This window comes from Methylicorpusculum sp. (genome assembly GCF_030651835.1).
Classification (GTDB): Bacteria; Pseudomonadota; Gammaproteobacteria; order Methylococcales; family Methylomonadaceae; genus Methylicorpusculum.
This window is the reverse complement of the sequence record NZ_JAUSBX010000087.1, coordinates 1-115343: the sequence shown is the minus strand read 5'-3', so window position 1 is coordinate 115343 and position 115343 is coordinate 1. Positions and strand designations below refer to the sequence as shown.

Below are 115343 nucleotides of genomic sequence, written 5' to 3'. Positions count from 1 at the left end.
CGGTTTGGCAGTATTGGTGAATTAGGTTTTTTTGCAATGGACAGCACAGGGCTTAAAGAAGTAAAAAATCCATCTGCCATGTTTTTAAACCGCGCTGAAAAACCTTCATCAGGCAGTGTTGTTACTGTTTTATGGGAAGGCACTCGTCCTTTGCTGGTTGAAATACAAGCCCTTGTGACTGATTGTCAATACGGAAATCCCAGGCGCTTGGCTGTGGGCTTCGACCAAAACCGACTGGCGATGCTGCTGGCGATTTTGTCGCGGCATGGCGGTATTGTTACGGCAACTGATGAGATTTATGCCAATGTCGTTGGTGGCATAAAAGTGACCGAGACCAGTTCTGATTTAGCCATTGTGATCAGCATTGTGTCGAGTCTCAGGGATAAAATAATCCCCCATAACATGCTGTTCTTTGGTGAGTTGGGTTTAAATGGTGAGATAAGACCGGTAGCCAATGGCTATGCACGGCTCAATGATGCAGCCAAACACGGATTTAAAGCGGCAGTCATTCCCAAAGCTAACGCGCCTAAAAAGCCGATTGCCGATCTAAAGATCTATCCTGTTGCGACATTGTCAGATGCGTTAACGGTATTATCGGAACTTTAAAATCCAGAATTGAATTGTCTTGCGGTATATTTCAGGGTATTAAGCATCGGGTTTGCTGTATTCGGCCAGCGAGGCCAAATCTCTTTCCAGCAATTCGCTGTTTCCCAGGTTGAGTTCGACCAGGCGTCTAAGTGCGGTGATGCTTTCTATATCGATATGCTCGCATTTAAACCCCGCATTATCCCCGATTACATGGGATACCGAGACTGACATGGTAATGCTGATGTCATTGGATAAGTCGAACGATAGGGTATAAAGGCTATCAATTTCGCCCTGCCAAGCCTCGCAAAAATTTAACAAACAGCCTTTCAGTGAAAGATCACGAATTTGACATTTCCACGTAGATTCTCCATTGCTCAATTCTGCCTGCGCGTTATAAAAAATCCGTTGAAATTTGCGCTTGTCTGTTGAGGTTTCTGAGTTCATAAAGTATTAACTGACTTGAAAAAATTGAAGTGAGGTGTTTTCGATTTCAATGACATCTAGAGTATTGAGTTTTAAAGATTGATCGCCCAAGATCTGTTTATTCAGTTTTAGCGAGTTATTTGTTTCCAAAGCCGAAACGAAATACCCTTCTTTTCTACGGGCAATGACGATAACGCCATTTCCGTTTCTTCCCAAACGCGTCATGGCTTTCTTAAGCGGCAGCACTCTCCCAATGTGTTTACCGTCTATGATTTGAAGATTGGCTTCGGGTAATTGGATGTCGTTTTGGATTTCCTGGTTAAGTAACTCAACGTCACTATCGGGGAGAGAAATAGTGGCTTGAGCCGACTCGGAGGTGTTGAAAATGAGGGTGTGTTTGCCGAGTAAGATTTTATCATTGTTCTTAAGAACGGCTTCTTTAACTTTCGCGTTATTGATGATTAGCGGAAACTCATCATTGAGTTGTTTTATGATATCGCCAGTTTCCCGGATAATCACGGCTGCATGAGCAGGAGCCACAGCAAGGCTGTCTAACTGGATAGTGTTGGTTTCATCGCGACCAATATGCACCACTCCGCTATCGAATAGGGAAGAGCTGATAACTTTATCTTTAAAGAAAACCGTAAATTTTGCCATTCTGGTTGCAGGTTACCTACTGTTAGAGCTGAAAGTATAGACCGTATTTGTTGCTGCTGCTTAAGCAGGTGATGATTAAATCCACTGTCTACATCAACATCAAGAGGCAGTTCATCTTGATGTTTAATAAATATTTGATTTTTTTATATAAAACACAACCGAGTTTTTGTGGTCCAGAAAATCCGGTATTGATTAACAGAAAATTTATTTGGCTTACTGAATAGGCATTAGTCCGGTATGCCTTGATTTGGATAGAATTTGACTTGAGTGACCGAGTTTTTTGTTCGTTTGATAATTTCCAAAGGATGTCCATGTAATCTGACACTGGTGCCCGGTTCAGGAATGGTCTCCATGAACTCAATAATCAAGCCATTGATGGTTTTAGGTCCTTCAGTCGGTAATTTCCAGCCGGTGATTCTGTTCAATTCGCGGATTGTTACAGAAGCGTCTACCAGATACCCCCCGTCAGTAAGTTTGCTTACGCCTTGTTCATCGCTGACTAATTCACCGACAATTTCCTGCAGTAAATCTTCAAGCGTAACCAGGCCCTGAACGTCTCCGTATTCGTCAACGACAAGACCGATGCGTAACCGTTCGGATTTAAAATGTTGTAACTGATTGTGTAATGGCGTGTTTTCCGGAATGAAATAGGGTTTGATCAATGTTTCCAATATATCGTTTTTATCAAAAGTTACGTGATTAAGATGAGTTAATACGCTGCGTAAGTGCAGGAATCCAACGACGCGATCAATGCTCTTTTTAAACACCGGTAAACGGGTATGTGGGCTGTTTTTGATGATTTCAATAATGTTTTCAATCGGATCATCAATGTCTATGCCGACTATTTCCTGGCGAGGAGTCATGATGTCTTCTACAGTAGCGCTCTCAAGATCAAGTATGCCCAGCAAGATGTTTTGATAACGCTTGGGCATCAAGCTTTCTGCTTCGGATACGATGCTTTTCAGCTCTTCCTTACTGATGGTTTCTTTTTTATTTTTTGTGACATGGATACCAAACAATCTAAGCAGCAGGTTACAGAAAAAATTGATGGTGGCCACGAAAGGATAGAAAACTTTCAGCATCGGAATATAAATCCATGCCGAGGGGAACGCTAAAAGTTCAGGTTTGATGGCTGCCAGTGTTTTTGGTGTGACCTCAGCAAAGATAAGAATGACGACGGTCAGAATGCCGGCACCGAGAGCAATGCTTGATTCACCGCCCACTCGGATGGCAATGATTGTCGCTATGGATGAAGCGAGAATATTAACAAAGTTATTGCCAAGAAGTATCATGCCGATCAGCCGATCAGGTCTTTGCAGCAGTTTTTGTGCTTTGATTGCTCCTCTGTGATGGTGCTTGACAAGATGTTGCAGCCGGTATCTGTTCAAGGTCATCAGAGCAGTCTCGGACCCTGAGAAAAAAGCTGAAAGAAGGAGCAATAATGCAAGTGCACCAAAAAGTAAACTGAGGGGAATATCGTTCAAAACAAAATTACTCTATCCAATTGAGATAGCTTAGTTTCCCCAATACAAGGATTTTGTCAAGCTCATAACCCGTTTTTCCGTTATTTATTCAATGTTTCTGCCCGTGTCAAGGAGGCGGTATTAAGTATTCGTAAATCCGGGATAGCTAAATACCTGGGTTGTGTTGATCGCGATAGATTCAAGGCTTGCTTGCCAGACTTGTTTGAAATAAATAATAGGCATTAAAGAAAGAGACATGATAAGGGTGGTCCTTAACAAAGAAATGCTGCTCTTGGCTGATAATCATGCCCATCAATTTAAAAAAATTGAACAAATTTTACGGGTTTAGTAAAAGCGCAAAAAAAAGACTTTTTATCAAATTAGTCTAATCTCTAAGCATTAAATCGAGCTGTATCGATGGGTCTGCAAGCCTTTGCCAAGCCGGCAGAAGTAAGTTAATGATCAGCGTGCTGGGTAACAGCGTTTTCAAGGGCGGCGGCACGATGATCGAATTCATATAAAGTACTTGCAGAGGAATACATTGATTTTGGATTTTAACAATTTAAGTAATGAGTAAATCTATGGCTTGGCCTTGCATTTGGTTAATTGATGATGAGCATTCCAGGATTCAAGAATTCATAACAATACTTACGTTTATGGAGTTTGAAGTTTGCGTTTCTTCGTCCGGAGATTTTTCCGAAGTCCTGGATCAAAAAGTTTATGATTGTGCCGCTGTTTTTATTGGCAACGGTATTGATAAGCAGGCCCTGGTGATCAGATCCATCATCGATAAGAATGAGAAAAAAATCATCATTCTGCTTAAAAAGGCAGGGGAGCCGGTCAATCTGTCCTCAAGTGTGGACACGATGGTTAATCAGACGCTGGATTGGCCGTTGATTTATCCTGATTTTAAGCGGGTACTCGACAGGTTGCCGTTGACGCAGGAACAACAGGTCGCTAGAAGGCATCAACTGGACCGTCGAGTCTATGATAGAAGATTAACCAACAAACCGCGTCTTAGAGGCAACAGTTCCGGCATCATTCAAGTCTCCAAGCTGATCAGTCAGGTCGCTGATTCTGATGCAACCGTATTAATTCTGGGAGAATCCGGTACCGGCAAGGAAGTGGTAGCAAGAACCCTGCATGATTCATCCGCCAGAGCGAATCGCCCTTTTGTGCCGGTTAATTGCGGAGCCATTCCAGGAGAATTACTGGAAAGTGAGTTGTTTGGTCACGAAAAAGGTGCTTTTACCGGCGCGTTAAGTTCTCGCCAAGGCCGATTTGAATTGGCCGAAGGCGGTAGCTTGTTCCTCGATGAAATCGGCGATATGCCCATGCCTATGCAGGTCAAGCTTTTACGTGTCTTGCAAGAGCGGTCATTTGAAAGAGTCGGCAGCAATAGGACCATTCAATGTGATGTCAGAATTATTGCGGCCACGCATCGAAAGCTTGAGGGAGAAATTGCATCAAACCGCTTTCGTGAAGATTTATTTTACCGGCTTAATGTCTTCCCCATTGAAGTGCCCGCATTAAGAGAACGCAAAGAAGATATCCCCATTTTGGTAAAAGATCTAATCCATCGCCTGGAAAATGATGGCCGGGGATCAGTTCGCTTGACCGACGCTGCGTTGGCCGTTTTGATGCAGCATGATTGGCCTGGTAACGTAAGAGAACTTGCAAATCTGATAGAGCGAATGGCGATCATTTTTCCTAAGGGGTTGGTTGATGCTTCCGATCTACCCGAAAAATTTCAGCAATACGAAGTACCTGAGAACTTTAGATTTTCATTGCTGGAAGTTACCCCGATTTTAGAAGCAGCCAAGTCCGCAGTGCCAGTGATGTCGGGCTCAGGATCGGTGAATTTGCCGGAAGAGGGAATTGACCTGAAAGAATACCTCAACGATATGGAAAGCGATTTGATACGACAAGCGCTTGCCGAATCTAACGGTGTCGTCGCCCATGCCGCCAAGTTATTGAAAATGCAAAGAACGACATTGGTTGAAAAATTACGCAAGTATGATTTACAGCGGTAATACTTAGTCATAATCAGGCCTTTTTAATCAAATCAAAGTAATACCCCAGCAATTCCCAGTTTGATATTTTCAGCGTCACTTTGGGCTGGGAAAAGCCTTTCGAGGAACGCCGTAAACCCCTCATTGGGGTCTTGACGGCAGCATCCCTGCTGCCGACATTCTCGAAAAGCTTCCCAGCCCTTTTTTCCTTCAAATTGAGAATTGCTGCGTTTACGCACATACCCTATCGATAATTCATGTGGCTCAAGCATAATGACAGTCCGTTTTTGAAATTAGTGGGAAACTTCAGTAACAAATTCTTGACGCTTACCACCGGGTTACATTCCCTCAATTGCTTGTCTTTTATAGCTTAAATAGCACTTGGTATTAAATTCGCATGATCTTTGATCGTCATTTTACGGACGATCGGATATGCAAACCTCATCAAATCTTTCATCACATAAAACCGAACAGCTGGCAGATGCCTTTAGAATCTTTAATGAGCTATCGGAAAATCTGGCTGATTCCTATCAAAGCCTGGAAAAGCAGGTCGAAAAGCTGCGGACAGAACTCGTTCAGGCCAGAAGTGACCGGCTAAAGACGCTGATTGAAAACGAAAAAATTGCGGATCGGCTGCAGCAGATTCTCGCGGCGCTCCCGGCCGGAATCATCGTACTGGATTCAAACGGGCGTATTGTCGATTTCAACGCGGTGGCGTTGAGTTTTTTGGGAGAACCCTTGCTGGGCCGGACATGGAACGAAATCCTGAAGCAACGGCTTTTAGCGTTATTCGACAATCCTCACGAGCTTCAATTACCAGACGGAAGGCGCGTCAGTCTTAGCCAGAGTCAATTGAACAATAATTCCGGTCAACTTATTTTGCTGTCCGATGTGACCGAAATGCGTGGTTTACAGGACACTGTTAATCAACAAAAGCATTTGTCGGCCATGGGGGAAATGGTTGCGCGTATGGCTCATCAATTACGCACGCCTTTATCGACCGCAGTTCTGTATGCATCCCACCTGACTAAACCCACTCTGGATGAAAGCAAGCGGCAACGATTTTCTAATACCCTGGTGGAAAGGTTGCATTATTTGGACAGGCAGATCAGCGATATGTTGATGTATGCGAAAGAAGGCCGTCTGACGATGGAGACGTTCTGTTTAAGCGATTTTTTGGCGCAAGTTGAAGAGACACTGCGAGAAAAGTCCCTCTCCTCAGCCATTAATTTCAAACTGACTCATCAGGTGGACGTGGAAACCATCAAAGGCAACGAAGATGCGCTGCGAGGTGCTGTCGTTAATTTATTGAATAATGCAATAGAGGTCTGCGGTTCAGAAGGCAATATCAGTCTGGATGTGTCAATGAATGAAGCTGATTTTGTTTGTTTTACCGTAACGGACGATGGGGCGGGTATGACCGAAGAGCATCGAAAGAGAGTTTTTGAGCCTTTTTATACGACAAAAATAAGCGGTACCGGATTGGGCCTGGCTGTTGTTGAAACGGTGGCCAAAGCTCATGGCGGTTCGGTGGATTGTCAATCGGTACTTGGTGAAGGGTCTCGCTTTGCGTTCTCTATACCGGTCCATGCCGAGCGCTGGTCAATATTGCCCAGTGGTTTTTTTGAAGCCGAAGTTCAGTCAGGAGAATGGGTATGAATTCGTATGATGTTTTAATCGTAGAAGATGACAAAGCGTTATGCGAAGCTTTGTGCGACACGCTGGAAATCGAAGGTTATTCTGTTTTGGCGGCCGGTAATGGGACGGATGCGATGGCCAAACTTGCTGAAAACCGCTTTCATTTAGTGGTCAGTGACGTGCAGATGCCTGTGATGGACGGCTTTCAATTATTACAAAATATGCAGGTCAAGCATAAAGGTACTCCGTTGGTCCTGATGACGGCATACGGCACGATACCAAAAGCGGTGGCTGCGATTCAGGCGGGCGCGGTGGATTATCTGATCAAGCCATTCGATGCCTTGAGTCTGGTCAATAAAGTCAAAGAATTCGTTGCTGCAAATCCTGCGGCAGCCAATGACCAGATTGTTCAGGATCAGGGCATGGCAAAACTTTATGAATTAATCACCCGGGTTTCCAAATCGGATGTAACCGTATTGCTGCAAGGGGAGAGCGGCGTAGGTAAGGAAGTCATTGCGCGTTATATTCATGATCATTCCCTTTATAATCAAGGACCTTTTGTTGCCATAAACTGTGCGGCCATCCCGGAATCCATGCTGGAAGCCATGCTGTTCGGTTATGAAAAAGGAGCGTTTACCGGCGCTTTGCAATCGATGCCTGGCAAATTCGAACAAGCTCAAAACGGCACATTGTTGCTGGATGAGATTGCCGAGATGGATATCGGCCTGCAGGCGAAATTATTACGCGTACTCCAGGAAAAAGAAGTCGAACGGATAGGCAGTCAAAAGAAAATACCGCTGACTGTCAGATTTTTGGCGGCGACTAATCAAACCCTGAAACAAAAAGTCGAGCAAGGCGAGTTTCGCGAAGATTTATATTATCGCCTCAGTGTTTTTCCAATAAAAATTCCGGCGTTAAGAGAACGTCCCGGCGATATTTTGCCGCTGGCAATAGAATTATTGCGCCGTCATGGCGGCCAATCAGGCAATTTGCCGGATTTTGATGCAGCAGCCGCCGCCAAATTACAAGCGTATTCCTGGCCGGGAAATGTAAGGGAGCTGGAAAATGTCGTGCAGCGCGCGTTGATATTAAAATCTGGCGAATCGATCAAAGTTGACGATTTGATGTTCGAGGAGGGCCATGCGTTTAACCCAGACAGGCCTGCCAGAGAGCCTCTTCGGGCATCGTCGCTTGATGATGCGGAGTTGCGTTCTTCAGGCGGATTGGATGATGAAGTCAGATCCACCGAAGAAAAAGTGATACTCAATACCTTGCAGAACGAGCAAGGCAGCCGGAAAAACACCGCTGAAAAACTGGGTATCAGCCCAAGAACCTTGCGCTATAAATTGGCGAGGATGAAAGAATCCGGTGTCGTTATTCCTTGTTGAGACTGGCTTGGTAATTGCTTTGATCTATAGTGTCAAAAACAAGTGAGGTCTCCCATGAGCGATATGAATATCACACAAGTACTGGCCCAGATGCGGTCCATGTCAATCGAGGCCGGAAACAAGCCCAGTGAAATCCAAAAAACGGATCAACCTGATTTTGCATCGCTACTGAAACAGTCAATTGACTCGGTCAATGATGCTCAATCCACCTCAAACAAAATGGCAACTGCTTTTGAAACCGGTGAATCCGATGCCAGCCTAGCGGAAGTCATGATTTCAATGCAAAAGGCCAGCGTCTCTTTTCAAGCCATGGTCCAGGTCAGAAACAAACTGGTCGATGCTTATAAAGACGTTATGAATATGCCGATGTAAATAGCGATTAAAAGGCCATGAGCGAAGATAACGGAAATAATATAGTGAATGCCTCCAGCATGGAAACTGGCGAAGCTAACGCAAATACACAGGCTAACCCGCTTATCAAGGGCTTTGCCGGTTTAAGCATGCCTCGTCAAATTGGTTTGATATTGGGTTTTGCTTTCAGTATCGCTATTTCGATCGCCGTTGTTCTTTGGTCACAAGAGACCTCTTACAGTCTGTTATTTGCTGATATTGCCGAAAAAGACGCTTCTGAAATTATTGAAGTGTTGGATAAGGAAGGCATCAAATTCAAGGTGGAAAACGGTTCAGGTGCAATTATGGTGCCTACTGCCGATATCCGTGAACTCAAACTCAAACTGGCTGCGTTGGGATTGCCCAGGAGTACCAGTTTAGGCTACGAACTGTTGGATCAGGAGCAAAGCTATGGAACCAGCAAAAATGTTGAGCAGATCCGCTTTCAAAGGGCATTGGAAGGCGAAATTGCCCGTACCATAATGGCTATTCAGAATGTCAAGTCTGCTCGAGTCATTCTGGCATTGCCTAAACAGTCCGTATTTGTCAGAAAACAAAAAAAGCCCAGTGCGTCTGTCATGGTTAATCTGTATCAGGGGCGCACCTTGGATAAAGGGCAAATAGAATCTATTATTCATTTAGTAGCATCCAGCGTTCCGATGATGGAGCCCGGTCAAATTACCGTTGTGGATCAGAAAGGCCGTTTATTGAACACTCTGGCATCGGATTCGGATAATTCCCTCAACTCAAAACAATTTGAATACAAGAAGGACATTGAAGATCATTTGATGGAGCGAATTCAAAATATTTTGACACCCTTGGTTGGCACCAACGGCTTCAGGACCCAAATTTCAGCGGATGTGGATTTCACTGTTACTGAAAAAACGCAGGAGATGTTTAATCCTGATTTACCCGCGTTGCGCAGCGAACAAACGCGTGAAGATGAGAATTCCACCAATTCGGTTCAAGGCGTGCCTGGTGCATTATCGAATCAGCCTCCCCCGACTGGTGTTGCTCCTGAAATTGCGACAGAAGGTTCAGGAGCAGAATCCGGTGCCTCAAAACCATCTTCATCCAGCAAAAGTGCAACGCGAAATTTTGAGCTGGATAAAACCATCACGCATACGCGCTTGGCAACGGCTCAATTAAAAAGATTGTCGGTTGCCGTGGTCGTCGATGACCGTTACATTAGCGGTGAAGACGGAAAGCCGGTTTCACAACCTTATTCGCAAGAAGAAATTAATCGCTTCAATGATCTGATCAAGCAGGCTGTAGGATTTGACACCAGCCGCGGAGATCAGGTGACCGTTTCCAATGTTGCCTTCAGAGCGCCTGACGAAATCGAGGATTTACCGGCTGTCAACTTATGGGATGAGCCTTGGTTTATTGACTTGATGAAACAATTGGCCGCAGTCGCAGTGATCCTGTTTCTGGTCTTTGCTGTACTTAGACCGACAATGAGAGGCTTGGTGTCCAGAACCGAAGAGGAACAAAGAGCTGCAGCACTGGCAATGGCAAGAGCTGAAGCTGAGGCGATGGGCGGTACGGTGGCCTTTGATGAGAACGGTGTTCCTTATGCGGTTCCAGCCGGTGAAGAAAACAGTCAGCAGCAGCGGGCATTAACAGACGAAACCGAAGATTTGTTGCTGCTGGAAGCGCCGCAAAGTTATGAAAAACGCCTGGAATATATCAAGAAACTGGTTGATGAAGATCCTATGCTGGTAGCGCAAATCATTAAGGTATGGATTAAACAAGATGGCTGAGAGTAACGCATTAAACTATGCTCAACGGGCATCCCTGCTATTACTTGCAGTTGGAGAGGACAGGGCGGCCGCGGTATTGAAGCATATGGGGCCCAAGGAAGTTCAAATTATCGGCGCGACCATGGCTGGCCTCAGTGAAATTACACCGGAAATGGTTGATGGGGTTCTTGAAGAATTTATTACCACCGTCAAGCGTCAGACCGGTTTGGGCTTGAATTCGGATGAGTACATTCGGAATATGTTGACCGGTGCACTCGGTGCCGATAAGGCCGGCAACATTATCGACAGAATTTTACTCGGAGCCAACAGTAAAGGTATCGAACAGTTGAAATGGATGGATACCCGTTCAATTGCAGATTTGATTCGCCTGGAGCATCCTCAGATTATCGCCATTATTTTGACTTTGCTGGAAAGCGATCTGGCAGCGGATGTTTTAAGCCTGCTGCCTGAAAATACGCGTTCCGATATATTGATGAGAATAGCCACGATGGAAGGTATTCAACCTGCCGCACTTCGAGAACTGGATGAAATCATGGAAAAACAACTGACCGGTAATGATGCTATGAAGCTTTCAGCCATCGGCGGTATCGATGCAGTGGCTAATATCCTTAACTTTTTGGATGGCGGAATCAGTGAAACAGTCATGGAGGATATTGGCCAAAACAGCGCTGATCTTGCTCAACAAATCCAGGACAAAATGTTTGTTTTTGCTGATTTGGTGGAGGTTGATGACCGAGGCATTCAGACATTGCTGCGCGAAGTATCCACTGATCAGCTATTGCTGGCCTTGCGTGGCGTCGATGACAAGCTTAAAAACAAAATATTCGGCAATATGTCCAAACGTGCGGCCGAAATGCTCCGTGATGATCTTGAAGCCGCTCCGCCCAGTAAGCTGAGCGACGTCGAATTGGCCCAAAAAGAAATTCTCGCTATTGCCAGAAAGCTGGCCGACTCAGGCGAGATTATGCTAGGCGGCGGCAGTGATGAGCTTGTCTAGCGGCGGCCGTTTTTCTGAGGAAGAACTCGAGTTACTGAGCCTTTGGGCCTTACCCAATGTTTCAGAAGGCGAGAACGAACACCCGCAGGCAGAGCAGGAGAGCAGCCGATCGCCGTTAATGACGGTCAGCGAAATTGAGCAAATGCAGGAAAAAGCTCAAGAAGAGGCTTTTGCCAAAGGACACGAAGAGGGCTTTGCTCAAGGCCATCAAGAGGGACAAGAAAAAGGCTACGAAGAAGGGCTGAAGAAAGGTTATGAAGAAAATTTTCAGCTTCTGAGCAATCAAGCTGCTGAATTATTCAAAGTGATGGAACTGCTCAGTGAACCGTTGAAAAATCTGGATGAGGCGGTAGAAAACGAGCTGGTCAAGTTGGCGATTACCATGGCTACTCAGATCATTCGCCGGGAAATCAAGATGGACCCAGGTCAAATTGTTGCAGCGGTCAGAGAGGCTGTTGGTATTTTGCCTGTTGCCTCTCAGAAAATCACACTGACCTTGCATCCCGCAGATGCGGAATTGGTTCGTACTGTATTAGTGCTGGATGAAATCTCTCCACCCTGGGTTTTAATTGAAGATCCCCTGATCACCCGGGGCGGTTGTAAAGTTGATACCGAAATGTCGCGGGTCGATGCGACCATAGAATCGCGGGTTTCGGCGGTTGTCGCCAAAGTGCTGGGGGGTGGTCGTAGCGGAGATGAAGAGTCATGAGCTTGTTTGAAGACCGTTCCGAAATTTGGTTGGACCGTTTAAAACCTTATCGCGAAAGGTTGCAGGAGCATCCCGAACTGATTGTTGAAGGGAAGCTTTCCCGGATGGTGGGCTTAACCCTGGAAGCGGTTGGATGCAGAGCGCCTATTGGTTCACGTTGTATGGTCGAGACAAAAAGCGGGCGCATGATACCGTCCGAGGTTGTGGGTTTTGCCGGAGAGAAAATATTTCTTATGCCGATTGGCGATCCTCATGGTCTGGAACCCGATTGCCGAGTTATTCCCTTGGGTGTTGAATCATTGGCTAAAGTAGGCTTCGATTTGCTGGGTCGGGTTCTGGATGGATCAGGCAATCCGCTGGATAATAAAGGGCCGTTAATCACCGAGGCACGCGTCTCTTTAACGGGAATCCCTATCAATCCGCTCAGCAGAAAACCGATTAGAGAGCCTTTGGATGTCGGCATCCGGGCTATCAATGCGCTGTTATGCGTTGGTCGGGGGCAAAGGATGGGCTTATTCGCAGGCACGGGGGTCGGAAAAAGCGTACTGCTGGGCATGATGACAAAATTCACGACGGCCGATGTTGTTGTAGTGGGGCTGATTGGTGAGCGGGGCCGTGAGGTAAATGAATTCGTCCAGAAAATTTTGGGTGAAGATGGCTTGAAACGCGCCGTTGTTGTCGCAACACCGGCCGATTACCCGCCCTTGATGCGGACCAATGGCGCGCTGCTGGCGACCAGCATAGCTGAATATTTTCGTGACCAGGGGCTTGATGTCCTGCTGTTAATGGATTCATTGACCCGATATGCGCAAGCGCACCGGGAAATAGCGCTGGCTATCGATGAGCCGCCGGCAACCAAGGGTTATCCTCCTTCGGTGTTTGCCAAACTTCCGCGTTTAGTGGAGAGAGCCGGTAACGGTGATGAGGGGGGTGGTTCCATTACCGCCTTTTATACCGTGCTCACCGAGGGCGATGATCATAACGATCCGGTGGCGGATTCGGCGCGGGGCGTTTTGGATGGTCATATTGTTCTGACCCGGGCATTGGCTGATGCCGGGCATTTTCCAGCCATCGATATTGAAGCGTCGGTCAGCCGGGTGCTGACCGACATTGTCGACGACGACCATTTGAAAATGGTGCGGGAATTACGCAGCTTGTATTCGACCTATCAACAAAACAGAGATTTGGTCAATGTCGGCGCTTATAAACCCGGTTCAAATCCAAAGATAGACAGAGCGATACAAAAAATGCCGGCTATTTTGGACTTTCTTCAACAAGGAATTGATGAGCCTGTTGATGTGAATGCCAGTATTCAGCAATTGGCTCAGTTACTGGCTGATCAATAAACAGGTGGATAACCGTGAAAAAATCCGACCGCTTAAAACTTATCGTTGATCTGAATGCGGATCAGGAAAAAAAAGCCCTGGAAGCATTTGGCCGCATTCAGCAAAAACAAATTGTATTGCAGGAGCAGATTGATGGGCTTAAAAATTACAGGTTGGAAACCATAGCAAAGTTTGATCTTCATTGTTCAACCGGGGCCAGGATAGGCCAAATGCTGGAGTTTAGAAGTTTTATTGAAAAGCTGGACAAGGCAATTCAGGGTCAGGAGCAAGCGCTCACGCAACTGGAGGTCGAGGTTTCCAGAGCAAGGCATAACTGGCTTAATCTGCATAATCGGACTGAAAACCTTGAGAAAATCAGTGATAAAGCGTTAAAAATGGAATCAAAGGAAGAGGATAAGCGTGAGCAACTTGAGCAGGATGATAGAGTGTCAAGCGGGCGGCGCGGTGGCACAAGAAATGCTTAGAGTATGATGGAAAAGCTGAAAATCCTTTGGATTTTTCAGCTGAAATCAATGATAAAGGCGGTCTGTTGCCTGTTCGTCATTAATAATGTCTAGGGATTGATGTACTGTACTGTTGAGGGTGTTGATAGAATCAATGCGGCGTCAACAGGCGAATCAGGAGTTAAGAAAATGAATATTCAGAATATACCACTCACCCCTCAGGTGCCGGCCGATCTAGGGTTTGCGACCTTGGATCAAGCGCTTGCTGATTCAGGATTAACAGGCAGCGCCTTTGCCGATTCTCTGATGGCTGAACTGAGCAAGCTGACGCAGGCCATTAACGCGTCGACCCTGACGCCTGAAGAATTGGCTGCCGGTCAGACTGTGCAAGAATTTGCCGGTTTGCCGGGAAATCAATTGCCGCTTGGGTCGCTTGCCGAGGCACCGGAAAGCGAAATCAATCTGGAAGAAACCCTTTCAGCGCTAAAAGAAGTCCTTGAACATATACAGGCGGCAACGGCAATGACGGAAAAATCCGAAGCTCTGATCGAGGCGTCTGATCTGAATCAGGTTCTCGATGAAACAGACGCTGAGCCTTATAATCTCGCCGGCCCCCTGCTGGAAGTCACGCCTCAAATGAATCCGGTTCTGAATAACCCTGAATTACCTGCTCTGCGTCAAATGATTGATGCCGCTCCGGTTAAAACAGAAACCGAAGCGCCTGTGCTGACCGGGAATCTGAAGCTTTCTTCGGCTGATGCAGCAACCGCCGAAGATAAGGCGGCAGCTGAGACAAAGACAGCATTAAGTGCAGAGGCCACTGATAAAAAAATGAGCGACAGTGACGGTGCCGGAAATGAAAAAACCGTACCCAAATCGCCCATCGATACTGCACATTTACACAGGCAATTTTCAATTGATAATAAAACCCCCAATATTCTTAAGACCGATGTGCCCGCCATGTCTAAAAACTTTGCTGATCCTGAATGGTCCAGTGAATTGGGTGATCGTATTGTCTGGATGAATAATCGCTCCTTATCGGCGGCTGAACTCAATCTTAATCCTCAGCACTTAGGCCCTGTGCGTATTCGGATCGACATGAATCAGGACCAGGCGACTATCACTTTTTCAGCGCAACACGCCTCAGTCAGAGAAGCGCTGGAGGCGGCCATCCCCAGATTGAGAGAAATGATGAGCGGTCAACAGCTAAATCTGGCCGATGTGACTGTATCCCAGCAATCACAGGACGATCAAGGGCGTTCGGCCGGTTTCGGTCAAATGATGCAAGGCGGTGACAAAGATCCCTCCAATCTTTATGGCGAAACAGACAGCCGGCCGGAACAAGCAGAAGGCGGATTGGATTTAACTGAGGCCTTAAATCAAGGAAGAGCTTCGGCAAGCCAGGGATTGCTGAGTATTTTTGCTTGATGCTTGTTCTGCCTGCGGCCTATTTTCGGCTGTAGGCAGAACCGCTTATCCGCTGCGCCAGATTGAAAAAAGCAGCCAAAGCCCGCCGAACAGCGCGCCTATAAAAGCGGTCAAGCCGATAAAAGAAGACGTTCCGCCTTCTACGGTTGAGACGATGGAACTTCCGATGATCATGGAAGCGGTGACCAGACTCACCGACAGGCGGTTGACCAGGCGATCAAGTTCTTTGCCCAGCCAATCCGGTCGGGTGATATCCAAACGCACACTGACTGCGCCTCGTCTTAAATCTTCCAGTATACGATGCAGATCCTGCGGGAGACCCGATAGCATTTCCAGCAGAGTGGCCACTGATTTTAGCCCTTTACGAGTTATAAATTCGGGGCTGTAGCGCTGCAAAAAGGCCCGTTTGAGTAACGGCGTTGCAGCAACGACCAAATTAAAATTGGGATCGAGTTGGCGGCCGAGTCCTTCCAACGTGATAAAGGCTTTGATTAACAGCGTTAAGTCTGCCGGTAAATTCAGCTGGTGATCCCGTAACAGCGTCGTCAGATTAATCAGTAATTCGCCCATGTTCAGGTCTTTAAGCGGCACATCATGGTACTGGTCGATAAAGTTATCGATTTCCATAATCAGATTGTCGTAATGATTGGACGACTTGTCAGCCCAGCGCAGCAGTATTTTTACGACCAGATCGGAATCTCGTTCAACCAGTCCGTGCAGCAAGTTGATCACTTGATTGCGGCGTTCCTCCGACAGTCTGCCGACCATGCCGAAATCGATAAAGGCAATCCGGTTTTGTTCCAGGAAAAAACAGTTGCCAGGGTGCGGGTCTGCATGAAAAAAGCCGTCTTCCAGTATCATTTTCAGCACAGCATCCGCACCGGCTTTGGCCAGTTTTTTCCGGTCCAGGCGGGCCTGATCTAATGCTTTCATGTCATGGCCGGATATGCCGACAATAAACTCCTGAACATTGACGCGCTCAGACGTCCATTCCCAATAGACTTTTGGTATGACGATGGTCCGATGGTTTCGGAAATTAGTCCGCATTCGCTCGGAATTGCGGCCTTCTATCGCCAGGTCCAGTTCTCGCCTCATGGACAGCGTAAATTGACGCACAATATCCTGCGGACTATAGCGGCGAAGATCTTTAAGCTCTTTGGCGGCGATTTCGGCTAACTGATTCAGCAGGCGTAAATCGGCTTCTACGACAGCTCGAATGCCGGGGCGGCGAATTTTAACAATGACGGGTGTGCCGTCTTCTAAAAAAGCTTTGTGGACCTGGCCGATGGAGGCGGCAGCCAGTGGTGTTTTGTCAAAAAGCGCAAAAACGGTTTCGGGGTCGGCGCCCAGGTCTTCCCTGAGTTGCGCCATGATTTTATCAATGGGTGCGGGGCGTGCCTGATCCTGAAGTTTTTCAAATTCGGCAATCCAGGGAGGGGAAAACAGGTCGGGACGGGTGGCAAAAATTTGTCCCAGTTTTACAAAAGTCGGCCCCATTTCTTCCAGAACCCGACGCACCCGCTCGGGCGGCTCCATAGTGGTTAATTCATCGATTTCGTGCCAATGCAGCACATGTCCCGCGCGTTCTACGATACCTGCGATGCCCAGCCTTTGTACCAAATCCCCGAAACCATAACGGATCAGAATTGAAGTAATTTCATGCACACGGCCAAAATCCCTAGCGACAGATAAAGTTTCCAATAACATTGTTTAGCGTTCTCGATGAATTCACGATAACCGGATTATAACGTTTTAATAGCTATGGGTCCTGTATCGATAGACAGAGACTGCAATTCCTAGTTTTAACTTCTAATAGGCGCATGCGAGTAGTTACGAGATTCAAATGATGACTGAGTCTGCATCATTGATAAGTCTGTCCCTGGTGTTTTAACCATCCCGAGCTGTGCCGGCCTCTTGGGTCATGGTGCGTCCAGTGAAGGACGCCCCCTTTTGAATTCCATTCGTATTCGCCGTAAAACGCTACGGTATCCCCTTCTTTTAAATCATGGATTTTGGGTGCAAGATCGATATTGTGCGCTATCAAGAGGGTTTGGTGATCATTGATCTGCAGAATGAAACGCTGGTGTCTTGAACCCTTAAGGTCGTCAGGCAAGAGTCGGGTTACCAGACCTTCTCCTTGAACTTGAATATTGCTTTGCCTGTTTGAGAACGCGCTTTCAAGCTCGATGTTGTCGCCATTGAGCGATTCCATCGCACTGTTGGGGATAAAGCTGCCTTTTTGTTCCAGGGCGCCGAATATCAGGGCGGCAAGAACCGCGAGGTAAATCAGTTTTTTCATAGGGTGCTTGACTCAAGTTTTAATGAATAACGGGGATAGATCCTGGTTCAGCAGCAATTCCAGCTCCTTTTGGGCTGGAAAAAGCCTTTCGAGGATCGCCGTAAACCCTTCCAGGGGGCTTGTCTGCTGCATCCCTGCTGCCGACATCCTCGAAAAACTTCCCCCAGCCTTTTTTCCTTTCAAATTGAGAATTGCTGCTGGTTCAGCGTCTTGTGCTGTTAAAGATTGCCTTCTGCCGATATAATGCCGCGACTATTTAAGTATAAGAGTGAGCGACGTGAATACCAAAGAATACATGCTTAACCTTGGGCGTGAGGCCAGAAAAGCGGGTAGAGAAATCAGTCGCGCCGACAGCGGTAAGAAGAATGAGGCTTTGTTGAAGATTGCAGAGATGCTCGAAACGCATGCTGATTGGCTGATTGAGGAAAATCTCAAAGACGTACAAAAAGGCAGGGATAGCGGACTGGATTCGGCTTTGCTGGACAGGCTGGAATTCAAGGCTTCAGGGATTAAGTCAATGGTCGAAGGGTTAAAGCAAGTGGCCGCGTTGGCGGATCCTGTCGGAGAAATCACCGATCTGACCTACAGACCCAGTGGTATTCAGGTGGGACAAATGCGGGTGCCTTTGGGGGTAATCGGCATCGTTTATGAATCTCGCCCCAATGTGACGGTCGATGCCGCCGCGTTGTGCCTCAAATCCGGTAATGCATGCATTCTAAGAGGCGGTTCCGAATCTATTCATTCCAATAAAGCCATCTCCTCGTGTATCAGCAAAGGATTGGAGGCTGCCGGTCTGCCTGCTACTGCGGTGCAGGTGGTGGAAACCATCGATAGGGCTGCTGTGGGCGAATTGATCACGATGTCCGACTTTGTTGATGTCATCGTGCCTCGTGGCGGTAAAAGTTTGATCGAACGCATTACCAAAGAAGCGACGATTCCGGTTATCAAGCATCTGGACGGCATTTGCCATGTCTACATCGACAATACCGCTGATCATGAAAAGGCTTTGGCTATTGCCGTCAACGCAAAAACTCACCGTTATGGCGTTTGTAATGCAATGGAAACCTTGCTGATTGCAAAAGGTATTGCCGTTACTTTATTGCCTAAGCTAGCCGCCATTTACCGGGAAAAAGGCGTGGAGTTACGCGGCTGTCTTAAAACCTGCTCGATTATTACACCCTGTTTAAGAGCGACCGAAGAAGATTGGTCTACCGAATACCTGGCGCCAATTTTGTCAATCAAGGTGGTGGCGGATATCGATGATGCGATTGACCATATTCATCGCTACGGTTCGGCCCACACGGATGCTATCGTCACCGAAAATTATACGCTGGCCCGACGTTTTTTACGCGAAGTCGATTCAAGCTCCGTAATGGTCAACGCGTCCACGCGTTTTGCCGATGGGTTTGAATACGGCTTGGGCGCTGAGATCGGTATCAGTACCGACAAATTACATGCCCGGGGCCCGGTTGGGCTTAAAGGCCTGACGACACTCAAATACGTTGTTCTGGGTGATGGTCATATACGCGAATAGATGTTAGGTGTTTACGGCGGGACATTTGATCCCGTGCATTTCGGCCATTTGCGGACAGCCCTGGAAGTTAAAGAGCTATTCAAACTGGATGAAATTCGTCTGATTCCCTGTTTTATTCCTGCGCACCGTGATGAGCCTTCCGTGGCCGCGGACATGCGGGTCAGAATGCTGGAACTCGCATTGGCAGGGCAGTCCGGAATGACGGTCGATACCCGCGAAATCGACCGAGGCGGGCCTTCTTATATGGTCGACACGCTGGCCTCTTTGCGTGAGACGCTGGCTGCGGACAGGCCGTTACTGCTTTTTATAGGTAGCGATGCTTTTGAGCACCTTTGTCAATGGTACCGTTGGCAGGCATTGTTTGATTATGCCCATGTGGTCGTAATGACCCGACCTGGCTCGGGTTACGCCGAGCTGAATGAGGTTTTAAAACAGCGTTACACCGACTCGATACAAAAACTAAAAGACACGGCCTGCGGATCTTTATTTTTCCAGCGTGTCACACTACTTGATATTTCAGCGACAGCGATCAGGCAGATGGTAGCCGAAGGGCGCAATCCGGGATTTTTATTACCCGACGCCGTCATAAACTATATTGATCAAAATCAACTTTATCGGCGCTAATCAGCGCACTCTCATAGGAAATTGAATGCAACCAGAAGAAATATTACAGATCGTCCAGAAAGTTTTGGATGAACGCAAAGGACACAACATTACCGTAATCGATGTGCGAGGCAAAACCTCTGTCACCGATTATATGGTCTTGGCCACCGGTACCTCCGATCGACACCTGAAATCTCTGGTCGATTATGTCGTGGCCGAATTGAATGAAAAAGGCTATAAACCGTTGGGCCAGGAAGGCGGATTGGGGTCGGACTGGGTCTTGCTGGATTTGGGAGATGTGATCGTGCACGTCATGACCGATCAAGCTAGACAGTTCTATCAATTGGAAAAATTATGGTCAATTGAGCATAAAGCAGAAGCGGTTAATGCCTTGCAGGATTGATTGGATCCAACGCTTTAACCAATAAGCCATACAAGTTCCCGGTGCCGGGTATAAACTCGGCGTTTCGGGAAGTTCTCAGTTGACATCGAAAAGCCGCTTATGTCTGGCAATGACTGCAGAAGACAGTGGTTCGATTACTGATTCTTATCTCGGTGAGCGGACTTAAACACAGCGTGCAAGGTTCACCACCCCGTCCGTAAACTTTCAACTGCTGCTTGAAATAGCCCGGTTTTCCGTCCTCATTGACAAAGTCTCTCAAGGTGGTGCCGCCCTGCGAAATAGCATTTTGCAGTACCAGCCGAATGCAATCGGCCAAGTGGCGGTAGCGGGTCAGGCTGATCTTTCCCGCGGCGCGGGTAGGCTTTATGCCGGCCATGAATAATGCCTCATTCGCGTAAATATTTCCGACCCCGACGACGGTATGGCTGTCCATGATGAAGGATTTTGCCGCCAGACTTTTATTTTTCGACTGATGATAAAGATGTTCGCCGTTAAATTCACTTTCCAGCGGTTCCGGCCCCAGATCTTTTAACAAGGGATGTTCATTAACCGGTTTCTCGGTCCATAACACAGCCCCAAACCGGCGCGGGTCATTAAACCTTAGCAGCAGGTTGCCTGCGAATATAAAATCGATATGGTCATGTTTTTGGGGCGGTATGCCGTTCGTCACAATTCTCAGGCTGCCTGACATGCCCAGATGAATGATCAAGGTTCCCGATGCCGTGTTCAGCAGCAGGTATTTGCCTCTTCTGGCTATATGCGTGATGGTCAGTCCCGGCAAAATGTGTTGTAGATCATCGGTGACCGGCCAGCGAAAACGTGATTCTCTGACGCAAACCGATTGAATGACGTTGCCTTCCAAATGGGATTGGATTCCACGTCGTGTTGTTTCAACTTCCGGTAATTCAGGCATGGCAAGGTCTTTTTTTGAGGAACAATAAAATGGGGAGTGAGTAGTAAACAATCCGTTAGCGGCGTTTACGCTTACGCCAGATCAGTAGACCGCTAATGATCAATACGGCCGGAATGATCAGCAAAAAGCCAAAACCCATCACGGCGACGGCAACCGGAGGCAACAGCAGTTCTTTATCCGGTGCTTTTTTGATAGGGATGGCGACCATGCGGTCATCGCCGGTTAACCAGTTGATGATCCTAAGGCCCAGGTCAGCATTGCCGACATTGCCGATAAAAGCATTGGCAATAAAATCGCCATCACCCATCACCAGAATGCGTTGTTCTTTACGGCCTTCTATTTCACGTTTCAAGGCATAGGCAATTGCCAAGGGGCCCAGTTTTTCAAGATCTCCCGCGTTGAAAACAGCATCGGCACTCAGGCTACCGGTTTCTGTCCATGACTTTTCAGAACTTTGTAGCCATGCCTGAGTATCAAATACAGTGGAATTTTGACTCTCCAGCGCTGCGCTTTGAGGAAAAAGGGTCATTAACTGAAAGTTTTGCGTCAGTGGATGAGGCGGATAGCGGCCAATCAGGACAAATGAAGCATCGTTGACTCCATAGAGCAACGCTTGGGTGTCCATGACGGTGCCGGGCAGTCGGGTGATTCCCAGATAGCTTTCCAATTCGGGTTGGCCGGCGCTGTCAGGATCATATAACCAGAGAAAATGGCCGCCTTGATCGAGAAACTGCTTGATAATGTTGATTTCACCGGGCAACAGCTTGACGGTAGGACTGGCCAAGATGAGCAATTGAGCGTTATCGGGGATGGCTGGCATTTCAGCCAGATTCAATGTCTGTGCTTTGATGTTGCGCTTGGTCAGTTCTTGCCCGAATTGACCCCAATCGAAATTGGCACGGCCGTCTATGGCGCGCTCGCCATGACCGGTTAAAACGCTGATCCAGCGATCATTGCCATAGGCCAGTTGCGTGAGTGCATTGGTTAAGGTTGATTCATCAAGATAGTTAATGCGTTCGCGTCGATCTTGATAGTCGACAAACAGCGTGCCGGTCGATGCAATGTTTAATTCACGCGCTTGGTTCGGATTGGAATCCGGGTCAATGAAGCTGAGCGTCAGGTCCGGTTTATAATCGGTATAACGCGCGACAAGTTGGGCGATCTGAGCGCGCAGCGAAGGATCTCTTTTGATATAAGCGCTTATTTTGACAGGGCTGTGCAATGAATTCAGCACATTTTGCGTGGCGGGCGACAGCGTGTTGACAGCATTGACGGTGATGTCCCACTGCGCATTAAACTGGGTGCTGAACCAGGCCAAACCAGCCAGCAGTGAAATCAGCAGACACGTGATCAGACTGTTTTTGATGCGTAATTTGCGGTGGATAGAGCGGCTCAGTTTCATGTTTACAGGCGCTCGTTATCCAGATTGCGGATGCTGAGTATCAAAAACAGCAGGATAAAAATCGCGAAGTAAATTAGATCTACGCTCCGGATCAGCCCTGTTTGTATCATTTGAAAATGCTTTAGCAGCGATAAGTACTCAAATAATTCGCTGTGTTGATCTTTGATGCCAGTCGATAAATCCATTATCCACAACAGCAGCAGCAAACCAAATGCGCCTAAAGCCGCAATGATCGGGTGCCCGGCAATACAGGACATATACAGTCCGGTCGAGGTAAATGCCGACAGCAACAAAAACAAGGCGAGCAGGTTGGCCAGGCATTTTCCGTAATCCAGCGTGCCGCCGGTTAACAAGGATAAAGGCATCAGACTGATCAGCAGGGTCATTATAAAAAATAGCCCCATAATGCCCAGATATTTGCCGAGAATGATTTGTGTATTCGATACCGGTGCGGACAGCAAAAGAGGCAGCGTTTTATTCCGGCGTTCTTCACAAATCAGACGCATGGTCAATAAAGGTGTGACCAGCATCAATATGATCGCAGCATTACTGTAAAGCGGTGTCACGACAATATCGGTCAAGCCAGGGGCGTTTTCTATCGTTGCCAGCTCAGGTTGAACCCTGATGAATGTTTCAACCTGAGTCAAAAACAGATAGGCCAGAATGAACTGGATAATTGCCAGTATTGTCCAGGCCAGCGGCGATAAAAACAGTGTTTTAAATTCCCTTAGGGCAATCGTGCGAATCATGGCAGGGAATCCCTGGTGTTTGCACTGTTGTCTGATGCCGCCTGGGTGAGGGCAATAAATATATCTTCCATGCTGCGTTTAATCGGACTTATTTCCTGCAAGCCCCAGCCTTGAGCTATCGTCAACGATGCAATTTGCTCTGACGGGTCGTGGCTGCTGTCGTAATGTACCTGTATTTTGCAAGGTGCCAGAATTTCAATTGATAACACGCCTGACAAGGATTTTAATAAATCAGCATTGACAGGAATTCGCGTTGTCAATTCAACCGTCGCCATTTTCATATGCTGTTCGAGACCTTTTATCGTTTCATGCAGGATCAACCGGCCTTCCTGAATAATTTGCACATGCGTACATGATTCCTGAACTTCGCTCAAAATGTGTGTGGATAAGATTACGCCATGAGCCTGGCCCAGTTCGCGAATTAAACTACGAATTTCCCTGATTTGGATAGGATCAAGTCCGACAGTCGGTTCGTCCAGAATAATGATGTCGGGGCTATGTAAAATCGCCTGAGCAATGCCTACCCGCTGCTGGTATCCCTTCGATAAATGTGCGATCAGTCGGTCGGATACGCTGGTCAGACCGCATTTCTCCTTGGCCGTTGTCGTTGCCGGTTTGATTTGATCGCGTGGAACCTGATGCAGTTGTGCGCAATAGCTTAGAAATTCATCCACCGTCAATTCGCGGTAAAGCGGCGGCGTGTCTGGCAAATAGCCGATGTTGCGTTTAGCGGCTACCGGTGAGTCCAGCAGGTCGTGGCCATTGATGATGATTCTGCCGGCACTGGGGGCCAGATTGCCGCACAACATCTGCATCGTCGTTGTTTTGCCCGCGCCGTTAGGTCCCAGAAAACCCAGGACATCCCCTCGGGCTAATGAAAAGCTGAGATCATGAACAGCACAGTGTTTGCCGTAATAACGGTATAGATTTTCAGCTTCTATCAGCTTCATGAAGTAATGGACTAAATTTGTTTCAACAGATTTTCAATTTCTGCTTGTAATTTTTTGCGGTAAAAAAGAAATTTCCAGCGGGTGCCGCCACATTGTCGCCACAACATTGCTGCACGGATACCTGCCAGCAGAAGTGTACGGATTTTGTTGACGATTTCAGGCTGACTTAAATAGTTCTGTTCGCCGTTCACCATGATGCGGGGTTGCAGGGTACTGATCGTGTTGTGATAGGTGTCGCCTAAATTGGCAAACACATTTTCATGCAGTAAACCGAAATGATCGCGCTGTTGCTGTGCTTTTTCTATGCCTTGGCTGATGGTTTTCAATAAATCCGGCCGTTTAGACAATTGCTTTTCCAGAAAGACCAGCGAAGCCGCATAGCGGGCTTGTTCAGGATTGGAAATTTGAAAGCCGTTCAGTTGTTGATTCAGTTGTTCCAGGCCCAGCTTGATACCGCTCAAGCCATTGAAAATAGCCTCGACGGAGTCAGACTCTATTTTCAAAATACTGGCAACGCTGTTTTCTAATGCGGATTGGTCGGTTTTTCCCTGGGTTGCAAGTTGTTGCACCAAAGCTGCCGATTGAGCAACTCCGGCTAAAGCGATGGCTTGATTTTTAATGGTATTCAGATGCATGGATAGTGTTACCTGCAGGCGAGTTGATTGGGACAGTTTCTGGCGACAGGATTGCCTGCCGTAACCCAGCCCACTATACCTTTTTGTAAGTGATATAGATTTTTCATTTGCTGGGTTTGGGTCAGTATTTGACCCGCTTTAGCGCTTCGATTGCCGCTTTTGCAAACTAAAACTACGGCTTGATCCGGAGTCGTGCGCAATTTAGCCAGTTTGGCTTGCCATTGGTCAATATCAAAACGGCCATCGGCATCGAAAAAAGTCAGCGGATAACTTTGGGGAATCAGTCCGGATGCCGCCCATTCTTGAGGCGTGCGAATGTCGATAATCAACGCATTTTGCTGGTCCCTTAAGTCTATCAATTGTGCAATGTCTACCTGATTTAATTCATCCGCCGGCAATAATGACGGTAGCAGACTGAATAATAAAAGTAGCGGGGTGATGACGTTTCTAAGTTTTATCATGATAAGTTGTCCAAAGTGCTTTGAGCCCAGGTGATGCTGTCCAGGAAAGCGGAGTTGATTAAATGGGCTTCCAAATTCTGAAAAGTATCCAGTTGCGGAAGGCCTTGCTCATAGGATTTAACGTAAAGTAACAATTCTCCACCGAACCCTTCATGGTTGATTATGGCCTGGCTGACATCGCGGCTCAGAGGTAATTGCGCCAAAGCTTCCTCTATGGGTATATCCATCAGGTTATCAAGGTTGGAAAACAAACCAATTAAAAAAAACAATTCAGCATCTTTCCCGAGATAATGGGCAATTTGTTCACACATTTTGCCTCTGATGAGGGTGGTTTGCAGTATTGCTTTTGGTTTGTTGGATAAAGAACTGAGTGCAATAATGTTGGTCCAGCGTTTTATCTCTATCAGGCCAAGATAGCTGATTGCCTGCTTGATGGAAGAAATCTTGTTTGGAATTGCAAAAAATGCGGAATTGATGTAGTGAAGTAACTTGAAGCTCAGCGTGGCATCCAGCGATATGATACGGCTGACCTCATCGAATACCATTTCAGGCTTGTTGATGGTAGCTAACAACTTGATCAAGGCGGTTTGGTCAATGCCTAAGCGTTTTCCTTCAACAATGTTGGGTTTGCTGAGGAAAAAGCCCTGGAAGTAATGACAGCCGCGATCACGCAGCATTTCAAACTGTTGGCGGGTTTCAATTTTTTCGGCCAGCAATTGGGCTTTGTAGGATGAAAGCCTGTCGATGGTGAGATTTAACTCCTTGGTATCCATGGCCAAGACGTCCAACTTGATGATGTCGGCCAGTTTTACTAAAGGTTCCCATTCGGGTAAAAAGATGAAATCATCCAAGGCAATTGTGTAACCTGACTCCGATAATTCCTGTAAATTTTCTATGATTCGTTGATCGATGACGGTATTTTCGAGAATCTCGATCACAACACGGTCTTTGGGCAGGGCAAGAGGTGTTTTGTCGAGAATATTGCCGGTAGTGAAATTGATAAAGGCTTTATGGTTGCCCACCAGGCGGTTGATGCCTATCTCAAGAATGGTGTCGGTGATAACTTGGTGGGTTGCTTGACTGGCCTGATTATCCTGGCTCAGATCAAAGTCTTTCCCCCTGAATAGAATTTCATAAGCGGAAATCTCTAAATTTCGATTGAATATCTCTTGGCGAGCTATAAGGAAATCTTTCATTCAGTTGTCAGATCAATAACTGCCCGGTAAGCTGTGAGAATCATATAAATTTGAGAATACTCACGATTTATAGCATGATTGCTCTTGTTAAGTCGAGGGCGTCTGAATTCTATTACTAACTTGTGTTTTGGAGACAATGTATGTCGGAAAAGGTAACGTTAACAGTCAAGGGAATGAAATGTGGCGGTTGCGAAGCAAACGTCAACGGCAAGTTGGAGGCATTGGAAGGCGTGCTCTCAACCAGTGCTTCATTCAAGGAAAATCAAGTCTCTGTGGAATATGATGCTGCCAAAATCGATCTGGACGCGATAAAAAGCGTTATTTCTGAGGCTGGTTTTTTGGTGGAAGAATAGACTAAGTCCTTGATAATTTTTTTGTAAATACGGCTAAAAGGCAATCTTATGAGTGCGGCAATTCAAAACGACACGACAAATAATGCTCTCCGGTTATCCATTTTGGGTATGCGCTGCGCGGGTTGTGTCAGTGCTGTTGAAGGAGCGCTCAAAGAGGTTCCGGGTGTATTGGAGGTAACGGTCAATTTTGCGGACCACTCGGCTTATGTCAAAGGCGATGCGGATCCTGATTTATTGAAACAGGCAATTATTTCAGCAGGCTTTGATGCTGCAATCATGGAAGGATTGGAAGATCCGTCGGCCCAGGAAGCATTAGAGACGAAGCGCTATCAGGATTTGATGAAAAAAGCGGGCGTTGCCGGTGTCCTGGGTGTCTTTTTGATGCTGGGCGAGCATTTTGAATGGTTTCCTGAAATTGGCTCGGCCAACGGACAGTGGTTCTGGCCACAGCTGGCGTTGATTACCTTGGGCGTATTGATTTATTCCGGCTGGCATTTTTACAGCGGTGCAGTCAAAGCGCTGACATTAAAACAAGCCAATATGGATACGCTGATTGCCTTAGGCACAGGTTCAGCCTGGTTGTTCTCGTGTATTGTCATTGATTATTCGGCTAATTTGCCCTCATTGGCAAAACATGCGTATTTTGAGGCCGCCGTAGTCATTCTCGCCTTCATCAATTTGGGGTCCGGACTGGAAACACTGGCCAGAGGCAAAACCTCGAGTGCGATTCGCCAATTGATTGGTTTGCAGCCCCGAACGGCTCGGGTTGTCAGGGAAGGGATAGAGCAGGATATTGCAATTGAGGATGTTGGCCTTGGCGATATTTTGCGCGTCAGGCCGGGAGAAAAGATTCCTGTCGACGGCACTGTAACGGAAGGTCATTCGACGATTGATGAATCGATGTTGACCGGTGAGCCGATCCCAGTAGAAAAAATTAAAGGCGCTCAGGTTGTAGCCGGTACGATGAATCAAAAAGGCAGCTTCATGTTCCAGGCGACTCGTATCGGACGTGATACGGCGTTGGCTCAGATCATCAAAAGTGTCAGGCAGGCGCAAAGCAGCAAGCCCGAGATTGCGCGTTTGGCCGATAAAATCTCAAGTGTTTTTGTGCCCGGCGTGGTGCTGATTTCCCTGTTTACCTTCATTGTTTGGTATACCTTTGGGCCGGAGCCTTCGCTGGGTTATGCCTTTGTTACCTCCATGACGGTACTGGTGATTGCCTGTCCCTGTGCGCTGGGTCTGGCGACACCCATTTCCGTGATGGTTGCAGTAGGAAGAGCCGCACAGGCCGGTATTCTGATTCGTAAAGGCGAGGCGCTTCAGACCGCTGGAAAACTAACGGCCATCATTCTGGATAAAACAGGAACGGTAACGGAGGGTAAGCCCACTGTTGCCTCTATTAAAGCTGTAGGTGATTTTTCTGAAGAAACAGTGCTTGAATTAGCGGCCAGTATTGAGTCAGGTTCTGAACATCCTTTGGCGGGGGCGATTCTTTCAGCCGCCGAAGTCAAGCAGATAAATTTAAGCAAGTCTCAGCATTTTGAAGCAGTTGCAGGTCATGGCGTTTGTGCTGAAATTCAAGGCCGCTCCGTTTATTTTGGAAACGCGGCTTTAATGGCAGTCAAAGGTGTAGAGCATGGCGAGCATAAGTCTACGCTTGAGGCGCTTTCCGCGTTAGGCCAGACGCCCGTATTACTGGCAGTAGACGGACAGATAGCCGGAATAATAGGCGTAACCGATCCGATCAAAAAAGATTCGGCGGCTGCTATTTCCAAATTGAAGGAACAAGGTGTTCGGATCATTATGGTGACCGGCGATAATCCGGTTACAGCCAAAGCGATTGCCGATCAGGCAGGTATTACTGAAGTCCGGGCTCAGGTCCTGCCGCAAGATAAAGCGAAAGTGGTCAAACAACTTCAGGATGCCGGTGAAACGGTGGGTATGGTGGGTGACGGTATCAATGATGCGCCTGCTTTGGCACAGGCTAATGTCGGTTTTGCCATAGGTACAGGTACCGATGTGGCAATTGAAAGTGCTGACATTGTCATTTTACAAGGTTCTTTATTAAAGGTATCCGAGGCGATGGCCTTATCTAAAATGACTGTTATCAACATCAAGCAAAACCTGGTGGGTGCTTTCTTTTACAATACCGTCAGTATTCCGGTGGCTGCCGGATTGCTCTATCCTTTATTCGGCGTACTGCTCAATCCTATGATTGCAGGTGCGGCGATGGCGATGTCATCTGTGACCGTCGTGACCAATGCGAATCGTCTTCGCTGGATTAAACTTTAAACTTAAAAACGGCTGTTAATTCACTGAATGTCCGAAAGACACTTGAAAATCAGCAAGTAGCCCATTCATCTTTAGGAATGTCGTGCTTGAATGAGGTGTCTCGTTAACTGCATTCGTGCTTTTAGTGTTTTTCGTGGATCAAATGATTATTCTTAAGATAAAGAGAATGTTATGAACTATTCTAAATACCTTATCGCTGCGTCGGTTTGTTTGTTGCTTTTTGGCTGCGGTGAAAATTCAGATAATAAAAGTCAGCCAGCTGTATCCGCCGCCCATATAGAAGGTGTAGTGACTGATAGAGACGAACCCGTGACGCAGGGCAAAATTTTAGCGAAAGATGCGGGTGGTAAAACCGTTGCTACTTCGGATGTCACAAACGACTCAAAATTTGCGATTACGCTTCCAGCCAGCGCTCAATATCCCGTCGTGTTGGAAGTGACAGCGGGTGATAGTGTTCTTGAGGCTGTGGTATTGGACCCTATGCCGGCTCAGCTTGATATTTCGACCATGTCCAGTTTAGTGGTTCAATCAGCCAGAGATATTGGCGGCATAACCAAGGCCAATATGGCACAAGCGGCGATTAACGCGATACGTCAAAATAAAAAAGCCAGTGGCAAATCGACATCCGCCGGATTTAAAGGCGATCCAACTAAACAATACGGCGGCTGGCACTGATTTTTACCTGATTTCTTTTTCAACCGCTGAAACTATTGGATTAAGCTGAAGTGGGCATAGCATTTATACCTCGTTCTTCCTGAGACCGGCGCTTGTAATTGGTTTTACCCGTTCGCACCGAAGCCACGCAATAAATTAAATCAGTAATGGCGGCTTTAAATCGCATTGAGACTGAATGAAGTGGTTTAAACGTTAGTGCCGACAGGCGAGGTGTCGGTTTTTTCGGGGTATAGACTTCAACTTTGCCAGATTTAAAATACGGGATTCGTAATCATGCTCTTATGCTGTCCGGCATGAGTGCCTGCGTTAATGACAGCCCGTATTATTGGTTTTTCGTCCCATACTTCAAGCTCTTTTTTTGTGCGCAATGTCCCAAATTTGGAACATTATCGGTTATGAAATTGAAAGTTCTTGTATAAAAGACAATCAGGACTACGGTCGCTCATTGACTCATTCTGTGTTTATTATCAGTGACGGCATCATGCCGTAATAAAATTTCAAATGCTCCTTAGCCGTCTTTAGCCATCTTTTCTGTCGGATGAATTCCGGACATTGATCCTTGATTTGAACCCAGCCTATTAACAACAGGACTTTTAGAATGAAAACTGATCAGATGATAGCAGGCTTGCTATTTCAGAGCTGTGTTGATAGCTGTTGAAAGTGACCTCAAAACAATGCTTTTGTCTGATCGTTTGCTGCTTCGCTTCTTTTTGTGCGGCTTCGGATTTCAGTGCGTCAGATTTTGCATTTCAGGATCTGCTGCCTGATAGCTTGCAAATGCATGGTTTTTTGACGCAGGGCATTTTTCATTCTTCAGATAATAATATGTATGGAAAGAGTGATGATGGCTTGTCGCCTGGGCTGACCGAAATCGGTTTAAATCTGTCATACCGACCCATGGACAGGCTTACAGTCGCAGCTCAAGGCTTGTATCGTCGTGCAGGGGATGTTGATCCCGGATCGTTCAGGTTGGACTATGGCTTAGTCGATTTATCGATACTTGATATTGACGATCTAAGAGTAGGGCTGCGTGGAGGAAGAGTAAAAGTCCCCTATGGATTGTATAACGAGACCCGGGATGTCTCATTTACTCATCCGGGAGTTTTGCTGGCGCAAGGTATTTATTTTGACAGATCACGTTCATTATTCGTGTCCATGGATGGCGGGGCACTTTATTTTGATCACACCGATGAATGGGGTGATTTGTCCTATAAGCTGGTTTTCGGCATGCCGCAAACAGACAAGGAAATCATGATCGCAGTGCTTGGGCCTTTTTCTCAAGGGGAGTTGGACGGTAAGCCGGGGTTTGCTACCCAACTGAATTATGAAATGATGGGTGGTCGGTATGTTTTTGCCGTTAGCTATGTCGATCTTGAATTGCAATATGACCCCGTTAAAGGTGACAGTATCGGAGCGGGCTATCTTTCTTTTCGCCCTTTGGTATTTTCCGCTCAATTCAATGGGGAGAAGTTCGGTTTGACCGGTGAATACTTATATCAATGGAATCGTTTTAGCGGTTTTGGTCGTTCATTTCCGGATAAAGAATCCGTGACACAAAGCTGGTATGTTGAAAGCACCTACCGCTTCATACCTCAGTTGCAAGGCGCAATTAGATATAATGTTTTGTACCTGGATAACAATGACAAACAAGGTGATAGGGTGGAGCGTCTAGGTGTGCCTGATCATGTGATCTATGCCAAAGACTGGATGGTTAGCCTGCGTTGGGATGTGACCTATTACTGGATGCTCAGGGCTGAGTATCATCGTATAGAAGGAACCGCCTGGATACCATCAGCCGATAATCCTGATCCTAACAGCTCGCAAAAGTATTGGGATTTGTCCGGTTTGCAGCTTTCTTACCGGTTTTAGCGGGATGGAAACCTCCTTTTTTCTCAGTTTACGATGGAAGTTAGCCTTACTGTTCGGCGGTATTTTTATTCTATTAAACTGTCTGTTTGCCTATTTTGCTTATTCTGATGCGAAACAAGGATTCAGCGAAGAGCGGATGTTGTTGCGCAATAAACAGGATAATCTGGCGAAAATGTTATCTGAGGATTCATTCCAGAATCTGGAACAGTTAGCAGAGCTGTTCGTCCTGAATGCTCAAGAGTTCAATCATAATTCCGATCAAAAAATGCTCAGTGTTTTTGACCGTAATTGGGAACAATGGGAGTTTATCTGGGGCTTGGAAAATATCACGGTCTTTGACGCCACCGGCTTAAAAATAAAATCCAGAGGAAGAAAAATTAATACCGATCGTGCGCTTATCGATCAGATGCTGCAATCGGAATCGCCTGTTCATACCATCATTTGTTCGCAAACGTCCTGTTATCAACAAGTGATTGTGCCGGTAATGGGTAAAGGCACTCTGGTCGGCGCATTCAGTATGGCTAGAACGTTCGCCGATACCGTCATCAAATTCAAAGAGGCCACTCGCGTCGATGTGGGTGTTTTGATGGATTCTCCTAAAAAGTTAACCAACGGCTGGCCCTACGCGCTTTCAGCCAAGACTTTTGCGGGATTGGATTTTGATTTGTTCGCTTACCTGACCGAACGCTACACATTCGAGCAGTTATTAAACAAGAGCGGAACCTTAACGGTTAATGATCAGGTTTATGAAGTAAGAATTCGACCGTTGAGACTGGATAGTTCGACTCAGGCGCCGTTTTTACTGATTGCCGAGGAAATTACCGGAAATATTCGCCTGCTGGATATTCAATTGGAAAAAGTCTGGATACAGGGTGTGATGAGCTTACTTTGCTCGTTAGCGGTATTAGTCCTTGTGTCATGGTTTTTTTTACGGCGTATTGCTCACCTTGCCAAGGCGCTGCCTCTTTTGGCAACGCATGAGTACAATCAATTCAGGAAAGAGCTCGTTCAAAAAAAATGGTTGAGTTTGGGTTTCGATGAAGTCGATAAACTGAATGATACAGTTTTGACCCTAGCCCTGCAGCTGGAAAATTTAGAACACATAGTCCGCAAAAATACGCTGCAAATTTTAGAAAAAAGTCAGGAATTAGCCTCTGAACGCGATTCTATCCAGGAGTTAGTCAATTCTGCGCCAGTCATCATGCTGACGCAAAAAGTCAACGGGCAAATATTGACTATCAATCAAGAGGGTGTGAAGGTCTTTGGTGAAGAAAAAAATAAGGTAATTGGGCGACTTTTCGATCTGTATCTGCCACCGGCAGAAGCGCACCATCTGAATCAGCTGGACCAGTTACGTTTATCCAAATCAACGCACCCGGTTCAGATAGAGGGCGGCTTCATAAGCAGCACCGGAAGTTTTCTACATGTTTTTTGGATTCATACGCTTTTTAATTCAAACCGGCAAGGCAGTGAACCGATAGTTCTCTCGCTGGGAATGGATATTAGCGCTGAAAAACAGACCGAACAGAAAATGTTGAAAATGGCGTCTTTTGATCCGGCAACCGGACTGGGCAATCGGCAGCGATTTCAACGAGAACTGCCGCAAGCTTTGAATATAGCAAAACGTTACGGACATGCAGTGGCACTGCTTTATTTTGATATGCAGCACCTTGACTTGGCTCAGGAGGCAGTCGCTCAGGCAGTTGATAAAAGAGTCATGGTGAAAGTGGCGAGTCATTTAAAGCAGTTCATGCGCGAAACCGATTTGCTGTGTCGGATCGGCGAAAGCCAGCTTGTCCTGATTTTGCCGGATGCTCAGACACAGGGGGTAGTGTCCCTGGCACAGAAGATGATCAAACGGATCAGTTCGTTGAAATTAATCTTGGGCAGCCAGTACGGAGAAATAGCCACCAACATCGGCATCGCTTTCTATCCTCTGCATGCAGATAGTCCGGATCACTTGGTCGCGAATGCAGAACGGGCAATGAACTATGCCAAACTGAATGGGAAAAACTTTTATTATGTTTATGAGCAGACGCTTACAAATAAGTACGAAGCTAATCTGAATCAGAACACTATCCGGCAGATACAGCAACTGTTGGAAAACGATGACGGGGTATTAAGTTTTACACCGGTTTTTGATGTCCATCTAAGACAGGTCGGCTTTTATCAATGTTCAATTTGCTTAGCCTCGCCAAACGGCGATATCCCCCTATCCAGGGAATATGGTCAGGTCATTGAGCAACTCGAGTTAGCTGAACAATTGGACCGCGTATCGATAGTCAGAGCTTTTGAAATTATTGCGAAAATGAAACGGAGCAATAAAAAAGTCAAACTCAGTCTGGCGCTCTCTGGCTCCTCAGTGACACAGGTTGATAGTATTGAATTGATCGGTTCGCTACTGAAAAATTACCAAATTGATCCCAGGCAAATCATTTTTGATTTAAACGAGCGCTATGTGCTTGGGCACTTGACTCAATCGCACAATTTTATTAACGAAATCAAGTTGCTTGGCTGTGAGTTTTGTTTGAGTGATTTCGGAGTGGAATTTTCTTCATTTTTTTATTTGAAACAATTGCCCATTGATTACGTCCGCATTGATGGCTCTTTTATAAAGCGAATGGATCAACATAAAGAAGATAATATGTATGTGCGGGCTTTAGTCGATGTTATCCACGCCTTCGGCAAGAAGGTCATTGTTGACGATGTGGAGAGCGACCGTGTTCTCGCATTGGTTGAACAAATGGGTGTCGAGTATGCCCGGGGTAGTTTTTTCGATGAGCGGGTTGATAACCAATCGGCTAGCCTTTCCTTCTCAAGTCCTTTGACACTGTAACCGCATACCTCCTTCGCTAGCACGGTTCTGAGCCTTTCAATTATTCTTTTTAGGATAAGGGGAACATTTCAAACGTCACAGTCACTCAAGCTTGTTATACAATACGCCACTTGCTTAGCCCGGATTAAGAACGTGTAATGCTGCTGGCTTATTTAGAGAATGACAGTCAATGACGGTTGTAGGGAATACATAGATTTCAGCAGGGCGTTGCCAGGGTTTGCCTCAGATTTGATTTAAAGAAGGAGAAAAGTGTTTTGACACAGGTACAGGATATTACGAGTCCAATGACGTTGCTGGAAAAAAAAGCAACCTGGTCTTTGGCGGCGATTTATGCGCTGCGAATGCTGGGTCTGTTTATGATTTTGCCGGTTTTGTCTTTGTATGCTGAACAATTGGATGGTGCCACCCCCTCATTAATGGGCTTGGCAATGAGTATCTACGGATTTTCTCAAGTGCTCTTACAAATACCCTTCGGGCTTTTGTCGGACCGGTACGGGCGGAAAAAAATTATCGTTTTCGGGTTGCTGATATTTGCACTGGGTAGTGTAGTGGCTGCCGTTTCCACAACCATTTACGGTGTGTTGATAGGAAGAACCTTACAAGGTGCCGGCGCCATTTCGGCAGCCGTTATGGCTTTGGTCGCCGATTTGACTCAAGAAGTCCATAGAACCAAGGCGATGGCAATCATAGGCTTGAGTATTGGGGGTTCTTTTGGGATAGGCCTGATTGCTGGCCCTGTTTTCTCTCATTGGTTTGGTGTTCCCGGATTATTCTGGCTGACTGCCGTACTTACGTTGATAGCCGTCTTGACCATCATTTACGTCGTGCCTGATCCTAAGCAATCCAAGCTGCACCGGGACGCCGAATTCGTTCCGTCAGAAATGATGCATGTACTTCGAAGCCCGGATCTCCTGAGACTGGATTACGGTATTTTTGTATTGCACATGATGCTTACCGCCAGCTTTGTTGTGATTCCCTTGTTGCTTCGCGATACCGGTATGGCGGGCGGACAGCACTGGCAGATTTATTTACCGATCTTTGTCATATCGATGGCGTTGGCAGTGCCTTTTGTTATAGTCGCCGAAAAAAAACGGAAAATGAAAAGCGTTTTTCTAGGCGCCATTGCGGTGGTTTCAGTAGCACAAATAGGCTTGGCTCAATTTCATGACAATCAGATAGGCATCATCGCTTTTCTGGGCCTATTTTTTTGCGGGTTCAACTTGCTGGAAGCGACGTTGCCCTCGCTTATTTCCAAAACCGCTCCCGGTGATTTAAAAGGAACCGCGATGGGGGCTTATTCAAGCTCGCAGTTTTTGGGCTTGGCTATTGGCGGCGTGTTGGGCGGATGGTGTTACGGCGAATACGGTGCCAACGCAGTGTTTATTTTTTGTGCGGCGGCAGGCCTAAGCTGGTTTCTGGTTTCATTAGGGATGAAACCGCCTCGTCATTTGGCCAATCTGCTGATTGCCGTGGACATGATTTCATCCGATGAAGCTGATCAGCTGGTTAATCAAATGCTGACGCTAAAAGGAATAGAAGATGTCACGCTGCATTATGACGAAGGCGTTGCCTATCTCAAGGTCGACAGCCAGTTATTGGACAAACAGCAATTACAACAGTTGATTACCCAGGCCATGCCTGCTTAACACGACAAGTCTTTTGATCAGACCACTATTTTTCTGGAGAACCTATGCTAAATAAAGTTACTTTAATCGGACGATTGGGCGTGGATCCCGAAGTTCGTTATATGCCTAGCGGCGGCGCAGTCACCACCATTCGCCTTGCTACATCAAGACGCTGGCGGGATAAACAAACCAACGAACGTAAAGAAGAGACAGAATGGCACAGGGTCGTTTTTTTTGCGCGGTTAGCGGAAATTGCTGGTGAGTATTTAAAAAAAGGCAGTCAAGTCTACGTGGAAGGGCGCATTCGAACCCAGAAATGGCAGGGCCAGGACGGACAAGACCGCTACACCACAGAAATTGTTGCAGAAGAAATGCACATGCTGGATAGCCGTAGCGGAGGCACGGCCAATTATGCGGAAAGTGGGGGAGGCGGGTATGCTCCATCAGAACAACCATCAAGGCCCTCAGGTTCAGGCAATAGCCCCTCTAATCCACCCGCTTCAGCGCCCGCCCAGTTTGACGATTTTGATGACGATATTCCGTTTTGATGAACACCTGATAGAGACAATCAAATAAAAAATACCAACAAATGGGCTTATGCCGAAGGGACTCTCAGAGCCCGTAGGATGTGCCGACGCCAGGAGGCGCATCAATCGCGACCGATGCGCTTCACGTTGTTCAGCACATCCTACTTCCGGATTATGGCATTCCCTGCCGGAATGCTGGTTCTCCGTAGGCTGGGCTAAGCCAAACGGATGGGGCATTAGGTTCCCTATTCGTCAATGCTGGATTTATCATTGAGGGGATTTGTAACATAAATGATAAACCTGATATTGCCAATTTAAGGGCCAAACCAATAAGATAATTGCCTGTATGAGCCGTGGTAGAAGCATTCTATAAGGTCGGCGTAAAATCCATTCTTTTGACAGAATATGGTAATCAGCCCATCGACTTTCCACAGTTAGCCCGGAACGAGAAAATAGGGCCTCCCAGTCATCGAGACATCTAATGGTTTCTTTGATCGCTTGTTGTTGTGTGCCTTTAAATAAACTCAAACGATAAGTAAGAAACCCCGCATTGGGAACCAGAATTAAAAAGCGTGCATCAGGTTTCGCGACTCGGACCATTTCTTCAACAGCCTTCGGTTGATCTAAAAAATGTTCCAGTGAACCGAGGCAGGTGATTACGTCAAAAAAGGCGTCAGGGAAAGGTAGGCTTTCAGCAATACCAACTTCAACATGACTATCGGGTAATCTTTCATGACATACCTCAATGGCTCGTGTGGAAATGTCAATCCCGTTTACTTGAGCGCCCGATTTACTGGCAGCCTCAAGCCAGGCCCCAGTTCCACAGGCAATGTCCAGCAGTTGTTCACCTGGTTTAATATTGATTTTTTTCGCTAATGTACGTAAATGAAAACTGGGCTTCTTTGCCTGACTTGCTGCAGAGTAGTAAACAGTATCATAAAATTTTTCGACGGCTTGATAGTCATTCTTGTTCATTGGTTTTGCTCATTTTGAGTAATTAATTCCCAGCAAAGCTGCTTTATTCTGTCGCCGAAAATGTCCCATGAAAATTCTGCTCCATGTTGGCGGCAACTGTCAGGGGTCACTGTTTGGTGTGATGAGTTGAGGTTGGCAAGGCTGTTTATCACCGTTTCAGTCATTGCCGGATAGTTTCCGGGTTCAATTAACCAGCCCGATTTATGGTGGCTTACCGCTTCAGGAACGCCGCCAACCGCAAAGGCTACCGTAGGCAGACCGTAAACGGCGGCTTCAATAGCCACCATGCCGAATCCTTCTATGTCGCCCGGCAGATCAAGCACAGGAAAAATGTGCAGTTGGCTGCTCTGATAAGCCGCTTCAAGTTGAAATTCGCTAACATGACCCAAAAAAATGACATGCTTTTCAAGCCCCTTGTCTTTTGCAGCTTGAGTGATTTTTTCCTTTGCGCCGGTTTTATGATGCAAGGCATTGTTGGGTTCATCGCCAATAATAATAAGAATGCAGTCCGGGCAGGCTTTGACGATATCAGGTAAGGAGTAAAGTATAAATTCAACCAGACCTTTACGTTCAGTCAAACGGCCAACGCTTAACAGAATCTTTAGATCTTGGGTCAACCCCAATTCGCTTCTAAAATCAGTTGAATATTGGGATAAAGTGTTGTTTTCCGGGATAACAACGCCTGGGTAAACGGTTTTTATTTTATTGGAACAAACCCCCTTATTAATCGCCAAATTGGCCGTGTTTTGACTATTGACCCAAATAGCATCACATGCGCGTATGGCGGGGAGAAATAGCCTTTGATAAACAGGGTGGGGCATAACAACATCCAAGCCATGGATAAAAGTAATTACTTTGGCTTGGCACAAGTAGCCTATTAAACGGGCCGATAAGGCAGTGATGCCACTTCCGGAAATGATAAGTGCGGGTTTTTCTTTGATTGCCAGACGCAGTGTTGACCAAAATGAAAACCAGAAGAATACGGGTAAAGGCCTGTGCGGAAATTCACAATAGCGAGTTGATGGGCTTAAATATAAAAGAATGTCAGCAGGGCCCGCGACCACCACATCGAAAGTCTTGTTTAATTCCAGATAAATATGATGATTAAGACGCTCCATTCCACCTCTGAGTGGAGGAAAGTTACGGGTTACCAGCAGGATCTTTTTCATTACGTTCTGCATCGCGATAATGAAGGGATGAAATTTGTTCGGAAAGAATGCCTATCAAAAAGATGATTAAGGACGACAGAATGAGCAAGGCGCTCATGTTGGTAAACCGGCCGCTAGTAAAATAGGTATAGGCGTAGTAGCTGATGCCTATTAAAAATACCGAACCGCTGATCGGTAAAAATAAGCGCATAGGTGAAAAAAGTGCCCCAATTCGCAGGATGATGATAAAAAATCGAACCCCGTCACGCAGCAGGCGGATATGGCTTTTGCCTTCCCGTTTTCCGGCATGGATAGGCACATAGGCGACCGGAAACCCGGAGCGAAAAAAAGCCATGGTGCTGGTGGTCGGATAAGAAAAACCGTTGGGCAAAAGGTAAAGAAATTTTCTGAATTTATTCGCTTTGACCGCCCGAAAACCGCAGGTAAGATCTTCAATCTTATGGCCTGTCATTAACGAAGCCAGCCGGTTATAAAATGAATTGCCAATTTTTCTGAACCAGGAGGCTTGAGTACTGACGTGTCTGGCGCCCACCACCATGTCATAACCTTCATTCAGTTTGGCCAATAGTGCCGGAATGTTTTGCGGATTATGCTGGCCGTCGGCATCCATGAAAATCAGTATTCCACCCCGCGCATTTCTGGCGCCGGTTTTGATCGATGCCCCATTGCCTTGGCTGTAAGGGTGGCTAATGACCCTGGCGCCGGCCTGTTGAGCAATTTGAGCCGTGTTATCGGTAGAACCGTCATTAATCACCAAAAATTCAGCATCCGGTACGATCGCCTTCAATTGAGTTAACAATTCCGGCAAATTAGCCGCTTCGTTTTTAGCCGGGAGCACAATGCTGAGTTGTATTTTTGAATTCACAAGGCAGTCAGATGAAGATGGGTCTGAAGTTTAATTAGATTGGATTAAGGCTATCGCCTAATCCAATCTTCGGGACTGAAGTTTAGCAGAACCCGGAAATGCAGGTGAACTTTGGTTCAACTTGATTAGGTGCAAAATCGGCACATGCAGACGATAGCTGTAGAGTGGACAAGATTGATATTGGCTAATTCTTGGGGGCGGTATTTGCTGTTTTTGCAAGATCGTCTAACATGTTTTGTTTTATCTGCTTAATTTCAGCTTGATAATCTGGTTTGGCGTTCATTAGGGCAGTGTTTGTTACGGTTTTTTGAGCGAGAATATTTTCGATACTTTGTAAGTGAAGCAGGGCTTCTTTGAAATAACCTTGCGAAGCAAGAATGCCAATTTGTACCAAACCGTGTTCAACATTACCCATCAGGGACAGAACTGTTTCAAACTCGGTAAATGCCTGCTTTGGCCTATGAGATCGGCTATAAACAATTCCTTTTAAATGATGCAGCTGAAATTGCAAACGAGGATTGCTTTTTAAACCTGGGTTTTTCATTAGAACGTCTAAAAAATTTAGCGCATTTTCAGTATCAAGACCCTGGCATTCGCCGGTAAGCATGGTTTCTACTGTGGCTTGTAAAATATTGAAATGACGGCTGTCAAATATCAGGTGTTCAGATGCGTGCAGGATTTCATTAAATTCAACTGCGCTGATAGGGGTTTGATGGCATTTTAAAATTAACCAATGCCAATAAATGTCAAGATTATCAGGGATAGTTTGTTTCGCATGGGTAAGCATGTTTAATGCTGCGGAAGCTTGTCCTGCCTGTTCTAGAGCCATTGCTGCGGTTCTTTGCGCGCGCGCGGAATCCGGATTTTGCTTTGCCCAATACAGCGTCAATTCCAGTTCATTGCCCCAAAGTTTGCTCAGTTGCTGGGTAAACAGGGCGCTAACAAATAGCATCAGGATGACAAATGCTTTGATCAGTTTAGAGTCGGCACTGACAAAAAGTTGTCCCACTGGCATGAAGAGAAAAATTGCAGGCAAATAGTTTCGATGTTCGAAATAAAGTTCAAGTCCTATCGTGGTCGATTCCAGCAAATGCCCCGCCAAGAAAAATAAAATGGCCAATGACACATAAGGCAATTGCCTGCGTAAAAATAAAGCAACAACAGGTAACAGCAGAATAAATACAACGCTATAAAGGGTCTGTATCGGTTCCCATAAATTTTTAGATAATTGAATGTTTTCATTCAGGATGCCGGGATAAGACATTTTGGGAATGAGCAAATTATAAAGATAACCGGTGACTATTCGGGATTCGGTTAATAAACGTTCAGGTAATGTGAAATTGCGATTGCCGAAAGGATGCGAAAATGTGTAGGGGTTAATCACATAAAGCAGGTAGCCCAAGACTAACAGGCTTGGCAACAAGAGAAAGACAAAGGCCCAATAGCGGTTTAAAGGCGTGGCCTGATTGCTGGGATGCCTGAAAATACACAATTCCACACAAGCGGCTAATAGAGGAAGAAGAATACCGTTTTCTTTACTCAATAAAGCAAGCAGCGTCCCCAAGCCTATACCTAAACTCATGTAACTGTAGCCGCGCTTAATATCAACGGGAATAAGCAAGCGACCTTTGCAATAAAGCCAGAGACCCGCAATCGAAAAGAAAGTGCTTAACATCGCCATGCGTTGGACAACATAAAGCACGGTGGACACAAAGAAAGGATGTAACAACCAAAAACTGGTTGCGACTAATGCAATAGTTGCTGCTTTTTTGGGTTGAGCGTTTAGGCTTAAAGAAAGAATACGGCAAAGCAAAAAAAGAAAAAAACCATTCAAGCCGTGTAACAGGACATTAGTTAATTTGAATGGAAAAGGGTCGGCCGGCCAGTTGGTGGCGTTGACTAAAAAACTGAGTAGGCTGATGGGGCGGCCGGTAGGACCAGCAATGCCGCTGGCTAGGTATTTAAAAAAAGTATCGAGGTTTCTGATGCCGTTGAAATCACCTAGTTTGTTGAGATTAGCAAAATCATCAAATAAAAATGGACCATTTAGACCGGGTAAGTAAATCAGTAGGTAAATTAAAATAAAGATCAACCAATTTTTGTACTTGTTTAGATTTTTCATTCATCTTTATATAAAAAAACCGACTTGCATTTATCAACACAAGCCGGTTTATAGATAAGGGTAATTATCTGATTATCTGCATGATGAGGGTAGATATTTAGGCGCTAGACCATCTGTTGTGCCAGATCTACAAACCCATTGAATTGATCCGGCTGTTGTTGCGGGGCTTAAGACTAAGGTCGCATTCGCTATACCGGAGGCCACACCGGTTCCTTTCATAGTCGCAGTAATTGTTCCAGTTGCTCCAATTACTACAGAATTCACATAGGTGCCTTGTATTGTGTCTGCAATGCCTGCGGTACTATTTGAATCTGGCATTTCTCCTTTGGCACTCCAATATTCAGATATTGCCGTCTTGGGTCCCGATGCCAAGCTCAATGCTTCAGTGACTTGAGATCTTGCCACATAATCTTGATAAGCCGGAATCGCTACAGCCGCCAAGATACCGATGATCGCGACCACGATCATTAACTCGATTAACGTAAAACCTTGTTGTACTTTTTGCATTTGAATTTTCATAGTTAAATTCCTTCGTTGGGGGAGTCAATTCGTTTCGAGATGACTAAAGCATTAGGTATGCCAAAGTAAATAGTTAATAAAAACTTTTGCGCTAATCAGGGCTTGCCTGTCGGCAATTCTGCGAATTTATTGATGTGGCGTGCAAGTGTTGAGGTCTATGCCGGGCTAAAGAAAAAATAAATCGACAGGCGATTTATTCGATTAATGGAAACTAGTACGGTGAGGGTTGCGTTATCGTGTCCTAAAGTGACAAATTTTGTCACTCAGACTTTTTGTCCTTATTCAAAGTAGGTTGGGTTTGCATGCTTTTCGCAACCCAACAATTAACGCCATGACCTTGAAATCTTGGGTTGGCTATCGCCTAACCCAACCTACCGACGCTAACTAATTCTAAAATTTGTCCTGATTAAATAGATGCTTCATCAACAACGTCTTTCCGGCAGGGATTGCCGGAAACCAGAGCACAAGGATGTGTTCGGCGCTCGCCATCCATGGCATCTGGATCTCGGCAATCCCTGCCGAGATGACGATTTTTGACTGAGCTGATTGATCTTTATAATCAGGAAATTTGTTGAGAAGCCGGCCCGTCTGAATATGTAATGAAAGGCTCCGAAGCCGGTACTTCAAGACTTTGCTTGGCTAAGCGGTCTTCGAATCTCGCGGTCTAGGGATCGCACCTACAGATGGGCTCGATCAACCTACTGCATCGAGGTCTGTTTAAAGTAATTGGCATCGGCAAATTGGCTGCTGGTCAATGCTTCCATAAAGGCGAGCAGATCCGATTTTTCCTGTTGATTCAAACCCAAGGGGCGGATTTCGGCATCCAGAAACGGATTGGCATTTCCGCCCCGATTGTGAAATTCGATGACTTCTGCGAGGTTTGCCAAACTGCCGCCATGCATATAAGGCGCAGTCAGGACAATGTTGCGTAAAGTCGGTGTTTTAAAGCGGCCCAGGTCGGTTGCATCACCCGTAACGGCATAACGGCCCAACTCCGAGAGTTCGGCGTTGGTTAACACCGCTTCATCCATTTTTGTCTCAGCTTGTTTTGACTCGTTAATGATAACTGGCAGTTTGCCTGCGATTTTGCCGAAACCGACACCCAAATTATGGAACCGGTTATCAGTCAAGAGGGCGCTGGTTTCTCCTATTTTATGGCAACTGACGCACCGCCCGTTTCCTTGAAATACCGCCAGTCCACGAATGGCCGCTTCACTAAGCGCGTTTCTGTTGCCACCGTAGCGATACTGGTCGAATGCACTGTCTCCAGCGATGAGAGTGCGTTCAAAGCCGGCGATAGCCATGACGACATGGTCAATCTTAATGTGTGCGGGCTCCAGGCCGAATACCTGCCTGAATTGCTTGATGTAGTCCGGATCGGTGCGGACAATGTCGACGATTTTCCGGTGATCGTTGAGGCCGTGTTCTATGACATTAACAAAAGGGTCTTTGGCCTGTTCTTCTAACGAGTTTCTGCGGCCGTCCCAAAACTGATGCGCGTAAAATGCAGCATTGATAACGCTGGGGCTGTTGCGGGTGCCGAATTGATCTTTAATGCCTGCTGCGACCGGTAATGAGTCAATAAAAGCGTTGGCGGGAACATGGCAGCGCGCGCAGTTGACGCTGTCATTGGCACTAAAGCGCTTGTCCTGAAACAGCTGTTTTCCCAGAGCTGCTTTTTCAGGTGTTTGTGGATTGTTCTCCGGTATCGCCAAAGGCGGCAATCCCAATAAAGGGTTACCTGATGGCGAAATTCTCATGACAAATGGGGGCTCGGGTTGATCTGAGCACGCGTAAAGGATGCAGGTTATCAAGATAAGTATGACGCGTTTAGGCATAGTCAATTTTCCTGTGGCTGAATCTCGAGTTTATACTAAAAAGCGCTGTTGCCAGCCACTTTGAACGATAGGCCGTTCAGTAGGCGGGGGCTATGCCCGCAATTGAACCACCTCAGTTCGCGGGCATGGCCTGCTCCTAAAATGGATATAACTTAAGGGTATTTTTTACCTCATCCGCCAAGCCTTTAAAGGTGGATGCGCTGTCGCTTATCCACCCTACCCATCTGCCACTTCGCCTTTTACGGTGACGTTAATGAAGGCTTGGCATCTCGACCCGTCAACTCAAGCGGTACAGGGTTCTTAATTCTTCCTGGGGCCAATCATCTGCTGGGACGTTGGTAATGAAGACGCTATGGTTAAGTTATTTCAAGTAGGACAAGTGGGCTCGGTGGCCTTGGCATTTGGCTGTTTTCATCGCCGTTTTTTGCCGTTTGATTGGTATGCCTAAAACACGCTTTCGCAAATTAGTTACCCGACTATCCAGGCTTCTGCTTGCTTGCGGGCATCATCTCCTCACCCGTTTTGGTGTGGAAAAGAATGCTGCCGTATTGAAATTTTCTAAAAAATAGACTACTTTTATCCTACAAGATTAAACGTATTTATTCGATTAACTGATTTAACATTCAAAACCAGACTTCCGTAAACACCTTAATCAAAACTTCATTTTGAGTGATTTTTTCAAAACTGAGTAATAGGTATTGTTTATAAATGCTAAAACGAATGAACCGGATGAGCGCACTTGATTTTTCATATTAGCCGAGTCTCACAGCCCACCCTATTTTCTTACTCAAAGAATACTTGTTAGTCCATTTCATCCGCTTTTTATAAAGCGGCACTTTATCCCATCATATCCAAAATGGAATATGAACTCCGAATCCAGTCGGAAGTTTGACCTGGAAGTTTTCCGATGACCGTCAGCTGGCAGTAAATCATCCGATTGACGTCTATTTTTTCCGGCGGTTTGCCAACGAATAACTACTTCAAGGTTGTTGCTCGCTCAATTTCCGTTCGTCATTTATCAAATTTTAGGAGTTTACTAATGGCTATTGTCAAAAAATCCAATGCCAGTAACACATACGCATCCGCCCCTGAGAGCAGTAAGTCATCAGCCATTTCCACACGCGATGCCGAAGCTCAGCGCAAAAAAGCGCGCACTCTCGCCAAGCAACAGCAGGCAGCTGAACGAATTGCAGCCGCTACAGCGCAACTTGCCTCCGGCATCAACGAAGCGGCGTCCGCAGCTGAAGAACTAAAAAGGGCTTCCGACCAGATTGCCACGGGAGCTGAAGAAGCGTCCGGGGCTGCGCAAGAGTCTTTGGCAGCCTTCAACCAAGTTGGCGCAGCAATCAATCGTCAAATGCAGAATTCAGACATCGGTCAGGTAAAAGTTGAGGTTTTACAAACGCTGGTCCTTAAAACCAGTGCCGAGGTGAACAGTCTTGTTAACAATGTTGGTATAGCCGCACAACGTCAATCTGTTTCGGTGGAAATGGTTATTGAGCTTGAAAAGCAGTCAGCCAACATTGGCGACATCGTTAAAGCTGTTGCTCGTATTGCCGACCAGACCAACTTGCTGGCTCTTAATGCGGCAATCGAGGCCGCCAGAGCGGGCCAGCATGGTAAAGGCTTTGCAGTAGTGGCCGATGAGGTACGAACACTTGCCGAAACATCCGAAAAAAGCGCACAACAGATTCAAGCCCTGGTGGGTCAAATTCAGCAAGAAGTCAAAGTTATTGCAGACAGCATTAATTTGTCAGCCAAAACCATTGAAGGCGAAATAGAAAATGGCAAGACCATCACGGCTCAATTAGAGCAAATCCGGCTGGACTCTTCACAAATATTGGTGGGCATTAGAGAAATCGCCACGGGCGCCCAGCAATCCGCGTCTGCAGCTCAACAGGCTCTAAAAGGATCGGAATCGATTGCAGCTGCCGCCGAAGAACAATCTGCGGCAGCCGAAGAAACTGCAAAAACCGTAGAAGAGCAGGCCCAGGCGTTGGCCGAATGCGAACAAGCCGCACAAAACTTGTCAGAGCTGGCTGAAGATCTTAAAAACTCCACCGATGTTGCCAAAAGCGCCGAAGAAGTCGCCTCTGCCGCTGAAGAACTGTCTTCTGCCGTACAGGAAATTAACCGTTCCGGTGCTCAAATCATGGCGGCTATTGATCAAATTCGGAAAGGTGCCGAAGTGCAAGCGGCCGGAACCGAAGAGTCAGCGGCTGCAATCGCTCAAATCGAAAAAGGACTGGAAGTCGCGTTGAATCGAGCAACCGACAATGGCGAAAAAGTTATCACCATCAAAAAATTGCTCGCAACCAACAAAAACGCCGTCGATACCATGATAAACGGTATATCCAATACCGCCGAATCCTCTCGGGGCAGCATCAAACAAATTAAAGATCTGGAACTGGTCGCTCGCCGTATTGACAAGATTGTGGACGCAATTTCCACCGTTTCCATTCAAACTAACATGCTTGCTGTCAACGGATCGATAGAGGCGGCCCGCGCCGGCGAATTTGGTAAAGGTTTTGTTGTAGTGGCAACCGATATTCGTAATTTAGCGCATGATTCTGCTGAAAATGCTGATCGGATCAAGGACTTGGTTAAGTCGGTTCAGGATCAGATCAGCGTCGTCGGGCGTGATTTGGTGGAAATTCTGGCGACTGCCCTGAGCGAAGTGGATAAGGCCAAAGCGACGACGGATAACCTGGTCATGATCGAAACTGACATACTTGTTGTAGAAACGGGTAATACGGAAATTATGGCGGCCTCAAACGAAATCGCTTCTGCTATCGCTCAAGTTAAAACCGGTGTAGATCAGATTGCAACGGCAGCTCAAGAAGCAGAAAAAGCCGCCGCCGAGGCGGCCTCAGCAGCGAACCAGCAATCCCAGGGCGCCGATGAATTGGCTGCCGCAATTGAGGAAATAGCTTCCCTTGCCGATGAACTGCAAAGCGCTTGAGTTCTCATCCATTCCTAGGAGTTTATTATGACTACCGAAACCGTGGAACATCGGAGCAATAATGCCCCGGTTGTCGAACACTCAGCCATCGATATTCAGGAATCGGATATCCGGCAGTTCGTTACTTTTATAGTCGGTGACGAAGTATTTGCAGTAGACATGGCACCCGTACAGGAAATTATCCGGGTTCCTGATGTCGTTAGAGTTCCGCTTGCACCTCATACGCTGGAAGGTTTGGCAAACTTGCGAGGTAAGGTTCTGCCTATTATTTCACTGCGGCGGATATTTGGTTTCGAGGAGCGTGAATATGATGATTCCACTCGGGCCGTCGTTATTGACCAGGGACAACCACTGGGTTTTGTTGTCGACAAAGTATCCAGTGTTGTAGGCGTTGAACCGGCAAAAATTGAGGATGTTGAATCCATTCGCGGAACCATAGACAGCGATTTATTATCCGGCTTGCTTAAGAATGTCGGTGGGCACCATATGATCATGGTGATGGATTTTGCAAAGTTGATCGAAAAGGAATTTGCCGATATTGCTGCACTCTCCAGATCGTCCGGGGGCGATAATTTACTGAGGGCAAAGAACAAGGAGGGCGCAAACGAAGAAGAGGCTACAAGTGACGAATTACAATTGGTGAGTTTTGCCGTTGCCGGACAGGAGTATGCTATCTCAATTGAAGACGTCCAGGAAATTGTTCAAATGCCCGAACACGTCATTCAGGTTCCTCATTCAGAAGCGCATGTCCTCGGCGTTATGACACTCAGAAATCGTCTCCTACCTCTGGTCAGCTTACGCCGTATGTTCGGATTGTCGCCACAGGACGCCAATGAACATAGCCGTATTGTCGTAGTCGCTCTAGGCAGCGCCTCCGTAGGTGTCGTGATGGACAGTGTGAACGAGGTTCTTCGCGTTGCAAAAGTCCATGTTGATAATATGCCGGGATTATTGGCTCGTGAAGGTGATCTATCCGATATTACCGAGATTTGTCGACTGGACGAGGGCAAGCGGCTGGTTTCCATTATTTCGGTCGGTAATCTGTTCCGTCATTCCGCTATTAAGGAGGCATTGTATACCGTGGACAACTTAAGAAAAGACACATCCGGCCAATTTTCTGATCACGCTGAAAATGACGAAATTACCGAAGATGAAGAGCAGGTGGTTGTATTTCGTCTGGATAAAGAGGAATTCGGTGTTCCCATTGAGAGCGTCCAGGAAATTGTGCGAGTCCCCGATCAATTGACACATGTGCCTAAAGCACCGGCTTTTGTTGAAGGCGTAATTAACTTGCGCGGAGCTGTATTACCCGTCATAGATCAGCGTTTGCGCTTGGGCCTGACAACTACACCGCGCAATGACAGGCAACGAATCATGGTGTTTTTATTGGGTGGTGTTCGTACCGGTTTTATCGTCGATTCAGTTACCGAAGTACTTAAAATACCAAAGGTCGACATTGAAAGTGCGCCGCACCTCTCAGGAGAGCAAGCTAAGCTTATTGGCCGGGTAGCCAATCTGGAAAAGCAAAAACGCATAATCCAATTGATAGAGCCGTCGCAACTTATTGAAAGTTTAGAACTTAAAAGTTTGGCTGAATTGGAATCATCAACTTAATAGGTCACAGCTTATGATCAAACTACTGGTTGTTGACGACTCTGCGCTGATGCGGCGTCAGCTAGTCTCGTTATTTGAAATTGAGGGTGATTTCGAGATAAGAGTAGCGAGAAATGGTAAGGAAGCGGTAGAGGAAAATATTCGCTTTAAACCTGATGTCATTACACTCGATATCAACATGCCCGAAATGGACGGCTTGACAGCGCTATCCTTATTAATGGCAGAACGGCCTGTCGCCGTGATTATGGTGTCTTCGCTAACAGAAAAAGGTGCCTTGGCCACTTTTGAGGCACTTGCTCTGGGCGCCGTCGATTTTATTCCCAAACCCGGCGGCACGATATCGTTATCCATTGATGTTATTAAACGCGATATCGTTGAAAAAGTAAGAGCTGCCGCACGCTCGAAACTCAGAACTGCGCATAGTTTGTCCTCCCGTATCCGCGCAGAACGTAGTCGGTCCGAACGCGCATCCACACCCGTAAGACGAGGTATAACCGGAGAAGGGTTGGTCATCATCGGGGTTTCTACCGGTGGCCCAAGGACTCTGGAAGATATCTTGCCGTTATTACCGGCAGATTTCCCTTGGCCAGTCCTGGTTGCCCAACATATGCCGGCGAGTTTCACACTCGCTTTTGCTAAAAGGATGAATGATCTCTGTTCGTTACAGGTCGTTGAGGCCTCCCATCCCATGCCGCTTGAGCCCGGCATGATTTTCGTCGGCAAGGGGGGGGCAGATATGACTGTTGCTAAACGTGCCGGTAAGTTAACCGTTTTATCCCGCCCCGAAGCTGCTGGTTATCTTTGGCATCCATCGGTTGAGTTAATGGGGAGATCCGTAATCGAACATTGCGACTTGACGCGCGTCATTGGTGTGATGCTGACCGGTATGGGCTACGATGGTGCCGATGCTTTTAATGAAATTAAGCTCAAAGGCGGACGCACGATCGCAGAGTCTGAGCAATCTTCAGTCGTTTTCGGCATGCCGGCAGAATTGATAAAACGCGGGGGTGCATCGGTGGTGTTGGATTCGGACAAAATTGCCAACCAACTAATCAACTGGACCCGATAACGGTCAGCTAAGGAGCGAATATGGCTATTGTCAAACAACAACCAATCCAGCAAACGAGTGTTGATGAACGTCAACGATCACGAGATTTGCCTGGACTGATAGCAGAATTGGAAGCCGAAGATCCGGCAGCAAGAAGATGGGCGGCTCGAGACTTGTCAGAACATCCCTCTTCCGTGCTGGCACTCGTTGGGAGGCTCAAATGCGAAAACGATTCCAGCGTCCGAGAAGCGATCCTGACAACACTCACCTGTCTGGGTGATAAAGCCGCTGTTGCCGGACTGGTGGAATGCCTTCGCAGTGAAGATGTTGCGTTGCGAAATGAAGTAATCGAAGCGATGAAGCAATTACCCGAGGAAGTGGCTCCGATAATGGGTGAATTGTTGGCCGATACTGATCCGGATGTGCGCATTTTCGCTGTCAATATCCTGGAATCGTTGCGACACCCTTTGGTTGAGTCTTGGTTGATCGGCGTTATACAAAACGATTCGCACATTAATGTTTGCGCGACTGCGGTGGATCTTTTGGGCGAAGTAGGTTCTTCGTCTTCCCGTGAGGCATTAAAAAGCCTTAAATCACGGTTCCCCGATGATCCCTATATCTGTTTTGCCGCCGATTTAGCACTGAAACGTATCAACGAGGATTGAATCGAATGGCACAGATCACTATCAGTGAGGAAGATTTCAGAAAGTTCCGTGAATTTTTTTATCGCAAGACCGGTATTCAGTTCGAGGAAACCAAGCGCTATTTTGTTGATAAACGGCTGGTTGAGCGTATCGAAGCGACTCACTCAGAGAATTTTCGTAATTACTTCATGATGCTGCGGTTTGAAGCAAGCGGCCTGGAATTACAAGCACTTGTCAATCTGATGACCGTTAACGAAACGTATTTTTTTCGTGAGGAGTATCAATTCAAGTGTTTAGTAGACTCAATGCTAAACGATATCACCCGTCGTAAAAAGGATAATACTCCGATTCGCATCTGGTCAATTCCATCGTCCTCCGGCGAAGAAGCTTACTCTATCGTCATTTACTTACTGGAGTATTGGCCGGGTATCGAAAAGTGGGATGTGGAAATCATTTCGTCTGATATCGATACCGATATTATTGCGCGTGCCCGCCGCGGCCAATATACCCCTCGCTCGGTACAACACTTACCATCCGCCTTGCTTAAAAAATATTTTCAGCCCCAAGCAGGTGGTTACCAGCTCATTGATGACTTGCGCGAAGCGGTTGAATTTACTCGTGTGAATCTGATGGAACCGGCAGACGTGCGTGCTTACCGCAAATTTGACGTCATTTTTTGCCGCAACTTACTGATCTATTTCGATGACTTATCACGCCGCCAAGCGGCAGAGACATTTTTCGACGCCTTAAATCCTGGCGGGTTTGTCTGTCTCGGCCACTCGGAATCGATGAGCCGAATTTCTTCGCTGTTCCGGGTCAGGAAGTTTCCGGAAGCAATCGTGTACCAAAAACCCCTGGGGGACAAATGAAACATATCCTCATCGTCGACGATGCCGCAACGGTTCGTATGTACCACCGCAATATACTCGAGTCTGCGGGATATGGAGTGGAGGAGGCTGTCAATGGCATTGAAGCTTTGGAAAAGGCCTTACAAACCACTTTCGATTTGTATGTTGTCGATATCAACATGCCTAAACTGGATGGTTATGGCTTTCTTAAGCAAATGCGCAGCCAGGAAATCACTCAGACGCCGGCATTAATGGTTTCTACCGAGGCAGAAGCCAGCGATCGTCAGAGGGCTTTTGGTGCAGGGGCTAATCTCTATCTTGTCAAACCGGTAAAACCCGAAGTACTACTGTCTTATGTCAGGTTATTACTGGGAGAGGCCGGAACATGAACCCACTATTGGAACAATTTCTCTCGGAAGCGCGCGAATTACTTCAGGGTATCGCTGAGAAGCTCCTCCAATTGGAGAAAGATCCAGACAGCACGCTGACAATGAATGAGCTGTTTCGGTTGGTACATACCCTGAAAGGCAATTCCGGTCTGTTTGAATTCTATGACATGATCCGAGTACTGCATGCGGGAGAAGATCTTCTCGATGCCGTGCGCGATGGCCGCTTGAATTTTTCTCAGCTAATGGCGGACCGCTTACTGGACGCCATGGACTTTGTTGTATTGCTTATCGATGAAATTGAAGCCAATGGCTCCATCGGCATAAATCATGGACAAAGCTCCGTTCAATTCGCCGATTCCTTGCGTCAGCTTATCGGTTCCGAAGGGGGCGAATCAGCAGAGACTGCCTCTATTTCTGAAGACAATTCGAGTGTAGCCGTTAAACCCATGATATTTCCTGGGTTTGATAGTCTGGGTGAACTGCCCGAAGAACTGCTGATGAACCATTACCGTCATGCTGTGACAGGAGGTCATCTGTGGTTAGTAGAATATACACCGGAAGAAGAATGCTTTTATAAAGGTGAAGACCCTTTCTTTCAAATCAGGCAAATTCCTGAGGCTTTTTGGCAATCAGTCCAATCAAGAGAACCTTGGTCACCTTTAATTGAATTAGACGCCTATCGTTGTAATTTAGCTTTCCATGTTCTGACCACGACAACATCAGAAGAATTACTTGAATTGTTTCGCTATACACCGGAACAAATCCGTATCGTCAAAGTGCCAGCCATGATGCTGGTTTTACCCCAAGGTGATCCTAACGGAGGACCTGTATACGGTGATTTTGTTACCGATGCCTTGGGTTTGTTGCAGAATGGCGATATCCCTGCCTTGCAAGCCATTGCCCGGACCATGCTTGAGCTCTCTTCACCCAGTTTATGGGTGTCCTCAGCTTTACGGTGGTTGCTATTACTGCTGGAAATAGAACCTGACAATGGCCAGGCGCATAGGATTCTAGTCGAATCGCTTAGAACGCTGACGCCACCGGATTGGCTGACCATTTACAATCCGGACGACCCGGACCCGGTTGCCGAACAAAAGGAAACGACTGTAAACAATGCGTTTACAGAGAGTGATCTTTTAGCATTTAATGACATCATGCACGCTCAACGGGAAATCCTTTCTCAACCCGATAGCGATGCTTGGTTGCAGGGCCGATTAAGCTCGGTAGCAGCGACTCTTGCGGCAATACACAAATCAGTGGGGCGAACCGATGTATTGCCGTCACTGGATGAGGCATTAACACTTGCTTTACAGGACGATAAAGCCGCTCCGCTTTTGGCTTGGCTCGATAGCCTTGAGTCACCTTTGGAAAAGGTGGTTCCTGATGTTCATGAAGAGATCGCTGAAATAGAACTGCCCTCCTCATCTTTGGAGCCAGTCGGTAACGGGATCAGCGAGACAGATACTGAAGTAAAGTTCGGGCGCCGCGCTGAAGATGCTTATACCGGCCCTAAAACGCTTAAAGTGGATCAGGTTAAAATCGACCGCTTGATGGGTTTGATCGGAGAAATGGTGGTCGCAAAAAACAGTTTGCCTTACCTTGCCAGTCGCGCCGAAAACCAATACGGGGTGCGTGAAATTGCTCGTGAAATCAAAACCCAGTATGCGGTTATCAATCGTATTGCAGAGGAAATGCAGGACGCCATCATGCAAGTTCGAATGATGCCGGTCTCCTTTATTTTTCAGCGTTTTCCGCGTCTGGTTCGTGATATTTCAAGGAAGCTGGGTAAAGACGTTACTTTGATTCTGGACGGTGAAGATACAGAAGCCGATAAGAATATCGTCGAAGCACTCGCCGATCCATTAATTCATATTGTTCGCAACAGTTTAGATCACGGCATTGAATCACCGGAAGTAAGAAAGGCTGCGGGAAAACCTAAAGTCGGGCGACTTACCATTCGTGCGTCTCAGGAGGCAGATCGGGTCTATATTGAAATCTCTGATGATGGCAAGGGAATCAATGCTCAAGAAATTAAACGTAAAGCTTATGAAAAAGGCGTTATTGATGAAGCCACAATGGAGCGATTAAGCGAGCAGGATTCTCTTAATCTTGTTTTTGCGGCTGGATTTTCTACGGCTGAGGTTATTTCAGACCTATCAGGGAGAGGTGTGGGAATGGATGTCGTTCGCAGCGCAATCGAAAAGGTCAACGGCACTATCAACCTGGAAAGCGAAGTAGGAAAAGGTACCCGTATCCGACTTTCTCTGCCGCTGTCAATGGCGGTTACCAATGTCATGATCGTTGAATTTGATAACCAGATTTTTGGTGTACCAATGGATATGGTGGTTGAAACCGTCCGTGTACCCAACAAAACAATACGAACCATTAAAAAACACCTGACGACAGTTTTAAGAGGTCGGATTGTTCCGCTATTGGCGCTTAACGAATTGTTGGGAATGGATACGCAGCCTCGCGCTAATGAAGAAAATGAGATGGCTACTTTGGTCGTTCGTATTAATGATGAACATGTCGGCATTATGGTCGATGACTTTCGAGAAACCGTAGACATTATCCTTAAACCCATGGCCGGCATTTTAGGTGGACTGGGTGGCTATTCAGGCTCTGCATTGCTGGGCGACGGTTCGGTCTTAATGGTCTTGAATCCAAAGGAGCTTATATAGTGCCCATAATTTACCAAAAAAAAATAGCGGTATTACAGGATAACGTAAGTATCGAAGAGGCAGAAGGCTTGCTTGAATGGTTAATAAAATACCCCAAGAACCGGCTGAATCTTGCCAATTGTAATCATCTGCATACTGCCAACTTACAAGTCATGATGGCTGTAAAGCCGGCTATTTCGGCATGGCCTAAAAATACCAATCTGCGTGCATGGCTGGAATCAGCCCTAAAAAATACCTGAGGATTACGACATGGCAAAAACAATATTGATTGTAGACGACTCCGCAACCATGATTATGAGTGTCAAAAGTAATCTGGAAATCGCCGGATTTATTGTTCAGTCAGCGGAAGACGGCGTTAAGGCAATGGCTAAGCTTAAAAGTGGTTTAAAACCGGATCTGGTGATTACTGACATCAATATGCCTAATATGAATGGTATAGAGTTGATTCAGAATATCCGGTCTTTTCCGGGATTCCGCTTTATCCCTATCTTGATACTGACAACCGAAAGCCAGCAAGCCAAACGTGATGAAGCCAAGAAACTGGGCGCTACAGGCTGGCTGGTAAAACCGGTGGGCGGAGCCGAATTGATAAAAATCATCAAGCAGGTATTACCGGGAGCCTAGAACAATGAATCCAGATATCGATAATGCTGATCGGCCTATCATTACCGGGAAAGATCTCTGGTGGCATTCATTTACTGCAGTGATGCTATTTGTATTGATGGGTTTATTCGCCCTGCTTTTTCATAGTGAATTAAGCCGGATTTTGGGTGGCATGCAGAGCATTGTACTCCTGGCAATAGTATCGATTATCCTTATCGGCGTTAATCTGAATCTGTTTCGTTTGGCATCCCGGCGCGAATTTTTAAAAGAAACCTATCTTAAAAATATTGCCGACAAGGCAATCCACCCGGCTGAACAGGCTTCCCAAATCATCCAAAAGCATTTAAGTATTGATGAGGCTATCGGTGTTCAGCTTAAAGGTGTGGTAGGTGAGACTGAGCAGGCTGCGATGATGTTAATTATCAAAGTGCGAAAGCTCAGTGATGCGGCTAATACCCTCGTGTCGTACCTCAAAAATTCAAATATGAAAGCCGGAGATATGGAGCAGGAATTCGGCGAAAGCGTTAAATTCATCACTCAGATTGGCCAATTTATGCAAGAGTTGCCCGGTCGTATCAACAAGGATATGGAGATATTGCGTGAAGCGGGCAAGGAAATTGACAATCTGGTCAAATTGGTTGACGTGATCAAAGAGATCAGCAAGCAAACTGATTTACTGGCCCTCAATGCCTCGATTGAGGCCGCCAGAGCCGGTGAATTCGGCCGTGGTTTTGCTGTTGTTGCGGATGAAGTTCGTAAGCTCTCCGACCGGTCGGCTCAAGCCGCTACCATGATAGAAAAAGGCCTGTCTAGCGCCCAACACACGATGCAAAACGGGCTCAAATTTAACTTTTTGGAAGAGTCAGCTCAGCAAATGAATGATTCAAGCAAAGTGATAGACTCAATACTGAATTTACAGGGAAATTATGAAGATTTGCGTCAATATTACAAAACACTTTTCTCTGTCGTAACGTCTCACAATACTGATCTTGCTGCCGAGATTGTTGAAATTCTGGGTCTTATTCAGTTTCAGGATGTCGTTAAGCAACGCATTGAACGCATGGATATAGCTATTGATAAACGCAATGAACTATTTCAAATTTTTATCCGGGATATCAATACTCCCGATGCCGGCATGCTCGAGCTTCCAATGAAGATGAATGATGTGCTGGATGAATATCTTTCTACTGAGCGCCGCCACGCGCCCGCTTCCACCAACACCTCAAACGACGATGAGGGCTTACCAAAGCTCGAATTGTTTTGAATTAATTATTATTGAAGCCTATGACTACTCATTCACTTGCCCCGATTAAAACGTTACTTGACCTAAACCACGCTTCTATCAGTGAAGAATGGCTGACAGAAATTATGCGAGTATGGGCGCAGCAATACCCTAATCTAGTGACTGAAAATGAACTGCGACGGCAGATCGACACCTTGATTAGAGAGCTTGCATATACCTTTGCATCTCACGAAGGAGACGCCCCGCCTAATGTAACCGCTGACAGTGTGCTGGGACTGTTTGCCAAAGAACTGAGTATAGAAAGAGCCAAGAAAGGTATAAAACCGGTAGACACGGCCCAATATATTATTACCTTAAAAAATGTACTCACTCAGCATTTGGTAAAAACATTGAGTGAATCGACCAATGATCTTTCCGTCTGTTTGCGCGCGGTAGATGATGTGCTTGATCGCTTGTCGCTGCTCACATTCGAGGCCTACGTGGAAGCACGGGAAAGAGTTATTTCCCAGCAGAGCCTATCCTTGATGGAACTGTCCACGCCGGTTATTTTGTTATGGAACAACGTAATTATGCTGCCCTTAGTCGGTGTTATCGACACCATTCGCGCCCGGCAATTTACTGAGCGGATGCTGGAAGCCATTTCCAATCACGAAGCCAGCGTCACCATTATCGATGTGACTGGAGTACCCGTATTTGACACCAGTGTAGCCCGGCACATTATGAAAGCAGTCGATGCCGCTCAATTATTGGGTTCCCGCATCATCATGACAGGCATCAGTCCGGAAGCCGCACAAACCCTAACCAAGCTGGGCGTCAGTTTTGCCAATGTGATCAGTAGAGCAACACTGCGGGCCGGATTTGCTGAAGCTTTGCAAATTGTGGGTAGACGGATTGTGCCTATCGGTGGAGACCGCCCGTGAAAATCCCTATTCTGCGATTAGGTAGAATTTTACTTTCATCGATCCAGATTGACTTGACGGATACCGATGCGTTGCAGTTTCAAAATGATCTGGTTTGTAAAATTGCCGAGACCGAAGCGCTTGGAGTTGCAATCGATATCACCAGTCTGGATGTGGTTGATTCATTCATGGCACGCGTTATTAACGATACCGCCAGCATGGCTCGTTTACTGGGTGCCGAAGTTGTTATCTGTGGAATTCAACCCTATGTCGCCATGACATTGGTTGAAATGGGCCGGGACCTGATCGGTGCTGATTGCGCGTTCAATCTTGATCAAGGCTTAAAAATATTGAATGCTCGAATTTCTACCCGTGGTGACACCGCTTTAAACTGGGGGGATGACGATGCTACAAACCGGACCGTCTGAAAGGCTGGCTATTTCCAATATGGCCGATATTGTTTCAGCTCGAGGAATTGTTCGCCAACTGGCCGGCAGTATCGGCTTCGGACTTGCCGATCAGGCGCGATTGGCGACGGCTGTCTCTGAACTGACGCGTAATGTTATGCAATATGCAGGAAACGGCTTTTGCGAGATAACCGATACGTCAGATATTAAGGAGATAAGTATTCAAGTGCTGGTAGAGGACCATGGTCCAGGGATTGGCAATCTCGACAAAGCCATGCAGGACGGTTACAGCACCAGTGGTGGATTGGGTGCCGGTTTGCCTGGAACCCGCAGATTAATGGATAAATTCGCCGTCGAATCTGAGCCGGGGCTAACACGTATTACCATCAACCTGATCAGGCAGCGGCCATGAGCAAAGTATCTGTTCAAGTGCTTTGTGAATCAGATATTGCCGAGGCATCACGCCAAGCCAGACTTAAATCAAAAGCGCTCGGATTTGCAAGGGTTCAAAGATATTATTTAGCAACCGCCGCCTCTGAATTAGCCTCTAATTTGTTTATTCATTCCGGAGGAGGTGTACTTGAAATGGATGAGATGACTGATCGCCCCGGCATAGCGCTTATCTCATCCGATAACGGACCGGGTATTGCTGATGTCGAACAGGCATTAGAGGACGGCTATAGCACAGTTGGCGGATTGGGTTGCGGATTACCCGGAGTCAAGCGGCTTATGGACGAATTTATAATTGAAAGTCAGGTCGGCATAGGAACTGTTGTGAAGGCCTATAAATGGCTGTGAAAATCGGTTATGCGACACGTCCATTCCAGGGTGAAAGTGACTGTGGAGACCAATGTGGATGGTGGACGACCGGTAGCCGTATTTTAATGGCTGTCGCTGACGGACTTGGCCATGGGCCAGAGGCCGCGAAAGCGGCTACAGCGGCAATAAATGGCATAAATGATCACCTTGGATACAGTTGCGAAGAGATTTTCGAACAGTGTAATAAGCGGCTTCATGACACCCGTGGAGCCGCATTGGCTTTAGCTATGATTGAGCCCGAAGCAAACCGTATGACCATCGGGTCGGTTGGTAATATTCGTGTGGTCCTTATTGGAAAATCACGTACTTTGCGATTCGGCGCAACCCGGGGCATTGTCGGCTCAGGTTATTCAAAACTTATTTTCGAATCAATCTCAATCAATCCCGGCGAAGTCCTGGCGATGTTTTCTGATGGATTGAATGAAGATATTGGCATACATGAACTTCTTGATAACTCAGACCGGTCTTCTCTTGACGAAGCACAAGCCATATTGGACCGTTGGGCAAAACCTGAAGATGATGCCGCAGTTTTGATTTACCGTTATGAATCCTTCGCTGCGTTGAATCCGGTATGAAACATATTGCCGATAGCTATTTCCGGATACTTGAACAAGTGGTATTTGCTGACGATTCTGAGTTGGTTGAACTTAATTTATCTGAGGCTTTTGACTTGGGGCGTAGCCTGATGGAGGAGATGACACCACCTGATGAGGTCATTCAAATCCATCACGATGCGATCGTCCGACTGGCTGCTATGTATCCAGATTTGCCGTTTGCTAAAGTGGCTGAACGAATCACAAAACCATTTATGGAAATGTCCATGGCTTATGGAATGGCATTTCGTGAACAAATGGAGCGCCGTTATCAGGCTATGATCATCTCCCGGCTTGAGCAGTCACGTTTGGAGGCAGTGGGCACTTTAGCTGCGGGGATTGCTCACGATTTCAATAACATATTGGGTAGCATTGTTGGTTTCGCCGAATTGGCTGGTGATGAACTTGAGGTGGGGTCAACCGGACAAGGGCATATTGATCAGGTATTGATTGCCGGCTTTAGGGCCCGGGATATAGTCAACCGATTGTTGACATTCGCCCGACAAAGTCCGACCAACTTAATTGAGGTTGATGTGGTTTCGCAAGTCAAAGAAACGCTATCGTTGTTAAGCGTTTCCTGTAAACCGGACATGGAAATCCATTTTAAATCTGACCTGGATAATGCGTTGATTTTGGCTAATCCGGGGCAATTACAACAAGTTGTAATGAACTTGTGCATTAACGCCGCTGACGCGATGAATCATAAAGGTCATTTGTTCGTATCACTCGAATTCTGCAATCTCGCCAGTCGTGAGCATGAAACGTGCACGAATGCTGTTTGCCTGACGGTAAAAGACAGTGGCCACGGCATTCCTCCTGATGTTCAAGACCGCATGTTTCTGCCTTTTTTTACTACCAAAGCACCGAATAAGGGTAGCGGACTGGGCCTTTCCGTTGTGCATGGAATAGTCACGCAACTGGGTGGCAATATTACTGTCCAAAGCCGCTATGAGACTGACAATCCAGGAACCGAATTCAAGATCTTTTTACCTTTGGCGGACAAGTTTACCCTGACCCTAAACAGAGATGCACAATAGATGTGCCCCAGTCAACAGATGAGGAATTAAAAATGGCCCATATACTGGTCGTTGAAGATGACGAACAATTCCGCGGCATGCTGGTGCAGATGCTGACTCAGGATAGCCATCGCGTTACCATCGCTCACGACGGTGACGAAGGTGTGCGATTGAGTCAACAATTGAGGCCGGATTTAATCATCACGGATATTATCATGCCCCATAAAGACGGTATTGAATTGATCATGGAGCTTTCCAACCTGTCAGTTGATATACCGATCATCGCAATGTCAGGGGGACGACGAGCCATCAGTGCTGAATTCAATCTGGAATCGGCTACGTTGATTGGCGTTAAGTCAACTTTAGCCAAACCCTTTACAAGAAATGATCTGCGTCAAGCAATACGTCAAGCCTTGGCCTGATCAGACATGAACTCTACACCCCAGATTATTGCTGTTTCCAATCGCAAAGGAGGCACTGGCAAAACAACGGCATCAGTTAATTTTGCGGCCGAACTGGCTGCCCTTGGACGACGCGTATTGCTGGTGGACCTGGACTCGCAAGGTCATTGTGCCATAGGACTGGGAATAAAGGCGGTGACGGACATTCAACAGACGGTACATAATTTATTTGTAGCTCCCGATGCTGAAATACACCAAGCCATCCTAAAGTCTTCTTTTACCAATTTATCTCTGCTGCCTGCCGATCAGTTATTTGAACACGGCAGCGGTTTGCGTGATGTTCAACTGCTCTCTCAAGCACTTAAAGCCAAAGAAATTGCGGACCAATTTGATGTGGTAATACTCGATACCCCGCCTTCTTTGGACGTTTTACTCCTCAATGCACTTCATGCGGCAAATTGGGTGTTGGTCCCTTATGTTCCCCATCAACTTTCTTATGAGGGGATGCGGCAATTGGTGCGGGTTTTATTTAAAGTGATGTCGGGAGCCAATACCGATCTTAAAATACTCGGTTTTCTTCCGATGATGGTTACTCAGCATATTTGCCAGCACCGCATTATTACGGGTGAAGTTTCCAGGCAGTTTGGCGCAAACAGAGTGCTGCCAGGCATACGCAGTGACATCCGCTTGGCGGAAGCGTTTGCTGTTGGAAAGCCGGTACGACACTACGCGCCCCGGTGCAGAGGTGCATTTGATTTTGCTGCATTAGCTGTAAGCCTGAATAGCGCATTGCAATAAACTTCACCGGTGCTTAGAATTCCGTCAAAAATTTCTTCCCGAAAAAATCGGCCTTGAGGCAGAGCCCGGTAATTCCATCGAGGTAAAAAATCATCAAACACGATCCACATATTTTTAATTGTGGTTATTCCATTGTCACTGCTTTCGATTTGCTCATGATTCTGACCTACCTTAAGCACAATTTGCGGTGAAATCGCAATCAAGAACAGTCAAAATTCAAGCATTCATGATCAAGCCAAAAGCCTTAACAAAGCAGGTTCCGGTTCCGTTGAAACCGCCTCGCAAATCCATCCAGGGGCCGCGTACCGCTAAAAAAAAGCCGTCTAAAGTCAATAAAAAGCCTCGCACTTCATCATGGGGTCAAAAGTTTCTGTTGTTGTCTGTTGAATGTGCCGGATTATCGGGTTTAGGTCTGGTTTTTATCATTTTTGTGTTGGGTTGGTCCGCGCAGCGGTTTACCGGAACCGGCTTTTTGACCCATATGCTGCCGTTTGCAGTTGGTGTGTTGTTGATTGTGTTGATAGGCGGTTTATTACTGGTTGGATGGTGGCGCTTACGCAAATGGCTTAGCCTGCGGGCGCCTGTTGTCATTTTTCTGGTTTCGACAAGTTGTTTGGCACTGGTTTACTGGTCGGTCGGTCAGGCCGGATTTATTGACGCTTACGGCCATTTCAAAACGCTGGTCGGCGGTAAAGAGGAAGTCAGGCGGACCACGATTGGCCATCAGGTTTATGCCGCTTACCGCCGCATGGGGCCTGCACAACTGATTAAGCTGGTTGAGCGGGGTGGCTCATTTGATAGCGATATTAATGAGGCGGCCAGGCGTTTTGATGTGGATGCCGATTTGCTTAAAGGTGTAGCTGCAGCCGAGTCTTCGTTTGTACCGAGAACCAGCCAGGATGGGGGGCATGGTTTATTTCAAATCACGCGGGTTCCCGAGTCTGTCAAATCCGCTGCAAAAAGTGAATTGAAGGGCGCTCATCTGGATCTGGAAAATCATAAACACAATGCCTTTTTGGCGGCAGCGACCCTCAAACACTATTTAAATGACATGCACGGCGATTTGTTTCTGGGTTTGCTGGCTTATAACATAGGTCCTCAAAACGGCGGGCTGCGGTTTATCATGAAACAATACGGTGTTACCGATTTTGCGACCATTCAACCTTATTTACAGATTTTGCCTAGAGATTATCCAATCCGAGTGCTGACTTATGCGCTGGCTTTTCGAATTTGGAAAAAAGAAGGTAAGTTACTGGCTTATGAGGAAGGTGATAATGCTGTTAAAATTCAAAAAATCGGTATACCGGGTTTTTGAGGACGCCAATGTTCGGCGCGTCCAAACGGGACCCAGGTGGGACTCTGAATCAAATCAATAGACGCCGGGAGGCGCTTATCATCAACAAATCTAGGTTAAGATTGGACAATTATGAAAGAAGTTGACGAGGCACTTAAAGTAAGGCGGATTGCAGCGGTAATTTACCTGCTGATCATGGCATTCCTGATGACAGGTACTTATTTTTCCCAGCAGGAAAAAAGCAAAATCGAGCAAGAACAACAGGTTGACGAAAAAGTTGAGATCGTCAGCGAGCCACCGCTTTTTTAAACACTATTGCATTCTGTTTCAGGCTTGGCATGAGCTGAATCAAATGCTTTCCAGCTGATTTTTGGGGTTGGTGTAATCGGTACTAAACAGTAGGAGAATTATGTTTATCACTACGTTAACAACTTTGTTTACCTATACAAATTTCTTGAGCCCCATTGAAGTCACTATTTTGCTGGTGGCGATCTTTTGTCTGGTTCATTTTTACACGCCCGAAGTTAAAACGGAGTGGCCGGTTCAGACCGGAGGCAGTTTCTATCAGTATCTTCTGGCGACCTGGTTAGGTGAGGCGCCTTTGAAGCGGGCCTTCTGGCCATTTTTTATTTTTGTTAATGGGGCCTTTTATTACATCGATTATCGGGTGATGAATGTGACCTACACCATTGCCAGCTGGAAAACCGTGCACGGGATGTTGCTATTGCCTTCCATATGGTGGATTACTTCTGTTTGGCGATGTTCAGGCCATACACAATTCAAGCTGGCTAGCAGTAGTGCTCGGGCGATGACACTGTTCTTTTTGTTTGAATGTTTTTTGCGTTGGGTGATCAGTGCCTATTACCCTAATACTTTCTTTGATTGCCGCTTGCTGATCATGGAATACGGGGATTGCTTTTAAGCGATTGATAGGATTCACTCTCACATCACAAGAACCGTGTTCAAAAATTGTTAAGCCTTGATTTTCAGCGCACGATTTATAACACCGATCATGCCGCTGAAGTCAAAGACATCAATTGACACCATCATTGATAAACAGTACCTTAGGCGGTCTTTTTTCTTCATTTAATATCGATTCTTGCACCGAGCCGCTGATGGAACAATTTCATAGAATAAGTCGTTTACCTCCTTATGTTTTTAACATTGTTAATGAATTAAAGGCGAAAGCGCGAGCGGCCGGGGAAGATATTATCGATTTCGGTATGGGTAACCCGGATCAACCGACGCCGGATCATATCGTCAACAAAATGGTGGAAGCTACGAAACGACCTGATACCCACCGTTATTCGGTTTCTAAAGGCATACCTCGCTTACGCAAAGCAATATGTCATTGGTATAAAACCCGGTTCGACGTTGATTTGGATCCCGATACCGAAGCGATTGTGACGATAGGCTCCAAAGAAGGTCTGGCGCATTTGGCCTTGGCCACGCTGGGCCCTGGTGATGTAGTTCTGGTACCTAATCCGGCTTATCCGATACATCCTTACGGCGTTGTCATTGCCGGTGCCGATGTACGCCATGTACCTCTGGTGCCGGGTGTTGATTTTTTCGACGAGCTGCATAAAGCCATTATTGATTCGTGGCCCAAGCCTAAAATGTTAATTCTTAATTTTCCGGGCAATCCAACCACGCAATGTGTGGAACTGGATTTCTTTGAAAAAATTATTGCCGTTGCCAGAGAGCACAAGATCTGGGTGGTTCAGGATATTGCTTATGCCGATATCGTGTTTGATGGATATAAAGCGCCTTCAATTCTCCAGGTGAAAGGCGCTACCGATGTGGCCGTAGAATTTTTCTCCTTATCGAAAAGTTATAATATGCCCGGCTGGCGTGTCGGCTTTATGTGCGGCAACAAAGAACTGGTCGGCGCATTGGCCAGAATCAAATCTTATCTGGATTACGGCACGTTCACGCCGATTCAGATTGCTGCGATTACCGCTTTGGAAGGCCCTCAGGATTGCCTGATTGAAATTGCCGAGATGTACAGAAAACGCCGTGATGTCTTGTGTGAAGGCTTGACCTCGGCGGGATGGCCGGTTCCGAAACCCAAAGCGACCATGTTTGTCTGGGCACCCATTCCTGAACCGTATAAGGCAATGGGATCGTTGGAATTTTCTAAAAAATTGCTGGTTGATGCCAAAGTGGCCGTGTCTCCAGGTATAGGATTTGGTCAATACGGAGACGACCATGTCCGTTTTGGTTTGATTGAAAATGAGCACAGAACGCGCCAGGCCATTCGCGGGATTAGAAATATGTTCAAAAAGGACAACCTCATATAATTTTTTGTTTTAACAGGAACGGCTCTCATCATTCAGGAGTACACATTGAAACCGGTTAAAGTAGGTGTTTTAGGATTGGGTACCGTCGGTGGCGGTACGGTCAATGTATTGAAACGAAACGCAGCGGAGATTGCCCGCAGAGCAGGGCGGGAGATTATCATCACCCGGGCATCGGCTCGTGATCTGAACCGGGATCGCATCTGCGATACGCAAGGGATTAGCCTGACCACCGATCCATTTGACATCATCAATGATCCTGAGATTGATATTGTGCTGGAATTGATCGGGGGCACTACCCTGGCCAAAACGCTGGTGCTAAAAGCCATAGAGCAGGGTAAGCATGTCGTAACGGCAAATAAGGCATTGATTGCGTTACACGGTAATGAAGTTTTTGCTCATGCCAGTGCTAAAGGCGTAATGATTGCGTTTGAAGCGGCAGTGGCGGGCGGCATTCCGATAATAAAAGCGATTCGCGAAGGTTTAAGCGGTAATCAAATTCAGTGGGTGGCCGGCATCATCAACGGCACCGGTAACTTTATTCTGACCGAGATGCGGGATAAAGGCCGCGATTTTGCCGATGTGCTGGCGGAAGCGCAGGCTTTGGGTTACGCCGAGGCGGATCCGACTTTTGATGTGGAAGGCATAGACGCGGGGCATAAGCTGACCATTCTGGCTTCCATCGCTTTCGGTATTCCCTTGCAGTTTGACAAGGTCTATACCGAAGGCATTACCCAAATTACCCGCGCCGATGTCGAATACGCCGAAGCATTAGGTTATCGCATCAAGCATTTAGGCATTGCCAGAAAAACAGCCGAAGGTATCGAATTGCGCGTACACCCTACGCTGATTCCTCATCGCCGGCTTATCGCCAATGTGGATGGTGTCATGAACGCCGTTTTAGTCAAAGGCGATGCGGTAGGACCTACGCTTTATTATGGCGCCGGAGCCGGGGCTGAACCGACGGCTTCTTCGGTTGTGGCCGATGTGATCGATGTGGTTAGAGCGATGACCGGCGATCCTGAAAATCGTGTGCCGCATTTGGCCTTTCAGGCTGACTCCCTGGCCGATATCCCCATTCTTGCGCCTGATCAGTTCCATACGGCTTATTATCTGCGTCTGCATGCAGAAGACAAACCGGGTGTGTTGGCCGATGTCACGCGGATTCTGGCTTCGCACCAAATCAGTATTGAAGCGATTATTCAAAAAGAGCCGCCTGCCGGAAAAAGTTCTGTACCGATTATCATGCTGACTCAAAACACGCTAGAGCACGAACTGAATGCGGCTATTACTGAAATCGAAAAATTAGTCACGGTAAGCGGAAAAGTTAACCGCATCCGTTTAGAAACTTTGGGATAAGAAAACAATGTCACAACATAAACGCTATACCGGTTTAATTGAACATTACAGAGATAGGTTGCCCGTCGCCCAGGATACGCGCGTGATCAGTCTGTGCGAAGGCAGGACGCCGTTGATTCGCCTGGAAAATATTCCCCGCTTGATCGGAAAAGACGTTACGATTTATGTCAAGTTTGAGGGGCTTAATCCTACCGGTTCTTTTAAAGACCGCGGCATGACGATGGCGGTTACCAAAGCGGTCGATCAGGGCAGTCAGGCTATCATTTGCGCGTCTACCGGCAATACCTCAGCTTCCGCTGCCGCTTATGCTGTGCGTGCCGGGATCAAGGCTTTCGTATTGATTCCCGATGGCAAGATTGCGTTGGGTAAACTGGCTCAAACGTTGATGTACGGTGCCCAGATCATTCAAATCAACGGTAATTTTGACAAAGGCATGCAACTGGTCAAAGAAGTGGCGGAGCATGCGCCTGTGGCCATTGTTAATTCGATCAATCCGTTCAGAATCGAAGGACAAAAAACAGCGGCTTTCGAGATTATCGATGAGTTGGGTGATGCTCCCGACTATCACTGCTTGCCGGTGGGTAATGCCGGTAATATTACGGCCTATTGGAAAGGTTATAAAGAATATTCATCCGATATCGGCGGGCTGAAAGCGGTCACTAAAAAGCGACCGGTGATGTGCGGCTATCAGGCGGCTGGTGCTGCGCCTTTTGTGGCGCGTGAAATGGTCGATAATCCCGAAACAATCGCCACGGCTATCCGCATCGGACGCCCGCAATCCTGGGATATGGCTTGGGCCGCGCAAAGAGAATCCGAAGGCTGGTTTGAGTCTTTTACCGACGAACAAATTCTGGTCGCTCAAAAACTGCTCAGTCAGAATGAAGGTATTTTTTGTGAACCGGCTTCCGCTGCTTCAATAGCGGGGGCTTTGCACGATATCAGTACCGGCGCAATTCCTGAAGGCAGTACGATTGTATGTACCTTGACGGGTAACGGTATCAAGGACCCTGATGTGGCTATCAACCAATGTAAGGATGCTCATCCGGTCACTATCGACGCTGATTTGTATTCGGTTAAAAAAGCCATTCTGGATAATCTTTGAGACGCTTTAAACCTATGATCAAAGCCGGCTTTTGCCGGCTTTTTTATTGAGCAGCATGTATTATCAAGGCGTAAAAAAGAACATATTACCCAGGCCTGTCCTCAACAAGCGCCTGCAATTAGACGATTTTCATCCTGTTTTACAGCGCATTTTCAAAAGTCGCGGTGTTAAATCGGTTGAAGAACTGGACCGCACTTTGGCGCATCTGCCTTCCCCCACAGCATTAAACGGCATGACCCAAATGGTTGATCATTTGGTGATGGCTCTGACGCAGCAGCAAAAAATTACGATAGTTGGAGATTTTGATGCCGATGGGGCCACCAGTTGCGCGGTTGCAATCAAAGGTCTGCAATTGCTGGGCGCGGGTCCTGTTTCTTTCGTTGTCCCCAACCGGTTTGAATACGGCTACGGCTTAACGCCTGAAATTGTCGCCTTGGTTAATCAGCAGTCGCCCGATGTGATCATCACCGTTGATAACGGCATTTCCAGCATTGACGGGGTTGAAGCCGCTAAAGCGCTGGGTATAAAAGTGCTGGTTACGGATCATCATTTACCCGGCGATCAGTTGCCCGCAGCCGATGCGATAGTCAATCCCAATTTGCCCGGTCAGCTTTTTCCAAGTAAGGCGTTGGCGGGTGTGGGCGTCATGTTTTATGTGTTGATGGCCTTAAGAAGCCGTCTACGCACGCTTAACTGGTTTGAAAAGCAAGGCATCAAAGAGCCCAATCTGGCTCAGTTATTGGATTATGTCGCTTTAGGAACCATTGCTGATGTCGTGCCGCTGGATCAGGTCAATCGTATTCTGGTGCATCAGGGCTTGCTGAGAATTCGCTCCGGCCAATGCAGTCCTGGCATTAAAGCCTTAATTGAAGTATCCGGACGTAATTTAAACTCGCTGTCCGCCTCGGATTTGGGCTTTGCTTTAGGTCCCAGGCTTAACGCAGCCGGCCGCATGGACGATATGTCGCTGGGCATTCAATGTTTGTTGACGAACGATGATGCGCTGGCAAAAGATATTGCATTGCAGCTTGATGATCTGAACAGCGACAGACGGGAAATTGAAGGCCAGATGAAAGTTGAGGCGATGGCACTGTTAAGCGAGATGAAAGCGCTGGACGAGCGGCATCTGCCTTCCGGCGTTTGTTTATACGATGGCAACTGGCACCAGGGTGTTATAGGAATTTTAGCGTCCAGGATCAAAGACAAGCTGCACCGGCCTGTGGTTGCCTTTGCTCCGTCAGGGCAGGGCGAAATTAAAGGTTCGGCGCGTTCGATACCCGGCGTGCATATTCGGGATGTGTTAAGTGATGTGGCGGCGGCTCATCCACACTTGCTGAGCAAATTTGGCGGGCATGCCATGGCGGCCGGGTTGACGCTTAAAATGCATGATTTTCCTCCGTTTTCACTGGCCTTTGACGAAATGGTGGCCAGGCGTTTATCGTCCATGGATCTCGAACAAAAAATTTACTCGGATGGAGAGTTGGCTGACACCGAGTTGACGCTTGAATTTGCCGAGCTGGTGCTGAATGCGGCAACCTGGGGGCAGGAGTTTCCTGAACCGGTTTTCCATGGTTTATTTGACGTGATTCAAGCGCGTATTGTCGGTCAGCATCACTTGAAGCTCGTTCTGCGGCAAACTGCAGGTCAACAGTTGATCGATGCGATTGTCTTTTTTATAGAACAGCCAGAACAGTGGCTGGGAGTAAGAAAAGTCAATGCTGCTTACCGGCTGGATATCAATGAATACCGGGGTAACCGGACGGTGCAGATGATCATTCAATATGTGGAGAAAATGCTTTGAGGCGAGTCCCTGGAAACGCTCAAATAGAAGAGCGGTCAGTGCCGATTGATGTGTGTCTTTAAGCTAATAGCCCGGTGAGATTTATTTAAAGCAAGGAGCGCAGATGATTCTGCGCTCCTTTAAGAAATTCAGTTGAATTTCTTTTCCGCTTTGGATCTTGGACCTATTACTGTTTTGCTTCGCCAGCATCAGCGGGTTGTGGCGCTGCAGCATCTGCTTCAGCAGGCATTGCGGGCTCTGCTTCAGCCGGTTTTGCAGCATCGGCTGCGGGTTCAGCGGGTTTAGTCTCTGCCGGTTGAGCTTCTGCAGGAGCGCTTGTGTCGGCTGGGGGCGCGGCTTGTTCTGGGCTCGCATCTGCTGCAGGCGGCTCTAATGCAGGTGCTGGCTCAGCTTGTGGTGCTTCTTTTGGAAGTAATATTTCTACTTTAGCCTGGCTGCGCAATGTTTCCAGCATGGTTTGAATGCGTTGACGTTGTAAGAACGGTACCAATTGTTCTTTGACGGCTTCTAATGGCGGAACAGCTTGGGCGCGAGCATCTTCACGCAAGATCACATGCCAGCCAAACTGGGTTTCGATAGGTGTTTTGGTATATTTTCCATTTTCCAGTGCGACCACGGCATCAGAAAAAGGCGGTACCATTTGAGTCGGTACGAACCAGCCTAGATCTCCACCTTCGGCGCCTGCCGGGTCAGTGGAGTTCTTTTTGGCCAATTCTTTAAAATTGGCACCTTTGTCCAACTGTTGAATCAGTTTTTCAGCTTCTTCTTTGGTTTTAACCAGAATGTGGCTGGCTTTGTATTCCATGCTGTTCGCGCCACCGACATTCTTGTCGTATTCGGCCTTCATTTCTTCGTCAGTAATCGGCTTGGTTTTTAAGTAGTCTTGCAATGCCGCTTGAGCCAGTAACGATCTTTTTGCCTGCTCCAGTTTTTCGACAATTTCAGGCGACTTATCCAATTGTTTTTTCAGGGCTTCCTGCACCAATAATTCGCGCTGAACAAGTTCTTCTACCAGTTTGTCTTTGGGAAAAGTTTGTCCTTGGCTGCGTTCTGCAATTTCACTTTCCAGATTGGCCAATGCAGATTTGCTGATGTATTGACCGTTAACTTCGGCAACAGCATCGGCTTTATTGACGACAGGAACAGCCGGAGCGGATGCTTGCTGCTGTGCATCACATGCAGCTAACAGGCCTGAACCAGCGAGCAGTAATGGAATGATTCTTTTATTCATTTATAGCTTCCTTTGTATATTCAGATGGGGAAATTGCGTTTATACCCAAGGCATGAATCTGTTGTTTCATCATGTCGCCCAGGGCTTTATAAATTAATTGATGGCGTTGGACCATCGATTTGCCTTCGAAAGCATCCGCAACAATAGTGACGTGATAATGTCCGCCACCGGATGCCGCGCCGGCATGGCCGGCATGGGCAGCGCTGTTATCGATAATCTCTAATTGCTCGGGTTGGAGTTCAGCCGTTAATACTTTTTTAATCAGCTCAGTGATCATTGGGGAAATACCTTTTTAAATGGTTTGATTGAAACGTTGGCATAGACGCCGGCATGTATATAGGGATCTTCAGCAGCCCAGGCCTCGGCTTCGGATTGGCTGTCGAATTCGGCGACAATCAGGCTTCCTGTAAATCCTGCTTCTCCGGGGTTTTCAGCATCAATGGCAGGATGCGGTCCGGCCAGGACGAGTCTGCCCTCATTTTGTAGTGTTTCCAATCTTTTTAAATGATCGGATCTCACACTTAAGCGTTTGTCCAGACTGTTTTCAACGTCGACGCAGATAATGCTATATAGCACAAATTACTCCTTGTTATCAGGGACATAGCGGTAAAGATAAACCATTTGCAGGCCGATAAATATAACCATCAGTGCCGGAACGCCAAACGTTTTAAAATTAACCCAGTCATCGGTGTTGAATCGGAACATGACATAGAGATTGATAAAACCCACGCTGATAAAAAACAGCGCCCACATCAGATTCAGCCGTTTCCAGATGACTTTGGGCAGGTCAAGGTTGGCTGACATGATGCGCTCTATGAACGGTTTTTCACCGAAGAATTGACTGCCTAAAAAGGCCAGGCCAAATAACCATTCAATGATGGATAGTTTCCATTTGATAAACTGTTCATTTTGCAAGTAGATGGTTGCTCCGCCCATAACGACCAACAGGATTAACGTAATCCACTGCATTTTCTCTACTTTACGGTATTTGAGCCAGGTAATGGCAACCTGAATGATTGTGGCGACTATGACAGTTGCAGTCGCGATATAAATGTCATAAAGCTTGTATGCGATAAAAAACAGGATGATGGGGAAGAATTCTAAAAGCTGTTTCATGCAGTCAATGATTAGAGGTTAGGCATAAAGATCAATACCGGTCACTAACTTGGCCCTTTGTTCAATTAATGGCGCAGTGGCTTGTTGGTGATAAGCTTTGATGGCGTTCAATGTTCTGTTATCAGTCGGTGTATTGAATAAGTCGTGATTAGGATTGGCTAACGAGTTAAGTCCGGAATCTTCCAGTAATGTTTCAACTTGTTCCGGCGTTTGAGATTCGGTGGCCGCCTGATTTTCATGAGCTGCCGAATGGGTCTGTTTTTCTCTTTTGGGTTGGTTTTGTATGGCATCAGTCTGCTTGACGGTCCGGTCAGATGACCGAATTGCAGCATAATTGACGGATGAACCATGTATTTCCATTTGGGGTGATGTTTTACCAGAAAATAGGAGTACATTGTAAAATCTTTAAGGCGTATTGTACATGTCTGAAAACCCGTTCTGATAGAATCATATTTTTTTGGAGTCAATTATGGACAAGCAGATAGAAACCGAGTTGGAAGCCGCCGCTTTTAGGGGCTTACTGACCCATCTTCAGAATCATCCTGAAGTTCAGAATATCGAATTGATGATTCTTGCCGATTTTTGCCGTAACTGTCTTGCCAAGTGGTATGCAGAAGCTGCCAAGGAACGAGGCATTGATATCGAATACGAGCAAGCCAGAGACAAGGTTTACGGTATGCCGTATGGCGAATGGAAAGACAAGTATCAGTTGCCGGCGACACTTGAACAGATGGCCGCCTATGAAAACAGACAAAAGGAAAAACATTGATGAATGAGAGACTGCCTTATGATGCCCTGTTTTCGGGTGCTATCGGCAAGGATTATGAAACGTTAAAACTCATTTGTCCGTTAGCGACTGAAATGAGTCGATGGGTGGGGTACTATGTGGGTCATTACCCTTCATCAATACAAGATGGCACGCTCAAAGTGGTTGAATTGGGCGGAGGCACCGGCATTACCACCTTGTCAATTTTGACGTCCAGAGCCGATTTGGCGGTCATCAGTATTGATAACGAACCCATCATGCAGAACCAAGCCAAAGAAAATTTAAAAGAATGGGTGGCCGCCCGGAAACTTGATTTTTGTGGAAATGATGCTTTGTCGGCACTGCGCAATATCGAGGAAAACAGTATTGATATTGTCGCCTCGGCTTATACGATTCATAATTTTGATCAAGCCTACAGGGATGAAGTCATCCGGGAAATTTTCCGCGTTTTGAAGCCTGCCGGCCAGTTTATCAATGGCGACAGATACGCTCTGGATGATATCAAGGCGCATACCCGCTCTGTTCAAGAAGAAATCGGCGGTTATTTTAAGGTTTTAATTTGCGAGAACAAATTGGATGTACTGGAGCAATGGATAGTCCATCTGTTTAATGATGAATCACAAAACCATGTCATGCGCGAAACGGCGGCTTTGGAGCAATTAGCCGTAGCCGGGTTTATTTCTATTGAGCTTAAGCATCGTATGGCGGTCAACGCTGTGGTAACGGCTTGTAAACCGGATTAAATCCAAAATAAGAAGGCCGGATGCCGGTATCTGCTCCCCCTTCCTTTTTTATTGGGTGTAGGTGCTTGATTTCAAAGGACGCATGAATACAACCTTGTAGCTCTCTGCAACATCCCTGTTGCAGAAGCCTTTTCAATCAATCACCTACACCTTCTATTTCAAGCGGGCGAGTAGTTACGGATGCCGAATCATGGGCAAAGTCCGGCCTCTCTTTACGCTTTTGCAATAAGAATTAATTCGAGGGTTTGACTAAAACCATGTCGATCGCTTCTAAATCGGCTTGCGTCAGATTGCTTGAGGCGCTCTTCAGCTTGATTGAGTTTATAAAATAATCGTATCGGCTACGGGCATAATCGCGTTTGGCTCGGTAAAGTGATCTTTGTTCAGCAAGTACATCGACCATGGTCCGGGTACCTACTTCAAAACCGGCCTCGGTTGCTTCCAGTGCACTCTCTGCTGATATGACCGAAGCTTTCAGGGCGTCAACTCTGCTGATATTGCTGATTACGCCCCGGTAGGCATCTTTTACCTGACGCGTCACTGCCCGCTGAGCTTCAATCAGTTTTTCTTTAGCTTGTTCGTATTCTTGCCTGGCTTGACGAGCTCGAGACATCACCATGCCGCCTTCAAACAAAGGAACATTGATCTGCAGACCTATGCTTTGAGTGTCACCGCGCAGGCCGAAGTTTGAGCTATTATCGGAAACACCATAGGATCCGATAATATCCAGTTGGGGCATATGCCCGCTGTTTTGGACATCAATGGTTTTTCTGGCATATTCCGCTTGATTAAGTGCCGCAATTATCTGGAGATTATTTTCCTTGGCAGTCTGGTTCCAGGTCTCAATATCTTTGGGTTCCGGGCTGGATAAATTCAGTTCTTCGCGCAAGCGGTCAAGTTGGGGCTCGTATTCACCGATGATTTCTTTTAAGGCCTCTTTTTTATTGTCCAGATTGTTCTCCGCCTCAATTTCGTTTGCGAGCGCCAGATCATGGGCGGCCTGTGCCTCATGAACGTCTGTGATGGCGATGATGCCCACTTCAAAACGTTGATTGGCCTGATCAAGTTGTCGGGCAATGGCATTTTTTTCGGAGGTGGTAAATTCAAGATTATCCTGGGCACCCAGAACATTAAAATAAGCCTCGCTGATTTTAACAATCAGATTCTGTTCTTCCGCCTTAAAATTAGCCTCCGCCTGAGCAATCTGATTATCCGATTGGCTGAGTTGAATCCAGTGGTCCCAATGAAAAACCGGTTGCTTTAAATTTGCGTTAACGGTGTTATTCCAATAGTTTTGGACGCCTGCGCCCTGAAAAGTGTCCTTTTTGCTATTTAACCTGTCCCGGCTACTACTGCCTGTCACTGATATCGTCGGAAAAAACCGGGCAAAACCTTGCGCGCGCGATTCCAGGCTGGCGGCTTGTTGAGCAGCGCTTTGTTTTAGAACGGGGTCGTTTTCGAGTGCTAATGCGTAGATGTCGGATAAGTTTTCTGCTGAAGCGTTAGTCTGGTTCATCATGAATAGCATGAATGCTGTACATAACGTACTAAAAGTGGCGTGTTTAGTCATAAACCTTAGGCTGGATGAAATAATATTCAAAATAATAACCTTTTTAGAAGGTTGTATGGATCTTTTTAGAAGTGTGTAGTGCTTTTTGTAAAATTGTCAGTCCTATTGTCCTGAGCATTTACCTAACCTCTGTTAAGCACATTTTCAATATTGTAGATTGAAACCATTTTGAGTATTCTAACCCACGTAAGTGCAACCCCTTATAGCAAATTATGCTATTTTAGTCGCTTGCAAACAGGTAGGGTAAAAACAAATGCATAAAAAACAGTACAGTTTAAATCCTGGAAATCCTTATCCACTTGGAGCCAAGCCGAATAGCGGTGGAGTGAACTTTTCAATATTCAGCCGGTATGCTACATCGGTAGAATTGTTATTGTTTGAAAGCTCTGAAAGTGAATATCCTGCGCAAGTCATTACCTTGGAACAAGAAAACCGGACATTTTTTTCCTGGCATGTCTTTGTCAAGGAATTGCCTGTAGGTACTTGGTATACCTGGCGAATAGATGGGCCTCATGATCCTTCCGGACGGGGACTTCGTTTTGATAAGCAAAAGCAGATATTGGATCCCTGGGCGAGAGCGATCAGTCAAAAAAACTGGGACAGAGGCGCAGCCTGTCAGCCGGGTGATAACCTCAACAGATCGATGCGTTGTGTTGTCGTTGATGACGAATACGACTGGGAAGGTGACAAGCCTTATAACATCAGAAGCCAAAAAGCGATCGTTTATGAACTGCATGTTGGCGGATTTACTCGTCATCCTTCGGCTCAAGTTGATAAACCGGGCACTTTTGCCGGCTTGATAGAAAAGATACCTTATCTTAAAGAGCTTGGCATTACTCACGTAGAACTGTTGCCTGTGATGGCTTTCGATGAGCAAGATGTGCCTTCCGGTACAGCGGCATTGGGACTGAGAAATTATTGGGGTTACAGCACGCATAGTTTTTTTAGTCCGCATCCGGGCTTTTGTGTGACGCCGGAGCAAGGCACCCATTTGATCGAGTTTAAAGATCTGGTCAAAGCTCTGCATCAAGCCGGTATCGGCGTTATTCTGGATGTGGTGTTTAATCATACTTCCGAGGCCGGAACCAACGGGCCCGTGATAAATTTCAAAGGCATAGCCGGTGATGTTTACTATCACTTGGATTCTTATGACAAGAGTATCTTTCTTGACTATACGGGTTGCGGCAACACGATTAATGCAAACCATCCCTTGGTTTCCCGGTTCATCATTAGTTGTCTTGAATACTGGGTGAGAGAAATGCATGTCGACGGATTTCGTTTCGATTTGGCCAGTGCGCTGGCGCGAGGTGAGTCCGGAGCGGTTTTGCATGATCCGCCGGTACTCTGGGGTATCGAGCTGTCTGAACAGCTAGCCAGAACCAAACTAATCGCTGAAGCATGGGATGCTGCCGGGCTTTATCAGGTTGGCAGCTTTCCGGGCTATCGATGGGCTGAATGGAATGGACGTTACCGCGATGTCGTGCGTCGTTTTATCCGGGGTGATTTAGGTCAGATTAAGGAGTTGGCGACGCGTATCTGCGGCAGCGGAGATTTATATGAGTTTCAGGGCCGATTGCCCATCAGCAGTATAAATTTTGTCACCTGTCATGATGGCTTTACGCTGAACGATCTGGTCAGTTATAACGAAAAACATAATGAAGCCAACGGTGAAAGCAACCGTGACGGTTGTAATAATAGTTTGAGTTATAACCACGGGTGCGAAGGTGAGACGGCTGATCCGGTTATATTGGCAATAAGAAGACGGCAGGTTAAAAACGTTTTTACCGTTTTATTATTGAGTCAGGGTGTTCCGATGTTGTTAGCCGGGGATGAGTTTTTAAATTCCCAGCGGGGCAATAACAACGGCTATTGTCAGGATAATGCGATAACCTGGCTGGATTGGACAATGGCTGAAAGGAATGCCGATATTTTACGCTTTGTCAAAATGATGATTGCCTTACGCAAAAGGCATTCATCGTTGATGCGCCGGAACTTTTTGACAGGTCAAGTCTTGCCGGAACGCAATATACCGGATATAGCTTGGCATGGGGCTTCACTTTGGACGGCACCAGAATGGGAAAACCATGAAGTCAGGCATCTGGTTTTCACTTTGGCAGGGATGGACGCCGATGAAACCGATCTTCATGTCGCATTCAATATGGCCGATACCGATTTGAGAATCGAATTACCGGTGATTGAATCAAGAGGTTGGTGTTTGTCTGTTGATACGTCATTAGCTTCCCCTGAAGATATTGTTTCACCGGATCAGCAGCACGTTTTGCCAGGCTCTCATTATGTGGTTCCACCCAAAACCGTGGTGGTCTTCGAGAACAGGTTGTTTTAATTCAGGCAAGAATGGCCTGATCCATGATGGGTTGGGCCGGAAGGGATGATAAGCGGTGTTAATCGGCTGAATAAATGCTCCGTGATTTATTCAGCCGCTTTGCCATGGAATCAGGTTTGATCTTTTTTAGCCATTACTTGTTGGCTCTGTGATCGATGATTTCGTCTACGACAGACGGATCCGCCAGCGTTGATGTGTCGCCCAGACTGTCCAGTTCGTTAGATGCGACTTTTCTCAGGATTCTGCGCATGATTTTGCCGGAACGGGTTTTCGGCAAGCCCGGAGCCCATTGAATAATGTCGGGATGAGCGATGGGGCCAATTTCCTTTCTGACCAGTTGAATCAATTCCTGTCTTAATTCCTCGCTAGGCTCAATACCTACATTTAGCGTCACATAAGCATAAATGCCTTGTCCTTTGATGGGATGCGGATAGCCGACAACGGCGGCCTCCGCAACATCTTCATGCAGCACCAATGCGCTCTCCACCTCTGCGGTACCCATGCGATGTCCTGAAACATTGATCACATCATCGACCCGGCCCGTGATCCAGTAATAGCCGTCTTTGTCGCGCTTGGCGCCATCGCCGGTGAAATAATAGCCGGGAAAGTTTTTGAAATAAGTGTCAATGAAGCGTCCATGATCGCCATAAACAGTTCTGGCTTGGCCTGGCCAGGGTTTGGTGATGACTAAGATGCCTTCAGCTTCCCCTTCAAGTATGTTGCCCGCATTATCGACGATTGCCGGTATCACGCCAAAAAACGGCAATGTGGCTGAGCCGGGTTTCAGCGCTATGGCGCCGGGCAGGGGGGTTATCAGAATGCCGCCGGTTTCCGTTTGCCACCAGGTGTCGACGATAGGGCAGCGGCTGTTGCCCACTACATGGTAATACCATTCCCAGGCTTCCGGATTGATCGGTTCACCAACGGTGCCGAGAATACGCAGGCTGGAGCGTTGAGTTCGGGTGACAAATTCGTCGCCTTGTGCCATAAGAGCTCGGATCGCGGTGGGTGCGGTATAAAAAATGTTGACCTGATGTTTGTCGACGACCTGCCAGAACCGGTCCGCTTCCGGGTAAGTCGGCACGCCCTCAAACATCAGTGTTGTGGCGCCGTTACACAAGGGGCCATAGATCACATAGGAGTGACCTGTTACCCAGCCTATGTCGGCGGTACACCAGTAAATGTCGCCATCGTGGTAATCAAACACATACTTATGTGTCATGGCGGCATAAAGCAGATAGCCGCCGGTGGTATGCAGCAAGCCTTTTGGCTTGCCGGTCGAGCCGGAAGTATAGAGAATGAATAACGGATCTTCCGCGTCCATAGGTTCTGCCTGGCAATCTGCTGATGCGTGAGCCATGGCTTCGTGATACCAGATGTCTCGTTCAGCATGCCATGCTACCGGATTGCCTGAGTTTTTGATGACGATCACTTGTTTGACGCAGGGGCAATGGTCAACAGCCTTATCAACACCTGCTTTAAGAGGCATTGATTTGCCGCCGCGAATGCTCTCGTCCGCACAAATTACAACACCGCAATCAGCGTCCTGGATACGGTCTCTCAGGGAATCAGATGAAAATCCGCCAAATACGATTGAATGAACGGCGCCAACACGCGTGCAGGCTAAAATTGCCACAGCTGATTCCAGAATCATCGGCAGATAAATACAAATGCGGTCGCCTTTTTTGACGCCCTGAGCTTTTAACACATTGGCAAATTTACAAACCTGCTCATGAAGCTGGCGATACGTCAGGGTTTTATGATTGGCCGGATTATCACTTTCCCAAATAATGGCGACCTGATCGCCGCGCGTTTCAAGATGACGGTCCAGGCAATTGGTACTGACATTGAGACGGCCGCCTTCAAACCAGCGTGTGTAGCCTTTTAGGTAGTCGTAGTCCAGCACCTTTTCAAAAGGCTTGTCCCAGCTTAGAAATTGCTGCGCCTGCTCAGCCCAAAAGGCCTCGGTATCATTGATGGACCGCTGATAAAGGCTGTTGTAGGTCTTTTCTGTGATATGCGCATGAGCGGCTATTTCAGGGCGAATTGGATAGGTTTTAGCTTCGGACATGATGGATCCTTGATTCGACAATTAGTTGAGCCCGACAAAACCATTGGATGGGCATAGTTGAGTCCATGATTGTAATGGAGCAGGATTCCAATGAGAAATACCCCATTGCAGAATTTCCTGAGGCAATGCATCGATAAGCTCTTCAGGTGGCGCTTGTTTTAACAATTGGAGCAAATGAAATAATACGGGGCCTGGATTGCGTTGATCAACGGCTTGGGCATAGGTCTGTTTGCTCAGTTTCTGACCCTTTTGATCAACCAATATGGGCAGATGCATATAATAAGGGAGGGGATAGCCCAGAAGCGTCTGCAAAAAAATCTGTTTGCTGGTGGAGTCCAGTAAATCAATGCCTCTTACGATATGCGTAACGCCTTGCGCCTGATCATCGACGACAACGGCCAGTTGGTAGGCGAATAAATGGTCTTTCCTTTTAATGATAAAGTCGCCATGCACTGCGTTCAAATTCTCGGAGAAACCCCCTTGTAATCGGTCTATGAATTCAATAAAGGCGCCATCAGTTCGAATGCGGACGGCATAATCGTTTTGTTCATGGAAGTTTTTATCCCGGCAAATCCCCGGATACCGGTCTCCGCCGCCATGATGTTGGGCATAGTCAGCCAGATTTTTCCTGCTGCAGGTGCACGGGTAAAGAAGATTCAAAGCCTTGAGTCTTGCCAGTGCTGATTCATACTGGTTGAAATTCCGGCTTTCGTAATAAATGGTTTCATCCCAGTGTAATCCGAATGCTTCCAGCGTTTTTAGAATAAGGTCGGCAGCACCGGGAGCATTTCTGGGGATATCGACATCATCAATTCTAACTAACCATTTGCCCTGATGATGACGCGCATCAAGGAAGCTGGCCAAAGCGGTATAAAGTGAGCCTAAGTGGAGAGGGCCGGTAGGCGATGGCGCGAACCGGCCAATATAAATGGGAGTTGACTTGCTTAAGGGGTTTATCCCATTTGTTTCTCTCGAATTTCATCCAGGGTCTTACAGTCGATACATAGCGTGGCTGTAGGTCTTGCTTCCAGGCGGCGAATGCCGATTTCAATGCCGCAGGATTCGCAGTATCCGTAGTCGCCTCTTTCGATATCTTTTAAAGCTTGTTCGATTTTTCTAATGAGTTTACGTTCGCGGTCACGCGTTCTAAGTTCTAAACTGAATTCAGATTCTTGAGTCGCTCTGTCATTGGGGTCGGGGAAGTTTGCAGCATCATCCTGCATATGATGAACAGTTCGATCAACCTCCTTCATCAGATCTGATTTCCAGTTCTTCAGTATGGTTTCGAAATGACGAGCCTGTGCTTCGCACATGTATTCTTCGCCTTCTACCTCTTCATACGGTTTAAAACTGAACGGTGATGTATCAGTTTTATTGCTATCGCTCATCCATTGACTCCTAAAAGCATGAAATAAAAAACTGCGCATTTTTATCAGAATAGCGGGCGCTTAGCAAGGATTATTGCTATTATTTCCGCCCGGTGAATAATAGATTCAAAACAATGATAAATCAATGCGCTAAAAGAATGGATGACATTTCGCCGTTTTACGTAATGGCGATTCTCGAGCGAGCTAAACAATTAGAAGAAACAGGATGTGATGTGATTCATATGGAGATAGGCGAACCTGACTTTCCAACGCCAGATACTATCTCAAATTCCATTTTACCTATTATCGCTTCAGGACAGATAAAATATACGCCGGCCGCAGGACTGACCGAGTTAAGAAAACAAATTGTCGGTTTTTATGGCCAACATTACGGTGTCATGGTAAAGCAGGAACAGATATTTGTGACGCCGGGTGCTTCGGGCGCATTTTTGTTGGCTTTAGGCTGTAGTTTGAATCCGGATCATAAAATTCTGATGGCTGATCCTTGTTACCCTTGCAACAGTAATTTTGTTAGGCTTTTCGGCGGTCAGGCTTTTACCATTCCGGTTGATGCGGCAACCGACTTTCAGTTAAGTGCCGCGCTGATTCAAAAAAACTGGTCTTCGACCTGTGCCGGTGTTTTAGTCGCATCGCCATCCAATCCAACCGGAACGCTGATCCCGGAAGACGAGCTGGGAAAAATGATACAGGTTGTCAGGCAGCAAAATGGGGCTTTTTACTCTGATGAAATTTATCATGGTCTGGTTTATGGCAAGAATGCCAACACAGCGCTGCAATTTGGCCAGGATGTGTTTGTTATCAACAGTTTTTCCAAGTTTTTTGGTATGACCGGTTGGCGAATAGGCTGGTTGGTTGTTCCTGAAGCCTATATAGAAGCCACTGAGCGATTGGCGCAAAATATTTTTATTGCCACCGGAACGCTGTCTCAGCTAGCCGCCCTCGCAGCTTTTGATCCTTCTACGTTGGCCGAGCTGGAATCAAGACGAAGGGAGTTTGAGCGAAGGAGGGACTTTTTGTATGATAATTTACTGCGACTGGGTTTCATGATTACTGCAAAGCCTGAAGGCGCGTTTTATATTTATGCCGACTGTTCCCGATTTACCCGAGACAGTAATCAGTTTGCGCAGGATTTATTGGAAGAAGAATACGTGGCACTTACGCCTGGCAAGGATTTTGGCAAGCATAATGCCCATAAATACATTCGTTTGGCTTATACGACATCCATTGAAAGAATGGCTGAGGCCATTGCCAGAATTGAACGATTTATTAACAGGCATCCATCATGGCAGTAATACAAATAGAAGCGACCGATTTACTGGTCCGTTTAGGCGAAAAAGACTCACCCTTTTTATTGGATGTGAGAGAGCCGCATGAATTCGAATATGCCCAAATTGAGGGCAGTCAGCTTATTCCTCTAAATCAGATTCCATTGCGTTTTAATGAATTGGATCCTCTTAAAGAGGTCGTCGTCATTTGTCATCATGGCATCCGAAGTCAGCAAGCGGCCTTTTTTCTTGATCATCATGGGTTTAAGCGAGTGTTGAATCTTGCGGGCGGAATTGATGCCTGGTCAAGAGAATGTGATCCCACTATCAAGCGATATTGATACAGGGGCTTAGCGTTCAATTTGGATGGAAAACGGCTCAACCCAAACGGATTCGCCGGCTGTCACGCCCCGGCTTGTTGCCGGTAAGTCAATATAACAGTTGGCCCGGCTCAAGACGCTGAGAATGTGCGAGCCCTGGTTGCCTGCCGATTTAACTTCATAGCGATTATCTTCGCTGAATGACAAAATGCCCCGCATGAACTCCTGCCTTCCCGGCGCTTTTTTGATGTTTTCGGTGCTTACGGCCTGAATTCTGAGCGCTGAGGTCGGTCGAGCGCCAATCATCTGCCGTAAAGCGGGCATAACTATTTTATCAAACGCAACCATGACGGAAACCGGGTTACCGGGAAGGCCAAAAAAGACACAGTCTTTTAGCCAGCCAAACGCAAAGGGTTTTCCCGGTTTAACCGCAATTTTCCAAAAGCCGACACGGCCGCAGTCATCCAGTATTTCTTTTATAAAGTCGGCATCGCCTACCGATGCGCCGCCGGTGCTGATGATCACGTCATGATTGTCGGCAGCGTCGAGTAATGTCTCTTTAAGTTCGGATTTGTCATCTTTGATAATGCCCAGATCCGTTATCGTAAAAGCGGCGTCGTTTAGCAGCGAGCGCAAAAGGCTGCGATTGCTTTCAAAGATTTTTCCGGAAGACAGGGGTTGGCCAGGCGAAACCAACTCATCGCCTGTCGCAAGATAAGCAATTCTGAGGGGGCGACGCACGCGGACGTGATGAATCCCGGCAGCAGCCAAATAACCGATGTCAGCGGCGCTTAAGCACTTGGTTGCTTCTATCAGGGGTTCTCCTGCTTTAATATCTTCTCCTGCCGGACGGATAAACTGACCGGATCTGATTGAAGCAGGAAAATGCACCCTATTATCGATAACCTTGACTTGTTCCTGCATAACAACAGTATCCAATTGTCCGGGCACCACCGCTCCGGTAAATACCCGCAAACATTCGCCTTTATTAATCACGCCTACAAAGGGATTGCCTGCCCAGGAAGTACCGGCAAGTTGGAGGCTAAATGAGGATTCAAGATTAACTTCAGTGCTGTCAAAAGCATAACCGTCCATTGCCGAATTACGTTCATATGGGAGATCGATTGGCGATGTAACCGTTAGTGCAAGTATTCTTCCTAAAGCATCGGGCAATTGAATAATCTCTGTGCCGGAAACGGCTTTCACGCTATTGATTATGTTCTTTAGCGCGTGGTCCAGGCTCAGAAGCTTTTCAGAATCGAGGCTGCATAAGTCAATCATGCGATGTCTCCTTGTGCCAGTTCAAGATGAAATCAGCGATTTCAGCGGGTTGATTGAGATCAAGTCCGGTCATGTTGTTAGGCAAAGTCAAAGGGGAATCCGATGCGACTGCGATGACGTTGGGATCGTTAGGGTAAAGCAGAGGTTTATTGAGTGCGGGTCTGTGCAGCTCTATTTTTGGAAAGTGCTCTGCTTTGAATCCTTCGACCAGGATCAAATCGAGGTTAGATTGATCGAGAACTTTCAATTGATCGTCCAGTCGGGGTTCTAGTTCGGAATCGATTTCAGTGATGATTGCACGTCTGTTCCGAGACGCAAGCAGAACTGAAACAGCGCCGGCTTTTCTTAGTCGAAAGCTGTCTTTTCCGGGCTGATCGATTTCGAAACTATGATGACTGTGTTTTATCAAACCGATTTTTAAACCTTCTTGACTTAATAAGGGGATCAGTTGAGTAAGAAGCGTGGTTTTGCCGGTTCCGCTGAAAGCGGCGAATCCGATGATGGGTATGACGGCATGCTGCATGTTATGTCAATTGATTAAGGGTCGAAAAAAAGATTGGGCTGATATAGTATCAATATAATACTTAAACAATATCAGGCATACACTTGATATGTTAAGGTCTTATTCATTTTGATGAATGGGTAATGATAATGGCTATGCATTTTTGATGATCGCTATTCAAGTAGCGGTTAACGCTGTGAATTTTTGGCATCAAGGAAAAGTTCATTTAAATCGTTGGAGAATTTTTTGATTCGGGTGTACTTAGTTTTGGTTTTGGTTTTGATGATTTTTTTTGGCCTGAGATCGTTGCAAAAGATGCCAAAAGAGACGCTCAATAAACATATCAAAACCGCAGGTCTCGGTTTAATTGTATTTATTATGCTGTATTTGGCAGTCACTGGGCGGCTCAGTTGGTTGTTGGCTGCCTTGGGTGTTCTTGTTTCGGGCTTAATGCGCGCAGCCCCCTTGCTTGCCAGATATGCGCCAGTCATTCAGCGAATATGGTTTCAATATCGTGGCGGTAAGCAAGAGCATGACCAGAAACATAAAACCTATTCGCATTTTAAAGGGTCGGTGACTAAAGAAGAAGCTTACCAAATCTTGGGATTGCAAATTGGCGCTTCAAGGGATGAAATCATCAGTGCTCATAAAAAACTCATGCAAAAGTTGCACCCCGATCGTGGCGGTAGCGATTATTTGGCTGCAAAAATAAATCAGGCAAAAGAAGTATTGTTGAAATCATGAGCAAACAATTCCTCTCAATTAAAGCCCGGCCTCCTGTTAACTGGTAAAAACGAGAATTTGTGGAGTCGTTATCATTTAGCAGAATAAAACCACTTTTCAGTAGAAGCTTCATATTGTTGATAGTTTTTTGCAGCGCTTGTGCAAAAAATATTTTTTATGAGGACTCTATCAGTGTGGTCTTTGAGGAATCATCTGAAACTAAAGGAGAATCCGGATCGGAACTCGAAGAAGATAGTCTTCCCGAAACAAGCGCTTTTTATACAGTCCGATCAGGAGACAACCTTTATAGGATAGGTCTTCGTTTTGGTGTGAGTTATTTCCAGCTTGCCGAATGGAATCACATTCAGCCGCCTTATCTTTTGCATGATGGACAGCGATTAAAAGTCCTTGAGGTTCAAAGTGATCCATTCGAAAATCCTTTTGAGGAGAAGCAGAGTTTTGAAAACAAAAGGAGAATTGCGTCACAAAAAAAGCCCACATTTTCAACAGATAACAAAAAACTGTTAAAGTTGCACTGGCACTGGCCGATTACCGGAATGGTTGTAAAAGATTTTAAACAGTCCGGTAAAAAAGGAATTGATATCAGCGGTTATATCGATCAGCCAGTCAAAGCGGCAGAGAGCGGGACAGTCGTTTACAGCGGCAAGGGTCCTAAAGGAGTAGGAAATTTACTGATCATAAAGCACGATGAAATTTATATGAGTGCTTATGCAAATAACAAGGAATTACTGGTTAGTGAAGGCCAGGATGTTGAGAAAGCTCAGTTTATTGCAAAAGTTGGTATGTCCAGGTCGGGCAAGCCATCGCTTCATTTTGAAATTAGACAATACGGAAATCCGGTTGATCCGCTTTATTATCTACCGGTAAATTGAAAGATTCTATACGGCAAGAACCGATAACCTGGAGGTTAAAAATGAAAGAAGAACTAATTGAAGTCATTCCTCTTAGCGCTCAAGCTTCAATAGGCGATATTCTGCCCTACGATGAAGACATCGAAGAGGAAATGAATTTGCTTGAAGAGCCCATAATTGATGAGGTTTTGAGTGATGAATCCCAAAATGATCAAAATTTCGATGCTACCCGGTTCTACCTGAATGAGTTAGGGCGATCTCAACTGCTTACTGCTGATCAAGAAAAAATGTATGGCAGAAGAGTATTAAGAGGTGATGAAAACGCTCGCAGGATAATGATAGAGAGCAACTTAAGACTGGTTGTCAAAATATCACGCCGTTATTTAAACAGAGGCTTACCTTTACTGGATTTGATAGAAGAAGGGAATCTTGGCTTGATAAGAGCGGTTGAAAAATTCGATCCCGATCGTGGCTTCAGGTTTTCCACTTACGCAACCTGGTGGATTAGACAAACGATTGAACGCGCTATTATGAATCAGACCCGCACCATTCGGTTGCCGATTCATATCGTCAAAGAAATGAATACCTATCTCAAGGCGCAAAGACAACTCGCGCAAACGCTGGATCACGAACCTAGAGCCGAAGATATTGCCGAACATCTCAACAAACCGGTCAAAACGGTTGAAAAAATGTTGAAACTTAACGAGCGCGTCAGTTCAGTTGATGTGCCGGCCGGTAAAGATTTCGATAAGCCATTGTTAGATTCACTGACTGATGAATGGAGCATGTCTCCTTCTGAAACGCTCCAAGAAGAAGGCATTAAAGATAATGTGACAAGCTGGGTTTATCAGCTTTCAGAAAAGCAGCGTGAAGTGATTTGCCGTCGTTACGGACTTTGTGGTTACGAATATGCCACACTTGAACAAGTAGCTCAGGAAATGGGCGTAACACGCGAAAGAGTAAGACAAATTCAAATGGATGCACTGAAAAGACTCAAAGAAATATTAGAGTTTGGCGGTTATTCCTTCGAGTCAATTTTTCATTAAGGGAGAGGATTTACAGCGGATTAATAAACCGGGACTGTAAAGGCCAATCTCTGTAGTTAAAGACTTGGCCCTCCTCTCTGACTTTAGCGATGTTTTCCAGATATAAATCAGCAAAAACCCACTGGGTTTTATTCAACTCGCCCATGGCAGCAATCCCATTATCCGGGAATCCTCTGTCGACAGGGGTGTAAACAGCCGCCGCACCGATATTGATGTCCACTGCTTCAGACCAAGATGCAACGCCTACTGTTGGTGATTGCACAACATAACACTGGTTTTCCAGAGCCCTGGCCTGACAGCCAATTTTAACCCGATGGTATCCTGCTAGCGTATCCGTGCAACTGGGCACAAGTATCAAGTTGGCGCCGGCCTCAATCTGTTTTCTGGCAAGCAAAGGGAACTCACTGTCATAGCAGACGTTTATCGCTATTTTTCCGAAATCGGTATCAAAGCATTTCAATTCCGTTCCGCTTTTAATCAGCCATTGTTCATTCTCAAAACGAGTCATCTGTAGCTTGTCCTGGAAATCATAGGAGCCATCCGGCATGAATAAATAGGCGCGATTACGGTATTCCCCAGACTCAAGTTTGACCGGAAATGTCCCGGCTTGAATGTAGCAGTTATGCTGGCTGGCAAGCTGTTGGTAGAGATTAACGAATCTTTCGTGCAGCGTTTGTAATTCCGACAGCTGTTTTTCTAGCGAGCTGTATATTTCTTTCGGAAATAGCGAAGCTAATTCCAGGCTGCCATATTCCGGAAATAACAGGATACGCGCATTTTCTTCGACTGCCTGCTGCACCCACTGGTTGATTTTTTGCTCATAATCGGACCAGCTTTTCAAAAAACTGATGTCGTATTGAGCGGTAGCAATTTTAACGGTCATGTTTTAACCAGAATGTCATAAGTTTGGGAGTTTCAGCGTCATCATCCAGGTCCTTCCATGAATAGGTTGTTTGCAATTCAGGATGCTTGACATAGCCGCGTTTGTTCCAGAACTTATCCAGCGGAACATAATCGGCCGGTCGTCTGGGATGGTCAGCGGGTCTTTCTACACAGCAAAAGCAGACATGTTTAAAACCACCCAGATCAGCTGCATGCGCTTCCCGTTGCTCAAAAAACTTTACGCCAATTCCTAAGCCCCGGTAATTTTTGTTCAATACCGATTCGCCGCAATAAAAGACTTCATCGACGTTATATCCTTTTTCAACAAAAGGCTTTTTGACTTCATCTGTTTCATACTTTAACGGGATTGCTGTGGAAGCCCCGATAATTTTATCGCCGTCAAAAGCCAAAACAATAACGCTGTCCGGGCAATTTATATAAGTTTGAAGATATCGTTTCTCATATTCGAAATCGCCATCATATAGATAGGGAAAGTCATGAAATACTTCAATTCTCAAGCGTGCGAGGTCCGGGATGTATTTTTCCAGAGCTTTCCCGCTCCAGCGTTCAATGCATATATTTTGTGACATAAAATGTAAGATATTGAATTTATATAACGACTCAGGCTTTAACGCCTTTGATAAACAACACGGCAGAAATTCCCAGTTTGTAGCATTGAAGGTTCGCGTAAGCCTTGCGAGGAGCGCCGTAAACCAATCTCTGCTGCCGACATCCCCGCAAAGCTTGCACTTACCCTTTTTATTATCTATCTGGGAATTGCTGACAATAGGGTTATCTCTGCGAAATTGCTATTTTAGCGGATTCGGGTGCGGGATGTTAATCGATAGATGACCATTATACCTATCATTGCGCCAACGCTGTCAGCCAGCCAGTCTGCCAAATCAGCATATCGGCCGGCTACAAACGATTGATGCCATTCATCGGATAAGCCAAATAAGCTGCAAAAAATAAAGGCTAAAATTCCAATCAGCCAGGGCTTTGCGGTAAAGTGCCTAAATAATCGCCATGTAAGTATAGCCATTATAAAATAAGCGCCACCGTGATATAGCTTGTCCTGATGGTCAAACCACATAGGCACAGGCACTGATGGCTGATCTGAAAGCCAGTATATAAAAGAGCAGTAAATAATCAGTGCTAAGGTATCCAGTAATTGAGTCATTTTTAATCGGTTTAGAATGAAAAACATATTTGATATAGCCAGGCTTTGCTTGTGTGATGACTCCATTGAGGGCAAGCTAAAGTGGACCCATTTGGCCTGGCAGCAATTTGAACGAGGGGAATTATGCTTTGAATCGTCCGATTCGCCAATGGCTATCGATCAGGTTCGATTTCCGCCGCGCCCGATCTTAATGTCGCCACGTCATATGCCCAAGAGGTCTTTTAATACTTCGGAAGGTAAAACGGCATTTTTTCATGCTATCGCACACATCGAATTTATCGCTATTTCATTGGCTTGGGACATGCTATACCGGTTTCGCGATATGCCCGAATCTTTCTATAAAGACTGGCTGATGGTTGCGGAAGAAGAGGCTCAGCATTTTTCCATGATTCGTGAGCATCTTGTCAGCAGGGGAAGTGATTACGGTGATCTGCCTGCGCACGGAGGCTTATGGGAACATGCCCTGCAAACTGCGGAGGATCTTTTGGCAAGATTGGCTGTTGTGCCCCGTTGCATGGAGGCGAGAGGGCTTGATGCGACGCCGGTTATGGTCGAAAAATTTAAAAGCATCGGCGATGCAACGAGTGCGGCTATTCTGGAAAAAATTCTAAATGATGAAATCGGTCATGTTGAGTTGGGGACAAAATGGTTTAGATTTGAATGCGAACGGCAAACACTGGCGCCCGATAAAAAATATATTGAATTGATTGGACATTACGAGATGGGGAAACCCAAAGGTCCATTTAATAGAGAAATGCGTATAATGGCAGGCTTCTCAGAGGCGGAACTTGACTGGCTGGAAAAATGAATAATCACAAAGAAAAAATATTTGACTATCCACTGTTTAGTCTTGGGTTCAGAGCTTTTTTCGCTTTAGCTGTTTTATCGGCATTAGTTTTAATCACGTTATGGAACGGCTTATTCAAGGGAGAGATAGAACTCAAGAATTATTTTCAATTAACCGGTTGGCACGCTCACGAGATGCTGATGGGTTATACGTCGGCTGTAATAGCCGGTTTTTTATTGACTGCGATAAGAAACTGGACGAGTCAGGCCACGCTAAGCGGCGATCAATTGGCAGGACTCTGTTTGCTATGGCTTTACGGTCGAATTGTGCCTTTTTATTCAGGATTGCTGCCGGATTTGATGATCGCCATAGTCGATTGGGCTTTTTTGCCTGTGTTGATAGCGGCTCTGGTCAAGCCTGTTTTAGCTGCGCGAGATAGCCGAAGTACTGTGTTTATGGGCTTGCTGCTGGTAATGGCAATAGCCAACACATTGATACACGTCGAACAATTGGGTATGGCAGACAATGTCGGTCAATTGGGTATACAGCTTCTCGTTTATACCATTATTACAATGATTCTTGTCATCGCAGGCATTGTATTTCCTTTTTTTACAGAAAAAGGCTTGTCGGGTACCATGGCCATCAGAAGTCCCCTGCTGGATGTGTTGTCGGTAGTAACCGGTGTGAGCGTTTTTGTTCTGCAAATGTTTGATATTGGCGGCGCTGTTTTAATCATCGCTGTCGTTGGCGCTGTTATAGCCAACTTGGCTAGAGTTGCTGGCTGGTACATACATCGTATTTGGTACGTTCCCTTATTGTGGATTTTATATGTTGGCTACGGTTGGATTATTTTAGGCTTTGTGCTGGTAGGCATGTCTGCCTATGGTTTGATACCGGCTTATATACCAATGCATGCATTTACAGTCGGTGGAATAGGGGTGTTGACAATGGGTATGATGGCCCGGGTTACCTTAGGTCACACCGGTAGAATACTTAAAACATCCAATGTCATTGCCATCGCTTTTGTCTTGATTAATCTGTCAGCGTTTGCCCGAGTGATCATGCCCGCCATACTTCCTGATTGGTATGGACAGATGCTTTATCTGTCAATCTTATGCTGGCTGGCAGCCTTCTCACTGTTTCTGTATTACTATGGGCCTATTCTGGCTGCACCCAGAGAAGACGGAAAACCCGGTTAGGTTTAAGCAGAATATTGCCCGGTTTTAAGGAAGCTGAAACGATTTCGGGTTTCCCCCAGCAATTCCCGGTTTGATATTTTCAGCTTCATTTTTGGCAGGGAAAAGCCTTTCGAGGAACGCCGTAAACCCTTCCATGCGGGCTTGACGGCAGCATCCCTGCTACCGACATTCTCAAAAAGCTCCCCCGAGCCCTTTTTCACCTTCAAATTGAGAATGGCTGGGTTTTCCCTGGATATAAGACTTTTGCGGATCAATCAAATAGTGGCCCCGCATTGCGGTTCGCCCCAATAACATTCTGAATTTCATGGTGTCCCGATTGGTTAAAGTCAGCTCGGCTACCATTAATTTTTGACCAACAACCAGCTGGGTTTTTATGACGTACCGGCGGTTGCGATGACCACCTGAATCCGATACAACTCGCCGGTCATGGACTGGAGCGTGGCATTCCACAATGATATCAGTTCTGTTTTGATAAGGATGGATGGCGAACATGATCCAATGGCTCCCGCCACGTTTATAAGGATCAACCATAAACGCATGAAGCGCTGAAGAACGAGCGCCAGTATCAACTTTGGCTTTGATCAGGGGGATATTCAGGTCGGGAAGGGCAGCCCATTCTCGCCAGCCCAGGTGGGTCAGTTCTGTTTCCGGTGAGCTCATTGTATTCTGCTGGATATCCTTTGGTCTGCAAGACCAAAGGATAGGAGATTGAGTTTAGGCGGAAGTGCCGTAGTGGCTTTCGATATAACGTTCGACGATCGCCTGGAATTCTTCGGCAATGTGATCGCCTTTCAGCGTGACCGTTTTTTCTCCATCTTCGTAGACGGGGGCAACGGGCGTTTCGCCGGTACCGGGTAAACTGATGCCTATATTGGCGCTTTTACTTTCGCCAGGACCGTTGACTACACAGCCCATTACGGCGACTTCCATTTCTTCAACGCCGGGATATTTCTTCTTCCATGTCGGCATGCTGATGCGTAAGTAGGATTGAATGTCCATCGCTAATCGTTGGAAATAATCGCTGGTAGTCCGTCCGCAACCCGGACAGGAAATGACCATGGGTGTAAAAGATCTGAATCCCATGGTTTGAAGAATCTCTTGACCGACGACGACTTCTTGGGTTCTTGCTGTACCGGGTTCAGGTGTTAGGGAAATGCGGATGGTATCGCCTATCCCTTGTTGCATCAGCACAGACAAGGCCGCTGCCGAAGCGACTATGCCTTTGGAACCCATGCCCGCTTCGGTCAAGCCAAGGTGCAGCGAATAATCGCAGCGGTCTGACAAATCCTCATAGATTTTGATCAATTCCTGGACGTTGCTGATTTTGCAGGACAGTAATATTTTGTCTCTACCCAAGCCAATTTCCTCAGCTTTAGCCGCGCTTTCCAGCGCAGAGAGAATAATTGCTTCCCGAGTGATGGCCGATAAGGGTAAAGGTTCTGGCTTTTCCCGGTTTTCATCCAGCAAGCGGGTAAGAACGGCTTGATCCAGACTGCCGCCATTGACACCAATACGCACCGGTTTGTTATATTGGCACGCAAATTCAATCATTTGCTGAAATTGCGGATCACGGCTTTTACCGCGGCCAACGTTTCCGGGATTGATACGGTATTTATCCAATGCCTGAGCGCAATCGGGATATTTTTCCAATAGCTTGTGGCCATTGAAATGGAAGTCTCCGACCAGAGGCACGGTAAAGCCTTTTTGATCCAGCTTATTGCGGATCTCTGCAACTGCTTTTGCCGCTTCCTCAGTATTGACCGTAATCCGGACAATCTCCGAACCGGCTCTAGATAACTCCATAACCTGATTGACCGTTGAGCTAACATCCGCTGTGTCTGTGTTAGTCATGGATTGAACAACAATCGGAGCGCCGCCTCCGACTTTAATGTCACCGATAAGAACTTGTTGTGTGATTTTTCTGGGTCTGCTTGACATAGCCAAATATCTTTATGGAAAAGGTTGTTGTTATCTGAAAAAATAAGCCACAGTATACCTTATACGCGGCTTTCAATAGAGTTAATTAGTGAAAATCAACTATTTTTCAGACATCCATCTTGAGTTCGGCCCACTGGATCAGCCGGGTAATGATGCTGATGTCATTATAGCGGCGGGCGATATCGGGATCTATAAACAAGGTGTTGAATGGCTCAAAACAATAAATAAGCCGGTTATCTATGTCGCCGGAAATCATGAATTTTATACCCAGGAGTATCATGACACGCTAAAAACCCTCAGAGAGCAATGCGCAGGCAGTCGGGTTCATTTTTTGGAAAATAATCAGTTTGTTTTTCAGGATGTCAGATTTCTGGGCTGTACCTTGTGGACTGATTTGTTTCAGGAAGGTGAGGAGAAAGTGGTTGTTCTGAGCAATTCGCTGAATGATTTTAGAAAAATAAAATATTCGGAAAAGGCGTTTGATCCGCTTGCTTTTTTCAAGCTACATGAACGCTCAAAAAAGTGGTTAATAGCCGAGCTGGAACGACCTTTCTCAGGAAAAACAGTCATTGTCACTCACCATGCCCCTTCCGAATGGAGCTGGAATGGGTCGCCACATGCCCTGAAAAAATTAGCCTATTGCAATGATTTAAAGTGGTTGCTGCATGAGTACGAGATTGCGGCATGGTTTCATGGGCATGTTCACAGCCCTGGCGATTACCGGATTGCCGGAGCCAGGGTTTTATGCAATCCAAGGGGTTATATGGGTAGAAAGATGGTGGAAGGTTTTGATGTCAATCGGGTCGTCGATATCTAGATTTTAAGGGGTCGCTCAGGCCGTCACGTCAATCTTCAAGCTGGGCTTTTCTTCAGATGCGGTTTCTGATTGAGTTGCCTGTTGCAGTTTTATCAAATCCATTTGCGCTTTTGTTGCCATCTGTGCGGCTTTGGATGCCACTTTGTAGTCTTGTCCCGAAGGATTTGCCGGCGCAAGTGCTGCCCGTCTTATTGTTTCCGCTTTTCTTAAAGTTGCCCTGGGGTCGCCGGGTACGGGCGATGTATCAATGTTAACTTCCCCACCGATTGCATAGCGCTTGCCGTCAGGTCCTTGTTGATAAGTGAAGCTGGCTCCGCCGGTTGCCAGTCCTCCTGATGCCGAGATATGCGCTTGCTCATGAGCCCTGACTTCGCGGTCTCTGGCTTTAAGAGATTCTATGACTTTAATTGTTTCGATATCTTGCGCTTCAGGCGAGGCTGAAGTGCCGGTCTGTGGTAGTTTTTCTTGTGTTGATGATGCCCCGGCATTTTTTTCATGCGCATGAGTCTTTTCAGGACTCATGCCCGGCCAGTTGCTGATTTGATGCATTGATACGGAGGTTAACACAAAGGCACCTTTGAATTTAATCGTGCTGAATCTTTAGAGCAATTCCCCGTTTGATCATTTCAGCGTCATTTTGGGCCGGGAAAAGCCTTTCGAGGCACGCCGTAAACCTTTCCTTGGGGGCTTGACAGCTCCATCTGACCGCCAAGGAGGGTGGAAATGCAGATTTTGTCTGGAATAAAAAATCTGCCCTGCTGCCGACATCCTCAAAAAGCATTTCCCTTTCAAATTGAGAGTTGTCGGGATCTTTAGGCAGGGTAGCTTAATTAGTCCCTGCATTCAGTTTAGTCGCCTCAGGAATAGTTGTCCATTTTGACAAAAAAGGTGTGCGTAACCGCTATAATACCCGCCACTTGTCATTGGAAAAAGAAAAAATGTCTTCGCACGATCTTATCAAGCAACTGAGTAAAAAGCTGTCCGACTGTCTCAATCAAGATCGACACAGCTTAAAGCGCGAGTTGGATCGGCTACGTAGCGATTATCAAAAAGGTAAAATTCAGGAGTCAAAACTGGCCGTTTTGGCGGGACGCATTGATCAGTCGGTTGGCAAAAAACTGAAAAGACAGGCCAGCACTCCGACAATTAACTTTCCCGATTTACCGGTCAGCAGCAAAAAAGATGAAATTGCCCAGCTGATTCAGCAGCATCAGGTCGTTATCGTTTGCGGCGAGACCGGTTCAGGCAAGACAACGCAGCTGCCGAAAATTTGTTTGTCTATTGGGCGTGGCGCTTCGGGTTTTATTGGGCATACCCAGCCGCGCCGGATTGCTGCTCGCACCGTGGCCGACAGAATTGCCGAAGAATTGGGCGAACCTCTTGGTAAATCGGTGGGTTATAAAGTCCGCTTTTACGATAAAACGCATGCCGAATCTTTGGTGAAATTGATGACCGACGGCATTTTGCTGGCCGAGACTCAAAACGATCCTTACCTTAATCAATATGACACGATTATCATTGACGAGGCTCACGAACGCAGTCTGAATATCGACTTTTTGCTGGGTTATATGCGCTGGCTCTTGCCCAAGAGGCCGGATCTGAAGCTGATAATAACCTCCGCCACGATTGATCCTGAGCGATTTGCCAAACATTACAGCGGTGCGCCTATCGTCGAGGTCTCCGGCCGGACCTATCCGGTCGATATTCGTTACCGGCCCATAGAGCAAAGTGAGGAAAATGATGAAACCACGGCTGATTTGCAGCAGGCGATTCTGGATGCTGTTGACGAATTAGCGCGGGACATGCGCGGTGATATTCTGATTTTTTTAAGCGGCGAGCGTGAGATTCGGGAGACGACCGAATCGTTAAGAAAACACCATCCTACCGGTTACGAAATTCTGCCGCTCTATTCAAAACTCAGTGTCAGCGAACAGGAACAGGTGTTCAAGCCCAAAGGCGGGCTGCGCATCGTTTTAGCGACCAATGTTGCCGAAACATCGTTGACGGTGCCCGGCATTCGCTGCGTGATCGATACCGGTCATGCCCGCATCAGTCGTTACAGTCATCGCAGTAAAATTCAGCGCTTGCCCATAGAAAAAATTTCCCAGGCCAGTGCTAATCAGCGAGCCGGGCGATGCGGGCGAGTTGCCGAGGGTATTTGCATTCGATTGTATTCCAAGGAAGACTTTATTGTCCGACCGGAATTTACCGAACCGGAAATCCTGCGTACTAATCTCTCCTCGGTCATCTTGCAAATGATTTCGTTGAATCTGGGCGATATCGAAGACTTTCCGTTTGTCGAGCCGCCTGAAGACAAGATGATTCGTGACGGCAAAACCATGCTTCATGAAGTCAATGCCCTGGATAAGCAAGGCCGGTTGACCGAAATGGGCAAGCAGATTGCCAAACTGCCTACTGACCCCAAACTCGCCCGCATGTTGCTGGCCGCGGCCGAGTTGAACTGTTTAACCGAGGTGTCAATCATCGTTTCAGCGCTCAGTGTTCAGGATCCAAGGGATAAACCCGCCGACAAACTTCCGCAAGCCGAAGCTAAGCATGCGATTTACAAGCACCCGGAATCGGATTTTCTGACTTTGCTCAACCTCTGGAATGCGTTCGAAGAACAGAAAAAACACCTGTCGAACAACAAGCTGCGCAAATACTGCAAGGATCAGTTTTTGTCTTACATCCGCATGAAGGAGTGGTTTGATATTCATGCCCAAATCATGCAAGTCATTAAAGGTGAACTTAAGCTCAAGCCCAATATGCTGGAAGCGGGCTATTCCGAAATTCACCGTGCTTTATTGCCTGGCCTGTTATCCAACATAGGTTTTAAACACGAGCAATACGAATACCTGGGCGCGCGAGGGCTTAAATTCTTTATTTTTCCGGGGTCCGGCTTACATAAGTTGAGGCCAAAATGGATTATGGCAGCCGAACATGTGGAAACCAGCAAAGTCTATGCTCGCACGGTTGCCCAAATTGAACCGGAATGGATAGAGGCATGTTCAGGTCATCTGATCAAACGCAACTACTATGATCCGCACTGGGAGAAAAAAGCCGGGCGCAGCGGTATTTACGAGCGTACTTTGTTGTATGGCCTGACACTTCAGGCCAAGCGTAAGATTCCTTATGAACATGTTGATCCAAAAGCGGCGCGCGATTTCTTCATACGTTTCGGCCTGGTCAATCATGAGTACCAAACCAATGCGCCTTTTTTTAAGGCCAACCAGCAATTGCTGGAGGAAGTTGGTTATATCCAGCATAAAGGACGCCGGGTTGACTTGATTGAGGATGAAGAATGGCTGTTTCAGTTTTACGACAAAAAAATTCCCGAATCGGTAGTCAATGGCGTTACCTTCGAACAATGGCGCAAAACGGTTGAGCGTGAGAATGCCCGATTCCTGTTTTTAACCAAAGAGGACCTTACCCGCGAACAAGATCATTTGGTTAATGAATGGGATTTTCCTGACAGCAAATCGGTGGGGCGTTTGACGTTTAATCTGCAATATCGCTTCGAACCCGGCCATGACGAGGACGGCGTGACAGCGATCATCCCGGTGCATCAACTCAATCAGATCAGCGAACAGCCTTTCGAATGGCTGGTGCCCGGTATGCTTGAGGAAAAAGTGATTGGCTTGATCAAATCATTGCCCAAACAGCTGCGAAAACATTTTGTCCCGGTGCCGCAAACGGCAAAACACTGTCTTGAAATCGAACCGGATTTTAAAGGCTCTTTGTATGAATGGCTGGGAACCCGCTTGCGCAAATTGACCGGCGAGGCGATCCCATTAAATGAATGGCATCCTGAAGTACTCAGCGATCATTTAAACATGAACTATCGCATCGTCGATGAGCAGGGCAAATTGCTTGATTACGGCCGCGACCTCAAAAAATTACAGAGCCAGTTTAGCCAAAAAGCAGGGCAAACCTTTGACCAATTAGCGGCCGATGAGCTGAATTACACCGGTTGTGTGCAGTGGGCTTTCGATGATTTACCGGAAACTTACCAATTTATTCAGCAAGGCCAGGCGTTTATCGGTTATCCGGCGATAGTTGATGAAGGTGACTCGGTCGGGGTCAAGATTTTTGATACCCGGCAAAAAGCCGATGCCATACATCATGACGGACTGGTCAAATTATTTCAGTTGTATTTGGCCAAGGAGTGTAAGTATTTACTTAAAAATATGCCGCATTCACCGGCTTTGGAATTGCTTTATCAAAAACTTTCGCCCCATCCGCTGCTTAGCAATTATGGTGGGCGGTCCTTTAAAGACGATATTTTATATTGCGTATTTTCATCAGTATTTTTGGATGAGGGCTTGATAAGAAGCCAGCTGGTTTTTGAACAGCGACTGGATGCGCATAAATCAGAGCTGGTCTCGGTCACTAATGAAGCGAGTCTTATTGCCAAGGAGGTCATGGAACGCATCGGGGCTATTAACAGGCAATTGCAGCGTTTTAATGCCTCTGATCCATTGGGTAAGGATATTAACGAGCAGCTCAACTTACTGGTATTTGCAGGTTTTATCAGAAGAACGCCTTATCAGCAGCTAAAACAGTTTCCCCGCTACTTAAAGGCGGTTGAATACCGTTTGGAAAAAATGAATAACGACGTGCAGAAGCAACAGGAAATCAACCGCTTTTGTCAGCGCTATTGGAAGGAAGTGGCCGAACGCGCCAAGAAAAAAAGCGTGGTTCCCGAATCCGATCCGTTTCGCTGGTTGCTGGAAGAATTCAGAGTCTCATTGTATGCCCAGCAGTTAAAAACACCTTTTCCTATATCAGCCAAGCGTCTTGAAAAAGCATGGGATGAACGGTTTTAGCGATAAATTGGTTTAGACTCGACACGAGTTATGCACAGTTGACCTCGGCGATTTCTATTGCTTGTAAGATGGCTTAAGCAGCCAGGTGTTATAACCTAACTGTTTGTAATTATTGATTATTAAAATTTTATCTTGGTGCGTTCAATTTTCAGCAAAGGCAGCGTATGCACTTCGAAAAAACAAGCTGCGCACAGACTTATCCACAGGATGTACATCATTTGGATGGCTATGAAAATAGAATAGCGTATGGGCTGCCGGATTATTTGAAAGGAAGGTATTGGCGCTATAAGCGCATGACAGGGGTGATGAATTACCGGATAATGATCAACCAAATTTAACTACGGATTGGGTGTGGTCAATGCTTCACCTGGCAAGTCAAATCATCAGCCAATCCATAGAACACCTTTGAAATGGCTATATTCGCGTTACCGTGAAAGTCAGGGTGGCAGATGGGTAGGGTGGATAAGGCGCAGCCGCATCCACCTTTAAAAGCTTGGCGAATGCGGCTGACGCCTTATCCGTCCTAGATTGCTCTTTCGTTTGCCGCGGGGCGACATCCGCTATTAACGCGAACAGAGCCTATAAAATGGTCGTATAACGTTTAGAATGATCCGGGTACTTATAAATTGCCCGTCTGGTAAAGCTTGATTGGTTAAGTATAGGAATTTCATGAATAAAATTAAGTGCGCAGTAGTCGGAACAGGTTATCTGGGTAAATTTCATGCTGAGAAATACGCTTCGTTGCCCGATTGTGAGTTGGTTGCAGTTGTCGATATCAATGAGGCCGCTGCAATAGCCGTTGCCGAAAAACATGGCGCTCAGGCATTGACCGATTACCAGTCATTATTGGGTCAGGTGGATGCCGTCAGTATCGTAGTACCTACGACTTTACATCATGCCGTCAGTAAGGATTTTCTGATCCATGGCAGTCATGTGCTGGTTGAAAAGCCGATTACGGTAACCGTTGAAGAAGCCGACGAGTTGATTGCTCTCGCCAAACAAAATAACAAGATTCTTCAAATCGGGCATTTGGAACGCTTTAATCCGGCCGTATTGGGGCTGGATAAAGATGAAAAGCCGCTGTTTATAGAATCACACCGGCTTTCGCCTTTCAATCCCCGGGCTAATGATGTCAGTGTGGTGTTGGATCTGATGATCCACGATATCGATATTATTCTGGCCCTGGTCGACTCCGATCTGGAACGCATTGATGCCAGCGGTACGGCTGTTTTAACCAAAGATATCGATATTGCCAACGCGCGCCTGGTGTTTAAAAGCGGATGCGTTGCGAATGTCACCGCCAGTCGCATCAGTATGAAAATGGAGCGCAAAATGCGCCTGTTCCGGCCCAGTTCTTATATTTCAGTCGATTTTCAGAACCGGGTATTGACCAAATACAAAACCGGTGACAAGGAAATGTTTCCCGGCATACCGGAAATTGTCAACGAGGAGTCGGTTTTTGAAAACGGCGATGCGTTGATGGAAGAGATCAAGCATTTTGTTCATTGTATTCAAACCGGCGACAATCCGATTGTATCGGGAGAAGCTGGCAGACGCGCGCTTGCCACTGCACTGGAAATTTCCAAATTGCTGACTCAGGCAGGGACCGATCGGCGCCTGTAATTGGCGACGCACACTTTAAGCACACTCAATCAATCCAGCGTTTCCATAAAAACAAAAAAAGAGGCATGAGAACACTATGATACCGATGGTCAACCTAAAAGCTCAATACGAGGAAATCCGGGATGAGATTGAGCAAGGCATTGCCGAAACAATTGCCAATTGCTCGTTTATTTTAGGTCCCAATGTTCAGAATTTTGAAAAAGAAGCGGCTGAATATTTGGGTGTCAAACATGCCGTAGGTGTTGCCTCTGGAACGGATGCGCTGCATCTGGCCTTATTGGCTGAAGGTATAGGTGCAGGTGATGAGGTCATTACCACCCCCTTCACGTTTATCGCGACCGCCGAAGCCGTTTGTTATGTCGGTGCCACGCCGGTTTTTGCTGATATCGATCCAAAAACATTCAATATTGATCCGGATGCAATAGAGGCGGCCATTACGCCAAAAACCAAGGCGATCATGCCGGTGCATTTGTTCGGACAGCCTGCTGATCTGTCACGTATCCAGCCACTTTGCGAAAAACACGGATTGAAACTGATTGAAGATTGTGCCCAATCCTTCGGGGCCAGGGTTAATGGCCGTCAGACCGGCAGTTTTGGTTCTTCGGCCGGTTTCAGTTTTTTCCCCAGCAAAAATTTAGGCGCATTCGGTGATGGCGGACTTGTGGTCACGCAATCCGATGAGATAGCCGAAAAGCTCAAGATGTACCACAATCACGGTTCTAAAGTCCGTTACTATCACGATGTGATTGGTTACAACAGCCGGTTGGATGATATGCAGGCTGTGATCCTGCGGGTCAAATTAAAACGTATCGAACAATACAATGCAGGAAGACGCCGGGCGGCGCATCTGTATTCCGAGCTAATGGCCGACTTGCCTTTGAGTACGCCTTTTGAAGACGGCTTGGGCGATCATGTTTATCATCAGTACACCCTGTTATGCGATAGACGTGATGATGTGCTGAAGGCCCTACAAGACCAGCAGATTGGCTGTGCCGTTTATTATCCGGTTCCCTTGCATAAGCAAAATGTATTTAAAGACGCTTATGCCCACGTAAAACTGCCGGTGACAGAGCAGGTATCGGCAACCTGTCTGTCTTTACCCATTTGTCCCTCATTGGAAGACAAAACGATTGAGCAAATCGTGGGAGTAATCAGGAAGACTCTGGTTGGTTAACAGGTACCTGAACTAACATGACCTCATTGACTCAAGGCGATACGGCACCATCAGACAGACCTCTGACTCTGCTGTTCAGTGCCGGAGAAACCTCGGGCGAGCAACATGCTGCTCATATGTTTCTGGAATTAAAAAAACAGTTGCCTAACATCAAAGGCTTAGGCATGGGCGGCAGTCAAATGCAAAAAGCCGGTATTGATATCCGTTATGATTCAACCGGCATTGCCGTGATCGGATTGTTTGAGGTGATCAAACACTACGCGGAAATTAATCGGGCACTGACTTTAATGAAGCAATTGCTGGTCAGCGAAAGGCCCGATTTGCTGGTGTGTGTGGACTACAAAGAATTTAACTTTAAATTGGCCAAATTTGCTAAGCAGCTAGGCATCAAAGTGTTGTTTTACGTCAGTCCCCAGGTCTGGGCCTGGCGGCCCGGCCGGGTCAAAAAATATGGCAGGGTAATCGATATGATGGCGGTCATTTTTCCGTTTGAAACGGCTTATTACGAAGCAGAGCATGTTCCGGTCCGCTATGTGGGTCATCCTTCTGTGGATAAGGTTCATCCGCAATGGTCTCGCGAAGAAGCGCTGACACGCTTTGAATTGAACCCGGAGCACCCCATTATCGGTTTATTGCCAGGCAGCCGGGCGCATGAAATAGAGCGGATGTTGCCGGTTATGCTGGCCGCGGCGGACATCATTCGTTCCCGTTTACCGGCGGTACAATTTGTCTTGCCGCAAGCGGCCAGCATCAGTGATGATCTGTTGCAGCGCTTTCTAAGCCAAAGCCAATCGAGGATCAAGATAGTCAAACAGCAAACCTACGAATTAATTCAATGCTGCGATGCGGTGATGACCACCTCAGGAACCGCCACGCTGGAGGTTGCATTGCTGCAAATTCCGATGGTGATTGTTTACAAGTTATTTTGGATGACATTCTGGCTGGCTAAAAATCTGGTAAAAACGCCGTTTATCGGCCTACCCAATATCATCGCCGGTAAAAGTATTGTTAAAGAATTGATACAACAGGATGCAACTGCCGAAAATATTGCCCATGAGATATTGACTATCGTCCAGAACAGCGACTATTCAGATGCGATAAAAGCGGATTTGCAGCGGGTGAAAACAATTTTGGGCAAAGGCGAGGGTTCAAAAAACATGGCCGATTTAGCGTTGGAAATGCTGAAAAATCCTAAATCGTGATGGGGCGGGTTTAATAAATCATTAAGCACACAATGCTTAACTCTCAATAAGCCTGCAAAGGGTAACTACTCGCCCGCTTTGAATTGAGAGTGTCGGTGTCTGATTCAAAGGACGCGTGAAAACGCCCCCTGTTGCAGAAGCCATTTCAATCAAACACCTATACCGAATAAAATTGGACGATGGAGAAGATACCTTAAAGGCATATTTCTAAAACGTGGGTAGCATGAAATTAATAAACTTATTGATCATCGTCAGTTTTGTTCTGACTGGCTGGGGCTGTGCCCAAGTTGAGACCCGAGAACCTGTAGTCACTGCACCTAAAACCTATCCGAAACCACCTCCACCCGTCACCGTAAAACCGCCCGTCAAGCCGCAACCGCCAAATGTTCCGGGTGGTGCAGATAATGCGCGGCCTCCGTCATGGGCAACCAGTTCGGCCCGTGCTGCGCCTGCACCCTTGAGTCCGGTCGTTGTGGCGTTAATGTCTGACGCCGAGCGCAGTTCAGGCTCAGGCAATCTGGATGCTGCTGTTGCAACCCTGGAAAGAGGTTTAAGAATAGAGCCACGCAATCCGTCCCTGATCTATAAACTTGCCGAAGTAAGATTAAAACAGTCGCAACCAAAATTGGCAGAGGAATTGGCAAGAAAAGCTGATTTATTGGCGGGTTCTGAACGGGCGTTAAAACGAAAATGCTGGCTGTTAATCGCAGAAGCACGAAATGCCCAAGGCAATGCTGCAGGGGCGAAAGAGGCCCTGCTGAAAGCTAATAGCCTTTAAGTAAGCACTGTTCGCTTTATGAGTTGAAAGTACATCTACTGTTAATGCAAACACAGCGGCTTAACAAGCCCGGACGCCCCTATACAAGCTGGGAAACCCCAGTTTGAAATAACTTCCCTCAGTCAAAACAAAGAGCCCTGTTTTTTGCTAATATTGCTTTAAGGATTTCTGTATCTGAAGCCATAAGCGGGTGACGATAGCTACCTGTCAATTTACCCACTTATCCGTTTTAAAGAGAACACACAATGTTTCATCTGGTTTATGTCAGTTCTGCTGTCAAACCCTTTAGTAAAAGTGACTTGTTGACGCTATTGGTCAAGTCCCGTGAAAATAATACCAAGCAGGGTGTTTCGGGCATGCTGTTGTATAAAGACGGTAATTTTATGCAGCTTCTTGAAGGAGAAGAAACGGTTGTCCGTAATTTATTTGAAGTGATTACCCAAGATTCCCGTCATCGGGGTGCGATTGTCCTGCTTGAGGAACAGATTAGTGAGCCTTCATTTAGAGATTGGTCCATGGGTTTTCGCGACCTTGCCGACGAAAATTTAAACGCTGTAGCGGGCTATACCCGGATCATGAATTCACCCCTGAATGCCAGCAATTTAAAGAGTAACCGGGATGCTTGCCTGGATTTGCTCTATTTTTTCAGCAAAAGCCGTTGAGTTTCTTTGAAGATTAATTCCAAAATGGCCCGGAACAGGCTTTGCCAATGAAGGGATCGATGCTGAATGTGCGTTTAGAAAAACCTAATCTTCATCAGTTGCACTGTTCATTTCAATTCATCCTATGTCTTTAGTAAGCTTCAGACAAATGACTTTCAGTAAACCCTCCTTAAGAGTTTCTCATCAGAGTGCCCTGGCTGTTGGTATTTTCTTTGTGCTGGCTACTGTTTTTTTTGTTTATGTTTATGCGGAAACAAGGCTGGATAGAGCGAATGAATTACGGCAAATATCTTACGAACTCGCACAACAGTTGCATCAAAGCTCTGATGACCTGACCCGGATGGTGAGAGCCTATAGCGTCACTGGGGATTCCCGATACAAGCACTACTTTCAAAACATCCTGGATATCCGTAACGGCAAAATTCCCCGGCCTGAAAACTATCAAAATTTCTATTGGGATCTGGTGCTGGGAAATCTATCTCCGCCGCCTGTTGAAAGCGGGAAGGGTATTGCTTTACTGGATCTGATGCGGCAGGCAGGCTTTACGCAAGAAGAATTTGCCAAACTGGATCAGGCCAAAAAGAATTCTGACGATTTGACCGCTCTTGAATACAGGGCCATGCAACTGGTAGAGACCGTCGGTCCTGAGGCCGAGGCCAGTCGTGAACTGGCAAGGCGGCTGATCAATGATGAAAATTATTATCGGGCCAAGTTGAAAATCATCCAGCCTATCAATGAATTTTTTCATATGATGGACCGGCGTACAGTCGCTGCGATCAAATCAGCTTGGCGCAATGCCTTACTATTTCGCTTGATTTTCATATTTTTCTCAATAGCGACAATTATTATGCTTTTTCGGGCCTATGGGGCATTGCGAAAAGCGCTGGGAGGTTCTCTTGAGGACGTTCAGGTCAATTTACTCAGAATTGGTCAAGGTGATTTATCCTCACTGATCACGATTAAACCCGGCAGTGAGCATAGTGTGCTCGGTTGCGTATCCGACATGCAGAAAAAACTGCAGGCCTATGAACTCGCTCGCACACAAGCCGAACAATCGTTAAAAAAGAGTGAGCGACTTCTGCGTGAATCGCAAAAGGCGGCCAATATCGGTTGCTACATTACGAGTCTTAAAACAGGCACGTGGGAATGCACGTCTGTTATGAACCATATTTTCGGCATTACCGAGGACTATCCTCACACTATTGAAGGCTGGGTTGACTTCATGCACCCGGATTTCAACAGGCCTATGAACGACTATCTTCGGGAAGTCATCGGAGAACGCAAGCCTTTTGATGCAGAATACAAGATAATTCGGCCCTGCGACGGTGTCGAGCGCTGGATGCATGGTTTGGGGCAAATTGTCTATGATGATAATGGAGAGGCTGAGAATTTACTCGGTACTGTTCAGGATATTACGGGGCGCAAAGCTGTGGAGCATGCCATCTCTCGTGATCGCCAGCGTCTTGACACCATTCTGAGAATGGCCAGTGATGGCATTCATATATTGGACAGTCAAGGTACATTGATTGACGCCAATGATGTTTTTCTTCAAATGCTGGGTTATGACAAGACCGTGATCGGCCTGCTTCATGTGGGCGACTGGGAAGTCCAGATTGACAAAGAGACGCTAAAGGCGCGTATCAATAATCTCCTAACAACGAATGGTGCCCTCATTTTTGAAACCGTGCACAGAAGACGTGACGGCAGTCTGCTGGAGGTAGAAATCAGTGCCTGCAACATCGACAATGATGGCGTACATTATGTTTATGCCGCTTCGCGTGATATTACCGAACGGAATCAACAAAGACGTCAACTTCAGGCTTTGAATCAGAATCTGGAACAACGGGTTGCAGAACGCACCCGAGAACTCGGGCAGGCGATGGAGCAGATCCGGATCAACGAAGAGCGCTTTAACTATGCGCTGGAAGCTACAAATGATGGTGTCTGGGATTGGGATTTTAAAACCGGTCAGGTTTATATCAATCTGGGCTATAGCAAGATGTTGGGCTACGCACCGGAAGAGCTGGCGCATTATCAAGGCAGTGACTGGGTGAAGCTTCTGCATCCGGATGAGAGGGATAGCGTTGTCGTTCAGGCACAGCAAAGACTTAAAGATTACGGTCATTACGAGATTGAATTTCGCATGCGCTGCAAAGACGGTGATTACAAGTGGATACTCAGTCGCGGCAAGTCAGTCGAGAGTGATAGCGAGGGTCACCCATTACGAGCGGTCGGTACACACATTGATCTAACCAATCGTAAACAGATAGAAACTCAGCTGCGTGAAGCCAAGTTGCAGGCCGATAATGCTAATTTGGCTAAAAGTAACTTTCTTGCCAATATGTCGCATGAAATAAGAACCCCGATGAACGCTATTATCGGAATGACTTATCTGCTGCAAAGGAAAGGCGGTTTAAGTGTTGAACACCTGGACAAGCTCAGCAAAATTTCGTCTTCGGCCGATCATTTGCTTGCGATCATCAACGATATTCTTGATATTTCAAAGATCGAGGCAGGTAAGTTTACTTTATCGCAAGCCGAGTTCTCCCTCTCTGAGTTGATCGAAACAGTGAACGGATTGATAGAACAGCGGGTATCTGAGAAAAGGTTGCTTTTCAAAGTCGAAGCCGGGCAATTGCCTTTCGTCCTGAAAGGCGATGAAACCCGGCTAGTCCAGATGTTGGTTAATTACCTGGGGAACGCGATCAAGTTTACTGCTCAAGGTCAAGTGACGCTCCGGGTATCGATGCTGGAAGAATCGTCAGACGAAGTGTTGCTTCGCTTTTCCGTTGAGGATTCCGGAATCGGAGTGACCGCGGAGCAGAAGGCTAGATTATTTAATGCGTTCGAGCAGGCTGACGGCAGCACTACCCGGCGTTTTGGAGGCACAGGTCTTGGTTTGTCGATCAATCGTCATCTGGCGGCGATGATGGGGGGCGAAGTTGGCGTCGAATCGGAACCGGATGTCGGCAGTGTGTTCTGGTTCACCGCCCGTTTAGGCAAGATTCTGCAAAAGAAAGAGGAAATAAAACCAGTTAAACCAGCCAACGAATCGGCAGAAGCGTTACTGAGGCGCGACCATGCCGGCACCCGGATTCTGCTTGCCGAGGATGATGAAATCAACCGGATGCTGACGCATCATCAACTGCTCGATACGGGGCTTGTTCTGGAGTTTGCCGAGAATGGGAAGGTCGCGATTGAGATGGCCCGTGCTAGCTGCTATCCACTGATACTGATGGATATGCAGATGCCGGAAGTGGATGGTATTGAAGCGGCTAAAGTAATCAGGTCATTGCCGGGCTATGCTGAAACACCCATCATCGCGATGACGGCGAATGTATTCAGTGAAGACCGGGAAGTCTGCCTTAATGCAGGTATAAACGACCATTTACCGAAGCCGGTTAACACCGAGTTATTATACGAAATCTTACTGAAATGGTTGGAAAAATAAGGTTCCCGGGTATTTTAGGGAACCTTAGTCAGCCGATACGAAATAAGCTATTTTCCCATCGTAGATCGAAATTCGGCACCGGGGTGTCCGTCAAAGGACGCCGTAAAACCATCCCTAGGCTCTAGCCAGCATCCATGTTGTCAAAGCCTTTGACGAGCAATCCGTTGCCTCCTTAGGCACTGCCAAAATTTGAAGTGCGAAATATGTAAATCAGCTTTTCACTGTTCCAATCGCCTGTCCCAGCTTTACTGTCTGACCGGATCTTAAATCCTCGTTCCAGGTCATTTGGTTTTCGCTGAACAGCACAATAATCGTTGAACCCATATTGAATCGTCCCATTTCCTCGCCTTTAGCCAATTGGGGCGGATCATCCCGGTATTGCCATGAGCGAACTGACTCAATGGTGGGCGGCGAAACGACGCCGTGCCAGACAATTTCTATGCTGGATACAAAAATAGCCCCGACCAGGATTAGTGCCATCGGACCGGCTTCGGTGTCAAAAATTGCGGCAACGCGTTCATTTCTTGCGAACAAGCCTGGCACGCTGTTGGTGGTCGTGGTATTTACGCTAAAAAGACGACCCGGGATATGCACCATCTCGCGCAGAGATCCGGCCAACGGCATATGCAGACGGTGATAATCTTTTGGCGACAGATAGATCGTTGTAAAGTGGCCGTTATTAAACGGTTCAGCGCGCGCACTGTCTCCGCCCAGTAATTCCGTGGCAGTAAATTCTTTGCCTTTGGCTTGAAAAATCCGGCCGGCCGCGATGGTGCCTGCTTGACTGACCTGGCCATCGGCAGGACAGGCAATGGCTCCGTTTTCCCAGGTCTGCTGACGGACACCCGGTTTCAGTTCGCGGGTAAAAAAGTGGTTAAAGTTTTTAAAGGCCTCGATATCCTGTATCAGTGCCTCATCCATATTGACACCGTAGTGCCTGATAATCTGTTTGATCATCAGGTTTTTCCAGGCTTTGTTTTCGCAATGCGTCAGTCGGCTCATCATTCGCGACAGAGCGTGGTGCGGCAGGATATATTGGGGGAGTGTGGTCAGGGTTTCTTTAATCGTCATCGGTTCTATTGATAGTGGGGACTTTGCCGCTGAGAAAATACGCAAACGCAATGACCTCGGCAACCGCCAGATAAAGTTCGTTCGGAATTTCTTCGCCTAACGGGATCTGCGCCAGAATTCGCGTCAGTTCCGGTTCGGTTTGCAGGGGAATGCCGTGTTGCTCAGCGATTTGAATGATTTGTTCGGCGGTAAGACCTTCACCTTTGGCCGTCACCTTGGGGGCATTCTTGCCGTCGTATTTTAATGCGACAGCCAAATCGGCGGTGTAATAGGTCTTGGCCATGGTTGTTTAAGGCAGCTGGACTAAGGCCGGCGCTTGCCAGTTACTGTTTTTATGCTCGGCAATTACCGCGGTATAAATACCGCCGCGCACGTTGAAGTTGGCTTTAAGGCGCATGAAGTTGGGCGATGTCGCTGCAACGATGTGATCCAGAATTTCGTTGGTGACAGCCTCATGAAAAGCGCCTCGATCACGAAACATCCACATGTACAGTTTTAGCGATTTTAATTCGACACACAGTTGATCGGGTACATATTCCAACGTCAATGTGGCAAAGTCGGGCTGACCTGTTTTGGGGCATAAACAGGTAAACTCGGGAATGTCGATCCGGATTGTAAAATCACGGCCAGGGCGTGGGTTAGGAAATGTTTCCAATACATCGGTGGGTTGTGTTGTCATGATTCGTTGAAAAAGTTAAATAAAAAGTCGAAGTCCTTGCTGATATCGTGAATAATACGCGGTCTTTCACAATCAGCTAAAGGGTTATTCTACCAGTAATGAAGCTGGAAAAAATCAAACTTTCAGGGTTTAAGTCCTTTGTCGATTCAACCGTCATACCTATCAGCGGTAACTTAACCGCTATCGTGGGGCCTAACGGTTGCGGAAAATCCAACATCATTGATGCTGTCCGTTGGGTGATGGGCGAGAGTTCGGCCAAGCATTTACGTGGCGGCAGCATGGCCGATGTGATTTTCAATGGTTCTTCATCGCGCAAACCGGTCGGTACGGCTTCGGTAGAGTTGGTTTTTGATAACGGCGAAGGCAAGGCCGGCGGCGAATACGCCCAATATAACTCGATTTCGATAAAACGCCAGGTCAGCCGTGATGGTCAGTCGGCTTTTTTACTCAATAATGTCCGCTGCCGACGTAAAGATATTACCGACCTGTTTTTAGGCACCGGTCTGGGTTCTCGTAGTTACGCCATTATTGAACAAGGTACGATTTCCAGAATGGTGGAAGCCAAGCCTGAAGATTTGCGGGTTCATATCGAAGAAGCGGCCGGCATTTCCAAGTATAAGGAACGCCGTCAGGAAACCGAAACCCGGATGCGGCACACCCATGAAAACCTGGAGCGTTTGAATGATGTGCGCGATGAGGTTGAAAAACAGTTAAAACATCTGCAAAAACAAGCTGAAAAAGCCAAAAAATACACCGAACTGAAACAGCAGGAGCGTCAGTTCAAACTGGAATTACTGGCGATGCGCTGGCAGACGCACCACCGGACTTTTGAACAGCTTGACAGCCAAATGCAGGCGGTAGCTAATGAGCACAACCGCCTGTTTGTCGCAACGCGCGAGCTCGATGCCGAAATCGAATCAAAACGGTCAGAACACAAACAGCAACAGGCGGCATTAAACGCGACACAAGGGGATTTCTATCATGTGGTTTCTGAAGTCGGCCGTCTTGAGCAAACCATTAAACTGAATCAAAAAAGCCATGAAGAGACGGTGGTTGAAATCGACCGTTTAAAACAGCAGATCGATCATGCCAAAACGGAGCTGGATAGCGATCAAATGCAGTTGGAGGATATCGCTTCCGATTTGATGCAAGCCGAAGAGGCACTGGAAGTCATGCAAGCTCGAGTCAATGAAGCGGTCAGTGTCCAACAGGATGGACTTCAGGAACGGGCTGATTGGCAACGGCAATGGGAAGCGTATTTAAAAGAGAGTGCGGCTGCCAAGGAACACATCGAAATCCAGCGCATAAAAATCAGTCAGATCGAAAACCAGAACCGGCAGCTGCAAATCAGGCTGGATAAGTTAAATGGTGAGCGCGACGATTTAAAAGCCAATCCATTCGCCGGTAAAATTGACGAATTAAACGATTTGATAGTGGAGCTGGAAGAGGAGCGCAGCGCTGCCCATGATCGTCTCGAAAAAATCATGGCGGTCATTACCGAACACCGGCACTTACTGAAGGAAATTAATCAGCAAGTCCATGCTCATCGCTCAGAAATGCACAGTGTCAAAGGCAAGATTACTTCTCTGGAAATGCTGCAGCAGCATGCCATGGGCAAAGATAACAAGCATCTGAACAGCTGGCTTGAACAAATGGATTTGGCCAAACAAACCCGGCTTGCCGAAATGCTCGATGTAGAGGCCGGTTGGGAAACCGCGGCTGAAACAGTCTTGGGGCATTATCTGGAAGCCATTTGCATCGAGAATGCCGATAACATTATTCCGGCTCTTGAACATTTAACCAATGATTCATTGGCGTTGTTCGAAAATCGGCAGTTTGAACCGGTCGAACAGGCTAACGCAGGGGTGCCATTACTGGATAAAGTTAAAGCCTCCTGGAACTTATCCGGATTATTGACCGGGATATATTGCGCCGAATCATTGGTCTCGGCCAAGGCGCAAACCGATCAGCTCAAACCTTACGAATCGCTGATTTTACCCGACGGTACCTGGCTTGGGCCTGGCTGGTTGCGATTGATACGAGTCAAAGATAACAAGTCCGGTGTGTTGCAGCGTGAAAAGGAATTAAGGCTTTTAAAACAGCGTCAAGACAGTCTGTCTATCGAAATCGCTGAACTCGACGCGCGTCTGGAGACCTCTGAACATACGTTAAAAGAGGCCGAAGCCAATCGTGAAAATCTGCAGCAGCATGACAAAACCTTGAGCAATGACTTGTCAAAGAAAAACGCCGAGCTGAGCGCTTTTGCTGCACGACATGAACAGCAACAGCAGCGGTTAACACAGATTGATGGCGATTTGGCTGATATTCAGGCAGAATCGGAAGACAATGCCGAGCTGCTTGCAGAAGCCAAATTCAAGCTGCAAGAAGCTGAACAGCGGATGTCCGGTCTGGATGAAAGCAAACAGCATCTTGAGAAAATCAATCAGCAGCTGATGGCCCAGCAGCATAGCCGGGAGTTATCCGTATCGGAGGCGAAGCAGCAGGTATTTTCTTATCAGGCGCAAATTGAATCGTTGCGTTCTTCAAAGATTCATATCACCCGACAGGTCGAACGTTTAGAGGTTCAAATGCAAACGTCGTCTGAGCGAATGGCTGAACTGGAACACAAGCTTGAGGCAACTTTGACGCCGCTGGATGATGAAAAGCTGACGCTTGAGCAGCTGTATTCCAAAAAAGAAACATTGGAGCAGGCATTAAAGCTGTCCAGAAAACAGGTTGAAGAGACGGAACAGTCCATCAATCGTTTGTCCCAAGAGCATATTCAGCATCAGCGCGGCTTGGAGAAGCAAAAAGAGCTGTTGGATAAGCTCCGTTACGAGCAGCAGGAAAGCCGGGTTCGTCAGCAAACTGTCACTGAGCAACTGGATGAACTGGCTATGTCGCCGGAAACAGTTTTGCAGCAAATGCCCGCTGATGCTGATGAGACGTTATGGAAGCATAAAGTGGATGATTTGACGAGTCAGATTGAGCGGCTGGGTACGATCAATCTGAGCGCCATTGAAGAATTTCAGATGCAATCGGAACGCATGAAATTCTTGAATGATCAGCATGCGGATTTATCGGAAGCATTGGATACCCTGACGCAGGCGATTAATAAAATAGATAAAGAAAGCCGGCAGCGTTTTAAGGAAACTTTCGATAAAATAAATGCCGGATTACAAGAGAAATTTCCCAAATTGTTTGGGGGCGGTCAAGCTTATCTGGAGCTGACTGAGCAAGATGTATTGGATGCCGGTGTCAATATTATCGCCAGACCCCCGGGTAAACGTAACAGTTCCATTCATTTGCTGTCCGGTGGCGAAAAGGCATTAACAGCGGTGGCTTTGGTGTTTTCAATCTTTGAGTTGAATCCGGCGCCTTTTTGTCTGCTGGATGAAGTTGATGCGCCGCTTGACGATGCAAACGTGGGACGTTTTTCAAAAATGGTTGAGGAAATGTCCGAAACTGTGCAGTTTCTATTTATATCGCATAACAAAGCGACGATGGAAATTGCCAAACAGCTGGCAGGGGTTACCATGCGCGAACCTGGTGTATCGCGGATGGTGGCGGTTGATATTGAAGAAGCAGTGAGTCTGGCGGAAAGCTGATGGATAAAGAAATTTTAAGAATGGTTATTATTGCAGCAGGCCTAGGTGTGATGTTGTGTCTGGTTTTGTGGTCTTACTGGAAAAAAGGTTCACTTCCCGGTCGATCGAGCCTGTCCGGACGATTTAAAAATCCGATTGGAAGAATCGATGAATCGTTAGTGCTGCATCCGGAAAATGATGACTTCGATGTGGTTCCTTTAGGAAGTGCATGGGATGGAGAGAATGATTACGAATATGCGCAATCGTTGTATGGTCAGGAGGATCACGAGGCTTTCGGCAGTTCGACACAGCAGCGTCATCATGATGACGGGCCGTCCAGCCATGATGAGCAGTCCCGGGAGTTACCCAAACTGATTCAATACAGTCTGGTTGCTGTCGCCGACGAAGGTTTTAACGGTGAGGACATCGACCGCGCTTTTAACATCGCCGGATTGAAATACGGCAGTTTAAAAATATACGAGCGTATCGACCGTAATGGTCTGGTTGATTTTGGCGTTGCCAGCATGGTTGAACCCGGCACCTTCCCCGACAAAAATATAAAAGAGTTTAACTGTCCCGGTCTGGTCTTTTTTATGCAACCTCGCGAAGTCGATGACGCTGTTTCGGTATACGATGATTTTGTTGAAACGATCGATATCTTGGCGGCGGAACTGGACGGCGTTAAATGGGATAACCAGAGACAGCCTTTGACCGATAGCGCCATATACGAAATGCGTAATCGACTGGTTCACGGTTATCAGTAAACAACCATTCTCACTTTTAAGGGAAAAAAGGCTGGGGGAAGCTTTTTGAGGGTTGTCAGCAGGGCAGATTTTTATTCCGGACAAAATCTGCACTTCAACTCTCCTTGGCAGTCAGTTGCTGCAGTCAAGCCCTCATGGAAGGGTTTGCGGCGTTCCTCGAAAGGCTTTTCACAGCCCAAAATGACGCTGAAAAGATCCAACTGAGAATTGCTGATTAATAAACTTCTTATGCCCGCCAAATAGGCCAATCCTTTAACTTTTGCCTTATGTTGAATAAAGAGCAGCGTGATCTTATCAACCAGCACTACCCACTCGCTGAAGGATTGACCCTTGAGCAGCTTGAACAAATAGCCGAGAGCCGCTCGGCAGACTCACTCAGCGATGAGGTTCTGGTCCACTTTCTGGAAACCGCTAATCTGCTATACAGAAGCGGTTGTCCTTTCATATCCGATGCTGATTACGATGCCGTATTTTTGGCTGAATTGGCACGACGCCATCCTGATCATCCCTATCTACTCACGGTTGAACCGGAACCGGCATTTGCAGAAAAAACCATAGATCTGCCGGTAAGAATGTTGTCTACCGAAAAAGCCTATAGCCAGGATGCGATTGAAAAATGGCTGCTTCGTATAGAAAAAACAGCACAAGAACTTGATATCGACCCCGAAACACTTAGGTTTCGCGCGACTCCCAAACTGGATGGCTATGCGGCCTATGACGACGGACAAACCTTATATACCCGCGGCGATGGCCGAAAAGGCACCGATATTACCCGGGTTTTTGATCGGGGTTTGATGGTGGCCGGGAATGGTCAAAGAGGACAAGGCGCCGGAGAAATCGTGGTCAGCCGTCTTTATTTTCAGAATTATCTGGCGGAACAGTTTGAAAATGCCCGAAATTTTCAAGCGAGTATCATTAAGGAAAAAGAACTGGAATTGCCTGCTTTGGAAGCGATAGAACGCAAAGCTGCGATGTTCTTTCCGTTTGCCCAGTTACCCGACTGGCAAGGAACGGCAGCTGAGATTCGCGAGCACTTTACCGATATCGTCAGGCAGATGCCTGAAAAAGTAGATTTTGATGTCGATGGGGTGGTTTTTGAAGTCACCGATGAAGTGGTCAAGCAGCGCATGGGATCTACCCGGCATCACCATCGCTGGCAGATCGCTTACAAGCATAATGTTGAATCCGCGTTGGTCAACGTGCTGAGTGTCACGCCGCAAACCTCTCGTTCCGGACGCGTAAACCCGGTTGCCGAACTTGAGCCGACAAAATTGAGCGGTGCGGTCATTTCTCGAGCAACTGCCCATCATTATGGCATGGTCAAGTCGCTGGGAATAGGGCCGGGCACACTCATTGAGCTGACCCGTTCGGGCTTGGTAATTCCAAAAATCGAGCGTGTCGTCACGCCAAAGCCGCCGCAAATTCCAGATGACTGCCCCAGTTGCGGCAGTCATCTGGTGTGGGACAGTGATTATTTGTATTGTCTAAATAAAACCCATTGTCCGGCACAAATCGAAAACACCCTTGAGCATTTTTTTAAAACCTTGGGCAATATCGATGGCTTTGGCGCCAAGACTATAGAAAAACTCCATGCGCACGGCGTCAACTCGATTTACCGCATTTATCAATTAGCGTTGAACGAGTTGGTGGATATGGGCTTTGGCGAAAAGACCTCGCAGAATCTTCTGGATCAATTGCAGCGTAGCCGCTTGCAAAGCATTGAAGATTGGCGGTTTCTGGGCGCATTCGGTATTTATAGAATGGGACTGGGAAACTGCGAACGCTTATTGCAACATTTTCCGTTGAACCGGCTGTTTGAGCTGAGCATTGAGGATATCGTTGCTATAGAAGGGTTTGCAGAGAAAACTGCCGAGGCGGTGGTCGAGTCGTTAAAATTGATCAAACAGGATTTTGAACAAATTTTCGGTTTGGGTTTTAATCTGATTGAAACGGCAGCCAGCCAAACGCTTGCTCAAATAGAAAGCCCCGTGTCAGGAAAACAGATCGTATTCACCGGAACCATGGTGCATGGAACGCGCGAAGACATGCAGAAAGAAGCCAAACGTTTGGGTGCAAAAGTCGCTAATACCGTCACCGGCAAGACGGATATTCTGGTAGCCGGGGAAAAAGTGGGTGCCACCAAGCTGAACGCAGCCAGGGAAAAAGGCGTGCAAATTCTCAGCGAACAGGAATATCTGGCATTTATTAACGGGTAAATTCACTGATGCATTAAGCAGGATTGTTTTGCAAAGGGCGAACGGATCACATTTTATTGCCTGGTAAAATAACTCAAACATAACGTGAAAAGATGCGCCAAATAGGATGAGCCGACGATAGGAGGCGCATCGTTCGCGATACAAATCATGACCGAATACCGACAATTTTACCTACCGAAAGCCATGTGGTTTTTCACCGTCAATCTTGCCGATCGGAAAAACAATCATTTATTGATCGACAAGATTGATGTATTACGTGATGCCTTTCGATAGGTAAAACAACGAAAACCTTTTCATATTGATGCCATCGTCATCATGCCGGATCATTTGCATGCTATTTGGACATTGCCGTCCGATGACGGTGATTATTCAGTTCGCTGGAATATGTTGAAAGGA

109 protein-coding genes (1 of these 109 running past the window's edge) are annotated in these 115343 nt (G+C 46.7%); 70 read left to right on the top strand and 39 right to left on the bottom strand.

The window, feature by feature from the left end; genetic code table 11:
* Positions 1-606, top strand: the end of a protein-coding gene (gene radA / locus Q7V32_RS11215) for a DNA repair protein RadA (RefSeq protein WP_304897067.1). 771 nt of this gene lie to the left of the window's left edge; the window shows 606 of its 1377 coding nt (coding positions 772-1377); its start codon lies off the left edge, out of view; its stop codon occupies positions 604-606.
* A gap of 39 nt (positions 607-645) precedes the next feature.
* Here radA and Q7V32_RS11210 read toward each other — a convergent pair whose 3' ends face one another.
* The 3 genes from Q7V32_RS11210 to Q7V32_RS11200 all read right to left on the bottom strand — a co-directional run bounded on the left by Q7V32_RS11210 (position 646) and on the right by Q7V32_RS11200 (position 3152).
* Positions 646-1032: a PilZ domain-containing protein gene (locus Q7V32_RS11210; RefSeq protein WP_304897066.1), complete on the bottom strand. Its 387-nt coding sequence runs from the start codon at positions 1030-1032 to the stop codon at positions 646-648.
* 6 nt (positions 1033-1038) lie between these two features.
* Entirely contained in the window at positions 1039-1668 is a 630-nt protein-coding gene (locus Q7V32_RS11205; protein WP_304897065.1) for an FHA domain-containing protein, read from the bottom strand.
* A gap of 227 nt (positions 1669-1895) precedes the next feature.
* Positions 1896-3152 (bottom strand): HlyC/CorC family transporter, encoded by a 1257-nt coding sequence (locus Q7V32_RS11200; protein WP_304897064.1) that lies wholly within the window; start codon positions 3150-3152, stop codon positions 1896-1898.
* A 560-nt stretch (positions 3153-3712) separates the two neighbouring features.
* Between Q7V32_RS11200 and Q7V32_RS11195 the strand changes: the two genes are divergently transcribed.
* Positions 3713-5164 (top strand): sigma-54 dependent transcriptional regulator, encoded by a 1452-nt coding sequence (locus Q7V32_RS11195; RefSeq protein ID WP_304897063.1) that lies wholly within the window; start codon positions 3713-3715, stop codon positions 5162-5164.
* Positions 5165-5196: 32 nt separating this feature from the next.
* Here the strand turns inward: Q7V32_RS11195 and Q7V32_RS11190 are convergent, their stop codons facing one another.
* A complete protein-coding gene (locus Q7V32_RS11190; protein ID WP_304897062.1) occupies positions 5197-5415 on the bottom strand; it encodes a hypothetical protein in 219 nt (72 codons plus the stop codon).
* A 160-nt stretch (positions 5416-5575) separates the two neighbouring features.
* On the opposite strand from Q7V32_RS11190, the gene Q7V32_RS11185 reads away from it, so the two are divergent.
* The 9 genes from Q7V32_RS11185 to Q7V32_RS11145 all read left to right on the top strand — a co-directional run bounded on the left by Q7V32_RS11185 (position 5576) and on the right by Q7V32_RS11145 (position 15245).
* Positions 5576-6802, top strand: a complete 1227-nt coding sequence (locus Q7V32_RS11185) for a PAS domain-containing sensor histidine kinase (protein ID WP_304897061.1) — start codon at positions 5576-5578, stop codon at positions 6800-6802.
* Positions 6799-8169 (top strand): sigma-54 dependent transcriptional regulator, encoded by a 1371-nt coding sequence (locus Q7V32_RS11180; RefSeq protein ID WP_304897060.1) that lies wholly within the window; start codon positions 6799-6801, stop codon positions 8167-8169. Before Q7V32_RS11185 ends, Q7V32_RS11180 begins: the two co-directional genes overlap by 4 nt.
* Before the next feature lie 54 nt (positions 8170-8223).
* Positions 8224-8541 (top strand): flagellar hook-basal body complex protein FliE, encoded by a 318-nt coding sequence (gene fliE / locus Q7V32_RS11175; RefSeq protein WP_304897059.1) that lies wholly within the window; start codon positions 8224-8226, stop codon positions 8539-8541.
* Positions 8542-8558: 17 nt separating this feature from the next.
* Complete coding sequence (gene fliF / locus Q7V32_RS11170) at positions 8559-10322, top strand: flagellar basal-body MS-ring/collar protein FliF (RefSeq protein WP_304897058.1); 1764 nt, start codon at positions 8559-8561, stop codon at positions 10320-10322.
* The gene (gene fliG, locus Q7V32_RS11165) at positions 10315-11319 is read left to right on the top strand and encodes a flagellar motor switch protein FliG (protein ID WP_304897057.1); all 1005 of its coding nucleotides are present in this window, start codon (positions 10315-10317) and stop codon (positions 11317-11319) included. The genes fliF and fliG overlap by 8 nt, the downstream gene beginning before the upstream one ends.
* Entirely contained in the window at positions 11306-12028 is a 723-nt protein-coding gene (locus Q7V32_RS11160; RefSeq protein WP_304897056.1) for a flagellar assembly protein FliH, read from the top strand. The genes fliG and Q7V32_RS11160 overlap by 14 nt, the downstream gene beginning before the upstream one ends.
* Positions 12025-13374, top strand: coding sequence for a flagellar protein export ATPase FliI (gene fliI / locus Q7V32_RS11155; protein ID WP_304897055.1), 1350 nt, complete (start codon positions 12025-12027; stop codon positions 13372-13374). The genes Q7V32_RS11160 and fliI overlap by 4 nt, the downstream gene beginning before the upstream one ends.
* Before the next feature lie 14 nt (positions 13375-13388).
* Positions 13389-13838, top strand: a complete 450-nt coding sequence (fliJ, locus tag Q7V32_RS11150; protein ID WP_304897054.1) for a flagellar export protein FliJ — start codon at positions 13389-13391, stop codon at positions 13836-13838.
* A gap of 168 nt (positions 13839-14006) precedes the next feature.
* Positions 14007-15245 (top strand): flagellar hook-length control protein FliK, encoded by a 1239-nt coding sequence (locus Q7V32_RS11145; RefSeq protein ID WP_304897053.1) that lies wholly within the window; start codon positions 14007-14009, stop codon positions 15243-15245.
* Between the two features lie 45 nt (positions 15246-15290).
* On the opposite strand, the gene Q7V32_RS11140 is transcribed toward Q7V32_RS11145, so the two are convergent.
* Positions 15291-16952: an AarF/ABC1/UbiB kinase family protein gene (locus Q7V32_RS11140; RefSeq protein WP_304897052.1), complete on the bottom strand. Its 1662-nt coding sequence runs from the start codon at positions 16950-16952 to the stop codon at positions 15291-15293.
* 154 nt (positions 16953-17106) lie between these two features.
* Complete coding sequence (locus Q7V32_RS11135) at positions 17107-17544, bottom strand: DUF3465 domain-containing protein (protein WP_304897051.1); 438 nt, start codon at positions 17542-17544, stop codon at positions 17107-17109.
* 295 nt (positions 17545-17839) lie between these two features.
* Between Q7V32_RS11135 and Q7V32_RS11130 the strand changes: the two genes are divergently transcribed.
* Genes Q7V32_RS11130 through rsfS form a run of 3 tightly spaced genes read left to right on the top strand, consistent with a single transcriptional unit; the run spans position 17840 to position 20084 of the window.
* Positions 17840-19078: a glutamate-5-semialdehyde dehydrogenase gene (locus Q7V32_RS11130; RefSeq protein ID WP_304897110.1), complete on the top strand. Its 1239-nt coding sequence runs from the start codon at positions 17840-17842 to the stop codon at positions 19076-19078.
* On the top strand, positions 19079-19702 hold the full coding sequence (gene nadD, locus Q7V32_RS11125; protein WP_304897050.1) for a nicotinate-nucleotide adenylyltransferase: 624 nt from the start codon (positions 19079-19081) through the stop codon (positions 19700-19702). It abuts the gene before it with no gap.
* 25 nt (positions 19703-19727) lie between these two features.
* Positions 19728-20084: a ribosome silencing factor gene (rsfS, locus tag Q7V32_RS11120; protein WP_304897049.1), complete on the top strand. Its 357-nt coding sequence runs from the start codon at positions 19728-19730 to the stop codon at positions 20082-20084.
* Positions 20085-20181: 97 nt separating this feature from the next.
* Here the strand turns inward: rsfS and mutM are convergent, their stop codons facing one another.
* Genes mutM through Q7V32_RS11085 form a run of 7 tightly spaced genes read right to left on the bottom strand, consistent with a single transcriptional unit; the run spans position 20182 to position 26390 of the window.
* Positions 20182-20997, bottom strand: coding sequence for a bifunctional DNA-formamidopyrimidine glycosylase/DNA-(apurinic or apyrimidinic site) lyase (mutM, locus tag Q7V32_RS11115; protein ID WP_304897048.1), 816 nt, complete (start codon positions 20995-20997; stop codon positions 20182-20184).
* A gap of 55 nt (positions 20998-21052) precedes the next feature.
* Positions 21053-22399, bottom strand: coding sequence for a GldG family protein (locus Q7V32_RS11110; protein WP_304897047.1), 1347 nt, complete (start codon positions 22397-22399; stop codon positions 21053-21055).
* 2 nt (positions 22400-22401) lie between these two features.
* Positions 22402-23148 (bottom strand): ABC transporter permease subunit, encoded by a 747-nt coding sequence (locus tag Q7V32_RS11105; RefSeq protein WP_304897046.1) that lies wholly within the window; start codon positions 23146-23148, stop codon positions 22402-22404.
* Entirely contained in the window at positions 23145-24098 is a 954-nt protein-coding gene (locus Q7V32_RS11100) for an ABC transporter ATP-binding protein (protein WP_304897045.1), read from the bottom strand. The genes Q7V32_RS11105 and Q7V32_RS11100 overlap by 4 nt, the downstream gene beginning before the upstream one ends.
* Before the next feature lie 11 nt (positions 24099-24109).
* The gene (gene hflD / locus Q7V32_RS11095; RefSeq protein WP_304897044.1) at positions 24110-24733 is read right to left on the bottom strand and encodes a high frequency lysogenization protein HflD; all 624 of its coding nucleotides are present in this window, start codon (positions 24731-24733) and stop codon (positions 24110-24112) included.
* 8 nt (positions 24734-24741) lie between these two features.
* Positions 24742-25194 carry a rhodanese-like domain-containing protein gene (locus tag Q7V32_RS11090; protein WP_304897043.1) on the bottom strand — a complete coding sequence of 151 codons (453 nt, stop codon included), beginning with the start codon at positions 25192-25194 and terminating at the stop codon, positions 24742-24744.
* Positions 25191-26390 (bottom strand): EAL and HDOD domain-containing protein, encoded by a 1200-nt coding sequence (locus tag Q7V32_RS11085; RefSeq protein ID WP_304897042.1) that lies wholly within the window; start codon positions 26388-26390, stop codon positions 25191-25193. Before Q7V32_RS11085 ends, Q7V32_RS11090 begins: the two co-directional genes overlap by 4 nt.
* A 140-nt stretch (positions 26391-26530) precedes the next feature.
* On the opposite strand from Q7V32_RS11085, the gene Q7V32_RS11080 reads away from it, so the two are divergent.
* From Q7V32_RS11080 to Q7V32_RS11045, 8 genes are all read left to right on the top strand, one after another.
* Positions 26531-26743 (top strand): heavy-metal-associated domain-containing protein, encoded by a 213-nt coding sequence (locus Q7V32_RS11080; protein ID WP_304897041.1) that lies wholly within the window; start codon positions 26531-26533, stop codon positions 26741-26743.
* 48 nt (positions 26744-26791) lie between these two features.
* Entirely contained in the window at positions 26792-29035 is a 2244-nt protein-coding gene (locus Q7V32_RS11075) for a heavy metal translocating P-type ATPase (RefSeq protein WP_304897040.1), read from the top strand.
* A 171-nt stretch (positions 29036-29206) separates the two neighbouring features.
* Complete coding sequence (locus tag Q7V32_RS11070) at positions 29207-29710, top strand: hypothetical protein (protein WP_304897039.1); 504 nt, start codon at positions 29207-29209, stop codon at positions 29708-29710.
* A 367-nt stretch (positions 29711-30077) separates the two neighbouring features.
* On the top strand, positions 30078-30200 hold the full coding sequence (locus tag Q7V32_RS11065; protein WP_304897038.1) for a hypothetical protein: 123 nt from the start codon (positions 30078-30080) through the stop codon (positions 30198-30200).
* A 335-nt stretch (positions 30201-30535) separates the two neighbouring features.
* Positions 30536-31579: a hypothetical protein gene (locus tag Q7V32_RS11060; RefSeq protein WP_304897037.1), complete on the top strand. Its 1044-nt coding sequence runs from the start codon at positions 30536-30538 to the stop codon at positions 31577-31579.
* 4 nt (positions 31580-31583) lie between these two features.
* Positions 31584-34415 (top strand): EAL domain-containing protein, encoded by a 2832-nt coding sequence (locus tag Q7V32_RS11055; protein ID WP_304897036.1) that lies wholly within the window; start codon positions 31584-31586, stop codon positions 34413-34415.
* A 284-nt stretch (positions 34416-34699) separates the two neighbouring features.
* Positions 34700-36061: an MFS transporter gene (locus tag Q7V32_RS11050; protein ID WP_304897109.1), complete on the top strand. Its 1362-nt coding sequence runs from the start codon at positions 34700-34702 to the stop codon at positions 36059-36061.
* Positions 36062-36105: 44 nt separating this feature from the next.
* On the top strand, positions 36106-36588 hold the full coding sequence (locus Q7V32_RS11045) for a single-stranded DNA-binding protein (RefSeq protein WP_304897035.1): 483 nt from the start codon (positions 36106-36108) through the stop codon (positions 36586-36588).
* 246 nt (positions 36589-36834) lie between these two features.
* On the opposite strand, the gene Q7V32_RS11040 is transcribed toward Q7V32_RS11045, so the two are convergent.
* From Q7V32_RS11040 to Q7V32_RS11020, 5 genes are all read right to left on the bottom strand, one after another.
* Positions 36835-37542 carry a class I SAM-dependent methyltransferase gene (locus Q7V32_RS11040; RefSeq protein ID WP_304897034.1) on the bottom strand — a complete coding sequence of 236 codons (708 nt, stop codon included), beginning with the start codon at positions 37540-37542 and terminating at the stop codon, positions 36835-36837.
* Positions 37539-38711 (bottom strand): glycosyltransferase family 4 protein, encoded by a 1173-nt coding sequence (locus Q7V32_RS11035; RefSeq protein WP_304897033.1) that lies wholly within the window; start codon positions 38709-38711, stop codon positions 37539-37541. The genes Q7V32_RS11040 and Q7V32_RS11035 overlap by 4 nt, the downstream gene beginning before the upstream one ends.
* On the bottom strand, positions 38683-39576 hold the full coding sequence (locus Q7V32_RS11030; RefSeq protein WP_304897032.1) for a glycosyltransferase family 2 protein: 894 nt from the start codon (positions 39574-39576) through the stop codon (positions 38683-38685). The genes Q7V32_RS11035 and Q7V32_RS11030 overlap by 29 nt, the downstream gene beginning before the upstream one ends.
* 184 nt (positions 39577-39760) lie before the next feature.
* Positions 39761-41698 (bottom strand): hypothetical protein, encoded by a 1938-nt coding sequence (locus Q7V32_RS11025; RefSeq protein WP_304897031.1) that lies wholly within the window; start codon positions 41696-41698, stop codon positions 39761-39763.
* A 72-nt stretch (positions 41699-41770) separates the two neighbouring features.
* The gene (locus tag Q7V32_RS11020; RefSeq protein WP_304897030.1) at positions 41771-42217 is read right to left on the bottom strand and encodes a pilin; all 447 of its coding nucleotides are present in this window, start codon (positions 42215-42217) and stop codon (positions 41771-41773) included.
* Positions 42218-42631: 414 nt separating this feature from the next.
* Here Q7V32_RS11020 and Q7V32_RS11015 point away from each other — a divergent pair, with 414 nt between their 5' ends.
* Positions 42632-42754, top strand: a complete 123-nt coding sequence (locus Q7V32_RS11015) for a hypothetical protein (protein WP_304897029.1) — start codon at positions 42632-42634, stop codon at positions 42752-42754.
* Between the two features lie 161 nt (positions 42755-42915).
* On the opposite strand, the gene Q7V32_RS11010 is transcribed toward Q7V32_RS11015, so the two are convergent.
* Entirely contained in the window at positions 42916-43977 is a 1062-nt protein-coding gene (locus tag Q7V32_RS11010) for a cytochrome-c peroxidase (protein ID WP_304897028.1), read from the bottom strand.
* 1117 nt (positions 43978-45094) lie between these two features.
* Here Q7V32_RS11010 and Q7V32_RS11005 point away from each other — a divergent pair.
* The 25 genes from Q7V32_RS11005 (at position 45095) to recJ (ending at position 68873) form a co-directional block, all read left to right on the top strand.
* Entirely contained in the window at positions 45095-47017 is a 1923-nt protein-coding gene (locus tag Q7V32_RS11005; RefSeq protein ID WP_304897027.1) for a methyl-accepting chemotaxis protein, read from the top strand.
* Between the two features lie 27 nt (positions 47018-47044).
* Complete coding sequence (locus Q7V32_RS11000) at positions 47045-48631, top strand: chemotaxis protein CheW (protein WP_304897026.1); 1587 nt, start codon at positions 47045-47047, stop codon at positions 48629-48631.
* Between the two features lie 13 nt (positions 48632-48644).
* Positions 48645-49700, top strand: coding sequence for a chemotaxis-specific protein-glutamate methyltransferase CheB (cheB, locus tag Q7V32_RS10995; protein WP_304897025.1), 1056 nt, complete (start codon positions 48645-48647; stop codon positions 49698-49700).
* A 20-nt stretch (positions 49701-49720) separates the two neighbouring features.
* On the top strand, positions 49721-50344 hold the full coding sequence (locus Q7V32_RS10990) for a HEAT repeat domain-containing protein (protein WP_304897024.1): 624 nt from the start codon (positions 49721-49723) through the stop codon (positions 50342-50344).
* A 5-nt stretch (positions 50345-50349) separates the two neighbouring features.
* Positions 50350-51192 carry a protein-glutamate O-methyltransferase CheR gene (locus Q7V32_RS10985; protein ID WP_304897023.1) on the top strand — a complete coding sequence of 281 codons (843 nt, stop codon included), beginning with the start codon at positions 50350-50352 and terminating at the stop codon, positions 51190-51192.
* Complete coding sequence (locus Q7V32_RS10980; RefSeq protein ID WP_304897022.1) at positions 51189-51560, top strand: response regulator; 372 nt, start codon at positions 51189-51191, stop codon at positions 51558-51560. The genes Q7V32_RS10985 and Q7V32_RS10980 overlap by 4 nt, the downstream gene beginning before the upstream one ends.
* Positions 51557-54241 (top strand): chemotaxis protein CheA, encoded by a 2685-nt coding sequence (locus Q7V32_RS10975; protein ID WP_304897021.1) that lies wholly within the window; start codon positions 51557-51559, stop codon positions 54239-54241. The genes Q7V32_RS10980 and Q7V32_RS10975 overlap by 4 nt, the downstream gene beginning before the upstream one ends.
* Positions 54241-54480, top strand: a complete 240-nt coding sequence (locus Q7V32_RS10970; protein WP_304897020.1) for a hypothetical protein — start codon at positions 54241-54243, stop codon at positions 54478-54480. Before Q7V32_RS10975 ends, Q7V32_RS10970 begins: the two co-directional genes overlap by 1 nt.
* Before the next feature lie 10 nt (positions 54481-54490).
* The gene (locus tag Q7V32_RS10965; RefSeq protein ID WP_304897019.1) at positions 54491-54865 is read left to right on the top strand and encodes a response regulator; all 375 of its coding nucleotides are present in this window, start codon (positions 54491-54493) and stop codon (positions 54863-54865) included.
* A 4-nt stretch (positions 54866-54869) separates the two neighbouring features.
* Positions 54870-56108, top strand: coding sequence for a methyl-accepting chemotaxis protein (locus tag Q7V32_RS10960; protein ID WP_304897018.1), 1239 nt, complete (start codon positions 54870-54872; stop codon positions 56106-56108).
* A 20-nt stretch (positions 56109-56128) separates the two neighbouring features.
* Positions 56129-57007, top strand: coding sequence for an STAS domain-containing protein (locus tag Q7V32_RS10955; protein WP_304897017.1), 879 nt, complete (start codon positions 56129-56131; stop codon positions 57005-57007).
* Positions 57004-57414, top strand: a complete 411-nt coding sequence (locus Q7V32_RS10950) for an STAS domain-containing protein (RefSeq protein WP_304897016.1) — start codon at positions 57004-57006, stop codon at positions 57412-57414. The genes Q7V32_RS10955 and Q7V32_RS10950 overlap by 4 nt, the downstream gene beginning before the upstream one ends.
* Positions 57392-57805, top strand: a complete 414-nt coding sequence (locus Q7V32_RS10945) for an anti-sigma regulatory factor (RefSeq protein ID WP_304897015.1) — start codon at positions 57392-57394, stop codon at positions 57803-57805. The genes Q7V32_RS10950 and Q7V32_RS10945 overlap by 23 nt, the downstream gene beginning before the upstream one ends.
* Positions 57802-58191 (top strand): anti-sigma regulatory factor, encoded by a 390-nt coding sequence (locus tag Q7V32_RS10940; protein ID WP_304897014.1) that lies wholly within the window; start codon positions 57802-57804, stop codon positions 58189-58191. Before Q7V32_RS10945 ends, Q7V32_RS10940 begins: the two co-directional genes overlap by 4 nt.
* Positions 58182-58787, top strand: coding sequence for a SpoIIE family protein phosphatase (locus tag Q7V32_RS10935; RefSeq protein WP_304897013.1), 606 nt, complete (start codon positions 58182-58184; stop codon positions 58785-58787). The genes Q7V32_RS10940 and Q7V32_RS10935 overlap by 10 nt, the downstream gene beginning before the upstream one ends.
* A complete protein-coding gene (locus Q7V32_RS10930; RefSeq protein WP_304897012.1) occupies positions 58784-59842 on the top strand; it encodes an ATP-binding protein in 1059 nt (352 codons plus the stop codon). Before Q7V32_RS10935 ends, Q7V32_RS10930 begins: the two co-directional genes overlap by 4 nt.
* A gap of 32 nt (positions 59843-59874) precedes the next feature.
* A complete protein-coding gene (locus Q7V32_RS10925; RefSeq protein WP_304897011.1) occupies positions 59875-60243 on the top strand; it encodes a response regulator in 369 nt (122 codons plus the stop codon).
* A gap of 6 nt (positions 60244-60249) precedes the next feature.
* Positions 60250-61020 (top strand): ParA family protein, encoded by a 771-nt coding sequence (locus Q7V32_RS10920; protein WP_304897010.1) that lies wholly within the window; start codon positions 60250-60252, stop codon positions 61018-61020.
* Between the two features lie 187 nt (positions 61021-61207).
* Positions 61208-62335, top strand: a complete 1128-nt coding sequence (locus tag Q7V32_RS10915) for a lytic transglycosylase domain-containing protein (RefSeq protein WP_304897009.1) — start codon at positions 61208-61210, stop codon at positions 62333-62335.
* Positions 62336-62446: 111 nt separating this feature from the next.
* Entirely contained in the window at positions 62447-62623 is a 177-nt protein-coding gene (locus Q7V32_RS10910; RefSeq protein ID WP_304897008.1) for a hypothetical protein, read from the top strand.
* Positions 62624-62723: 100 nt separating this feature from the next.
* Entirely contained in the window at positions 62724-63236 is a 513-nt protein-coding gene (locus tag Q7V32_RS10905; RefSeq protein WP_304897007.1) for a hypothetical protein, read from the top strand.
* A 193-nt stretch (positions 63237-63429) separates the two neighbouring features.
* Positions 63430-64614: an alanine transaminase gene (alaC, locus tag Q7V32_RS10900; protein ID WP_304897006.1), complete on the top strand. Its 1185-nt coding sequence runs from the start codon at positions 63430-63432 to the stop codon at positions 64612-64614.
* Positions 64615-64659: 45 nt separating this feature from the next.
* Positions 64660-65970 carry a homoserine dehydrogenase gene (locus Q7V32_RS10895; protein WP_304897005.1) on the top strand — a complete coding sequence of 437 codons (1311 nt, stop codon included), beginning with the start codon at positions 64660-64662 and terminating at the stop codon, positions 65968-65970.
* A gap of 7 nt (positions 65971-65977) precedes the next feature.
* Positions 65978-67072: a threonine synthase gene (gene thrC / locus Q7V32_RS10890; RefSeq protein WP_304897004.1), complete on the top strand. Its 1095-nt coding sequence runs from the start codon at positions 65978-65980 to the stop codon at positions 67070-67072.
* A 55-nt stretch (positions 67073-67127) separates the two neighbouring features.
* Complete coding sequence (recJ, locus tag Q7V32_RS10885; protein WP_304897003.1) at positions 67128-68873, top strand: single-stranded-DNA-specific exonuclease RecJ; 1746 nt, start codon at positions 67128-67130, stop codon at positions 68871-68873.
* Positions 68874-69039: 166 nt separating this feature from the next.
* Here recJ and Q7V32_RS10880 read toward each other — a convergent pair whose 3' ends face one another.
* From Q7V32_RS10880 to Q7V32_RS10860, 5 genes are read right to left on the bottom strand one after another with little or no spacing between them, the layout of a single operon-like run.
* On the bottom strand, positions 69040-70104 hold the full coding sequence (locus Q7V32_RS10880) for a peptidylprolyl isomerase (RefSeq protein ID WP_304897002.1): 1065 nt from the start codon (positions 70102-70104) through the stop codon (positions 69040-69042).
* The gene (locus tag Q7V32_RS10875; protein ID WP_304897001.1) at positions 70097-70381 is read right to left on the bottom strand and encodes a BolA family transcriptional regulator; all 285 of its coding nucleotides are present in this window, start codon (positions 70379-70381) and stop codon (positions 70097-70099) included. Before Q7V32_RS10875 ends, Q7V32_RS10880 begins: the two co-directional genes overlap by 8 nt.
* Complete coding sequence (locus tag Q7V32_RS10870; protein WP_304897000.1) at positions 70378-70680, bottom strand: YciI family protein; 303 nt, start codon at positions 70678-70680, stop codon at positions 70378-70380. Before Q7V32_RS10870 ends, Q7V32_RS10875 begins: the two co-directional genes overlap by 4 nt.
* A 3-nt stretch (positions 70681-70683) precedes the next feature.
* Positions 70684-71220 carry a septation protein A gene (locus Q7V32_RS10865; RefSeq protein WP_304896999.1) on the bottom strand — a complete coding sequence of 179 codons (537 nt, stop codon included), beginning with the start codon at positions 71218-71220 and terminating at the stop codon, positions 70684-70686.
* Between the two features lie 18 nt (positions 71221-71238).
* Positions 71239-71580 carry a hypothetical protein gene (locus tag Q7V32_RS10860; RefSeq protein WP_304896998.1) on the bottom strand — a complete coding sequence of 114 codons (342 nt, stop codon included), beginning with the start codon at positions 71578-71580 and terminating at the stop codon, positions 71239-71241.
* A gap of 109 nt (positions 71581-71689) precedes the next feature.
* Between Q7V32_RS10860 and Q7V32_RS10855 the strand changes: the two genes are divergently transcribed.
* Both Q7V32_RS10855 and Q7V32_RS10850 read left to right on the top strand, forming a co-directional pair.
* Positions 71690-71989 (top strand): DUF1244 domain-containing protein, encoded by a 300-nt coding sequence (locus Q7V32_RS10855; protein ID WP_304896997.1) that lies wholly within the window; start codon positions 71690-71692, stop codon positions 71987-71989.
* Complete coding sequence (locus tag Q7V32_RS10850) at positions 71989-72729, top strand: class I SAM-dependent methyltransferase (RefSeq protein ID WP_304896996.1); 741 nt, start codon at positions 71989-71991, stop codon at positions 72727-72729. Before Q7V32_RS10855 ends, Q7V32_RS10850 begins: the two co-directional genes overlap by 1 nt.
* A gap of 232 nt (positions 72730-72961) precedes the next feature.
* On the opposite strand, the gene Q7V32_RS10845 is transcribed toward Q7V32_RS10850, so the two are convergent.
* Positions 72962-74299, bottom strand: coding sequence for a TolC family outer membrane protein (locus Q7V32_RS10845; RefSeq protein ID WP_304896995.1), 1338 nt, complete (start codon positions 74297-74299; stop codon positions 72962-72964).
* 253 nt (positions 74300-74552) lie between these two features.
* On the opposite strand from Q7V32_RS10845, the gene glgX reads away from it, so the two are divergent.
* The gene (gene glgX, locus Q7V32_RS10840) at positions 74553-76643 is read left to right on the top strand and encodes a glycogen debranching protein GlgX (protein WP_304896994.1); all 2091 of its coding nucleotides are present in this window, start codon (positions 74553-74555) and stop codon (positions 76641-76643) included.
* Positions 76644-76776: 133 nt separating this feature from the next.
* On the opposite strand, the gene acs is transcribed toward glgX, so the two are convergent.
* From acs to dksA, 3 genes are read right to left on the bottom strand one after another with little or no spacing between them, the layout of a single operon-like run.
* A complete protein-coding gene (acs, locus tag Q7V32_RS10835; protein WP_304896993.1) occupies positions 76777-78714 on the bottom strand; it encodes an acetate--CoA ligase in 1938 nt (645 codons plus the stop codon).
* Between the two features lie 21 nt (positions 78715-78735).
* Positions 78736-79638 carry a tRNA glutamyl-Q(34) synthetase GluQRS gene (gluQRS, locus tag Q7V32_RS10830; RefSeq protein ID WP_304897108.1) on the bottom strand — a complete coding sequence of 301 codons (903 nt, stop codon included), beginning with the start codon at positions 79636-79638 and terminating at the stop codon, positions 78736-78738.
* 29 nt (positions 79639-79667) lie between these two features.
* A complete protein-coding gene (gene dksA / locus Q7V32_RS10825) occupies positions 79668-80102 on the bottom strand; it encodes an RNA polymerase-binding protein DksA (RefSeq protein WP_159655814.1) in 435 nt (144 codons plus the stop codon).
* 113 nt (positions 80103-80215) lie between these two features.
* Between dksA and Q7V32_RS10820 the strand changes: the two genes are divergently transcribed.
* Both Q7V32_RS10820 and Q7V32_RS10815 read left to right on the top strand, forming a co-directional pair.
* Positions 80216-81394: a pyridoxal phosphate-dependent aminotransferase gene (locus tag Q7V32_RS10820; RefSeq protein ID WP_304896992.1), complete on the top strand. Its 1179-nt coding sequence runs from the start codon at positions 80216-80218 to the stop codon at positions 81392-81394.
* On the top strand, positions 81385-81708 hold the full coding sequence (locus Q7V32_RS10815) for a rhodanese-like domain-containing protein (protein ID WP_304896991.1): 324 nt from the start codon (positions 81385-81387) through the stop codon (positions 81706-81708). The genes Q7V32_RS10820 and Q7V32_RS10815 overlap by 10 nt, the downstream gene beginning before the upstream one ends.
* Before the next feature lie 9 nt (positions 81709-81717).
* On the opposite strand, the gene glp is transcribed toward Q7V32_RS10815, so the two are convergent.
* Entirely contained in the window at positions 81718-82968 is a 1251-nt protein-coding gene (gene glp / locus Q7V32_RS10810) for a gephyrin-like molybdotransferase Glp (protein ID WP_304896990.1), read from the bottom strand.
* Positions 82961-83491: a molybdopterin-guanine dinucleotide biosynthesis protein B gene (gene mobB, locus Q7V32_RS10805; RefSeq protein WP_304896989.1), complete on the bottom strand. Its 531-nt coding sequence runs from the start codon at positions 83489-83491 to the stop codon at positions 82961-82963. The genes glp and mobB overlap by 8 nt, the downstream gene beginning before the upstream one ends.
* 294 nt (positions 83492-83785) lie before the next feature.
* Here mobB and Q7V32_RS10800 point away from each other — a divergent pair, with 294 nt between their 5' ends.
* The 3 genes from Q7V32_RS10800 to rpoS all read left to right on the top strand — a co-directional run bounded on the left by Q7V32_RS10800 (position 83786) and on the right by rpoS (position 86111).
* Positions 83786-84214 (top strand): DnaJ domain-containing protein, encoded by a 429-nt coding sequence (locus tag Q7V32_RS10800; RefSeq protein WP_304897107.1) that lies wholly within the window; start codon positions 83786-83788, stop codon positions 84212-84214.
* Positions 84215-84327: 113 nt separating this feature from the next.
* A complete protein-coding gene (locus tag Q7V32_RS10795) occupies positions 84328-85086 on the top strand; it encodes a peptidoglycan DD-metalloendopeptidase family protein (protein ID WP_304896988.1) in 759 nt (252 codons plus the stop codon).
* 41 nt (positions 85087-85127) lie between these two features.
* Positions 85128-86111, top strand: coding sequence for an RNA polymerase sigma factor RpoS (gene rpoS / locus Q7V32_RS10790; RefSeq protein WP_304896987.1), 984 nt, complete (start codon positions 85128-85130; stop codon positions 86109-86111).
* Between the two features lie 10 nt (positions 86112-86121).
* On the opposite strand, the gene Q7V32_RS10785 is transcribed toward rpoS, so the two are convergent.
* The 3 genes from Q7V32_RS10785 to Q7V32_RS10775 form a co-directional block, all read right to left on the bottom strand.
* Entirely contained in the window at positions 86122-86994 is an 873-nt protein-coding gene (locus Q7V32_RS10785) for a carbon-nitrogen hydrolase family protein (protein WP_304896986.1), read from the bottom strand.
* Entirely contained in the window at positions 86984-87583 is a 600-nt protein-coding gene (locus Q7V32_RS10780) for a GNAT family N-acetyltransferase (RefSeq protein WP_304896985.1), read from the bottom strand. Before Q7V32_RS10780 ends, Q7V32_RS10785 begins: the two co-directional genes overlap by 11 nt.
* A gap of 224 nt (positions 87584-87807) precedes the next feature.
* Positions 87808-88173 carry a VanZ family protein gene (locus Q7V32_RS10775; RefSeq protein ID WP_304896984.1) on the bottom strand — a complete coding sequence of 122 codons (366 nt, stop codon included), beginning with the start codon at positions 88171-88173 and terminating at the stop codon, positions 87808-87810.
* 16 nt (positions 88174-88189) lie between these two features.
* Between Q7V32_RS10775 and Q7V32_RS10770 the strand changes: the two genes are divergently transcribed.
* Entirely contained in the window at positions 88190-88981 is a 792-nt protein-coding gene (locus tag Q7V32_RS10770; RefSeq protein ID WP_304896983.1) for a ferritin-like domain-containing protein, read from the top strand.
* Entirely contained in the window at positions 88978-90159 is a 1182-nt protein-coding gene (locus Q7V32_RS10765) for an NnrS family protein (protein ID WP_304896982.1), read from the top strand. The genes Q7V32_RS10770 and Q7V32_RS10765 overlap by 4 nt, the downstream gene beginning before the upstream one ends.
* 171 nt (positions 90160-90330) lie before the next feature.
* Here the strand turns inward: Q7V32_RS10765 and Q7V32_RS10760 are convergent, their stop codons facing one another.
* A complete protein-coding gene (locus Q7V32_RS10760) occupies positions 90331-90819 on the bottom strand; it encodes an ATP-dependent zinc protease (RefSeq protein WP_304896981.1) in 489 nt (162 codons plus the stop codon).
* A 54-nt stretch (positions 90820-90873) separates the two neighbouring features.
* Entirely contained in the window at positions 90874-92097 is a 1224-nt protein-coding gene (ispG, locus tag Q7V32_RS10755; RefSeq protein WP_304896980.1) for a flavodoxin-dependent (E)-4-hydroxy-3-methylbut-2-enyl-diphosphate synthase, read from the bottom strand.
* An 88-nt stretch (positions 92098-92185) separates the two neighbouring features.
* Here ispG and Q7V32_RS10750 point away from each other — a divergent pair, with 88 nt between their 5' ends.
* Positions 92186-92914: a metallophosphoesterase gene (locus tag Q7V32_RS10750; protein WP_304896979.1), complete on the top strand. Its 729-nt coding sequence runs from the start codon at positions 92186-92188 to the stop codon at positions 92912-92914.
* 15 nt (positions 92915-92929) lie between these two features.
* On the opposite strand, the gene Q7V32_RS10745 is transcribed toward Q7V32_RS10750, so the two are convergent.
* Positions 92930-93481: a putative metalloprotease CJM1_0395 family protein gene (locus Q7V32_RS10745; RefSeq protein WP_304896978.1), complete on the bottom strand. Its 552-nt coding sequence runs from the start codon at positions 93479-93481 to the stop codon at positions 92930-92932.
* Between the two features lie 371 nt (positions 93482-93852).
* On the opposite strand from Q7V32_RS10745, the gene hrpA reads away from it, so the two are divergent.
* The 7 genes from hrpA (at position 93853) to Q7V32_RS10710 (ending at position 106630) form a co-directional block, all read left to right on the top strand.
* Entirely contained in the window at positions 93853-97740 is a 3888-nt protein-coding gene (hrpA, locus tag Q7V32_RS10740; RefSeq protein WP_304896977.1) for an ATP-dependent RNA helicase HrpA, read from the top strand.
* Between the two features lie 669 nt (positions 97741-98409).
* On the top strand, positions 98410-99363 hold the full coding sequence (locus Q7V32_RS10735; protein ID WP_304896976.1) for a Gfo/Idh/MocA family protein: 954 nt from the start codon (positions 98410-98412) through the stop codon (positions 99361-99363).
* Positions 99364-99439: 76 nt separating this feature from the next.
* A complete protein-coding gene (locus Q7V32_RS10730; RefSeq protein ID WP_304896975.1) occupies positions 99440-100537 on the top strand; it encodes a DegT/DnrJ/EryC1/StrS aminotransferase family protein in 1098 nt (365 codons plus the stop codon).
* A gap of 17 nt (positions 100538-100554) precedes the next feature.
* On the top strand, positions 100555-101739 hold the full coding sequence (lpxB, locus tag Q7V32_RS10725; protein ID WP_304896974.1) for a lipid-A-disaccharide synthase: 1185 nt from the start codon (positions 100555-100557) through the stop codon (positions 101737-101739).
* Between the two features lie 223 nt (positions 101740-101962).
* Entirely contained in the window at positions 101963-102517 is a 555-nt protein-coding gene (locus tag Q7V32_RS10720) for a tetratricopeptide repeat protein (RefSeq protein ID WP_304896973.1), read from the top strand.
* A gap of 245 nt (positions 102518-102762) precedes the next feature.
* On the top strand, positions 102763-103179 hold the full coding sequence (locus Q7V32_RS10715) for a BLUF domain-containing protein (protein WP_304896972.1): 417 nt from the start codon (positions 102763-102765) through the stop codon (positions 103177-103179).
* Positions 103180-103327: 148 nt separating this feature from the next.
* Complete coding sequence (locus tag Q7V32_RS10710) at positions 103328-106630, top strand: PAS domain S-box protein (protein ID WP_304896971.1); 3303 nt, start codon at positions 103328-103330, stop codon at positions 106628-106630.
* A 210-nt stretch (positions 106631-106840) separates the two neighbouring features.
* Here the strand turns inward: Q7V32_RS10710 and asd are convergent, their stop codons facing one another.
* From asd to queF, 3 genes are read right to left on the bottom strand one after another with little or no spacing between them, the layout of a single operon-like run.
* Positions 106841-107701: an archaetidylserine decarboxylase gene (asd, locus tag Q7V32_RS10705; RefSeq protein WP_304896970.1), complete on the bottom strand. Its 861-nt coding sequence runs from the start codon at positions 107699-107701 to the stop codon at positions 106841-106843.
* A complete protein-coding gene (locus Q7V32_RS10700; RefSeq protein ID WP_304896969.1) occupies positions 107691-107984 on the bottom strand; it encodes an EscU/YscU/HrcU family type III secretion system export apparatus switch protein in 294 nt (97 codons plus the stop codon). Before Q7V32_RS10700 ends, asd begins: the two co-directional genes overlap by 11 nt.
* Positions 107985-107990: 6 nt before the next feature.
* Positions 107991-108380: a preQ(1) synthase gene (gene queF, locus Q7V32_RS10695; protein WP_304896968.1), complete on the bottom strand. Its 390-nt coding sequence runs from the start codon at positions 108378-108380 to the stop codon at positions 107991-107993.
* A gap of 98 nt (positions 108381-108478) precedes the next feature.
* Here queF and smc point away from each other — a divergent pair, with 98 nt between their 5' ends.
* The 4 genes from smc (at position 108479) to Q7V32_RS10675 (ending at position 115220) form a co-directional block, all read left to right on the top strand.
* The gene (smc, locus tag Q7V32_RS10690; protein ID WP_304896967.1) at positions 108479-111988 is read left to right on the top strand and encodes a chromosome segregation protein SMC; all 3510 of its coding nucleotides are present in this window, start codon (positions 108479-108481) and stop codon (positions 111986-111988) included.
* On the top strand, positions 111988-112731 hold the full coding sequence (locus Q7V32_RS10685; protein WP_304896966.1) for a cell division protein ZipA C-terminal FtsZ-binding domain-containing protein: 744 nt from the start codon (positions 111988-111990) through the stop codon (positions 112729-112731). The genes smc and Q7V32_RS10685 overlap by 1 nt, the downstream gene beginning before the upstream one ends.
* 266 nt (positions 112732-112997) lie before the next feature.
* Positions 112998-114947, top strand: a complete 1950-nt coding sequence (locus Q7V32_RS10680) for a helix-hairpin-helix domain-containing protein (RefSeq protein WP_304896965.1) — start codon at positions 112998-113000, stop codon at positions 114945-114947.
* A 147-nt stretch (positions 114948-115094) separates the two neighbouring features.
* Entirely contained in the window at positions 115095-115220 is a 126-nt protein-coding gene (locus Q7V32_RS10675; RefSeq protein ID WP_304896964.1) for a hypothetical protein, read from the top strand.
* Positions 115221-115343: the final 123 nt, after the last annotated feature.

Bases quoted from the DNA above. Each gene is read 5' to 3' on its own strand.
- Q7V32_RS11055 (WP_304897036.1), top strand. From the start codon at position 31,584: ATGGAAACCTCCTTTTTTCTCAGTTTACGATGGAAGTTAGCCTTACTG.
- Q7V32_RS11045 (WP_304897035.1), top strand. From the start codon at position 36,106: ATGCTAAATAAAGTTACTTTAATCGGACGATTGGGCGTGGATCCCGAA.
- Q7V32_RS11205 (WP_304897065.1), bottom strand. From the start codon at position 1,668: ATGGCAAAATTTACGGTTTTCTTTAAAGATAAAGTTATCAGCTCTTCC.
- Q7V32_RS10720 (WP_304896973.1), top strand. From the start codon at position 101,963: ATGAAATTAATAAACTTATTGATCATCGTCAGTTTTGTTCTGACTGGC.
- cheB (WP_304897025.1), top strand. From the start codon at position 48,645: ATGATCAAACTACTGGTTGTTGACGACTCTGCGCTGATGCGGCGTCAG.
- acs (WP_304896993.1), bottom strand. From the start codon at position 78,714: ATGTCCGAAGCTAAAACCTATCCAATTCGCCCTGAAATAGCCGCTCAT.
- nadD (WP_304897050.1), top strand. From the start codon at position 19,079: ATGTTAGGTGTTTACGGCGGGACATTTGATCCCGTGCATTTCGGCCAT.
- recJ (WP_304897003.1), top strand. From the start codon at position 67,128: ATGTATTATCAAGGCGTAAAAAAGAACATATTACCCAGGCCTGTCCTC.
- Q7V32_RS11140 (WP_304897052.1), bottom strand. From the start codon at position 16,952: ATGTTATTGGAAACTTTATCTGTCGCTAGGGATTTTGGCCGTGTGCAT.
- Q7V32_RS11080 (WP_304897041.1), top strand. From the start codon at position 26,531: ATGTCGGAAAAGGTAACGTTAACAGTCAAGGGAATGAAATGTGGCGGT.
- Q7V32_RS10925 (WP_304897011.1), top strand. From the start codon at position 59,875: ATGGCCCATATACTGGTCGTTGAAGATGACGAACAATTCCGCGGCATG.
- Q7V32_RS10980 (WP_304897022.1), top strand. From the start codon at position 51,189: ATGAAACATATCCTCATCGTCGACGATGCCGCAACGGTTCGTATGTAC.
- Q7V32_RS10675 (WP_304896964.1), top strand. From the start codon at position 115,095: ATGACCGAATACCGACAATTTTACCTACCGAAAGCCATGTGGTTTTTC.
- Q7V32_RS10785 (WP_304896986.1), bottom strand. From the start codon at position 86,994: ATGACCGTTAAAATTGCTACCGCTCAATACGACATCAGTTTTTTGAAA.
- lpxB (WP_304896974.1), top strand. From the start codon at position 100,555: ATGACCTCATTGACTCAAGGCGATACGGCACCATCAGACAGACCTCTG.
- Q7V32_RS10920 (WP_304897010.1), top strand. From the start codon at position 60,250: ATGAACTCTACACCCCAGATTATTGCTGTTTCCAATCGCAAAGGAGGC.
- Q7V32_RS10780 (WP_304896985.1), bottom strand. From the start codon at position 87,583: ATGTCACAAAATATATGCATTGAACGCTGGAGCGGGAAAGCTCTGGAA.
- hflD (WP_304897044.1), bottom strand. From the start codon at position 24,733: ATGCATCTGAATACCATTAAAAATCAAGCCATCGCTTTAGCCGGAGTT.
- Q7V32_RS11010 (WP_304897028.1), bottom strand. From the start codon at position 43,977: ATGAGAATTTCGCCATCAGGTAACCCTTTATTGGGATTGCCGCCTTTG.
- fliF (WP_304897058.1), top strand. From the start codon at position 8,559: ATGAGCGAAGATAACGGAAATAATATAGTGAATGCCTCCAGCATGGAA.
- Q7V32_RS10685 (WP_304896966.1), top strand. From the start codon at position 111,988: ATGGATAAAGAAATTTTAAGAATGGTTATTATTGCAGCAGGCCTAGGT.
- rpoS (WP_304896987.1), top strand. From the start codon at position 85,128: ATGAAAGAAGAACTAATTGAAGTCATTCCTCTTAGCGCTCAAGCTTCA.
- Q7V32_RS11105 (WP_304897046.1), bottom strand. From the start codon at position 23,148: ATGATTCGCACGATTGCCCTAAGGGAATTTAAAACACTGTTTTTATCG.
- Q7V32_RS10735 (WP_304896976.1), top strand. From the start codon at position 98,410: ATGAATAAAATTAAGTGCGCAGTAGTCGGAACAGGTTATCTGGGTAAA.
- Q7V32_RS11160 (WP_304897056.1), top strand. From the start codon at position 11,306: ATGAGCTTGTCTAGCGGCGGCCGTTTTTCTGAGGAAGAACTCGAGTTA.
- Q7V32_RS11070 (WP_304897039.1), top strand. From the start codon at position 29,207: ATGAACTATTCTAAATACCTTATCGCTGCGTCGGTTTGTTTGTTGCTT.
- mobB (WP_304896989.1), bottom strand. From the start codon at position 83,491: ATGCAGCATGCCGTCATACCCATCATCGGATTCGCCGCTTTCAGCGGA.
- Q7V32_RS11135 (WP_304897051.1), bottom strand. From the start codon at position 17,544: ATGAAAAAACTGATTTACCTCGCGGTTCTTGCCGCCCTGATATTCGGC.
- Q7V32_RS10765 (WP_304896982.1), top strand. From the start codon at position 88,978: ATGAATAATCACAAAGAAAAAATATTTGACTATCCACTGTTTAGTCTT.
- Q7V32_RS11020 (WP_304897030.1), bottom strand. From the start codon at position 42,217: ATGAAAATTCAAATGCAAAAAGTACAACAAGGTTTTACGTTAATCGAG.
- Q7V32_RS11180 (WP_304897060.1), top strand. From the start codon at position 6,799: ATGAATTCGTATGATGTTTTAATCGTAGAAGATGACAAAGCGTTATGC.
- Q7V32_RS10930 (WP_304897012.1), top strand. From the start codon at position 58,784: ATGAAACATATTGCCGATAGCTATTTCCGGATACTTGAACAAGTGGTA.
- Q7V32_RS11040 (WP_304897034.1), bottom strand. From the start codon at position 37,542: ATGAACAAGAATGACTATCAAGCCGTCGAAAAATTTTATGATACTGTT.
- Q7V32_RS10815 (WP_304896991.1), top strand. From the start codon at position 81,385: ATGGCAGTAATACAAATAGAAGCGACCGATTTACTGGTCCGTTTAGGC.
- Q7V32_RS11130 (WP_304897110.1), top strand. From the start codon at position 17,840: ATGCTTAACCTTGGGCGTGAGGCCAGAAAAGCGGGTAGAGAAATCAGT.
- Q7V32_RS11210 (WP_304897066.1), bottom strand. From the start codon at position 1,032: ATGAACTCAGAAACCTCAACAGACAAGCGCAAATTTCAACGGATTTTT.
- Q7V32_RS10850 (WP_304896996.1), top strand. From the start codon at position 71,989: ATGAATGAGAGACTGCCTTATGATGCCCTGTTTTCGGGTGCTATCGGC.
- fliE (WP_304897059.1), top strand. From the start codon at position 8,224: ATGAGCGATATGAATATCACACAAGTACTGGCCCAGATGCGGTCCATG.
- dksA (WP_159655814.1), bottom strand. From the start codon at position 80,102: ATGAGCGATAGCAATAAAACTGATACATCACCGTTCAGTTTTAAACCG.
- Q7V32_RS10935 (WP_304897013.1), top strand. From the start codon at position 58,182: ATGGCTGTGAAAATCGGTTATGCGACACGTCCATTCCAGGGTGAAAGT.
- Q7V32_RS10770 (WP_304896983.1), top strand. From the start codon at position 88,190: ATGAAAAACATATTTGATATAGCCAGGCTTTGCTTGTGTGATGACTCC.
- Q7V32_RS11090 (WP_304897043.1), bottom strand. From the start codon at position 25,194: ATGATAAAACTTAGAAACGTCATCACCCCGCTACTTTTATTATTCAGT.
- Q7V32_RS10820 (WP_304896992.1), top strand. From the start codon at position 80,216: ATGATAAATCAATGCGCTAAAAGAATGGATGACATTTCGCCGTTTTAC.
- Q7V32_RS10800 (WP_304897107.1), top strand. From the start codon at position 83,786: ATGCCAAAAGAGACGCTCAATAAACATATCAAAACCGCAGGTCTCGGT.
- Q7V32_RS10905 (WP_304897007.1), top strand. From the start codon at position 62,724: ATGTTTATCACTACGTTAACAACTTTGTTTACCTATACAAATTTCTTG.
- glp (WP_304896990.1), bottom strand. From the start codon at position 82,968: ATGATTGACTTATGCAGCCTCGATTCTGAAAAGCTTCTGAGCCTGGAC.
- smc (WP_304896967.1), top strand. From the start codon at position 108,479: ATGAAGCTGGAAAAAATCAAACTTTCAGGGTTTAAGTCCTTTGTCGAT.
- fliI (WP_304897055.1), top strand. From the start codon at position 12,025: ATGAGCTTGTTTGAAGACCGTTCCGAAATTTGGTTGGACCGTTTAAAA.
- Q7V32_RS11085 (WP_304897042.1), bottom strand. From the start codon at position 26,390: ATGAAAGATTTCCTTATAGCTCGCCAAGAGATATTCAATCGAAATTTA.
- rsfS (WP_304897049.1), top strand. From the start codon at position 19,728: ATGCAACCAGAAGAAATATTACAGATCGTCCAGAAAGTTTTGGATGAA.
- asd (WP_304896970.1), bottom strand. From the start codon at position 107,701: ATGACGATTAAAGAAACCCTGACCACACTCCCCCAATATATCCTGCCG.
- Q7V32_RS10960 (WP_304897018.1), top strand. From the start codon at position 54,870: ATGAATCCAGATATCGATAATGCTGATCGGCCTATCATTACCGGGAAA.
- Q7V32_RS10760 (WP_304896981.1), bottom strand. From the start codon at position 90,819: ATGAGCTCACCGGAAACAGAACTGACCCACCTGGGCTGGCGAGAATGG.
- Q7V32_RS10875 (WP_304897001.1), bottom strand. From the start codon at position 70,381: ATGATCACTGAGCTGATTAAAAAAGTATTAACGGCTGAACTCCAACCC.
- Q7V32_RS10945 (WP_304897015.1), top strand. From the start codon at position 57,392: ATGCTACAAACCGGACCGTCTGAAAGGCTGGCTATTTCCAATATGGCC.
- Q7V32_RS11015 (WP_304897029.1), top strand. From the start codon at position 42,632: ATGCTTCATCAACAACGTCTTTCCGGCAGGGATTGCCGGAAACCAGAG.
- Q7V32_RS11185 (WP_304897061.1), top strand. From the start codon at position 5,576: ATGCAAACCTCATCAAATCTTTCATCACATAAAACCGAACAGCTGGCA.
- Q7V32_RS10910 (WP_304897008.1), top strand. From the start codon at position 62,447: ATGAAAGAAGTTGACGAGGCACTTAAAGTAAGGCGGATTGCAGCGGTA.
- queF (WP_304896968.1), bottom strand. From the start codon at position 108,380: ATGACAACACAACCCACCGATGTATTGGAAACATTTCCTAACCCACGC.
- alaC (WP_304897006.1), top strand. From the start codon at position 63,430: ATGGAACAATTTCATAGAATAAGTCGTTTACCTCCTTATGTTTTTAAC.
- Q7V32_RS10955 (WP_304897017.1), top strand. From the start codon at position 56,129: ATGACTACTCATTCACTTGCCCCGATTAAAACGTTACTTGACCTAAAC.
- Q7V32_RS10845 (WP_304896995.1), bottom strand. From the start codon at position 74,299: ATGACTAAACACGCCACTTTTAGTACGTTATGTACAGCATTCATGCTA.
- fliG (WP_304897057.1), top strand. From the start codon at position 10,315: ATGGCTGAGAGTAACGCATTAAACTATGCTCAACGGGCATCCCTGCTA.
- Q7V32_RS11195 (WP_304897063.1), top strand. From the start codon at position 3,713: ATGGCTTGGCCTTGCATTTGGTTAATTGATGATGAGCATTCCAGGATT.
- Q7V32_RS10700 (WP_304896969.1), bottom strand. From the start codon at position 107,984: ATGGCCAAGACCTATTACACCGCCGATTTGGCTGTCGCATTAAAATAC.
- Q7V32_RS10965 (WP_304897019.1), top strand. From the start codon at position 54,491: ATGGCAAAAACAATATTGATTGTAGACGACTCCGCAACCATGATTATG.
- Q7V32_RS10865 (WP_304896999.1), bottom strand. From the start codon at position 71,220: ATGAAACAGCTTTTAGAATTCTTCCCCATCATCCTGTTTTTTATCGCA.
- Q7V32_RS10940 (WP_304897014.1), top strand. From the start codon at position 57,802: ATGAGCAAAGTATCTGTTCAAGTGCTTTGTGAATCAGATATTGCCGAG.
- Q7V32_RS11065 (WP_304897038.1), top strand. From the start codon at position 30,078: ATGTCCCAAATTTGGAACATTATCGGTTATGAAATTGAAAGTTCTTGT.
- Q7V32_RS11005 (WP_304897027.1), top strand. From the start codon at position 45,095: ATGGCTATTGTCAAAAAATCCAATGCCAGTAACACATACGCATCCGCC.
- Q7V32_RS11050 (WP_304897109.1), top strand. From the start codon at position 34,700: ATGACGTTGCTGGAAAAAAAAGCAACCTGGTCTTTGGCGGCGATTTAT.
- Q7V32_RS10860 (WP_304896998.1), bottom strand. From the start codon at position 71,580: ATGGAAATACATGGTTCATCCGTCAATTATGCTGCAATTCGGTCATCT.
- Q7V32_RS10855 (WP_304896997.1), top strand. From the start codon at position 71,690: ATGGACAAGCAGATAGAAACCGAGTTGGAAGCCGCCGCTTTTAGGGGC.
- ispG (WP_304896980.1), bottom strand. From the start codon at position 92,097: ATGTCAAGCAGACCCAGAAAAATCACACAACAAGTTCTTATCGGTGAC.
- Q7V32_RS11035 (WP_304897033.1), bottom strand. From the start codon at position 38,711: ATGAAAAAGATCCTGCTGGTAACCCGTAACTTTCCTCCACTCAGAGGT.
- Q7V32_RS10680 (WP_304896965.1), top strand. From the start codon at position 112,998: ATGTTGAATAAAGAGCAGCGTGATCTTATCAACCAGCACTACCCACTC.
- glgX (WP_304896994.1), top strand. From the start codon at position 74,553: ATGCATAAAAAACAGTACAGTTTAAATCCTGGAAATCCTTATCCACTT.
- Q7V32_RS11145 (WP_304897053.1), top strand. From the start codon at position 14,007: ATGAATATTCAGAATATACCACTCACCCCTCAGGTGCCGGCCGATCTA.
- Q7V32_RS11000 (WP_304897026.1), top strand. From the start codon at position 47,045: ATGACTACCGAAACCGTGGAACATCGGAGCAATAATGCCCCGGTTGTC.
- Q7V32_RS11110 (WP_304897047.1), bottom strand. From the start codon at position 22,399: ATGAAACTGAGCCGCTCTATCCACCGCAAATTACGCATCAAAAACAGT.
- Q7V32_RS10730 (WP_304896975.1), top strand. From the start codon at position 99,440: ATGATACCGATGGTCAACCTAAAAGCTCAATACGAGGAAATCCGGGAT.
- thrC (WP_304897004.1), top strand. From the start codon at position 65,978: ATGTCACAACATAAACGCTATACCGGTTTAATTGAACATTACAGAGAT.
- Q7V32_RS10710 (WP_304896971.1), top strand. From the start codon at position 103,328: ATGACTTTCAGTAAACCCTCCTTAAGAGTTTCTCATCAGAGTGCCCTG.
- Q7V32_RS10975 (WP_304897021.1), top strand. From the start codon at position 51,557: ATGAACCCACTATTGGAACAATTTCTCTCGGAAGCGCGCGAATTACTT.
- Q7V32_RS10880 (WP_304897002.1), bottom strand. From the start codon at position 70,104: ATGAATAAAAGAATCATTCCATTACTGCTCGCTGGTTCAGGCCTGTTA.
- Q7V32_RS10775 (WP_304896984.1), bottom strand. From the start codon at position 88,173: ATGACTCAATTACTGGATACCTTAGCACTGATTATTTACTGCTCTTTT.
- Q7V32_RS10990 (WP_304897024.1), top strand. From the start codon at position 49,721: ATGGCTATTGTCAAACAACAACCAATCCAGCAAACGAGTGTTGATGAA.
- Q7V32_RS11060 (WP_304897037.1), top strand. From the start codon at position 30,536: ATGTATGGAAAGAGTGATGATGGCTTGTCGCCTGGGCTGACCGAAATC.
- mutM (WP_304897048.1), bottom strand. From the start codon at position 20,997: ATGCCTGAATTACCGGAAGTTGAAACAACACGACGTGGAATCCAATCC.
- Q7V32_RS10985 (WP_304897023.1), top strand. From the start codon at position 50,350: ATGGCACAGATCACTATCAGTGAGGAAGATTTCAGAAAGTTCCGTGAA.
- hrpA (WP_304896977.1), top strand. From the start codon at position 93,853: ATGTCTTCGCACGATCTTATCAAGCAACTGAGTAAAAAGCTGTCCGAC.
- Q7V32_RS10715 (WP_304896972.1), top strand. From the start codon at position 102,763: ATGTTTCATCTGGTTTATGTCAGTTCTGCTGTCAAACCCTTTAGTAAA.
- Q7V32_RS11100 (WP_304897045.1), bottom strand. From the start codon at position 24,098: ATGAAGCTGATAGAAGCTGAAAATCTATACCGTTATTACGGCAAACAC.
- Q7V32_RS11075 (WP_304897040.1), top strand. From the start codon at position 26,792: ATGAGTGCGGCAATTCAAAACGACACGACAAATAATGCTCTCCGGTTA.
- Q7V32_RS11190 (WP_304897062.1), bottom strand. From the start codon at position 5,415: ATGCTTGAGCCACATGAATTATCGATAGGGTATGTGCGTAAACGCAGC.
- Q7V32_RS11025 (WP_304897031.1), bottom strand. From the start codon at position 41,698: ATGAAAAATCTAAACAAGTACAAAAATTGGTTGATCTTTATTTTAATT.